Origin of the sequence: Micromonospora sp. NPDC048898 (assembly GCF_043198035.1) — a bacterium.
GTDB lineage: Bacteria > Actinomycetota > Actinomycetes > Mycobacteriales > Micromonosporaceae > Micromonospora.
The window spans coordinates 150,797-265,463 of sequence record NZ_JBICUF010000009.1; the positions used below are offsets into that span (position 1 = coordinate 150,797).

Annotated in this window: 100 protein-coding genes and 3 pseudogenes (2 of these 103 cut by a window edge); 72 read left to right on the top strand and 31 right to left on the bottom strand. The window is 73.3% G+C overall.

From position 1 onward, the window contains the following. Positions 1 to 939, bottom strand: partial view of a polyprenyl synthetase family protein gene (locus ACGFIQ_RS23060; protein ID WP_393246722.1) — the 5' portion only. 144 nt of this gene lie to the left of the window's left edge; the window shows 939 of its 1,083 coding nt (coding positions 1-939); it begins with the start codon at positions 937 to 939; its stop codon lies beyond the left edge, outside the window. A 9-nt stretch (positions 940 to 948) separates the two neighbouring features. Next, on the bottom strand, positions 949 to 1,338 hold the full coding sequence (locus ACGFIQ_RS23065; RefSeq protein WP_393246724.1) for a helix-turn-helix domain-containing protein: 390 nt from the start codon (positions 1,336 to 1,338) through the stop codon (positions 949 to 951). Positions 1,339 to 1,585: 247 nt separating this feature from the next. On the opposite strand from ACGFIQ_RS23065, the gene metF reads away from it, so the two are divergent. Together metF and ACGFIQ_RS23075 are read left to right on the top strand one after the other, a co-directional pair. After that, a complete protein-coding gene (gene metF / locus ACGFIQ_RS23070; RefSeq protein WP_357069478.1) occupies positions 1,586 to 2,503 on the top strand; it encodes a methylenetetrahydrofolate reductase [NAD(P)H] in 918 nt (305 codons plus the stop codon). Positions 2,504 to 2,547: 44 nt separating this feature from the next. Then, complete coding sequence (locus tag ACGFIQ_RS23075; protein ID WP_357553639.1) at positions 2,548 to 3,237, top strand: CDP-alcohol phosphatidyltransferase family protein; 690 nt, start codon at positions 2,548 to 2,550, stop codon at positions 3,235 to 3,237. 41 nt (positions 3,238 to 3,278) lie between these two features. On the opposite strand, the gene ACGFIQ_RS23080 is transcribed toward ACGFIQ_RS23075, so the two are convergent. From ACGFIQ_RS23080 to ACGFIQ_RS23105, 6 genes are read right to left on the bottom strand one after another with little or no spacing between them, the layout of a single operon-like run. After that, positions 3,279 to 4,766: a phytoene desaturase family protein gene (locus ACGFIQ_RS23080; RefSeq protein WP_393246727.1), complete on the bottom strand. Its 1,488-nt coding sequence runs from the start codon at positions 4,764 to 4,766 to the stop codon at positions 3,279 to 3,281. Between the two features lie 11 nt (positions 4,767 to 4,777). Further along, positions 4,778 to 5,905: a glycosyltransferase gene (locus ACGFIQ_RS23085; protein WP_393246729.1), complete on the bottom strand. Its 1,128-nt coding sequence runs from the start codon at positions 5,903 to 5,905 to the stop codon at positions 4,778 to 4,780. Further along, positions 5,902 to 6,735 carry a carotenoid biosynthesis protein gene (locus ACGFIQ_RS23090; RefSeq protein WP_393246731.1) on the bottom strand — a complete coding sequence of 278 codons (834 nt, stop codon included), beginning with the start codon at positions 6,733 to 6,735 and terminating at the stop codon, positions 5,902 to 5,904. The genes ACGFIQ_RS23085 and ACGFIQ_RS23090 overlap by 4 nt, the downstream gene beginning before the upstream one ends. Continuing rightward, the gene (locus tag ACGFIQ_RS23095; RefSeq protein ID WP_393246733.1) at positions 6,732 to 7,283 is read right to left on the bottom strand and encodes a GNAT family N-acetyltransferase; all 552 of its coding nucleotides are present in this window, start codon (positions 7,281 to 7,283) and stop codon (positions 6,732 to 6,734) included. Before ACGFIQ_RS23095 ends, ACGFIQ_RS23090 begins: the two co-directional genes overlap by 4 nt. After that, positions 7,280 to 8,032 (bottom strand): monooxygenase, encoded by a 753-nt coding sequence (locus ACGFIQ_RS23100; protein ID WP_393246735.1) that lies wholly within the window; start codon positions 8,030 to 8,032, stop codon positions 7,280 to 7,282. Before ACGFIQ_RS23100 ends, ACGFIQ_RS23095 begins: the two co-directional genes overlap by 4 nt. After that, on the bottom strand, positions 8,029 to 8,517 hold the full coding sequence (locus ACGFIQ_RS23105) for a YbaK/EbsC family protein (RefSeq protein WP_393246737.1): 489 nt from the start codon (positions 8,515 to 8,517) through the stop codon (positions 8,029 to 8,031). Before ACGFIQ_RS23105 ends, ACGFIQ_RS23100 begins: the two co-directional genes overlap by 4 nt. A gap of 442 nt (positions 8,518 to 8,959) precedes the next feature. Between ACGFIQ_RS23105 and ACGFIQ_RS23110 the strand changes: the two genes are divergently transcribed. The 10 genes from ACGFIQ_RS23110 to ACGFIQ_RS23155 all read left to right on the top strand — a co-directional run bounded on the left by ACGFIQ_RS23110 (position 8,960) and on the right by ACGFIQ_RS23155 (position 19,840). Beyond that, complete coding sequence (locus ACGFIQ_RS23110; protein ID WP_357069494.1) at positions 8,960 to 9,409, top strand: SAV_6107 family HEPN domain-containing protein; 450 nt, start codon at positions 8,960 to 8,962, stop codon at positions 9,407 to 9,409. Positions 9,410 to 9,517: 108 nt separating this feature from the next. Continuing rightward, on the top strand, positions 9,518 to 10,243 hold the full coding sequence (locus ACGFIQ_RS23115) for a hypothetical protein (protein WP_393246740.1): 726 nt from the start codon (positions 9,518 to 9,520) through the stop codon (positions 10,241 to 10,243). Then, on the top strand, positions 10,240 to 12,192 hold the full coding sequence (locus ACGFIQ_RS23120; protein WP_393246742.1) for a DNA polymerase Y family protein: 1,953 nt from the start codon (positions 10,240 to 10,242) through the stop codon (positions 12,190 to 12,192). Before ACGFIQ_RS23115 ends, ACGFIQ_RS23120 begins: the two co-directional genes overlap by 4 nt. After that, positions 12,185 to 12,319, top strand: coding sequence for a hypothetical protein (locus ACGFIQ_RS23125; protein ID WP_393246744.1), 135 nt, complete (start codon positions 12,185 to 12,187; stop codon positions 12,317 to 12,319). Before ACGFIQ_RS23120 ends, ACGFIQ_RS23125 begins: the two co-directional genes overlap by 8 nt. Further along, entirely contained in the window at positions 12,316 to 15,690 is a 3,375-nt protein-coding gene (locus ACGFIQ_RS23130) for an error-prone DNA polymerase (protein ID WP_393246746.1), read from the top strand. Before ACGFIQ_RS23125 ends, ACGFIQ_RS23130 begins: the two co-directional genes overlap by 4 nt. 87 nt (positions 15,691 to 15,777) lie before the next feature. Continuing rightward, positions 15,778 to 15,960 (top strand): hypothetical protein, encoded by a 183-nt coding sequence (locus ACGFIQ_RS23135; RefSeq protein ID WP_393246748.1) that lies wholly within the window; start codon positions 15,778 to 15,780, stop codon positions 15,958 to 15,960. Between the two features lie 18 nt (positions 15,961 to 15,978). Continuing rightward, the gene (locus ACGFIQ_RS23140; RefSeq protein ID WP_393246750.1) at positions 15,979 to 16,728 is read left to right on the top strand and encodes a methyltransferase domain-containing protein; all 750 of its coding nucleotides are present in this window, start codon (positions 15,979 to 15,981) and stop codon (positions 16,726 to 16,728) included. Then, complete coding sequence (locus ACGFIQ_RS23145) at positions 16,725 to 17,891, top strand: alkaline phosphatase family protein (protein WP_393246752.1); 1,167 nt, start codon at positions 16,725 to 16,727, stop codon at positions 17,889 to 17,891. Before ACGFIQ_RS23140 ends, ACGFIQ_RS23145 begins: the two co-directional genes overlap by 4 nt. 174 nt (positions 17,892 to 18,065) lie before the next feature. After that, positions 18,066 to 19,325 (top strand): DNA polymerase IV, encoded by a 1,260-nt coding sequence (locus ACGFIQ_RS23150; protein WP_393246754.1) that lies wholly within the window; start codon positions 18,066 to 18,068, stop codon positions 19,323 to 19,325. A gap of 116 nt (positions 19,326 to 19,441) precedes the next feature. Continuing rightward, complete coding sequence (locus ACGFIQ_RS23155) at positions 19,442 to 19,840, top strand: DUF3040 domain-containing protein (protein WP_357069513.1); 399 nt, start codon at positions 19,442 to 19,444, stop codon at positions 19,838 to 19,840. A 427-nt stretch (positions 19,841 to 20,267) separates the two neighbouring features. On the opposite strand, the gene ACGFIQ_RS23160 is transcribed toward ACGFIQ_RS23155, so the two are convergent. The 3 genes from ACGFIQ_RS23160 to ACGFIQ_RS23170 are packed head-to-tail and all read right to left on the bottom strand — an operon-like array spanning position 20,268 to position 25,114. Next, positions 20,268 to 22,745 (bottom strand): transglutaminaseTgpA domain-containing protein, encoded by a 2,478-nt coding sequence (locus ACGFIQ_RS23160; RefSeq protein WP_393246756.1) that lies wholly within the window; start codon positions 22,743 to 22,745, stop codon positions 20,268 to 20,270. Positions 22,746 to 22,761: 16 nt separating this feature from the next. Further along, positions 22,762 to 24,060 (bottom strand): DUF58 domain-containing protein, encoded by a 1,299-nt coding sequence (locus tag ACGFIQ_RS23165; protein ID WP_393246758.1) that lies wholly within the window; start codon positions 24,058 to 24,060, stop codon positions 22,762 to 22,764. Position 24,061: 1 nt separating this feature from the next. Further along, positions 24,062 to 25,114, bottom strand: coding sequence for a MoxR family ATPase (locus ACGFIQ_RS23170; RefSeq protein ID WP_357251025.1), 1,053 nt, complete (start codon positions 25,112 to 25,114; stop codon positions 24,062 to 24,064). Between the two features lie 403 nt (positions 25,115 to 25,517). Here ACGFIQ_RS23170 and leuS point away from each other — a divergent pair, with 403 nt between their 5' ends. Next, positions 25,518 to 28,358, top strand: a complete 2,841-nt coding sequence (gene leuS, locus ACGFIQ_RS23175) for a leucine--tRNA ligase (RefSeq protein WP_393246760.1) — start codon at positions 25,518 to 25,520, stop codon at positions 28,356 to 28,358. A gap of 71 nt (positions 28,359 to 28,429) precedes the next feature. On the opposite strand, the gene ACGFIQ_RS23180 is transcribed toward leuS, so the two are convergent. From ACGFIQ_RS23180 to ACGFIQ_RS23195, 4 genes are read right to left on the bottom strand one after another with little or no spacing between them, the layout of a single operon-like run. Next, positions 28,430 to 29,200: a phosphotransferase gene (locus ACGFIQ_RS23180; protein ID WP_393246761.1), complete on the bottom strand. Its 771-nt coding sequence runs from the start codon at positions 29,198 to 29,200 to the stop codon at positions 28,430 to 28,432. Between the two features lie 2 nt (positions 29,201 to 29,202). Continuing rightward, positions 29,203 to 29,886: a TVP38/TMEM64 family protein gene (locus ACGFIQ_RS23185; protein ID WP_393246764.1), complete on the bottom strand. Its 684-nt coding sequence runs from the start codon at positions 29,884 to 29,886 to the stop codon at positions 29,203 to 29,205. Beyond that, positions 29,883 to 30,602: a type 1 glutamine amidotransferase gene (locus ACGFIQ_RS23190; protein ID WP_393246766.1), complete on the bottom strand. Its 720-nt coding sequence runs from the start codon at positions 30,600 to 30,602 to the stop codon at positions 29,883 to 29,885. The genes ACGFIQ_RS23185 and ACGFIQ_RS23190 overlap by 4 nt, the downstream gene beginning before the upstream one ends. After that, a complete protein-coding gene (locus ACGFIQ_RS23195; protein ID WP_355007801.1) occupies positions 30,592 to 31,839 on the bottom strand; it encodes a MurT ligase domain-containing protein in 1,248 nt (415 codons plus the stop codon). The genes ACGFIQ_RS23190 and ACGFIQ_RS23195 overlap by 11 nt, the downstream gene beginning before the upstream one ends. A gap of 355 nt (positions 31,840 to 32,194) precedes the next feature. Between ACGFIQ_RS23195 and mraZ the strand changes: the two genes are divergently transcribed. The 25 genes and pseudogenes from mraZ to ACGFIQ_RS23320 all read left to right on the top strand — a co-directional run bounded on the left by mraZ (position 32,195) and on the right by ACGFIQ_RS23320 (position 59,420). Continuing rightward, positions 32,195 to 32,626 carry a division/cell wall cluster transcriptional repressor MraZ gene (gene mraZ, locus ACGFIQ_RS23200; protein WP_357069529.1) on the top strand — a complete coding sequence of 144 codons (432 nt, stop codon included), beginning with the start codon at positions 32,195 to 32,197 and terminating at the stop codon, positions 32,624 to 32,626. A 206-nt stretch (positions 32,627 to 32,832) separates the two neighbouring features. Further along, positions 32,833 to 33,942: pseudogene (gene rsmH, locus ACGFIQ_RS23205) on the top strand (16S rRNA (cytosine(1402)-N(4))-methyltransferase RsmH). Continuing rightward, a complete protein-coding gene (locus ACGFIQ_RS23210; protein ID WP_393246768.1) occupies positions 33,932 to 34,537 on the top strand; it encodes a hypothetical protein in 606 nt (201 codons plus the stop codon). The pseudogene rsmH and the gene ACGFIQ_RS23210 overlap by 11 nt, the downstream one beginning before the upstream one ends. A gap of 3 nt (positions 34,538 to 34,540) precedes the next feature. After that, complete coding sequence (locus ACGFIQ_RS23215; RefSeq protein ID WP_393246770.1) at positions 34,541 to 36,748, top strand: peptidoglycan D,D-transpeptidase FtsI family protein; 2,208 nt, start codon at positions 34,541 to 34,543, stop codon at positions 36,746 to 36,748. 91 nt (positions 36,749 to 36,839) lie between these two features. Continuing rightward, on the top strand, positions 36,840 to 38,363 hold the full coding sequence (locus ACGFIQ_RS23220; RefSeq protein WP_393246772.1) for a UDP-N-acetylmuramoyl-L-alanyl-D-glutamate--2,6-diaminopimelate ligase: 1,524 nt from the start codon (positions 36,840 to 36,842) through the stop codon (positions 38,361 to 38,363). Then, positions 38,360 to 39,757 (top strand): UDP-N-acetylmuramoyl-tripeptide--D-alanyl-D-alanine ligase, encoded by a 1,398-nt coding sequence (gene murF / locus ACGFIQ_RS23225; protein ID WP_393246774.1) that lies wholly within the window; start codon positions 38,360 to 38,362, stop codon positions 39,755 to 39,757. Before ACGFIQ_RS23220 ends, murF begins: the two co-directional genes overlap by 4 nt. Beyond that, positions 39,754 to 40,878, top strand: coding sequence for a phospho-N-acetylmuramoyl-pentapeptide-transferase (gene mraY, locus ACGFIQ_RS23230; protein ID WP_357069539.1), 1,125 nt, complete (start codon positions 39,754 to 39,756; stop codon positions 40,876 to 40,878). Before murF ends, mraY begins: the two co-directional genes overlap by 4 nt. 325 nt (positions 40,879 to 41,203) lie before the next feature. Further along, on the top strand, positions 41,204 to 42,631 hold the full coding sequence (locus ACGFIQ_RS23235) for an FtsW/RodA/SpoVE family cell cycle protein (RefSeq protein WP_393246986.1): 1,428 nt from the start codon (positions 41,204 to 41,206) through the stop codon (positions 42,629 to 42,631). Beyond that, positions 42,631 to 43,737: an undecaprenyldiphospho-muramoylpentapeptide beta-N-acetylglucosaminyltransferase gene (gene murG / locus ACGFIQ_RS23240; RefSeq protein WP_357556319.1), complete on the top strand. Its 1,107-nt coding sequence runs from the start codon at positions 42,631 to 42,633 to the stop codon at positions 43,735 to 43,737. Before ACGFIQ_RS23235 ends, murG begins: the two co-directional genes overlap by 1 nt. Further along, positions 43,734 to 45,299, top strand: a complete 1,566-nt coding sequence (murC, locus tag ACGFIQ_RS23245; protein WP_393246777.1) for a UDP-N-acetylmuramate--L-alanine ligase — start codon at positions 43,734 to 43,736, stop codon at positions 45,297 to 45,299. Before murG ends, murC begins: the two co-directional genes overlap by 4 nt. Beyond that, entirely contained in the window at positions 45,296 to 46,114 is an 819-nt protein-coding gene (locus ACGFIQ_RS23250; RefSeq protein WP_393246779.1) for a cell division protein FtsQ/DivIB, read from the top strand. Before murC ends, ACGFIQ_RS23250 begins: the two co-directional genes overlap by 4 nt. A 244-nt stretch (positions 46,115 to 46,358) precedes the next feature. Then, positions 46,359 to 47,474, top strand: coding sequence for a cell division protein FtsZ (ftsZ, locus tag ACGFIQ_RS23255; RefSeq protein WP_357251061.1), 1,116 nt, complete (start codon positions 46,359 to 46,361; stop codon positions 47,472 to 47,474). A gap of 9 nt (positions 47,475 to 47,483) precedes the next feature. Then, on the top strand, positions 47,484 to 48,227 hold the full coding sequence (locus ACGFIQ_RS23260; protein ID WP_393246781.1) for a YggS family pyridoxal phosphate-dependent enzyme: 744 nt from the start codon (positions 47,484 to 47,486) through the stop codon (positions 48,225 to 48,227). 190 nt (positions 48,228 to 48,417) lie between these two features. Continuing rightward, on the top strand, positions 48,418 to 49,110 hold the full coding sequence (locus ACGFIQ_RS23265) for a cell division protein SepF (RefSeq protein ID WP_393246783.1): 693 nt from the start codon (positions 48,418 to 48,420) through the stop codon (positions 49,108 to 49,110). 30 nt (positions 49,111 to 49,140) lie between these two features. Continuing rightward, a complete protein-coding gene (locus tag ACGFIQ_RS23270) occupies positions 49,141 to 49,446 on the top strand; it encodes a YggT family protein (RefSeq protein ID WP_030334503.1) in 306 nt (101 codons plus the stop codon). A 44-nt stretch (positions 49,447 to 49,490) separates the two neighbouring features. Beyond that, positions 49,491 to 50,300 carry a DivIVA domain-containing protein gene (locus ACGFIQ_RS23275; protein ID WP_124820047.1) on the top strand — a complete coding sequence of 270 codons (810 nt, stop codon included), beginning with the start codon at positions 49,491 to 49,493 and terminating at the stop codon, positions 50,298 to 50,300. A gap of 755 nt (positions 50,301 to 51,055) precedes the next feature. Continuing rightward, positions 51,056 to 51,295 (top strand): annotated as a pseudogene (locus ACGFIQ_RS23280) (hypothetical protein); the annotation flags it as partial. Between the two features lie 10 nt (positions 51,296 to 51,305). After that, positions 51,306 to 51,611 (top strand): DUF167 domain-containing protein, encoded by a 306-nt coding sequence (locus ACGFIQ_RS23285; RefSeq protein ID WP_393246786.1) that lies wholly within the window; start codon positions 51,306 to 51,308, stop codon positions 51,609 to 51,611. Between the two features lie 22 nt (positions 51,612 to 51,633). Then, the gene (locus ACGFIQ_RS23290) at positions 51,634 to 53,133 is read left to right on the top strand and encodes a potassium/proton antiporter (protein WP_393246788.1); all 1,500 of its coding nucleotides are present in this window, start codon (positions 51,634 to 51,636) and stop codon (positions 53,131 to 53,133) included. A gap of 228 nt (positions 53,134 to 53,361) precedes the next feature. Then, complete coding sequence (locus tag ACGFIQ_RS23295) at positions 53,362 to 53,781, top strand: TraR/DksA C4-type zinc finger protein (RefSeq protein WP_357069561.1); 420 nt, start codon at positions 53,362 to 53,364, stop codon at positions 53,779 to 53,781. Positions 53,782 to 53,846: 65 nt separating this feature from the next. Beyond that, entirely contained in the window at positions 53,847 to 54,461 is a 615-nt protein-coding gene (gene lspA / locus ACGFIQ_RS23300) for a signal peptidase II (RefSeq protein WP_393246791.1), read from the top strand. Continuing rightward, the gene (locus ACGFIQ_RS23305) at positions 54,458 to 55,402 is read left to right on the top strand and encodes an RluA family pseudouridine synthase (protein WP_357810184.1); all 945 of its coding nucleotides are present in this window, start codon (positions 54,458 to 54,460) and stop codon (positions 55,400 to 55,402) included. Before lspA ends, ACGFIQ_RS23305 begins: the two co-directional genes overlap by 4 nt. A 42-nt stretch (positions 55,403 to 55,444) precedes the next feature. After that, the gene (locus tag ACGFIQ_RS23310) at positions 55,445 to 56,473 is read left to right on the top strand and encodes a hypothetical protein (protein ID WP_393246794.1); all 1,029 of its coding nucleotides are present in this window, start codon (positions 55,445 to 55,447) and stop codon (positions 56,471 to 56,473) included. A gap of 74 nt (positions 56,474 to 56,547) precedes the next feature. Continuing rightward, positions 56,548 to 58,335, top strand: a complete 1,788-nt coding sequence (locus ACGFIQ_RS23315; RefSeq protein WP_393246796.1) for an ATPase — start codon at positions 56,548 to 56,550, stop codon at positions 58,333 to 58,335. A gap of 230 nt (positions 58,336 to 58,565) precedes the next feature. Next, positions 58,566 to 59,420 (top strand): DUF2567 domain-containing protein, encoded by an 855-nt coding sequence (locus ACGFIQ_RS23320; protein WP_393246988.1) that lies wholly within the window; start codon positions 58,566 to 58,568, stop codon positions 59,418 to 59,420. On the opposite strand, the gene ACGFIQ_RS23325 is transcribed toward ACGFIQ_RS23320, so the two are convergent. Beyond that, positions 59,335 to 60,039, bottom strand: a complete 705-nt coding sequence (locus ACGFIQ_RS23325; RefSeq protein ID WP_393246797.1) for an LON peptidase substrate-binding domain-containing protein — start codon at positions 60,037 to 60,039, stop codon at positions 59,335 to 59,337. The two genes, ACGFIQ_RS23320 and ACGFIQ_RS23325, sit on opposite strands and share 86 nt — an antisense overlap. A gap of 106 nt (positions 60,040 to 60,145) precedes the next feature. Here ACGFIQ_RS23325 and hisD point away from each other — a divergent pair, with 106 nt between their 5' ends. From hisD to hisF, 12 genes are all read left to right on the top strand, one after another. Next, on the top strand, positions 60,146 to 61,468 hold the full coding sequence (gene hisD, locus ACGFIQ_RS23330) for a histidinol dehydrogenase (RefSeq protein WP_393246799.1): 1,323 nt from the start codon (positions 60,146 to 60,148) through the stop codon (positions 61,466 to 61,468). A gap of 35 nt (positions 61,469 to 61,503) precedes the next feature. Next, on the top strand, positions 61,504 to 62,577 hold the full coding sequence (locus ACGFIQ_RS23335; RefSeq protein WP_393246801.1) for a histidinol-phosphate transaminase: 1,074 nt from the start codon (positions 61,504 to 61,506) through the stop codon (positions 62,575 to 62,577). Further along, positions 62,574 to 63,185, top strand: a complete 612-nt coding sequence (hisB, locus tag ACGFIQ_RS23340) for an imidazoleglycerol-phosphate dehydratase HisB (protein WP_357069579.1) — start codon at positions 62,574 to 62,576, stop codon at positions 63,183 to 63,185. Before ACGFIQ_RS23335 ends, hisB begins: the two co-directional genes overlap by 4 nt. Positions 63,186 to 63,243: 58 nt before the next feature. Then, entirely contained in the window at positions 63,244 to 63,417 is a 174-nt protein-coding gene (locus ACGFIQ_RS23345; RefSeq protein ID WP_393246804.1) for a hypothetical protein, read from the top strand. Next, positions 63,414 to 64,046, top strand: coding sequence for an imidazole glycerol phosphate synthase subunit HisH (gene hisH / locus ACGFIQ_RS23350; protein WP_393246806.1), 633 nt, complete (start codon positions 63,414 to 63,416; stop codon positions 64,044 to 64,046). Before ACGFIQ_RS23345 ends, hisH begins: the two co-directional genes overlap by 4 nt. A 36-nt stretch (positions 64,047 to 64,082) precedes the next feature. Continuing rightward, on the top strand, positions 64,083 to 64,406 hold the full coding sequence (locus ACGFIQ_RS23355; protein WP_393246807.1) for a hypothetical protein: 324 nt from the start codon (positions 64,083 to 64,085) through the stop codon (positions 64,404 to 64,406). Between the two features lie 14 nt (positions 64,407 to 64,420). Then, positions 64,421 to 65,146, top strand: coding sequence for a bifunctional 1-(5-phosphoribosyl)-5-((5-phosphoribosylamino)methylideneamino)imidazole-4-carboxamide isomerase/phosphoribosylanthranilate isomerase PriA (gene priA / locus ACGFIQ_RS23360; RefSeq protein WP_393246809.1), 726 nt, complete (start codon positions 64,421 to 64,423; stop codon positions 65,144 to 65,146). Then, the gene (locus ACGFIQ_RS23365) at positions 65,143 to 65,532 is read left to right on the top strand and encodes a Rid family hydrolase (RefSeq protein WP_393246812.1); all 390 of its coding nucleotides are present in this window, start codon (positions 65,143 to 65,145) and stop codon (positions 65,530 to 65,532) included. The genes priA and ACGFIQ_RS23365 overlap by 4 nt, the downstream gene beginning before the upstream one ends. A 73-nt stretch (positions 65,533 to 65,605) precedes the next feature. Beyond that, a complete protein-coding gene (locus ACGFIQ_RS23370) occupies positions 65,606 to 66,052 on the top strand; it encodes a MarR family winged helix-turn-helix transcriptional regulator (RefSeq protein WP_393246814.1) in 447 nt (148 codons plus the stop codon). 5 nt (positions 66,053 to 66,057) lie between these two features. Further along, positions 66,058 to 66,489, top strand: a complete 432-nt coding sequence (locus tag ACGFIQ_RS23375; protein ID WP_393246816.1) for an organic hydroperoxide resistance protein — start codon at positions 66,058 to 66,060, stop codon at positions 66,487 to 66,489. Between the two features lie 46 nt (positions 66,490 to 66,535). Further along, the gene (locus ACGFIQ_RS23380; protein ID WP_393246818.1) at positions 66,536 to 67,531 is read left to right on the top strand and encodes an NADP-dependent oxidoreductase; all 996 of its coding nucleotides are present in this window, start codon (positions 66,536 to 66,538) and stop codon (positions 67,529 to 67,531) included. A 73-nt stretch (positions 67,532 to 67,604) separates the two neighbouring features. Then, positions 67,605 to 68,372, top strand: a complete 768-nt coding sequence (gene hisF, locus ACGFIQ_RS23385; protein WP_393246820.1) for an imidazole glycerol phosphate synthase subunit HisF — start codon at positions 67,605 to 67,607, stop codon at positions 68,370 to 68,372. A gap of 5 nt (positions 68,373 to 68,377) precedes the next feature. Here hisF and ACGFIQ_RS23390 read toward each other — a convergent pair whose 3' ends face one another. Beyond that, entirely contained in the window at positions 68,378 to 68,839 is a 462-nt protein-coding gene (locus ACGFIQ_RS23390; protein ID WP_393246822.1) for a hypothetical protein, read from the bottom strand. 101 nt (positions 68,840 to 68,940) lie between these two features. Further along, positions 68,941 to 69,606, bottom strand: a complete 666-nt coding sequence (locus ACGFIQ_RS23395; RefSeq protein WP_393246824.1) for a YitT family protein — start codon at positions 69,604 to 69,606, stop codon at positions 68,941 to 68,943. Positions 69,607 to 69,665: 59 nt separating this feature from the next. Between ACGFIQ_RS23395 and ACGFIQ_RS23400 the strand changes: the two genes are divergently transcribed. Then, positions 69,666 to 71,123, top strand: a complete 1,458-nt coding sequence (locus ACGFIQ_RS23400) for a PLP-dependent aminotransferase family protein (RefSeq protein WP_393246826.1) — start codon at positions 69,666 to 69,668, stop codon at positions 71,121 to 71,123. Positions 71,124 to 71,184: 61 nt separating this feature from the next. Here ACGFIQ_RS23400 and ACGFIQ_RS23405 read toward each other — a convergent pair whose 3' ends face one another. From ACGFIQ_RS23405 to ACGFIQ_RS23415, 3 genes are all read right to left on the bottom strand, one after another. Continuing rightward, positions 71,185 to 73,011: an AMP-dependent synthetase/ligase gene (locus ACGFIQ_RS23405; protein ID WP_393246990.1), complete on the bottom strand. Its 1,827-nt coding sequence runs from the start codon at positions 73,009 to 73,011 to the stop codon at positions 71,185 to 71,187. A gap of 138 nt (positions 73,012 to 73,149) precedes the next feature. Then, on the bottom strand, positions 73,150 to 74,097 hold the full coding sequence (locus ACGFIQ_RS23410; protein WP_393246828.1) for a terpene synthase: 948 nt from the start codon (positions 74,095 to 74,097) through the stop codon (positions 73,150 to 73,152). Positions 74,098 to 74,225: 128 nt separating this feature from the next. Beyond that, positions 74,226 to 74,855, bottom strand: a complete 630-nt coding sequence (locus ACGFIQ_RS23415) for a TIGR03085 family metal-binding protein (RefSeq protein WP_393246830.1) — start codon at positions 74,853 to 74,855, stop codon at positions 74,226 to 74,228. 172 nt (positions 74,856 to 75,027) lie between these two features. Between ACGFIQ_RS23415 and ACGFIQ_RS23420 the strand changes: the two genes are divergently transcribed. The 3 genes from ACGFIQ_RS23420 (at position 75,028) to ACGFIQ_RS23430 (ending at position 79,701) form a co-directional block, all read left to right on the top strand. Further along, positions 75,028 to 76,911, top strand: a complete 1,884-nt coding sequence (locus ACGFIQ_RS23420; RefSeq protein ID WP_393246832.1) for an ABC transporter ATP-binding protein — start codon at positions 75,028 to 75,030, stop codon at positions 76,909 to 76,911. A gap of 174 nt (positions 76,912 to 77,085) precedes the next feature. Further along, a complete protein-coding gene (locus ACGFIQ_RS23425; protein ID WP_393246834.1) occupies positions 77,086 to 78,864 on the top strand; it encodes an ABC transporter ATP-binding protein in 1,779 nt (592 codons plus the stop codon). Between the two features lie 87 nt (positions 78,865 to 78,951). Next, positions 78,952 to 79,701: a DUF2470 domain-containing protein gene (locus ACGFIQ_RS23430; RefSeq protein WP_393246836.1), complete on the top strand. Its 750-nt coding sequence runs from the start codon at positions 78,952 to 78,954 to the stop codon at positions 79,699 to 79,701. 114 nt (positions 79,702 to 79,815) lie between these two features. On the opposite strand, the gene ACGFIQ_RS23435 is transcribed toward ACGFIQ_RS23430, so the two are convergent. The 3 genes from ACGFIQ_RS23435 to ACGFIQ_RS23445 all read right to left on the bottom strand — a co-directional run bounded on the left by ACGFIQ_RS23435 (position 79,816) and on the right by ACGFIQ_RS23445 (position 82,134). Beyond that, entirely contained in the window at positions 79,816 to 80,412 is a 597-nt protein-coding gene (locus ACGFIQ_RS23435) for a TetR family transcriptional regulator (RefSeq protein ID WP_393246838.1), read from the bottom strand. Positions 80,413 to 80,626: 214 nt separating this feature from the next. Further along, on the bottom strand, positions 80,627 to 81,382 hold the full coding sequence (locus ACGFIQ_RS23440) for an ABC transporter permease (RefSeq protein WP_393246840.1): 756 nt from the start codon (positions 81,380 to 81,382) through the stop codon (positions 80,627 to 80,629). Further along, positions 81,379 to 82,134, bottom strand: coding sequence for an ABC transporter ATP-binding protein (locus ACGFIQ_RS23445; RefSeq protein ID WP_393246842.1), 756 nt, complete (start codon positions 82,132 to 82,134; stop codon positions 81,379 to 81,381). Before ACGFIQ_RS23445 ends, ACGFIQ_RS23440 begins: the two co-directional genes overlap by 4 nt. A 556-nt stretch (positions 82,135 to 82,690) precedes the next feature. Between ACGFIQ_RS23445 and ACGFIQ_RS23450 the strand changes: the two are divergent. The 4 genes and pseudogenes from ACGFIQ_RS23450 to ACGFIQ_RS23465 form a co-directional block, all read left to right on the top strand. Beyond that, positions 82,691 to 83,014 (top strand): annotated as a pseudogene (locus ACGFIQ_RS23450) (phosphoribosyl-AMP cyclohydrolase); the annotation flags it as partial. A gap of 180 nt (positions 83,015 to 83,194) precedes the next feature. Beyond that, entirely contained in the window at positions 83,195 to 83,626 is a 432-nt protein-coding gene (hisI, locus tag ACGFIQ_RS23455) for a phosphoribosyl-AMP cyclohydrolase (RefSeq protein ID WP_393246992.1), read from the top strand. A 58-nt stretch (positions 83,627 to 83,684) separates the two neighbouring features. Next, positions 83,685 to 85,238, top strand: a complete 1,554-nt coding sequence (locus ACGFIQ_RS23460) for an anthranilate synthase component I (protein ID WP_393246844.1) — start codon at positions 83,685 to 83,687, stop codon at positions 85,236 to 85,238. Positions 85,239 to 85,473: 235 nt separating this feature from the next. Next, a complete protein-coding gene (locus tag ACGFIQ_RS23465) occupies positions 85,474 to 86,064 on the top strand; it encodes a Trp biosynthesis-associated membrane protein (protein ID WP_393246846.1) in 591 nt (196 codons plus the stop codon). Between the two features lie 29 nt (positions 86,065 to 86,093). Here the strand turns inward: ACGFIQ_RS23465 and ACGFIQ_RS23470 are convergent, their stop codons facing one another. Beyond that, entirely contained in the window at positions 86,094 to 86,363 is a 270-nt protein-coding gene (locus ACGFIQ_RS23470) for a hypothetical protein (protein ID WP_393246847.1), read from the bottom strand. 487 nt (positions 86,364 to 86,850) lie between these two features. On the opposite strand from ACGFIQ_RS23470, the gene trpC reads away from it, so the two are divergent. From trpC to trpA, 3 genes are read left to right on the top strand one after another with little or no spacing between them, the layout of a single operon-like run. Next, positions 86,851 to 87,654: an indole-3-glycerol phosphate synthase TrpC gene (gene trpC / locus ACGFIQ_RS23475; RefSeq protein ID WP_355032734.1), complete on the top strand. Its 804-nt coding sequence runs from the start codon at positions 86,851 to 86,853 to the stop codon at positions 87,652 to 87,654. A gap of 38 nt (positions 87,655 to 87,692) precedes the next feature. Continuing rightward, positions 87,693 to 88,931 (top strand): tryptophan synthase subunit beta, encoded by a 1,239-nt coding sequence (gene trpB / locus ACGFIQ_RS23480; protein WP_393246849.1) that lies wholly within the window; start codon positions 87,693 to 87,695, stop codon positions 88,929 to 88,931. Position 88,932: 1 nt separating this feature from the next. Next, positions 88,933 to 89,736 (top strand): tryptophan synthase subunit alpha, encoded by an 804-nt coding sequence (trpA, locus tag ACGFIQ_RS23485; RefSeq protein WP_393246851.1) that lies wholly within the window; start codon positions 88,933 to 88,935, stop codon positions 89,734 to 89,736. Positions 89,737 to 89,809: 73 nt separating this feature from the next. Here trpA and ACGFIQ_RS23490 read toward each other — a convergent pair whose 3' ends face one another. Continuing rightward, positions 89,810 to 90,478 carry an NUDIX hydrolase gene (locus ACGFIQ_RS23490; RefSeq protein WP_393246853.1) on the bottom strand — a complete coding sequence of 223 codons (669 nt, stop codon included), beginning with the start codon at positions 90,476 to 90,478 and terminating at the stop codon, positions 89,810 to 89,812. A 102-nt stretch (positions 90,479 to 90,580) separates the two neighbouring features. Between ACGFIQ_RS23490 and lgt the strand changes: the two genes are divergently transcribed. Continuing rightward, on the top strand, positions 90,581 to 91,762 hold the full coding sequence (gene lgt / locus ACGFIQ_RS23495; protein WP_393246855.1) for a prolipoprotein diacylglyceryl transferase: 1,182 nt from the start codon (positions 90,581 to 90,583) through the stop codon (positions 91,760 to 91,762). Positions 91,763 to 91,777: 15 nt separating this feature from the next. Beyond that, the gene (locus ACGFIQ_RS23500; protein WP_393246857.1) at positions 91,778 to 92,965 is read left to right on the top strand and encodes an FAD-dependent oxidoreductase; all 1,188 of its coding nucleotides are present in this window, start codon (positions 91,778 to 91,780) and stop codon (positions 92,963 to 92,965) included. Between the two features lie 155 nt (positions 92,966 to 93,120). Here ACGFIQ_RS23500 and ACGFIQ_RS23505 read toward each other — a convergent pair whose 3' ends face one another. After that, positions 93,121 to 93,966 (bottom strand): GNAT family N-acetyltransferase, encoded by an 846-nt coding sequence (locus ACGFIQ_RS23505; protein ID WP_393246859.1) that lies wholly within the window; start codon positions 93,964 to 93,966, stop codon positions 93,121 to 93,123. Between the two features lie 164 nt (positions 93,967 to 94,130). Here ACGFIQ_RS23505 and gltB point away from each other — a divergent pair, with 164 nt between their 5' ends. The 3 genes from gltB (at position 94,131) to ACGFIQ_RS23520 (ending at position 101,895) form a co-directional block, all read left to right on the top strand. Next, entirely contained in the window at positions 94,131 to 98,813 is a 4,683-nt protein-coding gene (gene gltB, locus ACGFIQ_RS23510; protein WP_393246995.1) for a glutamate synthase large subunit, read from the top strand. Next, positions 98,806 to 100,341, top strand: a complete 1,536-nt coding sequence (locus tag ACGFIQ_RS23515; protein WP_393246861.1) for a glutamate synthase subunit beta — start codon at positions 98,806 to 98,808, stop codon at positions 100,339 to 100,341. Before gltB ends, ACGFIQ_RS23515 begins: the two co-directional genes overlap by 8 nt. A gap of 168 nt (positions 100,342 to 100,509) precedes the next feature. Then, on the top strand, positions 100,510 to 101,895 hold the full coding sequence (locus tag ACGFIQ_RS23520) for an MFS transporter (protein WP_393246863.1): 1,386 nt from the start codon (positions 100,510 to 100,512) through the stop codon (positions 101,893 to 101,895). A 175-nt stretch (positions 101,896 to 102,070) separates the two neighbouring features. On the opposite strand, the gene ACGFIQ_RS23525 is transcribed toward ACGFIQ_RS23520, so the two are convergent. Then, positions 102,071 to 103,606, bottom strand: a complete 1,536-nt coding sequence (locus ACGFIQ_RS23525; protein ID WP_393246865.1) for a M1 family metallopeptidase — start codon at positions 103,604 to 103,606, stop codon at positions 102,071 to 102,073. A 145-nt stretch (positions 103,607 to 103,751) separates the two neighbouring features. On the opposite strand from ACGFIQ_RS23525, the gene ACGFIQ_RS23530 reads away from it, so the two are divergent. From ACGFIQ_RS23530 to ACGFIQ_RS23550, 5 genes are all read left to right on the top strand, one after another. Beyond that, positions 103,752 to 106,613 carry a hypothetical protein gene (locus ACGFIQ_RS23530; protein WP_393246867.1) on the top strand — a complete coding sequence of 954 codons (2,862 nt, stop codon included), beginning with the start codon at positions 103,752 to 103,754 and terminating at the stop codon, positions 106,611 to 106,613. A gap of 91 nt (positions 106,614 to 106,704) precedes the next feature. Continuing rightward, positions 106,705 to 109,260: an FtsK/SpoIIIE domain-containing protein gene (locus tag ACGFIQ_RS23535; protein WP_393246869.1), complete on the top strand. Its 2,556-nt coding sequence runs from the start codon at positions 106,705 to 106,707 to the stop codon at positions 109,258 to 109,260. Continuing rightward, positions 109,257 to 110,207, top strand: a complete 951-nt coding sequence (locus ACGFIQ_RS23540) for a hypothetical protein (protein ID WP_393246871.1) — start codon at positions 109,257 to 109,259, stop codon at positions 110,205 to 110,207. Before ACGFIQ_RS23535 ends, ACGFIQ_RS23540 begins: the two co-directional genes overlap by 4 nt. 280 nt (positions 110,208 to 110,487) lie before the next feature. Further along, positions 110,488 to 111,129 carry a hypothetical protein gene (locus ACGFIQ_RS23545; RefSeq protein ID WP_393246873.1) on the top strand — a complete coding sequence of 214 codons (642 nt, stop codon included), beginning with the start codon at positions 110,488 to 110,490 and terminating at the stop codon, positions 111,127 to 111,129. 252 nt (positions 111,130 to 111,381) lie between these two features. After that, the gene (locus ACGFIQ_RS23550; protein ID WP_393246875.1) at positions 111,382 to 111,645 is read left to right on the top strand and encodes a DUF6244 family protein; all 264 of its coding nucleotides are present in this window, start codon (positions 111,382 to 111,384) and stop codon (positions 111,643 to 111,645) included. An 88-nt stretch (positions 111,646 to 111,733) separates the two neighbouring features. Here the strand turns inward: ACGFIQ_RS23550 and map are convergent, their stop codons facing one another. Continuing rightward, on the bottom strand, positions 111,734 to 112,555 hold the full coding sequence (map, locus tag ACGFIQ_RS23555) for a type I methionyl aminopeptidase (protein ID WP_393246877.1): 822 nt from the start codon (positions 112,553 to 112,555) through the stop codon (positions 111,734 to 111,736). Positions 112,556 to 112,655: 100 nt separating this feature from the next. Here map and ACGFIQ_RS23560 point away from each other — a divergent pair, with 100 nt between their 5' ends. Then, a complete protein-coding gene (locus ACGFIQ_RS23560; RefSeq protein WP_393246879.1) occupies positions 112,656 to 112,922 on the top strand; it encodes a helix-turn-helix domain-containing protein in 267 nt (88 codons plus the stop codon). Between the two features lie 86 nt (positions 112,923 to 113,008). Here the strand turns inward: ACGFIQ_RS23560 and ACGFIQ_RS23565 are convergent, their stop codons facing one another. Together ACGFIQ_RS23565 and ACGFIQ_RS23570 are read right to left on the bottom strand one after the other, a co-directional pair. Next, positions 113,009 to 113,995 (bottom strand): SEC-C domain-containing protein, encoded by a 987-nt coding sequence (locus ACGFIQ_RS23565; RefSeq protein WP_393246881.1) that lies wholly within the window; start codon positions 113,993 to 113,995, stop codon positions 113,009 to 113,011. 96 nt (positions 113,996 to 114,091) lie between these two features. After that, positions 114,092 to 114,667, bottom strand: partial view of an MFS transporter gene (locus tag ACGFIQ_RS23570; protein WP_393246883.1) — the final stretch only. The gene runs 891 nt beyond the window's last position; only the last 576 of its 1,467 coding nucleotides appear in the window; its start codon lies beyond the right edge, outside the window — the gene reads right to left on this strand; its stop codon occupies positions 114,092 to 114,094.

Consider the following 114,667-nt stretch of genomic DNA (forward strand, 5'->3'; position numbering starts at 1 on the left):
CGCGGAGATCAGCTCACGCAGCCGAGCCACCCCCGACTCGTCCAACTCCGGGTCGCCGAGCTGGCTGAGCAGCAGCTCACGGCCCGCGTCGTCGGTGGTCTCCACGGCCGCCGCCACCAGGTAGGTGCGCTTGCCCTCGCGCAGGTCGTCCCCGGCCGGCTTGCCGGTCAGCGCCGGGTCACCGAAGACACCCAGCACGTCGTCGCGGAGTTGGAACGCCTCGCCCAGCGGCAGCCCGTACGCCGAGTAGGCCGCCCGTACGTCGGCCGTCGCGTCGGCCAGCGCGGCACCGAGCAGCAGCGGACGCTCGACAGTGTATTTCGCCGACTTGTACCGGGCGACCTTGCTGGCCCGTTCCACCGAGGTGTCGCCGGTGACCTGCGTCAGCACGTCGAGGTATTGCCCGACGGTGACCTCGGTGCGCATCTCGTCGAAGACCGGCCGGGCCCGGGCCAACGACCGCAGGTCCAGCCCCGCGGAGTGCAGCAGCTCGTCGGACCAGACCAGGCAGAGGTCACCGAGCAGGATGGCGGCGGCGTCGCCGAAGCCGTCCGGGTCGCCGCCCCAGCCGGCCTCCCGGTGCCGTGCGGCGAACCGCCGGTGCACCGCGGGCTCGCCGCGTCGGGTGTCGGAGCGGTCCATCAGGTCGTCATGGATCAGGGCGCTGGCCTGGACGAACTCCAGCGCGGCCAGGGCGGTGAGCACCTGGTCGCCGTCGACCCCGCCCGCGCCCCGAAACCCCCAGTACGCGAAGGCGGGACGTAGTCGCTTGCCGCCGCCGAGCACGAAAGCCTCGATCGCCTCGGCCACCGGGGCCAGGGCGTCATCCACTGCGGCGAGCCGCACCCGTTGGCCGGTCAGGAACTCGGTGAGGGCTTTGTCGACCCGCTGCCGTAGGCCGGCACGGTCGACGGGTGAGACGGGGGCAGCGTGGGTCACGCACCGACGCTAGCGGGTCGTCGCGCTCCGCGCCCTACCGCCACGCGTAGTCCCGTCGGTGCGGCCGGGGCCGCTGCGCCCCGCCGGTCGCACACCGGCCACCGCCGTGCGGCCCGGGCCGGGCGCCCGCGTCGAGCCGGTGCGGCGGGTGGCCGCGGCGGCCTCGGCGAGGGTCACCAGCGGCACGTCCAGGACGACGGCGAGCCAGCCGAGCCAGAACGCGCCGGGAACACGACGCTGTCGCTCCCACCGGGACACCTCGTGCCGGCTCAACGTCGGCACCCCGGCGGCGGCGCACAACTCGACGGCGGTGCGTTGTTGGCTCCAGCCACGGGCCAGCCGGCACCGGGCCAGCAGCGGGCCGAGCTGCGCCGGTCGCGGCGATCGAGGCGGGGTCATGCGTCCTCCTGGCGGGCGTCGGCGCGGTGACGGCCCACCCGCCCGACCGGACGGGACCGGCGTCACCGCGTGCTTGCTGACCCCCGCGCGGGAACCCGGGCGCCGCCCCCGTCGCCCCTCCCACGCCCCCATTCCTACCCCGGGGGTACGACGCCTTCCGCCCGCCGGGACGCGCCCGGCAGGCGGTATCGGACCCCGAGGCGGAAAGCGCCTGGGCCGTGGTGGCGTCGCCCGCTAGAGTCGGGTCGTGGCGCTCGGTCTTCCCTCGGTACTCCCCAATCCGCAGCCGGCGATCGGGGAGCTCATTCGTGAGCGCCAGCCGACCTTCTCGTTCGAGTTCTTCCCGCCGAAGACGGAGGCGGGGGAGCGGCTGCTCTGGCAGGCCATCCGCGAGTTGGAGTCGCTGCGCCCGTCGTTCGTGTCGATCACCTACGGCGCGGGCGGCTCGACCCGGGACACCACCGTGGCGGTGACCGAGCGCATCGCCACCGAGACCACCCTGCTGCCGATGGCCCACCTGACCGCGGTCAACCACTCCGTCGCCGAGCTGCGGCACGTGGTCGGCCGGCTCGCCGGTGTGGGGGTGCGCAACGTGCTGGCGGTGCGCGGTGACCCGCCCGGCAACCCGGGCGGCGAGTGGGTCCCGCATCCCGAGGGCGTCGACTACGCCGAGGACCTGGTCCGGCTGGTGCGTGACGCCGGTGACTTCAGCGTCGGCGTGGCCGCCTTCCCGTACAAGCACCCCCGCTCGCCCGACGTGGCCAGCGACACCGCGCAGTTCGTCCGTAAGTGTCGGGCCGGCGCCGAGTTCGCGATCACGCAGATGTTCTTCGAGGCCGACGACTACCTGCGGTTGCGCGACCGGGTGGCCGCCGCCGGGTGCGACACCCCGATCCTGGCCGGGGTGATGCCGGTGACCCAGATCGGCACCATCGAGCGGTCCGTGCAGCTGTCCGGTGCGCCGTTCCCGCCGGCGCTGGCGGCCCGCTTCGAACGCGTCGCCGACGACCCGGAGGCCGTCCGCCGGCTCGGCGTCGAGCAGGCCAGCGAGATGTGCCGCCGACTGCTGGACGAGGGTGTGCCGGGAATCCACTTCATCACCCTCAACCGGTCCACCGCGACCCGCGAGGTCTGGCAGAACCTGAAGGCCGGCGCGCGGGTGTGAATGCGGAGCCCGCGCTACCTGATGCCCGGCACGACGGTTGATCAGTGGTGGGCACACAGCTGAACTGGGACCAGTACGCCACGGCCTGGGCGCGGTTGCACGGTGGGTTCGACCCCCGGGTCGCGGCCCCGGTGGTACGCGCCTGGCTGCGGTTCGCGTACCACGTCGGGTACGTGCTGGGGCGGCTGCGGGTCAGCCCCACCGCGGTCACCGTGGCCGGGGTGCTGCTCTGTTTCTGCGTACCGTTGCTGGTGACCCGGCCGGGCGACGGGCCCTTCCTGGGCGCGTTGTTCGTGCTGCTCGCCGCCGTGGCCGACAGCGTGGACGGTGCGGTGGCGGTCGCCACCGGCCGCACCACCCGGCTCGGCTACGTCTACGACTCGGTCGCCGACCGGCTCGGTGAGGTGGCCTGGCTGCTGGCGTTCTGGCTGGTCGGCGCGCCGGGCGCGTTGATCGTCGCGGGCGGCGCGTTGTCCTGGCTGCACGAGTACGTGCGGGCTCGGGCGGTCGCCGCCGGCATGCGCGACATCGGTGCGGTCACCGTGGGGGAACGCCCCACCCGGGTCTCGGTCGCGCTGGCGGGCCTGGTGGTCGCCGGGCTGGCCGGGCTGATCGAGCCGGACCTGGCCGCCGGCACCATCACCATGGCGACCGCGGTGTGGGTGCTGCTTGCCGGGTTCGGCCTCGGGCAACTGCTCTCCACCATCCGCCGCGCCCTGCTCGACGCCGGCTGAGACACCCCGGGCCTGCTCGACGCCGGCTGAGACACCCCGGCCTACCAGGCGGGGCCGATCTCGTCGGCGACGATCTGCGCGGAGAGGGTGACCATCGGCAGCCCGCCGCCCGGGTGGGTGGAGCCGCCGACCAGCCACAACCCGTTCGCCGGGCCCCGGTTGGCGGGGCGCAGCAGCCCACCGGTGGTGCCGTAGATCGAGCCACCCGGCGCGCCGGTCGCCGCACCCAGGTCGGCCGGGGTGCGGATCTCGCGGAACAGCAACCGGTCGCGCACGTCCACACCGCGTGCCGCCAGCACCTCCAGGATCCGATCGGCGTACGCGTCGGCCAGCCCCGGCCGTCGCCAGTCGACAGCACCCGCCGCGGTGCCGTGGCGCGGTGCGTTGACAAGCACGAACCACGCCTCGTGCCCGGCCGGGCGGACCATCGGGTCGTCGGCCACGGTGACGAACACCGTCGGGTCGACCGCCGGCCGGGCCCGTACGCCGCGCCCGGGGTCTCCGAAGACCGCGTCGAACTCCGCGTCGTAGTCGCCGGGGAAGAAGACGGTGTGGTGGGCCAGCCCGGTGCTGCCGGAGACACCGAGCAGCAGCACGAAACCGGCGAGGCTGCGGTCGGTCAGCCCGGCCAGCCGACGCGGGTGCGGCAGCAGGTCACGGTAGACGGTGAGCGCGTCGATGTTGGCCACCACGACGTCGGCGGGCACCGGGGCGGTGACACCGGCGAGGCGTACCCCGTGCACCCGGCCGCCGGTGGCGTCGATTCGGGTGACGGTGGTGTCCGTCTGCACGACCACGCCGAGGTCCAGGCAACGTGTCAGCAGCGCGTCGGCGAGCGTGCCCAGCCCACCGCGCAGGTACCAGCCGCCGAAGGCCAACTCGGCGTAGGGGACCGCGACCAACGCCGCCGGTGCCCGGCGCGGGTCGGCGCCGGTGTAGGTGGCGTACCGGTCCAGCAGCATCCGCAGCCGCGGGTCGGACAGGTGCCCCCGGCCCAGCCCGCGCAGGGTGCGGCCCGGGGCGATGGCGGCCAGGTCGCCGAGCCGCCAGGCCAGCGACGCGAGATCGCGGGGGGAGTCGACGGTACGGCGCAGGATGTCCCGCTCGGAGGCCCGCCACACCCGTTCGGCGCGGCGCCACAGCCGCTGCCAGTCGGTCGCCGCCCGGTCACCGAGGGCGGCCCCGATCCGGGCGGTGAACTCCACCGGGTCGGCGCACGAGTCCAGGGTCGGGCCGCCGTCGGGAAAGACGTGCCGGACGATCGGGTCCAGTGCGACCAGGTCCAGGTATTCGTCGAGCTTCGCCCCGGTCGCCTCGAACAGGTCGTGGAAGACCTGGGGCAGGGTGAGCAGGCTCGGCCCGGTGTCGAAGTGGAACGACCCGGCCGGGGTGTCGTGCGCGTACCGGCCGAGCTTGCCACCGACCGCGTCGGCGGCCTCGAAGACGGTCACCTGGTGCCCGGTGGCGGCCAGCCGGGCGGCGGTGGCGAGGCCACCCACCCCGGCGCCGACGACCACGATCCGCGCCATGCCGCGCCCTCCTAGCTGACCGGGCGGCCCCGCCAGGTCAGGCGGCGTCGCTTTCGCAGATGGTACGACCGTAGGGTCAACCAACCGAGGACCACGACCGACACGGGGTGTGCGAGCGCGTCGGGCCACCACCGGCCTCCGGTCGCCCGCGCGGTGAGCACCCGTCCGGCCACCCCCAGCAGGTAGCCGGCCAGGGCCACGGCGGCCACCCCCGGCGCGCCGGCGAGCAGCGCGCTGACCGCGACCAGTGGCGGGGCCGTGTAGAGCAGGAGCAGCAGCGCCACCACGACCGCCGCCGCGCCCGGGTGCCCGAACGACGCCCAGAGCGACTTCGAGTACCCGTCGCGCAGTTGCGGCCAGTCGTCGTACATCCGACAGGTGGCCAGCCGGGAACCGTCGGCCAGGGCGATCCGCCCACCGGCCCGCTTGACCGCCCGGGCCAGCTCGACGTCCTCCAGGATCTTGTCGGCGACCGCGGCGTGCCCGCCGGCGGCGGTGTAGCCGGCCCGGTCCACCACCAGGAACTGCCCACCCGCCGCGGCCAGCGACGGCCGTGGCGAGCGTTCCATCGCGCGCAGCGGCAGGAACGTCAACCAGAGCCACTGCAACAGCGGCTGCACCAGCCGGTCGGCCGCCGTCGCCACCACGATCCGGGGGTACGGCGACAGCAGCGTCACGCGGGCGGCGCGCAACTCGGTGACGGCCGCCGCGACCGCGTGCGGGGCGAGCACCACGTCGGCGTCGACGAAGACCAGCGCGGTGGCGTCCGGGTCGGCCCGGGTGGCCAACTGCCAGCAGGCGTGCGGTTTGCCCAGCCAGCCCGGCGGCGGGGCGACCCCGGTGTGCAGCGTGACCCGGTGGTCGTCGCCGGCCACCGCGCGGACCACCCCGGCGGTGCCGTCGGTGGAGCCGTCGTCGAGGACCACGACGCGCAGCCCGGGCACGCCGCGCTGGGCGAGCAGGGCGCGCAGGCAGGGCGTGACCCGGTTGGCCTCGTCGCGCAGCGGCAGCAGCACGGTGACCCGCTCGTCGACCTCGTCGGGCCGGTCGGTGGGCCGGCGCAGCCACCCGGCGGCGTTGAGCCAGGTGTGCCCGGTCAACGCGGCGACGGCGACCAGCAGGGCGAGCAGGACGATCATCGGGTCGCGTCGACGCCGGAGCGGTGCGGCTGGTGGGCCTCCCCGCGGGTGTCGCGGCCCCTGCGGGCACGCAGCAGGGTCACCGCCAGCGGGACGGCGGTCACCGACATGCCGGCCGCTCCCCAGAGCGCCGACGCGGACAGGTCGAGGAAGACCGCGTGGGCCAGGATGCTGGAGAAGTACGTCCACAGGTAGAGCGTGACCATCGGGTCGTCGCGCCGGTCGGTGTGCTCGGCGGCCGACCCGGCCAGCGGGCGCAACGCGCCCATCAGCAGCACCGCGAAGAGCAGCCAGCCCAGGTAGTTGCTGACCGGGATGCCGGGCAGGCCGGGCAACGCGGGGGTGGCGTCCCGCCAGACCCAGTAGCCCTCGGCCACCATCTGCGGGTCGAGGAAGAGGTCCCAGGCGGCCAACCCCACGGTGGCCAGCGCGATCCGTCGTACCCACAGCCCGGCCGACCCACCGCGGCCGGTCAGCCGGACCGCCGCCAGCCAGGCCGGCCAGGCCATCCAGGTCCAGGCCAGTGGAATGATCAACGGCACTCCGGCCAGCTTGGGGCCCAGCTCGCCGGAGTAGTCGTAGCTGCCGAACGGCACACCGGTGGCCACCCCGATCGCCTCGATCGCGAACCCGCCGCCGGTGGCCACCGCGACCAGCGCCGCCGCGACCCGCGGGCCCCGGCTGAGCAGCGCGTGGCCCACCGAGAGCAGCCACCCGAGCACGACGGTGGCCACGGTGAGCCCGGCCCGGGTGGCGCCGGTGGTGAGCGGGTAGCAGATCTGGGCGAGCACCAGGACGGCGAGCAACGTCCAGGAGAACCGCCGGGTCATGACGTCGGTGGCTCGAGCGGCAGATCCCGACCGAGGACGCCGAACGGCCGCTCGTCACCGGGGAAGTGGAAGTTACGCAGCACGTCGACGAAGCCGAACCGCCGGTACAACCGCCAGGCCCGCGAGGTCTGCTCGTCGGCTTCCGGGGTGGACAGCAGCGTGGTGTCGCCCTCGGCCATGCCGAGCAGCGCGCGCAGTTGGCCGGTGCCCAGGCCGTGCCCCTGCGCCGGGGGCCGGACATGCAGCTCGACCACCTCGAAGCAGTGGGTGAGCCAGCGCGCCCGGGTCGGGGCGTCCAGCGCTCGGTGCACCTGGTCGTGCCACCACTGGCCGGAGGCGCCCAGGTAGCCGTAGCCGAAGCCGGCGAGGTGACCTTCGCTGGTCAGACTGGCGACCGCCCGGAAACCCGGCCGCCGGACGTGGGTGGCGATGTAGCCGCGCCGGGCCTCCAACAGGTCGGTGCGGTATCCCATCGCCTCGCCGTAGACGGCCACCACGTCGTCCAGCCGCCGGACCAGATCGTCCGGCGTCCAGCGCACCAACCTCATGCCCGTCCACCCTTCACCGTTTCGGGGCCGCCGTCGGTGACCCACCCGAGCACCGTCCGGTCGCCGACCACGTCGCGCACCTCGAACCGGGCGAACAGCTCCTCGGCGTACCAGCCCGCGGTGGGGGTTCGCATGATCGCCGCCCGGTGCTCCGGGTGACGGTACGCGAACGCCACCAGGTCTGTCGGGTCGCGCCACACGCTCACCGTGCCCTGCCAACCCAGCGGTGCCTCCCCGACCCCGAACCGGGCCAGCAACCCGGGCGCGTCCCGCAGGGCGGCGACCACCGGCGGGATCGCCCGCCAGAAGGTGGCCGCCCGGCGGACCCGCAACCGGGCCCGGGTCAGCGCCAGCACCGGGCCGGTCACCCGACCGCCCGCGGGCTCGCCGAACGGTCGTTGGCCGGACCACTCGCCCCGACTGGTCAGCGGACGCAGGTCGACCCGGGCCTGGGCGCGGGCGATGCGGGCCCAGGCACGCCCGACCGGCGAGTCGTCGAAGCCGGCCGCCGCGGCGGGGGAGTCCCAGACGGTCAGCGCCGCCCACCGGGTCAGGTCGGCGTCACCCGGCCCGAAGCCGGTGCCGGTCCCGGTGCCCAGCAGCTTGCCGAACCGGACGCCGGGCAGGGCCCGCAGCCGGCGCGGGTCCACGGCCATCCGGGTCAGCGCCCGGGGCAACGCGCCGCGGGAGATCCGCCAGACGTGCAGGGTGACCAGCTCCGGGGCGTCGCTGCCGGTTCGCTCGCTCACGCCACCTCGGCCGGAGTGCCGGCGGTGACCCGCAGCAGCTCGGCGTAGGTGGTCGGGAAGACCGCCTGCGGTACGCCACCCGCGGCCCAGATCTCCGGGTACGTCGCCAGCGCCGTGTCCACCAGGGTGCGCAGCGGGTGCGGGTGCCCGAGCGGGGCGACGCCGCCGATCGGCTGCCCGGTGTGCGCCCGGACGAACTCCGGGGTGGCCCGGCGCAGCCGGGTGACACCGATCGACGCGGCCAGGCCGGCGGTGTCCACCCGGTGCGCGCCGGAGGTGAGCACGAGCAGCGGCGCGTCGTCCGCGTCGAAGATCAACGAGTTGGCGATCTGGCCGACTTCGACGCCGAGCGCCGCGGCGGCTGCGGCGGCGGTGTGCACCGCGTCGGGCAGCAGGCGGATCGTGCTGGGCTCACCGGCGCCGTCGAGCGTGCCGGCGGCGGTGAGCGCGTCCTGCACCGCTCGTACGTTCGGGTGTGGCTGCATGTCGCCATTCTTCCCGGTTCGTCGATGACGGGTTCAGTCCGGTTCGCTCGGCCGGCGCGTCACACGTTGCATTTTCGTCGGTGGGGAGGTGTACTGTCAGCAGCAGTTAGAACGAGTGTTCGATTGCCTCGAACGCCCGTTCCAACCAGCCGGAGCGCGGCGTTTCGCGGCGCCAGCTCCGGGCGGTGTGGCTCCGCGGGCCGCACCTGGGTTTCCGGGCAGTCGCGAGCCTGGTCCCGACAGGCAGGAGCGTCGCCGCTGCCCACGACCCCCGGGCAGCGGCGACGCACCCGCCGGTACGCCGGCCGGGTGTGGTGTGGGGAAGCGTCCACACCCGGCCGGCCACACCCGGTGCGTCTTCCTCCGCACCACCCGACCTCGGCGTCCTCGTCGGCGGCACCAACGCGCCGAGGCGACGCCCGGCCACGTGGAGGAGACACCCATGCCGACCAACCCGGCCCAGGCACCGACGGTGCCGGCGCACGTGCTGCCGCACCGCACCCCCGCCCAACTCCTCACGTTGGCCCGGCGCGGGCTGGTCGAGGCCGGCCAGACCCGACCCGACGGCCTGCGCTACGCGGCTGCCCACCTGGCGGCGCTGCGTGCGGCGGCTGCCCTGCTCGCCGCCCGGGCCCGGCCCGCGCCGAGTCGGCGTAACCGGATCACCAGCGTCTGGGTCCTCCTCTGCGCCGTCGCTCCGGAGCTCGACGAGTGGTCCCGGTTCTTCGCCGCCGGGGCCAGCAAACGCGCCGCCGCCGAGGCCGGCATCCCCCGGGTGGTCAGTGCCCGGGAGGCCGACGACCTGCTCCGCGCCGCCGAACAGTTCGTCACGGTGGTGGAGACCGCGCTCGGCGTGTCCCACCAACCGGCCCTGGACGGCCTCGCCGCATGATCCCGCCGTGCCACCGACCGCCCCGCGGGGGGAGCCGGGCGGCCGGTGGCACGGCGTGTCGGTCCGGAATGTGATCCACAGCAGCAGCAATGACGGGGGGTTGGTCCAATGGCGGGCCGCATGGTGGTCGGTTCCGCCGCACTTGCCGATCTGGTGCGCCCGGCGAGCGCACCCGACCAGGTCGGTGGCCACCGGGTGCTGCCGGTGGCACCCGAGCTGACCGGTCTGCTGCCCAACCGGGGCCTGCGCCGGGGGAGCACCATCGCGGTCGCCGCCGGCCAGCCCCAGCGCAGCGGTGGCACCTCGCTGATGCTGGCCCTGCTCGCCGAGGCGTCCCGGGCCGGCTCGTGGTGCGCCGTGGTCGGCGTGCCGACGTTCGGTGCGGGGGCGGCCGCCGAGTTGGGCATCGCCCTGGACCGGTTGGCCCTGATTCCGAACCCCGGCCCCGAGTGGGCCACCGTGGTCGCCGCGCTGATCGACGGAGTGGACGTCGTGGTCACCACCGTGCCGGCCACGGTCTCCGCCTCGGTCGCCACCCGGTTGGCCGCCCGGGCCCGGCAGCGCGGCAGCGTGCTCGTCCCGTACGGCCGGTGGGACGGCGCGGACGTGACACTGCAGGTGGTCCGTGGAGTGTGGGAAGGGCTCGGCCAGGGCCGGGGGCGGCTGCGCCGCCGGGAGGTCACCGTCTCGGCGCGCGGGCGCGGGGCGGCCGCCCGACCCAAGGAGATCAAGGTCTGGCTCCCGGGAGACGAGCTGACCCGGGTCATTCCCCGCACGGTGCCGTCGACCGTGGGTCGACCGGCCGCGCCGCTTGCCCTGGTCGGTCGGGGGTGACCGGCTCTCCGCCGCGCACCCTGCTGCTGTGGTGCCCGGACTGGCCGGTGCTCGCCGCCGAGATCGTCGACGGGGTGCCGGCGACCGGCCCGGTCGCCGTGCTGCACGCCAACCGGGTGGTCGCCTGCTCCGAGCGGGCCCGCGCCGAGGGGGTGCGCCGAGGTCTGCGCAAGCGGGAGGCGCAGGGTCGCTGCCCGCAGCTCACCGTCGTGGAGTACGACCCGGGCCGCGACGCCCGGGCGTTCGAGCCGGTGGTCGCCGCGGTGGAGGAGTTGGTCGCCGGTGTGGAGGTGGTCCGTCCAGGCGCCTGCGCGGTGGCCGCCCGGGGGCCGGGCCGCTACCTCGGCGGCGAGGAAGCGGCCGCCGAGCGGATCATCGAGCACGTCGCCCAGTCGTGCCTGGTGGAGAGCCAGGTCGGCATCGCCGACGGGGTGTTCGCAGCCGGGTTGGCCGCCCGCGCCGGTCGGGTGGTGGCACCGGGCGGGACACCTGAGTTCCTGGCCGGGTTGCCGGTCGAGGCGCTCGGCCGGTCGGCGTTGGCCGACCTGCTGCGTCGCCTGGGGGTGCGTAGTCTCGGCGACTTCGCCGCGTTGCCGGCCGGTGACGTGTTGGCCCGGTTCGGGTTCGACGGTGCGCTGGCCCACCGGCTCGCGGCCGGGCGCGACCACCGCCCGCTCGCCGTCCGCCAGCCACCGGCCGACCTGACGGTGACCGCCGACTACGACGAACCGATCGACCGGGTCGACGCGGCGGCGTTCGCAGGCCGCGCGCTGGCCGAGCAGTTGCACGAAGGGCTGGCCGGGCACGGGCTGGCCTGCACCCGGCTCGGCATCGAGGCGGTCACCGAGCACGGTCAGGAGCTGCACCGGGTGTGGCGCCACGATGGCCTGCTCACCGCCGCGGCCATCGCCGACCGGGTGCGCTGGCAGCTCGACGGTTGGCTCTCCGGCAGCAGCGGGCGTACCGGCGCCCGACCGGCCCGGCCGACGGCCGGCATCATCCGGTTGCGGCTGGTCCCGGACGGGGTGATCGCCCAGGCCGGTCTGCAGGCCGGCCTGTGGGGGGAGACCGGCGAGGAGCGGGAACGGGCACACCGGGCGTTGAGCCGCGTGCAGGGCATCCTCGGCCCGGAGGCGGTGGTCACCGCGGTGCTCGGCGGTGGGCGCTCCCCGGCCGACCAGGTGCGACTGGTGCCGTGGGGCGACGAACGTCTGCCCGCCCGTCCCGGCCCGGCACCACTGCCCGGCGAGGCGGTCGCGCGTTCCGGCCCGGCACCGTCGTCGGGTGAGGCGGTCGCGCGTTCTGGCCCGGCGTCGTTGTCGGGTGAGGCGGTCGGGCGTTCTGGCCCGGCGTCGTTGTCGGGTGAGGCGGTCGGGCGTTCTGGCCCGGCGTCGTTGTCGGGTGAGGCGGTCGGGCGTTCTGGCCCGGCGTCGTTGTCGGGTGAGGCGGTCGCCGGCCCCGGCTCGGCGTCGTTGTCGGGCGAGGCGGTCGCCCGGCCCGGTTCGGTGCCGTTGTCGGATGAGGCGGTCGCGCCGGTGGCGCTGGCCGGTGAGTCGAGCACCAGTGGCGGTGCCAGGGCCGTCGGTGCCGGTCGGCCTGCTGCCCGCGGCATGGGCGGGGTGCCGCCGTGGCCCGGACGACTCCCGGCGCCGGCGCCGGCGGTGGTGCTGCCCAGCCCACTCGCCGCGACCGTGCACGACGCCGCCGGCGAGCCGGTGGTGATCAGCGCGCGGCTGGCGGTGAGCGCTCCGCCGGCCCGGCTGGTGGTCGGCACCGGCCGGCCAGCGGAGATCGTCGGCTGGGTCGGCCCGTGGCCGGTGGACGAGCGGTGGTGGGCCCCGGCCGAGGCCCGCCGTCGGGCCCGGTTCCAGGTCGGCCTCGCCGATGGCACCGCTCTGCTGCTCGCCGTCGAGGCCGGGCAGTGGCTGGTGGAGGCGATCTATGACTGAGCACACGTCCCCTGGCCGTGATCGACTCGACATCCTGAAAACCGCGGTGTTCCGCCTGTGCGGACCGCCCGATTTTCAGGAGGTCGAGTCGATCAAGCTCTGGCCGGGCGAGGTGGCGGCCAGGTGAGCTTCCACAACCCCAAGATGCCCTGGTCGGAGCTGGAGCGGGTGCTCTCCGGGCGGGCCGACGGTGGCTCCGGCGGGCGGTCGCGCGAGGAGCGGCACCTGCACGTGGTGGACCCGCTCGCCGTGGACGCCGACGGGGGAGACTCCCCGGCCTGGAGCCGCCACCGCGAGCGGTACCAGCCGCCGGAGCTGATCCGTCCCGACGGTGTGGTGCCCTACGCGGAGCTGCACGCGCACACCAACTTCAGCTTCCTCGACGGCGCCAGCCACCCGGAGGAGTTGGCCGAGGAGGCGGCCCGGCTGGGGCTCACCGCGCTCGCCGTCACCGACCATGACGGCTTCTACGGGGTGGTCCGCTTCGCCGAGGCGGCCCGCACGCTGGGCCTGCCGACCATCTTCGGCGCGGAGCTGTCCCTCGGGCTGCCCGGCCCGCAGAACGGCGAACCCGACCCGCACGGCGCGCACCTGCTGGTGCTCGCGCACGGCCACGAGGGGTACGCCCGGCTGGCCACCACCATCGCCCGCGCCCAGCTCCGCGGCGGGGAGAAGGGCCGCCCGGTCTACGGGGACCTGGAGGAGGTCGCCGCCGAACTGCGTGACCACGTGCTGGTGCTGACCGGCTGCCGCAAGGGGCACGTGCCGGGGGCGCTGCTCACCGAGGGGGTGGACGCGGCGGCCCGCGAGTTGGACCGACTGACCGCGCTCTTCGGTGCGGAGACTGTCGCCGTGGAGCTGACCGACCACGGCCATCCGATCGACGCCGACCGCAACGACGCGCTCGCCGAGTTGGCCGCCGCGGCCGGGCTGCCGACGGTGGCCAGCAACAACGTGCACTACGCCAGCCCCGGCCGGCGTCGGCTGGCCACCACTGTCGCCGCCGTGCGGGCTCGCCGCAGCCTGGACGAGATCGACGGTTGGCTGCCCGCGGCGGCCACCGCCCACCTGCGCAGCGGCGCGGAGATGGCCGCTCGGTTCGCCGCGTATCCGGGTGCGGTGGCGCGGGCCGCCGAGTTCGGCGCCGAGTTGGCCTTCGACCTGCAACTGGTCGCGCCGCAGCTGCCGGCGTACCCGGTGCCGCCGGGGCACACCGAGATGAGCTGGCTGCGCAAGCTGACCGCCGACGGGGCACACGAGCGCTACGGGCCGCCGCAGGCGCACCCGACGGCGTACGCGCAGCTCGACCACGAGCTCAACATGATCGAGGAGCTGGGGTTCCCCGGCTACTTCCTGGTGGTCTACGACATCGTCGCGTTCTGCCGCGAGCAGGACATCTACTGCCAGGGCCGGGGTTCGGCGGCCAACTCGGCGGTCTGCTACGCGTTGCGGATCACCAATGTGGACGCGGTTCGGCACCGGCTGCTCTTCGAGCGGTTCCTCGCCCCGGAACGGGACGGTCCACCCGACATCGACGTGGACATCGAGTCCGACCGTCGGGAGGAGGTGATCCAGCACGTCTACACCCGCTACGGCCGGGAACACGCCGCCCAGGTCGCCAACGTCATCTCCTACCGGCCCCGGTCGGCCGTGCGGGACGTGGCCAAGGCGTTCGGCTTCTCACCCGGGCAGCAGGACGCCTGGAGCAAGCAGATCGACAGGTGGGGCTCGGTCGCCACGGTCGACGTCGAGAACATCCCCGAGCAGGTGGTGGAGTACGCCAACGAGTTGCAGACGTTCCCCCGGCACCTGGGCATCCACTCCGGCGGCATGGTGATCTGCGACCGGCCGGTGATCGAGGTCTGCCCGGTGGAGTGGGGGCGGATGCCCGGGCGCAGCGTGCTCCAGTGGGACAAGGACGACTGCGCCGCGGTCGGCCTGGTCAAGTTCGACCTGCTCGGGCTGGGCATGCTCTCCGCCCTGCACTACGGCTACGACATGATCGGCGAGAGCCTCGACCTGGGTGACATGACGCTGGACGACCCGGAGGTCTACGACATGCTCTGCCGGGCCGACTCGGTGGGGGTGTTCCAGGTGGAGAGCCGCGCCCAGATGGCCACCCTGCCCCGGCTCAAGCCCCGCGAGTTCTACGACCTGGTGGTGGAGGTGGCGCTGATCCGGCCCGGCCCGATCCAGGGCGGTTCGGTGCACCCGTTCATCCGGCGCAAGAACGGCCAGGAGCCGGTGACGTTCGCGCACCCGCTGATGCGCAACGCCCTGGAGAAGACCCTGGGTGTGCCGCTGTTCCAGGAGCAGTTGATGCAGCTCGCCATCGACCTGGCCGGCTTCGACGCGGCCGAGGCCGACCAACTGCGCCGGGCGATGGGCGCCAAACGGTCGGTCGAGCGGATGACCCGCATCGCCGACCGGCTCTACGCCGGGATGGCCGAGCGGGGCATCACCGGCGAGCTGGCCGACGACGTCTACCGCAAGCTCACCGCGTTCGCCAGCTACGGCTTCCCGGAGAGTCACGCGATGAGTTTCGCCTACCTGGTGTACGCCAGTTCCTGGCTCAAGCGCTACCACCCGGCGCCGTTCCTGGCCGCGTTGCTCAACGCCCAGCCGATGGGTTTCTACTCCCCCCAGACCCTTGTCGACGACGCCCGCCGGCACGGCGTGGAGGTCCGTCGTCCGGACATCAACGCCAGCGGGGCTCTGGCGGTGCTGGAGTCGACCCCGGAAACCCGGTGGGGCAGCGGGCCGGGGGAGCCGCCGCACGCCTGGGGGCTGGGCGGCCCGGCCGTCCGGTTGGGGCTGTCCGGTGTGCGTACCCTCGGCGCCGACGTGGCCGAGCGGATCGCGGCCGAGCGGGCGGCCGGCGGGGCGTACCGCGACATGTCTGATCTGGCCCGGCGGGTCGGTCTCACCGCGGCGCAGCTGGAGGCGTTGGCCACCGCGGACGCCTTCGCCTGTTTCGGGCTGACCCGGCGGGAGGCGCTCTGGGCCGCCGGCGCGGCGGCCCAGGACCGGCCGGGCCGGCTGCCCGGCACGGTGACCGGCGCGGCGGCGCCCACGTTGCCCGGGATGGAGGCGGTGGACCGGCTGGTCGCCGACGTGTGGGCCACCGGGCTGTCCCCGGAGAGCCATCCGGCCCGGTTCATCCGGGGGCAGCTCGACGTGCTCGGCGCGGTGCCGATCGCCCGGCTGGGCCGGGTGGAGCCCGGCCAACGGATCCGGGTCGGTGGCATCGTCACCCACCGGCAACGCCCGGCGACGGCGGGTGGGGTCACCTTCCTCAACCTGGAGGACGAGACGGGGATGCTCAACGTCACCTGCTCGCCGGGGCTGTGGCAGCGCTACCGGCGGGTGGCCCGCACCAGCGCCGCGCTTGTGGTCCGGGGCCGGTTGCAGCGGCACGAGGGGGTGACCAACCTGGTCGCCGACCGGCTGGACGCCATCGAACCGCCGGTCAGCCCCGCCTCCCGCGACTTCCGTTAGGAGAGTGATCCACATTACGGTTTCTCGCGCCGTCGAGCGGGAGACTCGTCCTGAGCGGGCAGAGCGGCCCGTGATCCGTGAGGGGGAATGACAGTGAAGGGCAATCACGCGTACACCGGTGGAATCGCCAACGCCCGGCGGACCCGGCTGGGCACCGGCTGGGTGCCGGCGCACCTCGCCGACCCTCGCGAGTACGAGGTGACGAACGGGCCGGTGGCCAACGAACGCCGGTCCCGGGCCGAGGACGAGGCCGAGGGCACCGACTCCTGACCCACTAGGCTCGACCGGGTGGAGCAGACCCGAGGCCGGTTCGCCGAGCCGCCGCTGACACCCCGTACCGCCGTGATCTGGTCGGTGCTCCGCGCCGAGTTGGACCGGCGCGGCGACGCCGAGCTGACCGTGCTGGACGTGGGCGGCGGCACAGGCGGTTTCGCCGTCCCGCTGGCCCGCGCCGGGCACCGCGTCACAGTGGTCGACGCCAGCCCCGACGCCCTCGCGGCGCTCACCCGCCGGGCCACCGAGGCCGGGGTGGCCGACCGGATCGCCGCCGTGCAGGGTGACGGCGACGCCCTCGCCGGGCTGGTCGAGCCGGCCGGCGTCGACCTGGTGCTCTGCCACGCCGTGCTGGAGGTGGTCGACGACCCCACGCCGGTGGTGGCCGCGCTGGCCACCGCGCTGCGTCCCGGCGGAGCCGCCAGCGTCCTGGTTGCCGGCCGGGCCGCCGCCGTGCTCGGCCGGGCCATGAACGGGCACCTGGACGTCGCGACCGCCCTGGCCGCCGACCCGGCCGGCACCGCCGGGCCGCGCGACACACTGCGCCGGCGCTACGACGCCCCGGGCGCCGCCGCGCTGCTCGGCGCCGCCGGGCTGGTGGTCGAGGAGATCCACGGGGTACGCGTGCTGGCCGACCTGCTGCCGGCCGCGGTCGCCGACGGGCAGCAGGCCGCGGTGGTCGAGTTGGAACGCGTACTGGCCGCCCAACCGCCGTACCGGGACCTGGCCGCCCAGCTGCACCTGTTCGCCCGCCGGCCGGCATGAGCGACTCGCCGACCCCGGCGCCACTGGCGATCCTCGGGCCGGAGCACGGCGGCGGCCGTCTCGCCGAGGTGCTGCCCAGCGCGCTCGCCGTGCTGGGCGTGCCCGGCTCCGCCGACCCGCTCGGGCTGGCGCCCGCGCTGGCCGGGGTGCGCCGGATCGCCGTGCTGCTCGTCGACGGGCTCGGCTGGTACCAGTTGCCCACCGCCGCCCCGTACGCGCCGATGCTCGCCGGGCTCGCCGCGACGGTGGGCCGTCCGCTCATCGCCGGTTTCCCGTCCACCACCCCGACCAGCCTGGTGTCGCTGGGCACCGGCGTAGCGCCCGGCGCGCACGGGGTGCTCGGCTTCACCGTGCGGGTGCCCGGCACGGACCGCGTGCTCACCCACACCGACTGGTCCGGGGACCCGTCGCCGCTGAGCTGGCAGCCGGTGACCACCCAACTGGAGCGCGCCCGCGCCGCCGGGGTGACGACGACAGTGGTGAGTCGCCCGGAGTTCGGCGGCAGCGGGTTGACCCTGGCCGCCAACCGGGGCGGCGACTTCCGGGGCGCCGCCGGTGGGGACGCGGTGGCCGCCACCATGCTGGCCGCGTTGGCCGCCGGCTCCGGCCCGACCCTGGTCTCCGGCTACCACCCCGACCTGGACCGGCACGGCCACGTCAGCGGCGTCGACTCGGTGCCCTGGCGGGACGCCGCCACCGAGGTGGACGCGCTTGTCGCCCGACTGGTCGACGGTCTGCCGCCGGACGCGGCCCTGCTGGTGACCGCCGACCACGGCCAGCTCGACATTCCCGCCACGCACCGCTTCGACCTGGACACCGACCCCCGACTGCGCGACGGGATCCGGGTGGTCGCCGGCGAGGCCCGGGTGCGCTACCTGCACGTCGCGCCGGGCGCGCTCGACGACGTGGTGGCCGCCTGGTCGACGGTGCTCGGCGACGCCGCACGGGTACGCACCCGCGACGAGGTGGTGGCCACCGGCTGGTTCGGGCCGGTGCCCGAGGAACACCTCGCCCGGATCGGCGACGTGGTGGTGACCTGCAACGACACCTACGCGGTCCTGGCCAGCCGCACCGAGCGGCCGATGGCGTCGAAGCTGGTGGCCTACCACGGCTCGGACACCGCGGCCGAGCTGACCGTGCCACTGCTGGTCGTACGCGGCTGACCGCTGGGTAGCGGTTCTGTCCTGCGGTCCGGTGGCGGTTCTGTCCTGTGGCCCTGGTTGCCGGTTCTGCCCGCGGCCACTGGCTGTCGCGGTCCGCTGGCTCGCCGGCCGCTGAGGATGTCCTCCGGTTCGCCGGCCGCTGGGGATGTCGTACCTCCGGGTTAACCTGCCGGGATGGGCCGCAGTCAGTCGTTGCCCCGGGGCGGCGATCCGCGCTTCGGGCCGGATGCCGACGACACCGGCAGCCCGATCCTGCACGTCGACATGGACGCCTTCTTCGCCGCCGTCGAGGTGCGCCGCCGGCCCGAGTTACGCGGCCGGCCGGTCATCGTCGGCGGTGTGGGGCCGCGCGGGGTGGTCAGCTCGGCCAGCTACGAGGCCCGCCGTTACGGCGTACGCAGCGCGATGCCGACCAGCCAGGCCCGGGCGCGCTGCCCCCACGCGGTCTACCTGCCACCGGAGTTCAGCGCCTACACGGCCGCCTCCCGGGCGGTGATGCAGATCTTCCGGGACGTCACCCCGCTGGTCGAGCCGCTCTCCCTCGACGAGGCGTTCCTCGACGTGAGCGGCGCCCGCCGACTCTTCGGTTCCCCGGCCGCCATCGCCCGGCTGATCCGCCGACGGGTCGCCGACGAGCAGGCGCTGACCTGCTCGGTCGGGGTGGCGCCGAGCAAGTTCGTGGCCAAGCTCGGCTCCACCCGGGCCAAGCCCGACGGTCTGCTGGTGGTGCCGTCGGGGCAGGTGCTCGACTTCCTGCACCCGCTGCCGGTGGACGCGCTCTGGGGGGTGGGGGAGCGCGCCGCCGAGGCGCTGCGCAGGCTCGGCCTGGCCACCGTGGGCGACCTCGCCGAAGCCCCGCTGGGCATGCTCCGCAAGGCGGTCGGCGCGGCGTCGGCGGCCCACCTGCACGAGCTGGCCTGGGGTCGGGACCCGCGCCGGGTCAGCCCCGAGCACGTCGACAAGTCGATCGGCGCCGAGGTGACGTTCGACGTCGACGTGGCCGATCCGTTGGAGGTCCGCCGCGCGTTGCTCGCGCTCAGCGCGAAGGTCGGCGTCCGGCTGCGAGGCTCCGGGCAGGTCGGGCGCACCGTCGCACTCAAGGTGCGGCTGGCGGACTTCCGGACCGTCAGCCGCTCCCGCACCCTCGACGTGCCCACTGACACCGCCCGCGAGATGTTCGACACGGTCTGGGCGCTCTACACCGCACTGGACCCGGGCGAGCGGATTCGGCTCGTCGGCGTCCGGGTGGAGGGGCTCAGCGCGGCGCAGGGCGCTCCCCGGCAGCTCACCCTCGGCGCGCCCGAGCGTGGTTGGCGGGAGGCGGAAGCTGCCGCCGACGCCGCCGCTGCCCGATTCGGGCGGTCCGTCATAGGTCCGGCCAGTCTGATGGGCGACCGTGACGCCCAACGAAAGGAAAATCCACCCCACCCGTAGGTCGTCCCGCTTTCCGACGCGCGACCCCCCTCGTAGACTTGCGGGTAAGCAGTCGGATGGCTGCCACGGTCTGTCGGCCCGCCCGGGCCCGACCAACGTGACCGGGGAGGAGTGCCGTGCCGCTCTCGGAGCACGAGCAGCGGCTGTTCGAGCAGATCGAGCGGTCGCTTGCCGAGGACCCCAAATTCGCCTCGGCCGTGCGCGCCAGCGATCCGCGCTTTCACGCGCGGCGTCGCCTGCTCGTCGCCGCCGGCGTCGTCATCGCTGGCTTGGCTCTACTGGTCTATGGCGCGGTGATCAAGACTCCACCGCTGGCGGTGGCGGGCTTTGTCGTCATGCTGGCGTCGGCCGCGTACGCGGTGCAGTCGCACCGGCGGGCGCAGTCACCCGACCTGCACGTGGTGGGCGGGACGACGAGTCGTCGCCGTCCGCGTGGTGGCCGATCCGGTCGCCGGTCGTCGATCCTGGACCGCATGGAGGACAGGTGGCGGCAGCGCCCGGAGGGGCACCGCTGAGCCAGTCCCGCCGCTGAGGCGGGCCGTACGCCGCGACGAGCGGGTCGCTGGGCACAGCCCCGGCGACCTCCGTGGTATCCGCGCGCCCTTCTCCACGGAGCAACCCCCACCGCTGCCCGCAGCGCCTTGCTCGTGCGTCGAGCCCTGCGTGGCTTGGTCGTGCGTCGAATCCGCATGTCCTTGATCAGGTGATGAAAAGTAGGTCTGGGAAGCTCGTCAGACCTACTTTTCATCACCTGATCAAGGAGTCGGCGGGGGACCCGGAGGCGGCGGGCCGGGCTGTCGGGCGGGGCAGGGCGGGCTGCCGGGCGCAGCGGGTGCCGGGCGGGACGCCAGGTGGGGCGGGGTGCGGTGGGGTGCCAGGGCGGGGGTGGCGGTCGGTGGACCGCCATCCCCGCCCTGGACGGGCGTTGGTCAGCTGGACAGGTCAGCGGGCCGCTCGGTCGGCCAACAGCCGTCGAGGGTTCCAGCGCAGCAACCGGTACCGGGCTCGCCCGGTCAAGGCCGCCAAGCGGCCGGACGTGTCCGCCAGGGTGGTGCGCCAGCGCAGCAGCACCGACGGTGGCAGTACGGCGGCGACCAGGCGGGTGCGTCGGTCAGCCTGTGCGGCGAGCGCCCCACGGACCGCGCGGAGCGCCGGCAACAGCCGCTCACCGGTCAGCGGGTCCCGTGCGTAGCGGGCCCGCTCCTCCGCCTGGCCGAGCAGCCGCGCCGACCCGGTCGCGGCGCTGTCGTCGCCGAGGGTGTCTCGGACCAGCCGGTCCGCGGTCGCCCTGGGCGTCTCGGTCAGGTCGACCGGAACCCGGAAGTCCACCATCGTGTCGAGCAGCTCGGCCCAGGCGGCGTGTGCGTCCGCGCGGGCCCGGTCGGCGTCCACGCCGACCACCACCACACGCGTCCCCGGTTCGACGCCGTCGTCGACGGCCGCTGTGGAGGCCACGGCGGCGCTCGCCGGCTGGCCACCCCGTCTGCGGCGCAGCGCCAGCCGGCGCAGCGCGGGGATGGCGAGCAGTGCCAGCAGGGCCAGCAGGCCGGCCGCCCACCAGGGCCAGACCGGCGGCTGCTCGGCCGGCGTGGTACCGCCCAGGGCCAGCCCGTCGTCGACGTCCCGGTCGGCGTTGTCGGGCCCGGCCGGACCGGCCGACGCCTCGGGGCCCGTCGGGGTGTCCGTGACGCCGGTGCCCGGTGTGGCTGGTTCCGGCGCGTCGGTGTCCGGTGCCCAGGCCGAGCGGGTGGACCCCGGCACCCCGTACGTCGGGGTGGCGTCGAACGGCACCCAGCCGACCCCGTCGAAGAAGACCTCGGTCCAGGCGTGCAGGTTGAGGTTGGTCAACGTGTAGGTTCCACCGTCGCGCTTGCTGCCGTTGGTGAACCCGAACGCCACCCGGGCCGGGATGCCCGCCGAGCGGACCAGCCACGCCATCGCGGCCGCGTACTGCTGGCAGTAGCCGACCTTGTTGGTCAGGAAGTTGACGATGTCCTGCCCGCTGCTGCCGCTCTCGGTGCTGAGCCGGTAACTGAACCCGTTGTCGGCCGAGAAGTGCTGGTAGATCGCCAACACCCGGTCGTAGTCGGTGCGCTTGCCCTGGGTCAGGCCCTTGACCAGCTCCTCCACCTCGGGCACCGGCCCGGGGGTGGCGGTCATCTGCCGGTTCAGGGGGTGGTCGGCCGGCAGCGGTGCGGTGGCCCGCAGCGTCGCCGGCGTGTACGTCGAGCGGACGTAGTCGAAGGAGTACTTCCGGCCCCGGGAGTTTTCCCGGTTGGAGAAGACGACCTGCTGGTTGGGGTCGTAGAGCCAGTTGCCGCTGAGGTCGTCGGTGCGGACCGGCTCCGCGTACACCGGCATCAGCGACATGCTCAGGCTCTTGGTGACCTCGACGGTCGCCCGGTAGGTGGTCTGCTGCACGCCGGGGCGAGCCCGCTCGGTCGGGTCGGGCAGGTCCCGGTTGACGGCTCGGCCGGTCGGGTTGCGCGCCTGGAAACCAGTCTGGCGCAGCTCGTCGGCGACCGCGTAGCGCAGGTAGAACGGGTTGGGCTCGGAGGTGGTGACCTTGACCAGCTCGGCCACCTGGGACTGGTTGAGCTGACCGGCGAGCGAGGCGAACAGGTCGATCCGACCCGACGTGCCGCCCGAGCCGTTGCCGTTGCCGGTGCCGTTGCCCGGCCCCCGGCTGAGGGAGTCGAGGAGCCCGCCGCTCATGCCGGGCACCGCCAACGGCAGGGCCACCGCCACCGCCACCCCGAGCACCGCGAGCCGACGGCCGGCCGACGCCAACGGTGAGGCCTCCCACACGTCGACGTCGCGGCCGTCGCCGGTGAACCGGCGCCCGAACCTGCGGACCCGGTCGACGTTGTCGGTGACCAGCAGCCAGAGGTAACCGGCGGCGCCCACCACGAACGGCGTCGCGGGGACGCTGTTCACGTAGACGGCGACCGGCACCGAGTAGATGGCGAGCATCGGCAACCCCGCCAGCGCGGGCCGGCGCAGCCCCACCGCCAGGACATCCACGAGTACGGCGACCGCGCCCACACCGAGCACGGCGATGAACAGCAGCGGGTCGGTGTCCGGGACCTCGACCCCGTACGAGCGCATGTCCTGCATGGAGCCGGTGAGCAGGTCGGCGAAGTGCGCGAACGTGCTCGGCGTGGGCAGGATGGCGAGCAGTTCCTGGTTGCTGGGGAACAACCAGGTCAGGGCGAGGAGCAAGCCGGCCAGCATGCCCAGCACCTGACCCCACAGTGGTGCCCGGACGAGCCTGGTCAGCGCGGCCGCCCCGGCCACCACGGCGACCGCGATGACGGACTGGACGAGCCATGTCCAGCTCTGGAAGATGGCCGACAGCGGCGCGGCGGCCAGCAGTGTGGCCGTGGCCGCCACCAGGCCGATGTTCCGACTGGCGATCATGAGGGGACCCTTCCGTTCATCGCACGCCGCCGGCGACCGTCTCGGCCAGCGCGGCGCGCAGGGCGAAGCCCTGGGAGCCCCGGCCAGCCTGCGGCCACAGCGCCGGCAGCCGGGCACCGTGGTCGACACCGACGACGCGCCAGCCACTCTGCACCATGGCGAGGACGGCGGCGCCGTGCGCGTGCTCCGCCTCGGCCCGAGCCTTTTCCGGCAGGCTGAGCCAGGTGGAGCTGTTGAGCAGGAACCCGATGCAGGTGGCGCCGTTGCCGCGCAGCCCGGCCAGCAGCTCGGCCTCGGCCGTGCCCACCGTGCCGAACAGCCCGATGATCAACCCGCCGTCGGCGCGCTGGCGGACCCGCTGCACGAGACCTGTCACCTCGGCGCGCTGATCCAGGCGCACCTCCGCGAGGTGGTCGAGCAGCGCCCCGTCGCCGCCGGCCTCCGATGCGTCCACATCGACGCCCGAGCCGGTGACCAGGCGCAACTTGTAGCCGGCCTGCCGGAGGTGGACGGCGATGCTCGCGGCGGCGGAGACGGCCCACTCGAAACTGGCCGTCGGCCCCTCGCCGCGGTGGCCGTACGCCCGGGTGTCCAGAACGACGGTGGCCCGGCTCTCCCACGGCTGCTCCTCGCGGCGCACCATCAGCTCGCCGGTGCGGGCGGTGGACTTCCAGTGCACCCGGCGCAGGTCGTCGCCGCGCCGGTACTCCCGGGTCGCCGCGTCGTCCTCGCCGTGCACCGCCACCGACCGGGCCCGGCTGTCGCCGCTGCCCGCGTACTCCCCGGGGAGCCGGACCGACGGCAGCGGGGTGACCTGCGGGATGACCGTCAGGTGGTCGGTGCTGGGGAAGGAGCGGGTGAGCTCGCAGAGGCCGAACGGGTCGGTGATCCGGACCACCAGCGGGCCCACGTCGTAACGACCCCGCACGTCGGCCCGCACGGTGTACGCCACGGAACTGGCCTGGTGCGCGCCGAGCCGCTCCAACACCACCCGGGGCCGGCTGCCCAGCGCGTAGGGCAGCCGGTCCTCCAACAGCAGGGTGCCGGTCGGCAGCCGGGAGAGGTTCTGTAGGCGCAGCACCACGCGGGAGTTGGCGCCGACCGGAACCCGGTGCGGGTCCAGTGACCGGTTGCAGGCCAGCTTGTAGCGGCTGCGCCCGACGTAGGCGGCGGCCAGCAACGGCAGGATGGCCAGCAGCACAGCCACCCGGAGCAGGTCCTTCTCGCCGAGGATGCCGGCCGAGATCGCCGCGGCGACCGCGGCGGCGAGGAAGGATCGCCCGCGGGTGGTCAGCCCGCGCAGCCCGGCACGCACGTCATGGCCTCCGCGGCTCGTAGGGCGCGCGGCCGTTGCCGGAAGCGGGCCGGGTGTCGTACGGGTTGCGCTGCCGGTCGTGCGGCAGCGGCAGGCGGTGCACCAGCTCGGAGACGATCGCGTCGGTGGTGCGCCGGGCCAGCTGCGCGTCGGCGGTGGGGATGATCCGGTGTGCGAGCACCGGCACCGCCAGGGCCTGCAGGTCGTCGGGGAGCACGTAGTCGCGACCCTCCAGGGCGGCGACCGCCCGGGCGGTGCGCAGCAACTGCAGGGTGGCTCGGGGGGACGCGCCGAGCCGCAGGTCGGGAGCCTCGCGGGTGGCGGTGACCAGGTCGATCGCGTACTGCTTGACCGCGTCCGCGACGTGCACCTGCCGGACGGTGGCGATGAGCTGCCGGACGATGGCCGCGTCGGAGACCGCGCGCAGCTCGTTCAGCGGGTCGGTGGCGCCGTGCCCGTCGAGCATGGCCAGCTCGGCGTTGGAGTCCGGGTAACCCATCGCGATGCGGGCGGTGAACCTGTCGCGCTGCGCCTCGGGCAGCGGGTAGGTCCCCTCCATCTCGATCGGGTTCTGGGTGGCGATCACCATGAACGGGGTCTGCAACTGGTAGGTCACGCCGTCGACGGTGACCTGCCGCTCCTCCATGCACTCCAGCAGCGCCGACTGGGTTTTCGGAGAAGCCCGGTTGATCTCGTCGCCGACCACCAGGTTGGCGAAGACGGCACCCGGACGGAACTCGAAGTCGTGCGTCTCCTGGTTGTAGACGCTGACACCGGTGACGTCGCTGGGCAGCAGGTCGGGGGTGAACTGGATCCGTCGTACCGTGCAGTCGATGGACCGCGCGAGGGCCTTGGCAAGCTTGGTCTTGCCGACACCCGGGACGTCTTCGATCAGGAGGTGGCCCTCGGCGAGCAAGACGGCCAGGGCGAGCCGCACGGTGGCGGTCTTACCCTCGATGACCTGCTCGATGTTGGCCACGATGGCCTCGCTGGCGGCGCGGAACTCGTCGTGCGGCAGTAGGCCGCCCACCTCGTCCCAGGTCTGTTGTGTCACGGGCCTCCTCCTCGTCGCCGTCACGGCAGCTCTGTAGAGAGCACCTGGACCCGCCGTTGGGTTCGCGACGTCGAGCCTCGTTTGCCGCAGGATTCTCACTAGCCTCTCAGGCTAACCATGTTTGTCGTTATCGCCGACCCCCGCAGGCGGTCCGTCGGTTACGCCCCGATATTCGCCACGTCGGGGGACGCGGCCCGGCCCACCCCGGGGGCCGGCAGGCCGGACCGTCGGCGGGGTACACTGCCGAACATGGCCGGAGTCTTCCTGCTTCTTACCGGGCCGTGCTGATGCGCTGATCCCAGCGACAGCACGGCGGCCCCTCCTGCGCGAGGGGCATTTTTGTGCCCGCCGCCGGCCCGGCCCGGCGTCGCCGAGACGAAGCGAAGCGAAGCGAGGAGAGACGATGAGTGAGGCAGCCGCACCGGCGGGCGACATTCCCCCGTTCCGGTACACCGCGGCCCTGGCCGACGAGATCGAGAACCGTTGGCAGGACACCTGGGCGCGCGAGGGCACCTTCCACGCACCGAACCCGACCGGCCCGCTGGCCGACCCGACCCACCCCCGCGCCGGCGCGGACAAGCTGTACGTGCTGGACATGTTCCCCTACCCGTCCGGGGCCGGCCTGCACGTCGGCCACCCGCTGGGCTACATCGGCACCGACTGCTACGCGCGCTACCAGCGGATGGCCGGTCGCAACGTGCTGCACGCGATGGGCTTCGACGCGTTCGGCCTGCCCGCCGAGCAGTACGCGGTGCAGACCGGCACCCACCCCCGCACCACCACCGTGGCCAACATCGAGCGGTACAAGGCGCAGCTGCGCCGGCTGGGGCTGGCGCACGACGAGCGCCGGTCGGTGGCCACCATCGACACCGACTTCTACCGCTGGACCCAGTGGATCTTCCTGCAGATCTTCAACTCCTGGTACGACCGCGACGCCGGCCGGGCCCGCCCGATCGCCGAGCTGATCGCCGAGTTCGAGGGTGGTAACCGGCAGACCCCGGACGGCCGCGCGTGGGCCGAGCTGAGCGTCGCCGAGCGCCGCCAGGTCGTCGACGACCACCGCCTGGCGTACGTCTCCGAGGCACCGGTCAACTGGTGCCCGGGGCTGGGCACCGTGCTGGCCAACGAGGAGGTCACCGCCGACGGCCGCTCCGACCGGGGCAACTTCCCGGTCTTCAAGCGCAACCTGAAGCAGTGGATGATGCGGATCACCGCGTACGGTGACCGGCTGCTGGACGACCTGGACAGCCTGGACTGGCCCGAGCCGATCAAGCTGATGCAGCGCAACTGGATCGGCCGTTCGACCGGTGCGCACATCGACTTCCCCACCGGGCAGGCGCCGGTGCGCGTGTTCACCACCCGACCGGACACCGTCTTCGGTGCCACCTACATGGTGCTGGCACCCGAGCACGAGCTGGTCGACGCGCTGGTGCCGACCGCCTGGCCGGACGGGACGAGGGACGCCTGGACCGGCGGGCACGCCAACCCCCCGGCGGCCGTCGAGGCGTACCGCAAGGCGGCAGCCGCCAAGACCGACGTCGAGCGGCAGTCCGACACCAAGGAGAAGACCGGCGTCTTCATCGGCGCGTACGCCACCAACCCGGTCACCGGGGGGCAGATCCCGATCTTCATCGCCGACTACGTGCTGGCCGGCTACGGCACCGGCGCGATCATGGCGGTGCCGGCGCAGGACGAACGGGACTGGGCGTTCGCCGAGGTCTTCGAGCTGCCCATCGTGCGCACCGTGCAGCCGGCGGAGGGCTTCGACGGCAAGGCGTACACCGGGGACGGCCCGGCCATCAACAGCGCCGCGCCCGAGCGCGGCCTGGACCTGAACGGTCTGGGGGTCGCCGACGCCAAGGCGGCGACCATCGCCTGGCTGGAGGCGAACGGGCACGGCAGCGGCGCGGTGACCTACCGGCTGCGCGACTGGCTGTTCTCCCGGCAGCGGTACTGGGGTGAGCCGTTCCCGATCGTCTACGACGAGACCGGCGCGGCCATCGCCCTGCCGGAGGAGATGCTGCCGGTCGAGCTGCCGGAGGTGGACGACTTCTCCCCGAAGACGTTCGACGCCGACGACGCCGACAGCAACCCGGAGACCCCGCTGTCGCGGCGGCGCGACTGGGTCGAGGTCGAGCTGGACCTGGGTGACGGGCCGAAGCGCTACACCCGGGAAACCAACGTGATGCCGCAGTGGGCCGGCTCCTGCTGGTACGAGCTGCGCTACCTGGACCCGACCAACAGCGAGCGGTTCGTCGACGCGGAGAACGAGCGGTACTGGATGGGCCCGCGCGCCGACGGTGACTGCGGGGGCACCGACCTGTACGTCGGTGGCGCCGAGCACGCCGTGCTGCACCTGCTGTACGCGCGGTTCTGGCACAAGGTGCTGTTCGACCTGGGGCACGTGTCGTCGTTCGAGCCGTTCCGCAAGCTGTTCAACCAGGGCATGATCCAGGCGTACGCGTACACCGACTCGCGCGGCAGCTACGTGCAGGCCGAGGACGTCATGGAGCGCGACGGCGCCTACTACCTGGGCGACCTGGTGGTCAACCGCGAGTACGGCAAGATGGGCAAGTCGCTGAAGAACGTGGTGACCCCCGACGACATGTGCGCCGCCTACGGTGCGGACACCTTCCGGGTGTACGAGATGTCGATGGGCCCGCTGGAGGTGTCCCGCCCCTGGGAGACCCGGGCGGTGGTCGGCTCGTACCGGTTCCTGCAGCGGGTCTGGCGGGCCGTCGTCGACGAGCAGACCGGCGCGCTGCGGATCACCGAGGACCCGGCCGACGAGACGACCCGCCGGCTGCTGCACACGGTCATCGACGGGGTCCGTGGCGACATGGACGGCATCCGGTTCAACACGGCGATCGCCAAGCTGATCCAGCTGACCAACGGGCTGACCGCGCTGTCGGCGACGCCGCGTGAGGTGGCCGAGCCGCTGGTGCTGATGGTGGCACCGTTCGCCCCGCACCTGGCCGAGGAGCTGTGGCGCAAGCTGGGCCACGACACCTCGCTGACGTACGCGGACTTCCCGACCGCCGACCCGGCGCTGCTGGTGGCCGACACGGTGACCTATCCGGTGCAGGTCAACGGCAAGGTCCGTGGCCGCGTCGAGGTCCCTGCCGACGCCACCGAGGAGACCGTCCGCGCGGCGGCCCTGGAGGCGGTGGCCGCCACCCTGGCCGGCAAGGAGCCCCGCAAGGTCATCGTGGTCAAGGGTCGAATGGTCTCGGTGGTGGCGTAACTCCGCGCCCGGTCCCGCTCGCGTCGATCATGGAGTTGTGGTGGTCGGTTCATCCCCTGCCCGGGGGTTGTTCACCGCCACGACTCCATGATCGACCTATTGACGACGGCGCGGTGCGCACATACCCAGTCGTGCCAGTGCGCTATCAGCGCGCCTACTCCTGCCTCGCGGAGGCGGCGCATGGCTGGGTGGGGGCTGGTGTCGATGGTCCGCCAGGTGCCCTCGATCTGGTGGAGCATCAGGTCTGTCAGCTCACCTCGGGGCAGCGGCCCGGGGCCGGCCGCGTCGTAGGCGTCACAGAGGACGCGACAACGCCGACCCAACTCGGCGGGATCGGCGCCGTCACCCAGTGTGGCCCAGTGCCAGCCGGCGAACGCGACGTCCTCGATCCGCCGGCCCGGGGCGGCCAGGTCCCAGTCGATGAAGACCACCGGGAGCGGCCCGGCCGGGAAGTCCCGGTACACCGTGTTCTTCGGCGACAGATCGCGGTGACACACGGTCTCGGCGTCGCCGGCCAGCTCGGTGCCCGCGCACGCGTCGTGCAGACGCCGGATCAGCTTGGCCAGCCGCACCAGCGCCGGATCGGCGAAGAACGCGGGATCCTCGGAGTCCCGCCACGGCACCCGCCCCGGAACGTAGCTGAGCACCTGCCGGCCGCGGTCGTCGACGCCCAGGTGATGGGGCGCGAGGTCCGCGCCCACCCGGGCCAGGTGACGCAGCAGCGCGCCGATGAAGTCCGGGTTGGCCGGCGGGGTACGTCGTACCGTGTCGCCGACCCGGACCACCTCGGCGACGAAGCCGCCGGTGAGCGGCTCCTCGACGCCATGGGTCGGCTCGGGCACGGTCAAACCGGCATCCGGCGGCGTTGTCGTTCGGCGCGCCACCACGTGTGGACCAGGACCACGCTGGCGATCAGGCCGAGGCTGGCTGGTGCCGCGGCGTACCAGTTGATGTGGCCGGGCGAGCTGACCGCGGCGCCGATCGCCGCGTAGCCGAAGGCGGTCGGCGCGGAGGCGATCACGCTGCCGGCCAGGAACGGCAGCACCCGGGCGCCGGTCGTGCCGTAGCCGTAGCTGACCAGCCCGAAGCCGGCGATCGGCAGCAGCCGGACGGTGACCACACCTACCACGCTCTGCCGGGCGAACCAGCCGTCGAGGCGGGCCAGGCGGCCACGGACCCGTTCGGCCACGAACTCCCGGCCCAGTAACCGGCCGACCGTGAACCCGATCGCCGCGGCCACCAGTGCGGCACCCAGGGCGTACGCGGCGCCCTCCAGGGGGCCGAAGATCGCGCCCGCGGCGAGCGTGACGAAGGTCCGGGGGACCAGGGCGACAAGCAGCAGCGCGCCGCCGAGGATCGCCGCCACCGGGGCGAGGTCGCCCAGCCGGTCGGCCAGCAGTGGCAGTTGCTTCGGATCCGGTCGGGGTGCCAGGAGCAGCAGTAGCCCGCAGCCGCCGATCAGCAGCACGAGCAGGGCGAACCGGGCGGCCGACGGCTGCCGCAGCAGCCGACGGACGGCACGGATCATGCCCGGGCGGCGGCCACCGCAGAGCGGCGCTCGTTGCGCAGCCGGTCGGGCCAGGTGTCGTCCAGCGGCGGAAGCTGGTGTGCCCCGGTGGCCCAGCGCAGCAGCAGGTCGGCCAGGGCCGGGTTGCGGGCCAGCGCCGGACCGTGCGAGTAGGTGCCGAGCAGCTTGCCGCGCCACGCGCCCTCGGTGGCGCCGTCGTTGCCCACCCCGGCGGTGACCCGGGCCAGCGGGGAGACCTCGGGGCCCAGATGGGTGCGACCGCCGTGGTTCTCGAAACCGGTGAGCGGGGGCAGGCCCAGCCGCGGGTCGATCTCACCGGACAGCTCGCCCACGGCCCGGCTCGCGCCCCGGTCGGACTGCAGGTCGAGCAGCTCCAGGCCACGGCACTGCACGCCCTTGGCGAAGAACGAGGTGCCGAGCAGTTGGTAGCCGGCGCAGACGCCGAACACCACCGAACCCTGGGCGACCGCCCGGTGCAGACCGCCGTCGGCGATCAGGCGCTGCGCGCCCAGCGCCTGTGGGCCGTCCTCACCGCCGCCGACCAGGTAGATGTCGGCGGTCGCGGGCAGTCGCTGGTCGGAGCGGACCTCCAGCACCTCGACGGGCATCCCGCGTTGGCGGGCCCGGCGGGCGAGGATCAGGGCGTTGCCCCGGTCGCCGTAGGTGGACAGCAGGTCGGGGTAGATCCAGACGATGCGCAGGCTCTCAGATGACACGGTCCAACTCCGCTCGGATGTCCTGGAACGCGGTGTAGTTCGCGATGACCTCCAGCCGACCGGGCGGGACCGAACGGAGTGCGTCGTCGAACGTGCGGACGTGCTGGAACGGCACGTCGTTGACGTCCAGGCGGACCGCCAGGTCGTACGCCCGGTCACCGGTGATCAACACCTGCCGGCCGCGCAGCGGGGCGAAGTCGACGTCGTAGAGCCAGGAGGTGTCGAGGCCGTCGGGGTCGCGCGCGTTGATGGAGAGCAGGGTCGGGGCGTTGTCGGCCATGTCGAACGCCTCCAGCCAGCTGGCCGGGTTCTTCGCCAGCAGCAGCCGGATGTTGCGCCCGTCCTTGTCGACCTGCGCGTAGCGGCCGGCCACCGAGGTGACGATGCCGAGGCGGGACACCGCGTCGACCGGGCGGACGCCGAACTCGGCGGCCACCGCCAGCGCGGTCGCCGCGTTGCCGAGGTTGACCTTGCCGGGCAGTTGCAGGGAGACCTTGTGCCAGGCGCCGGTGGGGTCGAGCACCCCCTCGTCCTCGACGACCCAGTGCGGCTCCGGTCGGCGCAGCGGGCAGCCCGTGCACCACCACTGCTCGCCGGAGCGCTGGATGGTGGAGCCGCACTCCGGGCAGACCCAGGAGTCGTCGTGCCAGCGCTGGCCGGCACTGAACCAGGTCACGTGCGGCGGGTTGATGCCGCGGGCGGGGTCACCCGGCGGGGTGGCCGCCCAGACCACCAGCGGGTCGTCGGCGTTGGCCACCACCCGGACGTTGGTGTGCCGGACCAGCGCCGCGCGCCAGAGCTGCGCCATCATGGCGACCTCCTTGGCGCGGTCGAGTTGGTCGCGGGAGAGGTTGAGCAGCGCGACCACGTGCGGCTCGGTCGCCTCCAGCACCTGGGCGAGGTAGTGCTCGTCCACCTCGAGCACCGCGTACGGGGTGCTGCCGGCCTTGGCCAGCGCCGAGGTGTGCCCACTGGGCATGTTGGCGCCGAACGAGTTGGTGGCGACCCGGCCGAGCACGCCGACCGCGGCGGAGGTCAACCGGGTGGTGGTGGTCTTGCCGTTGGTGCCGGAGACGAGCGCGATCGCACGCCCGGCCGACAGGTGGGCCAGCAGGTCCGGGTCGATCTTCAGGCCGATCCACCCGCCGATCACCGAACCGTCGCCACGGCCGGCCGCCCGGGAGAGCGCCGCGGCGGTCCGTGACACGGAGCTGGCCACCTTGGCCCGTAGGGGCATTTTCGCGTCCGTCACGCGAGCGAGGTTACCGGACCGCCCGCCCCACCAGATCGCCGCCGACGGTGAACCGTTCGGCCGTGGTGGCTGCGCGGGCGGCCGGGAGGGAGTCCACCGGACGGAGTCGATCTATGTCGGAAAGCGGACCACGCCGGTGGGTCGCCGAGGCCCTCCACTCCGCTCCACCCCTCTTGACGTGCTGTTTTGCCCTCGGGTTGGAGACGCCACGCGGGCGAATCTGGTTGCAGGTGGAGGGAAGTGGAGTAGAGTGGGGACCAATGGTGAGGCCGGGAGGGCTCACCGGCCCGGGGGGTCAGCGGCGCCGCGAACGCCGCTCAGGGGCGAGGGGGTAGGGCCGGTGTTTCTCGGCACCCACACTCCACGCCTGGACGAAAAGGGCCGGTTGATCCTTCCGGCCAAGTTTCGGGATGAGCTGGCGGGGGGTGTCGTGGTCACCAAAGGGCAGGAGCGCTGCCTCTACGTCTTCCCGACCCCTGAGTTCCAGCGGATCGCCGACCAGTTGCGCGCGCAGCCGATGACGCACAAGGCGGCCCGGGCCTACAGCCGGGTCTTCTTCGCCAGCGCGCACGACGAGGTTCCGGACAAGCAGGGGCGGGTGACCATTCCGGCCCACCTGCGGGCGTACGCCGCGCTGGAACGCGAGTTGGTGGTGATCGGGGCGAGCACCCGGGTGGAGATCTGGGACAGGGCCGCCTGGGAGACCTACCTCGCCGAGAGCGAAGACGACTTCGCCGACATCTCGGAGGGGGTGCTGCCCGGCGGTCTGTAGGGCGGAACGGCGCCCCGACGTACTGCGAGATCTCCAGCCGCTTTCGAGTTCCTGGCACCCCTTCCCCGGTGCCAGGCGCACGATCCAGTCATCGGGCGACGGTCCGGTGTCCGGCGGGAGCGGATGGGGATCTGGCGGTACGACGGCAGCGCCGTCCGACGACAGGCGCACGAGAAGAACGGACGTTTCAACCAGTGGGGGTCATCATGGGGGAGTTGCGCGGCACACACGTGCCGGTGCTGCTCGAGCGGTGTCTCGAGCTGCTGGCCCCCGCGCTGGGTCGAGGCGGCCGGACGGTTCATGTCGACGCGACGCTCGGCCTGGCCGGGCACGCCGAGGCGGTGCTGGAGGCGCACCCGGAAACGGTCCTGATCGGGCTCGACCGGGACACCGAGGCCCTCGCCCACGCGCGGGTCCGGTTGGCCCGGTTCGCCGATCGGGTGCACCTGGAGCACGCCGTCTACGACGAGCTGCCCGACGTGTTGGACCGGCTGGGCTATCCGGGCATCGACGGCATCCTGTTCGACCTGGGTGTCTCGTCGCTGCAGTTGGACGCGCCCGACCGCGGGTTCGCGTACGCCCAGGACGCGCCACTGGACATGCGCATGGACCAGACCCGGGGGGTGACCGCCGAAGAGGTGGTCAACACCTACGCGCATCCGGACCTGGCCCGGGTGCTGCGGGTCTACGGCGAGGAGAAGTTCGCCGGCCGGATCGCCTCGGCGATCCTGCGGGAGCGGGAACGCGGCCGGATCACCTCGTCCGCGCGGTTGGCGGAGCTGGTCCGGGAGTCCATTCCGGCACCAGCCCGACGAACGGGTGGGCACCCGGCAAAGAGAACGTTTCAGGCTTTACGGATCGAGGTAAACAGAGAGCTGGCGGCGCTGGAGTCAGCGCTGCCATCCGCACTCGACGCACTGACCGTGGGCGGTCGCATGGTGGTCCTGTCCTACCACTCGTTGGAGGACCGGCTCACCAAGGTGGCGCTCGCGGACCGGGTCCGCAGCAAGGGCCCGGTCGACCTCCCGGTCGAGCTTCCCGGGTCCGGTCCGACGTTCCGGCTGCTCAGCCGGGGCGCCGAACTGCCCACGGAGGCGGAGGTCGCCGCGAACCCGCGGGCCGCCTCGGTGCGGCTGCGGGCCGCGGAAAGGCTCGACCCGAACGCGACAGAGCAGGGGCGGACCGACCGCGAACGGTCTCGCCGACGGGTGAAGGGAATGCACCAACCGGGCACGGGGTCCGCCTGATCCGTGGGGGGTCAGGGGCACCGGGACGGCAGAGGGACGGACGTTGAGGGGGAGGGACATGAGCATTGACAAGCGCGACCGCCGGGACGTCACCGGCGGCGGGCAGCGCGCACCGCGGTCGGGGGGCCGGACCGCGGCGGAGCGGGCTCCGCGCCTCGGAAACGGTACGCCACGCATCGATCGAGTGAACCAGCAGGGGGAGACTCGCGCCCGGGGGGCGCGCGAGTTCCCCACCCAGGGCACCGCCGCGCTGCGGCCGGTCGAGAAGGCCGCCAAGGCCAGCAGCACCCGGCCGCCTCGGCTGCGGGTGGCGCCGCCACCGCCGATCTCGGTGCCGCGTGCGCCGTTCGCGGCGCTGATCGTGGTGCTGGTGGTCGGTGGGGTGCTGGGCATCCTGGCGGTCAACACCAAGATCAATGAGAACGCGTTCCGGTTGGAGCGGCTGCAGCAGCAGCAGGCTCGACTGGACCTGGAGAAGCAGCAGCTGGACAAGCAGATCGCCGAGTCCGAGGCGCCGGGCAACCTGATCGCCGAGGCCCGGCGGCTGGGCCTGGTGGACGCCGGCGAGCCGGGCTACATCCGGCTGCCGGACGGCAAGACCATCGGCGTGCCGCAGCCGGCGAGCGGCAAGCCCTCGGTGACCAGCCAGGGTGCGGGAGGCTGACCCGTGCCACGACGGTCGGACGAGCCGCGCCGGGACCCCACGGGGACCCGGCGCGGTTCTTCGCGTGACGCCAACCCCACCGACGCCGAGCCGCGCACCGGTGAGCCGGGCATCGGGGGCATCGCCGGGGCCCGCGCGTACACGCCACGGGGTCGCACCGTCCGCGACGAGCGCGGCACGCCGCCGCGCGGTGTGGGCGCCGAGCAACGGCGTACCCCGCGCAGCACCCGTTCCGGCGACCCGTTCCGGCCGGCGTTGCAGGTGCTCGACGGCGGCCGGGCCGCCGCCCGGGCCGGCCGGCGCGACGCCCCCGCCGCCGGACGTGGCGGGGTGGTGCGCACCGTCGCGCCGCGTACCCCGCGTGGTCCGGGTGTCGACGAGCCGCCGCCGCGTCGACGGACCACGCCGCGCGCGCCACGCCGCGCCGACCGCCCGGCGGCCCGGCGGCCGTCGCGCAAGCCACCGCGCCCGCCGAAGCTGGCCGACTCGCGGCTGCGGCTGCGGCTGGGCACCGCGCTGGCCCTGACGTTGTTCGTGACCATCGGAATCCGGCTGATCTTCCTCCAGGCGGTCGACGCCCCGGCATACGCCGGTGGCGGCGTCGCCGACCGCACCATCAAGGTCGAACTGCCGGCGCCGCGGGGCGCGATCTACGACAGCACCGGCGCCCCGCTGGCCCGCAGCGTCGAGGCACGGTACGTGTTCGCCGACCCGACCGAGGTGCAGGACCCGGCCGCCGTCGCCAAGGCGCTCTCCCCGCTGCTCAGCATCCCGGCGTCGAAGCTCGTCGAGCTGATGAAGCCGCGCAAGCTGGAGAACGGCAACCTCTCCAAATTCACCTACCTGGCCCGGGGGGTGGAGATCCCGACCGCCAAGCGGGTACAGGCTCTGGGGCTGCCCGGCATCGGGGTGCACCGCGACGAGCGCCGCGAGGTGCCCGGTGGTGACCTGGCGGCCAACCTGATCGGCTTCACCAGTCAGGACATGGTCGGGTTGGAAGGGCTGGAGGCCCGCTACGACGACGTGCTCGCCGGGCAGGACGGCCAGCGGCGGTACGAGGCCGGCCTCGGTGACCTCGGCGCGCCGATCCCGGGTGGCTTCAGCCAGACCACTCCCGCCAAGCCGGGCAGCTCACTGGGCCTCACCATCGACGGCGACCTGCAGTTCCGGACGCAGCAGATCCTCAGCGAGGGCATGGCCAAGCAGCGCGGTGGCACCGGCGCGGCCGTGATCATGGAAATCCCCTCCGGCGCGGTGCTGGCCCAGGCCAGCGACCCCACCTACAGCGCGGCGAAGCCGGCGGACAGCGACCCGGTCGAGCGGGAGGACGCGGCGACCAGCTTCATCGTCGATCCCGGCTCGATCCACAAGGCGATCACCTACGGCGCGGCCCTCCAGGAGGGGGTGATCACGCCGGACACCACGCTGCCCATCGCCAACAGCATCAAGATGGGCGACACCTGGTTCTCCGACACGCACCCGGCCAACGGCAAGCGGATGAGCATCCCCGGGATGCTCGCCTACTCGTCGAACGTCGGCGCCATCACGGTCGCCGACAAACTCGGCCGGGACCGTCTGATCGACTACCAGAAGCGGTTCGGGCTGGGCCGGCCCACCGGCGAGGGAATGCCGGGGGAGGCCACCGGGCGACTGCTGCCGGCCGAGGAGTGGAGCGGGTCGTCGTACGGGTCGGTGCCGATCGGGCACAGCGTCGACGCCACCCCGCTCCAGATGACCGCCGCGTACGCCGCCATCGCCAACAACGGCACCTACGTGCAGCCGCACCTGGTCAAGGAGGTGATCGGCCCGGACGGCAAGCGCACCCCCGCCCCGGCGCCGGTGACCCGGTCGGTGCTCAGCCCGCAGAACGCGGCAGCCCTGCGCACCATGCTGGAGGCGGTCACCACTGTCGACCAGGCCACCGGAACCACCGCCGCGGTCCCCGGCTACCGGGTCGCCGGCAAGACCGGCACCGGCTGGCGGCTGGTGGACGGCAAGAAGCAGCGCGGCGAGGTGTCCTCCTTCATCGGCATGGCTCCCGCCGAGAACCCCCGGTACGTGATCGCGGTCTTCGTGTACGCGCCCGACGGTGGGGGCGCGGCGATCGCCAATCCGGCGTTCCGCGACATGATGCAGTTCACCCTGCGTCACTATCGCGTGCCGCCGTCCACCGGTGGTTCGGCACCCAAGTTCGTGGTCTATCCGCGCTGAGCAGCGGCGGCGGGACATCATCGGTGGGTGCCGACGAACCACCGGGGCGGCTGTACGGCCGGAACCGGACGACCGGGTAGGGTCTGACGCCGTGCCTGGCAATCCACGTCCACGTACCGTGACCGGAGTCCGGCTCGGTGATCTCGCCGTCCGGCTCGCCGTCGACCTCCCGGCGGACGCCGCCGCGGTGACCGTCACCGGGGCCACCCACGCCAGCCAGGAGGTCCGCCCCGGCGACCTGTACGCGGCGCTGCCCGGTGCGCGCCGGCACGGCGCGGAGTTCGCCGCCGGCGCCGCCGAGGCCGGCGCGGTGGCCCTGTTGACCGATCCGGCCGGCGCCGAGCTGGCGGCGGCGAGCGGTCTGCCCGCCCTGGTGGTGCCCGACCCCCGCGCGGTGCTCGGCGAGCTGGCCTCGGCGGTCTACGGCGACCCGACCGCCGCGCTCACCGTGATCGGCGTGACCGGCACCGCCGGAAAGACCTCCACCGCGTACCTGGTCGAGTCGGGGCTGCGGGCCGCCGGGCACACCACCGGGCTGATCGGCACCGTGGAGACCCGGCTCGGTGACCTGGTGATCGACAGCGTGCGCACCACCCCCGAGGCGACCGACCTGCACGCCATGCTGGCCACCGCCCGCGAACGGGGGGTCACCGCCGTGGTCATGGAGGTCTCCAGCCACGCGCTGGCCATGGGTCGGGTGGGCGGGGTCCGGTTCGCCGTCGGGGGCTACACCAACTTCGGCTCCGACCACCTGGACTTCCACGCCGACCGTGACGACTACTTCGCCGCGAAGGCCCAGCTCTTCGACGGGCGCTGTGCGGTCGAGGTGCTCAACCACGACGACCCGGCGTTGCTGCCGCTGCGCAAGCCGGCCACTGTCACCTACTCGGCGGCCGGCGACCAGGGCGCGACCTGGTGGGCCGACGGCGTGGGCGGCGAGGGGTACGCCCAGCGGTTCACCGCGCACGGCCCGGACGGCGTGGTCCTGTCCGCCGGGGTGGCGCTGCCCGGCCGGCACAACGTGGCCAACGCGCTGTTGGCCATCGCCGCCCTGGTGGGCGCCGGGGTGGACCCGGCGACCGCGGCGACCGGCGTGGCCGCCTGCGGTGGCGTGCCCGGCCGGTTGGAGCTGGTCGACAGTGTCGGGCCGGTGCGTGGGGTGGTCGACTACGCGCACAAGTCGGACGCGATCGTGGCCGCGCTGGCCGCGCTGCGTGAGCTGAGCGTCGGCCGGTTGATCTGTGTGATCGGCGCCGGCGGCGACCGGGACCGGGGCAAACGGCCGGTGATGGGTGCCGCCGCCGCGCAGGGAGCCGACGTGGTGCTGGTGACCGACGACAACCCCCGTACCGAGGACCCGGCGGAGATCCGCGCCGAGGTGCTCGCCGGGGCGTACCGGGCCGGCACGGCCGCCCGGATCATCGAGGTGTCCGGCCGGCGCGCCGCGATCGACGAGGCGGTTCGGTTGGCCGAGCCGGGCGACGTGATCGCGCTGCTCGGCAAGGGGCACGAACGAGGCCAAGAGGTGGCGGGCGAGGTGCTTGCGTTCGACGACAACACGGAGCTGGCCGACGCGCTGCGGGCCCGCTTCGGGGACCTGGCGGGTCAGCGGTGATCGCGCTGAGCCTGGCCGAGGTGGCCGCGGCCGTCGACGGCCGGCTGGTGGGCGCCGAGCCGACCGCCACCGTCACCGGTTCGGTGGAGTTCGACTCGCGCAAGGTGGGGCCCGGTTCGCTCTTCGTGGCCTTCCCCGGGGAGAAGGTCGACGGGCACGACTACGCGGCCACGGCGGTCCAGGCCGGGGCGGTGGCGGTGCTCGGCAGCCGCGAGGTGCCCGGGGTGCCGATGGTGCTCGTCGACGACGCCCTGACCGCGATGGGCCGGCTGGCTCGCGCCGCGGTGGACCGGCTGCCCGGGTTGACAGTGGTCGGCGTGACCGGCTCGTCGGGCAAGACCACCACGAAGGACCTGATCGGCCAGCTCACCGCCCGCCTCGGGGCCACGGTGGCGCCACCCGGGTCGTTCAACAACGAGCTGGGTCACCCGTACACCGCGTTGCGGGCCGGGCCGGACACCCGCTACCTGGTGATGGAGAAGGGCGCGCGCGGGATCGGGCACGTCCGTTACCTGTGTGAGCTGGTGCCGCCCCGGATCTCCGTGGTGCTCAACGTCGGCACGTCGCACATCGGCGAGTTCGGCTCGCAGGAGGCCATCGCGCAGGCCAAGGGCGAGCTGGTCGAGGCGCTGCCACCGGACGGGCTGGCCGTGCTGAACGCCGACGACCCGCGGGTGGACGCGATGGCGAGCCGGACGCGGGCCCGCGTGGTCCGCTACGGCGAGGCGCCGGACGCCGACGTGCGCGCCGAGGACGTCACGCTCGACGAGCGGGGGCGTGCGTCGTACACCCTGGTCACGCCGGAGGGGCGCGCGCCGGTGCGGCTCGGGGTGACCGGGCGGCACCAGGTCGGCAACACCCTCGCCGCGGCGGCGGTGGCCCGGGAGTTGGGCCTGCCGCTGGCCGAGCTGGCGCCGGCCCTCGGCGAGTTGACGTTGGTCTCGACCCGCCGGATGGACGTCTTCGACCGCGCCGACGGGGTGACAGTCATCGACGACTCGTACAACGCCAACCCGGCCTCGATGGCGGTGGCGGTGCGGGCGCTGGCCAGCATCGGCCAGGGACGGCGTACCGTCGCGGTGCTTGGTTACATGGCCGAGCTGGGTCCGTTCGAGTACGACGGCCACGCCGAGGTCGGCCGACTCGCGGCCGAACTGGGTGTCGACCGGCTGCTCGTGGTGGGCGAGCCGGCCGCGCCGATCCACGAAGGCGCGACAGCGGTAGCGAACTGGGGAGGAGAGTCGGTGCTGCTCACCGATCAGGCGGCGGCCGTCGAGGTGCTGCGGGGCGAGCTACGACCGGGTGACGTCGTCCTGGTCAAGGGCTCCCGGTACCGGACCTGGGAGGTGGCCGACGCCCTGCGCGCCGACACCGGCGGGGAGCCGACCCGATGAGGGCTGTCATCGTCGCCATCGGGGTGGCCTTCATCGTCTCGCTGTTCTGCACCCCGATCGCGATCAAGGTGTTCACCCGGCTCAAGGCCGGTCAGCCGATCCGGTCCGACGGCCCGGCCATGCACCAGGGCAAGAAGGGCACGCCCACGATGGGTGGCGTGGTCTTCATCCTGGCCACGGTGATCGCGTACGTGGCCGGGCACCTCGCCCTGACCACCCTGCCGGACCAGCAGATCGCCCAGGTGGAGCCGACCATCACCGCGCTGGTGCTGCTGGGGCTGATGGTCTTCTCCGGCGCGGTGGGTTTCCTGGACGACTTCCTCAAGGTGCGCAAGCGCAACAGCGCCGGTCTGAACAAGCGCGGCAAGCTGCTCGGCCAGATCCTGGTCGGTGCGGTCTTCGGCGTGATCGCGCTGTGGTTCCCGAGCACGATGACCAACGGGTCGGGCGTGGCGACGAACACCGAGACGGTGGGCAGCACGACGCTGAGCTTCATCCGGGACATCGACGCCCTGGAGGTCAGCAAGGTCGGCGCGGTGATCATCTTCATCTTCGTGGTGATGGCCGCGACGAACGGCGTGAACCTCACCGACGGTCTGGACGGTCTGGCCACCGGCGCGTCGGTGATGGTGCTCGCCTCGTACGCGCTGATCGCGTTCTGGCAGTACCGGCACTGGTGCGCCGACCCGAACTACACCCAGCCGTACTGCTACGAGGTCCGCGACCCGTTGGAGATCGCGCTGATCGCCGGGGCCGCCGCCGGGGCCTGTGTGGGCTTCCTCTGGTGGAACACGTCCCCGGCGCGGATCTTCATGGGCGACACCGGGGCGTTGGGGCTGGGCGGCCTGATCGCCGGCATGGCGATGTCGACCCGCACCATCCTGCTGCTGCCGATCATCGGTGGGCTCTTCGTGATCATCACGATGTCCGTGGTGATCCAGATCATCTCCTTCAAGACCACGGGTAAACGGGTGTTCCGGATGTCGCCCCTCCAGCACCACTTCGAGCTGGCCGGCTGGAGCGAGGTCAACATCGTGGTGCGCTTCTGGATCATCGCCGGCATCGGGGTGGCCATCGCCCTGGGCCTGTTCTACAGCGAGTTCCTGGCGAACATGACCTGATCCGCTGCCCCCATCCGCGCCGATCTTGCACTTTCGCACCCCGGAATGTCCCGCTCTGCGGCCTTCGTCGGGACAGAAAGTGCAAGATCGACGGGGGAGGGGGGCGACACGCCCGAGAGGAGTTCTGGGGGTGTCGGGCGTGTTCAGCGGTGATGATGTCCCGGTGGGGGACGAACTCGGCACCGACGACAGGACAGCGGGTCGACCGCGACGGTCACCGGGCGCGGCGCGTACCGCGGAGGTGGGCGCGCCCGTGGACGACGCTCGGGGGCCGGAACCGGGTGCGGCGCGTACCGCGGAGGCGGTCGCGCCGGCGCTGCGCGGGCTGGACGCGGCCGGCGGGCTCGCCGCGCTGCGCGGCCTGCTGGACCGGCCGCTGGCCTCCTACTACCTGCTGTTGTCCAGCGCCGGCCTGCTGCTGTTGATCGGGCTGACCATGGTCTTCTCGGCCACCAGCGTGAAGGACTTCGCCGAGGACGGCAACGCCTCGGCGTCGGTGACCAAGCAGGCCATCTTCGCGGTGCTGGGCATCGGGGCGTTCTGGGCCTGCCAGCGCCTGCCCGCCAGCACCTACCGGTCGCTGGGCCGGCCGCTGCTGTTCACCTCCATCGCGCTGCTGCTGGTGCTCAACCTGCTGCTCGCGTACGCCCGCCTGACCGACCAGGATTCCGCGCGGATCGGCCCGATCGAGGCGCGGCTGCTCTGGCTGTTCGTCGGCGGGATCCAGGTGCAGCCCTCCGAACTGGCCAAGTTCGCGCTCGTGCTCTGGGGCGCGCACGTGATCGCCCGCAAGGGCGCCGCGCTGGGCTGGTGGCGGGAGCTGGCCACCCCGCTCTTCCCGGTGCTGGGCCTGCTCTTCGTCCTGGTCGGCTACAACGACGTGGGCACCATGCTCTGCCTACTGGCCCTGGTGGTCGGTCTGCTCTGGGCCGCCGGGGTGCGGATGCGGGTCTTCGGCGCCCTGACGGTGGTCGGTCTGCTCGGCGTCGGGCTGCTCATCGCGGTGGCCTCGCTGGGTGCCGGCTCCGGCGAGCGCGGCGCGGACAACTACCGCCTGGCGCGGCTGACGCTCTTTCTCAACCCGCCGCCGCCGGACAAGTGCGGAGACCCGTGTTACCAGGTCTACCAGGGGCGGCTGGCCATCGAGCACGGTGGCTGGTTCGGTGTCGGGCTGGGCAAGGGCAGCCTGAAGTGGGACTGGCTGCCCGAGGCGCACAACGACTTCATCTTCGCGATCATCGCCGAGGAACTGGGCGTGATCGGGTGTGTCGTCATCCTCAGTCTGTTCGCGGTCCTCGCGTACACCGGGTTGCGGATCGCCCGACGGGTCGACGATCCGTTCCGCCGGCTCGCCGCCGCCGCCGTGACCACCTGGCTGGTCAGCCAGGCCGCGATCAACATCGGTGGGGTGGTCGGGCTGCTGCCGATCACCGGCCTGCCGTTGCCGTTCATCTCCGACGGCGGAAGTGCCCTGGTCGTGACGTTGGCCGCGATCGGCATGCTGGCATCCTTCGCCCGTGCCGAACCCGATGCGGCCAGAGCACTGCATGCCCGTCCGCCGGCCCGGTGGGTCCGACTACTCTGGGCCCCGTTGCCGCCGCTTCCCGGCCGGCGCCGCCGACCGGCGACGCCGCCGGCTGGCCGAGGGTCCGTGCCCCGGTCCCGCGAGCGGCGCCACGACGACCAGGCCGCGCCGCGCGGGGTCCGCCAGGACCGCAGCCGCGGGGGTACGGCGAGCGAGAGGAGACGCTGATGGGTCCGCTGCGTTCGGTGGTGCTCGCGGGAGGTGGCACCGGGGGGCACATCTACCCGTTGCTCGCCTTCGCCGACTGCCTGCGCCGACACGACCCGGGCGTCCGGATCACCTGCCTCGGCACACCCAAGGGCATGGAGAACGACCTGATTCCGCCGCAGGGCTACGACCTGCGGCAGATCCCCGCGTACCAGCTGCCCCGGTCGGTCAACATGAACCTGGTCCGTACCCCGGGGCGGATGTGGACCGCGGCGCGCGCCGCGGGCAAGGTGATCGACGAGGTGAAGGCCGACGTGGTCGTCGGCTTCGGTGGGTACGTCTCGGTGCCGGCCTACCTCGCCGCCTGGCGCCGGGAGCTGCCCATGGTGATCCACGAGGTGAACGTGCCGCCGGGTGTGGCCAACCGGCTGGGCATGAAGTTCACCAAGAACATCGCCGTCGGTTTCCCGCACCAGCCGAGCCAGGCCGAGTCGCTGCGCGACGCCACGATCGTCGGGGTGCCGCTGCGTCGCAGCATCGCGGGGCTGGACCGGTACGCGCTGCGTAACGCCGCCCGCGCCCACTTCGGGCTCCGCCCGGACCTGCCGGTGCTCTTCGTCTCCGGCGGCTCGTCGGGTGCCCGCTCGATCAACCTGGCCGTCTCCGGGGCGGCCAAGGAGTTGGCCCGCAACGGCGTGCAGGTGCTGCACGTGATGGGCGCCCGCAACGAGCCGGTGCCGATCCCCACCGACCTGCCGGTGCCGTACGTGACGTTGCCCTACCTGTCCGAGATGGAGCTGGGCTACGCCGCCGCCGACCTGATGCTGGCCCGGGGTGGGGCGATGACCGTCGCCGAGGTGGCCGCGATCGGGCAGCCCACGATCTATGTGCCGTACCCGCACAGCAACCAGGAGCAGCGGCGCAACGCGCTGCCCGTGGTGGAGGCCGGCGGCGGGCTGCTCGTCGACGACGCGGAGCTCACACCGGACTGGTTGGAGCGCACCGTCATCCCCCTCATCCGCGACCCACAGCGGTTGTACGCGATGGGCGCCGCGGCGGCGGCGTACGGGCGGCGCGACGGTGACGAGGCCCTGCGCTCCTTCGTCATTGCGGCGGTGGCCCGGTGACCGCCCAGTTCACCCCGGCCGGCACGCTCACCGCCGAGGACCTGGGCGCCGTCCACCTGATCGGCGTGGGTGGGGTGGGCATGCTCGGCGTGGCCCGGCTGCTGCTCACCCGCGGCATCCGGGTTTCCGGCAGCGACCTGCGGGAGTGGCCCTCGCTGGCGGGCCTGCGGGCGCTCGGCGGCACCATCCACCTCAGCCACGAGACGACGAACCTCGACGGCGTGGACACCGTCGTCTACTCGTCGGCCATTCCACCGGACCACCTGGAGCTGGTCGAGGCACGTCGGCGCGGCCTGCGGGTGCTGCACCGCTCGGAGGCCCTGGCCGCGGCGATGACCGGCCGCCGGGCGGTGGCGGTCGCCGGCACGCACGGCAAGACCACCACCACCTCGATGGTGACGATGGTGCTCCAGCAGGCCGGTGTGGACCCGTCCTTCGTGATCGGCGGGGAGATCTCCGAGGTCGGCTCGGGCGCCCACCACGGCACCGGCGAACACTTCGTGGTCGAGGCGGACGAGAGCGACCGCTCGTTCCTCATCTACCGCCCGTACGTCTCGATCATCACCAACGTCGAGGCCGACCACCTGAACACCTACGGCGACTACGCGACGCTGGAGGCGGCGTTCGTGGAGTTCGCCCGCCTCACCGACCCCGACGGGTTCATCATCACCTGCGCCGACGACCCGGGCGGTCGACGGCTGGCCGAGAGCCTGCGCGCCGAGGGGCGGCGGGTGTTCACCTACGGCGAGGCCGCCGACGCCGACCTGCGGTTGACCGACGTCGTCTCCTCCGCACGTGGGGTGCGCTACCTGGCCGCGATCGACGGCCGGTCGCTTGGCGAGTTCCGGCTGCCGGTGCCGGGGCGGCACATGGGGCTGAACAGCGCCGCCGCGGTGCTGACCGCGTACCTGCTGAAACTGCCCCTGGAGGCGGCGGAGGCCGCGCTGGCGGTCTTTCCCGGCGTGCGACGGCGCTTCGAGCGCAAGGGGCTCGCGGACGGCGTGCTGGTCTACGACGAGTACGCCTACCACCCGACCTCGATGACCCTCGCGATGCAGACGCTGCGCGAGGTCGCCGGGGACGGCCGGCTGATCGTCGTCTTCCAGCCGTACCGGCTGTACCGCACCCGCGACAACCAGGCGGAGATCGCCGATGCGCTGGCCCTCGCCGACGAGGTGGTGCTGCTGGAGGTCTTCGGGCCGGGCGAGTTGCGCCAGCCCGGCGAGGGCTCGGCGGCGCTGATCGCGGCGGTGGCGTTGCCCGCCGACCGCAAGGTCTTCGTCGAGTCGTGGGAGCAGGCACCGGTCGAGGTGGCCCGCCGGGCCCGCTCGGGGGACGTGGTGGTCACCATGGGCGCCCCGCCGATCTCGCTGATGGGCGACGAGTTGCTGGCCGCCCTGGGTGACCGTGCGGCCGGTCCCGCACCGACCGCGACCGTCGATGAGGTGGCCACGTCCCCGGCGATCGGCGATCCGGTGCCCGGAGGGGCCACGGCCGGCGGCGACGGAGCGGCTCTCGGTGGCACCGCCGCACCCGGCGGCGCGGCGCCCCTGGCCGGATGAGTCCCGGCCCGGCCCGAGGGCGGACCCGCGCCGCAGACGGTGGCGCCCCGCGCCGTGGCCCGGCGCGGCGGTGGCAGCTGGTGCGGGCGGGCCGCGACGCGGTGCCGCCCTCGACCCGTCGGTTCATGGCTCGTGCGCGGCAGCGTCGCATGCGTGCGGCACTGCCGTGGGCGGTGGGCGCCGGCGTGCTCGCGCTGGCCGGGCTCGTCGCCTGGACGGTGCTCGGCACCGGGCTGTTCGGCGTCCGGGAGGTGCGTGTGGAGGGTGCCGACCTGGTCACCCCGGTGCAGGTGCACGACGCGGTCGCGGTGCCGGACGGCGTGCCGCTGGCCCGGGTGGATCTGGCTGCCGCCGCCCGCCGGGTCGGCGCGCTGCCGGCGGTGGAGCGGGCCACGGTCTCCCGGGACTGGCCCGGCGCGCTGGTGGTGCGGGTGACCGAGCGGACCCCGGTGGCGGCGGTGCCGCAGGGGGAGTCGTTCGCCCTGATCGACCGCAGCGGGGTGGCGTTCCGGACGGTGGACCGGCGCCCCGCCGAGCTGCCGCAGGTGACGGTGACCCGCCCGGCCGCCGACGACCCGGGCACCCGGGCCGCCCTGGAGGTCCTCACCGCGCTGACTCCGCAGCTGCGCGCCGAGTTGGTGGACGTCCGGGTGGAGGGGTTGGCCCGGATCAGCCTGCGGTTGAAGGGGGACCGGACGGTTGTCTGGGGGGACGCGACGCGGGGCACGGACAAGGCCCGGGTGGCCACCGCCCTGTTGGACGAGGACGCCGCACGGATCGACGTGAGCGCTCCCGACGTGGTGACCTTTCGCTGACCGGCCAGCGCCGTCAAGGGTGAGCCGTCGCGCTCGGGCCGGCGACACGCCGGGCGGGTCCTTGGCTCATCGCGCGGTGGCGCTTACGTTGCCCCGAAGAGGTTCAGTGGTTGACATAACTGTAAGCCTCTAGTAGAGGGTGAGGGTTCGCCTCTGACTCTCGCTGGTGACAGCTGTCGTCGGCCGCTGGTCTGGCCACGCCGTACCCGGTCGGCCGAAGCCAATCTCGAAGAAAGGACCGGAGATGACACCTCCGCACAACTACCTGGCGGTCATCAAGGTCGTCGGCATCGGCGGAGGCGGCGTCAACGCCGTCAACCGGATGATCGAGGTTGGGCTCAAGGGCGTCGAGTTCATCGCGATCAACACCGATGCCCAGGCGCTGCTGATGAGTGACGCCGACGTCAAGCTCGACGTCGGCCGGGAGTTGACCCGTGGCCTGGGGGCCGGGGCCAACCCCGACGTCGGCAAGAACGCCGCCGAGGACCACCGCGACGAGATCGAAGAGGTGCTCAAGGGTGCCGACATGGTCTTCGTGACCTGTGGTGAGGGCGGCGGCACCGGCACCGGTGGCGCGCCCGTGGTCGCCAACATCGCCCGCAAGCTCGGTGCGCTGACCATCGGCGTGGTGACCCGGCCGTTCTCCTTCGAGGGCAAGCGCCGCCAGGTGCAGGCCGAGACGGGAATAGACGAGCTGCGCAACCAGTGCGACACGCTCATCGTGATCCCGAACGACCGGCTGTTGGCCCTGGGTGACCGCAACATCAGCATGATGGACGCGTTCCGCACGGCGGACCAGGTGCTGCTCTCCGGTGTGCAGGGCATCACCGACCTGATCACCACCCCGGGTCTGATCAACCTGGACTTCGCCGACGTCAAGAGCGTGATGAGCGGCGCCGGCAGCGCGTTGATGGGCATCGGCAGCGCCCGCGGGGAAAACCGCGCGGTCGAGGCGGCCGAGGCGGCCATCTCCAGCCCGCTGCTGGAGCAGAGCATGGACGGCGCGCGGGGCGTGCTGCTCTCCATCGCCGGCGGCTCCGACCTGGGCCTGTTCGAGATCAACGACGCCGCCCAACTGGTCACCGACGCGGCCCACCCGGACGCCAACATCATCTTCGGCGCGGTCATCGACGACGCGCTCGGCGACGAGGTGCGGGTGACGGTCATCGCGGCGGGCTTCGACGGCGGCACTCCGGCGTACAAGGCGGCCGAGCCGACCCGCAAGACCAACACCAACCAGCCGGCGCCGCAGAGCACCCCGGTGCCGGCACCGGTCAGCAACCCGACACCGGCCCAGTCGCCGCGCCGCGTGCTCTTCGACGACGTGGACGTCCCCGATTTCCTCAAGAACGGGTCCTGAGCACCGCCGATGACCGACAGCTCAGCCACGGTACGACCGGACCGCCACGCCGAACTGGCGGCCGGCCTGGCCCAGATCCGGTCCCGTATCGCCCACGCCTGCGCGCAGGCCGGTCGGGACCGCGCCGAGGTCACGATGATCGCCGTGACGAAGACCTACCCGGCCAGCGACGTGGTGGCGCTGGCCGGGCTCGGGGTGACCGACGTGGGGGAGAACCGCGACCAGGAGGCGGCCGGTAAGGCCGCCGAGGTGGCCGCCGCCGGGGTACGTCCCCGCTGGCACTTCATCGGCCAGTTGCAGCGCAACAAGGCCCGCTCGGTGGTCCGTTACGCCGACGCGGTGCACTCGGTGGACAGCGTCCGGCTGGCCCGGGCGCTGGCGGCCGCGACAGTCGACCGGGAGGTGCCGCTGGACGCCATGGTCCAGGTGAGCATCGACGGCGACGCGGCCCGGGGCGGTGCGTTGCCCGGCTCGGCCGATCCGGGCGCCGGGCTGGAGCCGGTGGCCGAGGCGGTCGCCGACGCGCCGGGTCTGCGTCTGGTCGGTCTGATGGCGGTGGCTCCGCTGGGGTGGGAGCCGGAACGGGCCTTCGCCCGACTCGCCGAGGTGGCCGCCGCCTTTCGGACGGTCCATCCGGGAGCCACCGGGCTGTCCGCGGGGATGAGCGGGGATTTCGACATCGCGATCCGATACGGCGCGACACATGTCCGCGTCGGTAGCGCGTTGCTCGGAATGCGTCCCACGCTGCGGTAGCCTGACCGCGAGACAAGCAAATTACATCAGTGTTGTTTCAGGGGAGCGGCGCTCCTGGTCGGGGTCGGGCGCGCGACGCGAATCGCGTGCTGGGGGGATTGCGGTTCCGGTCCGATGGGCATGGTTGTCCACTCGCGACGGGCGACATGGCACGGGGGCGCGTGCCGCACGGCGGACGGAAGGGCGCGGGATGGGTGCACTGCGCAAGGCGGGGGTCTGGCTCGGTCTGGTCGAAGAAGACGACGAGCGAGCCTACGACGACGGTGGTTACGACAAGGGTGGCTACCGCGACTCGCGGTACCGGCAGAGCCGGTACGCCGAGGAGTTCGCCGACGAGGACGAGGACGACACCGAGGAGCCGCCGGCTCCCCGGCCGCGCGCCACTGAGCGGGGTCGACTCTCCGAGCGGACGAGCGGGCGGTTGAGCGAGTCCGAGCGTGGTGACGGCGAGCGCGCGGAGCGGGCCGAGCGGTCCAGCGTGCGGTCGATCACCCGGTCGTCGGCCGGCGAGACCTCCGGCGCGCTGTCGTACCACACCCGCGACAACCTGGCCCTCGCGCCGCAGGTCACGTCGCGGGAGCGGGCTCTTCCCGAGGAGGAGCAGCGCTACCAGATCACCACGCTGCACCCGACCACCTACCGGGAGGCGCGCACCATCGGTGAGCACTTTCGCGACGGCGTCCCGGTGATCATCAATCTCACCGAAATGGATGAGGCCGACGCCCGCCGTCTGGTTGACTTCGCGGCCGGTCTGGCGTTCGGCCTGCGCGGTACGATCGAGCGCGTGACCAATCGGGTGTTCCTGCTCTCACCGGCTAACGTCCAGGTCACCGCTGAGGACAAGGCCAAGATCGCTGAGGGCGGCTTTTTCAGTCTGAGTTGACCCCGCCCGACCCGAGGGACGTCGCTGACCGTGTTGTCGATCTTACTGCAAGTGCTGTACCTGATCCTTTATGTCTTCCTGCTTCTTCTTCTGTCCCGGTTCGTGTTGAGCGCCGTCCTGCAGTACGGCCGTCGCTGGCAACCGGGGCGTGGCGCATCGGCAGGATTGGAATCCGTGTGGAGCGTCACTGATCCCCCTCTCAACGCGTTGAGGCGTGTGATCCCTCCGCTGCGAATTGGTACCGTGAGCATCGACCTGGCCTCCCTTGTGCTCCTGGTTATCCTGTTCGTGCTGATGGAGTTCGTGTTAGGGCCGTCGATCAGGGCATCTGCCTGATGACCGACGCGCTTTCGCGGCCGCAACTGACCCGAGGAGTTTCGATGCCGCTGACCCCGGCCGACGTCCACAACGTCGCCTTCAAAAAGCCGCCGATCGGCAAGCGGGGGTATGACGAGGAGGAGGTCGACGCCTTCCTGGACGAGGTCGAGCGCGAGCTCGCCCGTCTCATCGAGGAAAACAACGAGCTGCGCGCCCAGGTGGAGCGCGGCGGCCGTGGCGGCGCCCCCGCCGGCCCCGGCGGCGACGCCCGACTGGCGGCGGAGCTCAACGACGTCAAGGCCCAACTGGACCGGGTGCAGCGCGACAAGTCGGCGGCCGAGCAGGCCGCCCGCGCGATGCAGGCCGAGCTGGAGCAGGTCCGCGCGACCGGCGGTCCGGCCGGCGGCGTCACCGGTGACGGTGAGCAGCAGGCCCTGCGCGTGCTGATGATGGCCCAGCGCACCGCCGACGACCACGTGTCCGACGCGCGCCGCGAGGCCGACCAGCTGCTGTCCGAGGCCCGTGGCAAGGCCGAGGAGGTGACCCGCGAGGCTCGCGCCAAGGCCGATGCCCTGGAGCGGGACGCCCGCCAGCGGCACCAGGAGGCCATGGGCGGCCTGGACGCCAAGCGCACGGCCCTGCAGAAGCACATCGAGGAGCTCAAGCAGTTCGAGCGCGAGTACCGCACGCGGCTCAAGGCGTACCTGGAGAGCCAGCTGCGCGACCTCGACGGTCGTGGCCAGGGCCTGGAGGCCGAGATGACCCGCTCCGAGGCAGGCCGGGTCGCCGGCGGCAACGGGCTGGCCGCTGCGGGTCTCGCCGGTTCGTACGGCGGCGGCGGGCGTTCCGGCGCCCTCGAAGCCGGACGCTGAGCGCCGGCCGGCGATCGCTTACCGCACATGGTGACGGTCGCCGGCCCTGTCTGGACGGCACGACGCGGCGGGGGTGACCCGTGATAGTCGCAAGTCTCCTGCTCATCCTCGTCGCGGTGGTGCTCCTGGTGCTCGGCCTGGCCGGTGGCTCCAGTTTCCTGTTGATCATCTCTATCGCGGCCAGTCTGCTGGCCGCCGTGGCATTGGTGGTGGGCGCCCGCCAGGCAGCCGCCAACCGCGCCACGGCGGATCCCGACCGGCCCGACCGGCGGCACCCCGACGCACCCCGCACGGCCAGCCAGGCCACCCCGGGTGTCGCGTACGGGCCGCCGTTGGTCGAGCCGGAGGTGCCGGTCCAGCACGTGCCCACGACGGTGGGGACCGGCGGCACCGGGTGGCGGCAACCACCCGCGCCGCCGGTCGACCACGCCGCACGCGCCGACGACGCACCGAGGTTCGACCCGGGCGGCGACGATGCGCCCCCGTTCGACCCGCGGGTCGACGATGCGCCCCCGTTCGACCCGCGGGTCGACGATGCGTCCCCGTTCGGCCCGCGCGCCCACGATGCGCCGAGATTCGACGCGCACGGCGACGATGCGCCCCCGTTCGACCCACGGGTCGACGATGCGTCCCCGTTCGACGCGGGGACGCCGTTCGTGACGTCGGCCGACGACGTGCCCCCCGCGGCCAGGCCGATCAGCCCGGCATCGTCGGTGGCGACGTCGACCGACGACGAGCTGAGCCACGGCGCCCCGGCCGCCGACGAGCCGGCCGAGCAGTTGGTCACCCCCGCCGAGGCGGCCCGGGTGGCGCGACTGTCCGACGCCGTCCAGGTGGTGGACGGCCACCCCCGCTACCACCTCGACAGCTGCCCGCACCTGGTGGGCTGGGTGCCCGAGACGCTGCCGGTCGCCGAGGCCGCCGAGCTCGGCTTCACCCCGTGCGCCTCCTGCGCGCCGGCCACCGCCCTGCTCGCCGACGTCCGGCCGATCTGAAGCGGCGCCGGTGCCCCCACAGGACACGCTCACCGTGGCGGTACGGGTGAAGCCCGCCGCCTCCGCCGACCGGGTGGGCGGCCGCTTCGATGGCCCGCACGGTCCCGCCCTCGTGATCGCGGTGCACGATCCGGCCGTCGACGGTCGGGCGACCGAGGCGGCCCGGCGGGCCCTGGCGGCTGCCCTGGGCGTCCGGCGGGCCGCGGTCACCCTGCGCGCCGGCGCGGCCAGTCGGGACAAGCTCTTCCTCGTCGATCGGCCCAGCCCCGAGCTTCCCGAGGTGCTGCGCCGACTGCGCGACGGATCCGGCGAGTGAGGAACGTCCAGGCCGGGCAGCCGTGACGCCCGGGTTTGATGTCGCGCTGCTGCTGGGTGCGGCCGTGCTGCTGGTGGCCGTCGGCGCGGTGCGCCTCTCCACCCGGCTGGGTGTGCCCAGCCTGCTGGTCTACCTGGCGCTCGGCGTGGCGATCGGCGAGAGCGGGCTGGGCATCCGCTTCGACGATGTCGAGTTGACCCGCACCCTCGGCTTCTGCGCACTGATCGTGATCATCGCGGAGGGTGGCCTGACCGCCCGGTGGACCACGCTGCGCCCGGTGCTCGGGCTGGCGTCCGCCCTCTCCACACTCGGCGTGGTCGTGAGCATCGTGGTGGTCGGCATCGCCGTACACCTGTTGCTGGGGCTGGACTGGCGGTTGGCGTTGCTCTACGGCGCGGTGCTCTCGTCCACCGACGCGGCGGCCGTCTTCGCCACCCTGCGCCGGCTGCGGCTGCCACCCCGGCTGGTGGCGACCCTGGAGGCCGAGTCGGGCATGAACGACGCCCCGGTGGTGCTGCTGGTGGTGCTGCTGTCGCACCAGGGCTGGTCGCACCCGTGGTGGTACGAGGCCGGGCTGGTCTGTTACGAGTTGGGCGTCGGCGTGGCGGTGGGTGTGGGTGCGGGCGTCGCCGGCACCTGGGCGCTGCGCCGGGCCGCGCTGCCCTCGGCCGGGCTCTATCCGATCGCCGCGGTGGGCATCACCGTGCTGGCGTACGCCGCGGGGGCGGTGTTGCACGCCTCCGGGTTCCTCGCCGTCTACGTGGCCGGGGTGCTGCTGGGCAACGCCCGGTTGTCCCACCGGCAGGCGATCCTCGGCTTCGCCGACGGGCTGGCGTGGCTCGCCCAGATCGGGTTGTTCGTGCTGCTCGGGCTGCTGGCCTCGCCGGGCCGGCTGGACGCGGCGGTGTTGCCCGCGGTGGTCGCGGGGCTGGCCCTGGTGCTGTTGGCCCGCCCGCTGTCGGTGGCCGTCTCGGCGCTGCCGTTCCGGGTCGACCTCCGCGAACAGGCGTTCCTGTCCTGGGCGGGGCTGCGCGGGGCGGTGCCGATCGTGCTGGCCACCATTCCGCTCTCCGAGCGGGTGCCCGGGGCGGAACGCCTCTTCGACGTGGTCTTCGTGCTGGTGGTGATCTTCACGCTGGTGCAGACCGGGACACTCGGGCCGTTCGCCCGCCGGTTGCGGGTGACCGCGCCGGCCGAGGCCACCGAGATCCACCTGGAGACCGCGCCACTGGAGCGGATGCGGGCGGACCTGCTGCAGTTGGAGGTGCCGCCGGGTTCGCGGTTGGCGGGTGTGCACGTCGACGAGTTGCGGCTTCCGCTGGGCGCGTCGGTCACCCTGGTGCTGCGCGACGGGGTGGGTTTCGTGCCCACGCCGGGCACCCGGCTGAAGACCGGCGACAGTCTGCTGATCGTGGCGACCGCGGGGGTGCGCGACGCCGCCGAACGGCGGCTGCGGGCGGTCAGCCGGCGGGGTCGCCTGGCCCGATGGTTTGGCGAGTACGGGGATGAGGCGGCAGGTTGACCTGCTAGCGTTCCCTTTGCCCTAGTTAGGCAGGGCTAGGGGTAGTTGAGCGGTGCGACGGTGCGGCACGTTGTCGGACGCCTGTACGTTCCGTATTCTTGCCAACCTCCGGAGTACGCGGCCATCGTTGCCGTGTGCCCCTTTTCGTCCAATTTTAGGGGACGCCGTGGTCGGCGCCCCCTGACCAGGCGCCGCGGACACGCGGCTCCCCGGCCGAGGGAGCGACCCATGGCGAAGCCAGCCGACACCAGGACCGCCGGGCGCAAGCCGGTGGCGAAGGCCACCCGCAGCACGGCGGAGACCGAGAAGATCCGGGCGGCGCTGGCGGCGCGGCGGGACGAGCTTCGCGCCGAGTACGATCAGACGCTGAGTGAGATCACCGAGCTGCAGCGCGATCGGCTGACCGACTCGGCCGGGGACGACCAGGCCGACACGGGCACCAAGACGCTCGAGCGGGAGCAGGAGATCTCTCTCGCCAACAGCATCCTGGAACGAACCACACAGGTCGAGCGCGCTCTGGAGCGTCTCGACGAGGGTGGTTACGGCTGGTGCGAGCGGTGCGGCAACCCGATCCCGGTCGAGCGCCTCGCCGCCTTCCCGTCGGCCACCCAGTGTGTGACGTGCAAGCAGCTGGAGGAGCGGCGCTGAGGTCCGTTCCCCGGCGGCGATGAGACGGTGAGCGATCACCGCCGAGACACCTCGATGGGGAGCGCATGACCGCAGCACCGTCCGCCGAACCCGGCCGCACCGACCCGGGCGGCGGCACACGCCGCTCCCGGGCCGTCGCGATCCTCGCCGGAGTCGCCCTGGTGGCCCTGCTGGCCGACCTGGTCACCAAGCACCTCGCGCTGGCCGCGTTGACCGACCGGGAACCGGTCCGGTTGCTCGGCGGGGCCGTCTACCTGAGTCTGACCCGCAACAGCGGTGCCGCCTGGAGCATCGGCGCGGACCACACCTGGATCTTCCCGCTGATCACCATCGGTGTGGTCGGCTGGATCGTCTGGATGGCCCTGCGGCTGCGCTCACTGCCCTGGGCGGTCTGCCTCGGCCTGGTGCTGGGCGGCGCGCTGGGCAACCTCGTCGACCGGATCTTCCGGGCCCCCGCGCCCTTCCACGGCCACGTGGTCGACATGATCAGCCTGTTCGACCCGTACGGCCAGGTCTGGCCGGTGTTCAACCTGGCCGACAGCTCGCTGGTCTGCGGTGTGCTGCTGGCCGTGCTGCTGGAACTGACCGGCCGCCAGCGTGACGGCGGGCGGGCCGGCCGCGACGGCGACCCGGCCGCGACGGACGCCGTGCGGGGCACCGACCAGCGGGAGCGGGCATGACCTCCGCGTTCGCCGCTGGCGGCGACCACCGTTCCCTCCCCGTCCCGGACGGCCTCGACGGCATGCGACTGGACCAGGCGGTGTCCCGTCTGTTCGGGCTCTCCCGCACCGCCGCCGCGGCCCTGGTCGACGCCGGGGACGCGCTTGTCGACGGCGCTTCCCGGGCCAACTCGCACAAGGTCAAGGCCGGCTCCTGGCTGGAGGTCACGCTGCCCGCCCCGGTCGCACCGCCGACCGTGGTGCCGCAGGCGGTGCCCGGCCTGCGGGTGGTCTACGCCGACGACGACATCGTGGTGGTGGACAAGCCGGTGGGGGTCGCCGCACATCCCAGCCCCGGATGGACCGGCCCGACGGTGATCGGTGCGCTCGCCGCGATCGGGCACCGCATCTCCACAAGTGGCGCCGCCGAGCGGCAGGGCGTGGTGCACCGGCTCGACGTGGGCACCACCGGGATCATGGTGGTGGCCAAGAGCGAGCAGGCGTACACGGCGTTGAAGCGGGCCTTCAAGTACCGCGAGGTGGACAAGGGCTACCACGCGGTGGTGCAGGGCCACCTGGACCCGCTGCGCGGCACCGTCGACGCGCCGATCGACAGGCACCCCACCCACGACTACCGCTGGGCGGTGGTCTCCGGCGGTAAACCGAGCATCACCCACTACGACACCCTGGAGGCGTTCCCGGCGGCCAGCCTGGTCGACGTCCGCCTGGAGACCGGGCGGACCCACCAGATCCGGGTGCACTTCTCCACCATGCGGCATCCGTGCGTGGGTGACCTCACCTACGGTGCCGACCCCACCCTCTCGGCCCGTCTCGGCCTGGCCCGACAGTGGCTGCACGCCCGCGAACTGAGCTTCCTGCACCCCCGAACGGGGGACGAGGTCCGGTTCGTCAGCGACTACCCTGACGACCTGGACCGCGCGCTGCAGATCCTGCGTGACTGAGCGGCGACCGCCCGACACCGATCCGACGAGGGGATCCCGCCCGTGCGCGCCGGCAACCTGCTGCGGCAGTTGGACCAACGGTTGCTGCCGCCGCTGACCCGGGTCGTGGCCCGGCTGGGCGACCGGTCGGCGCGGTCCGGGGTGCTCACCTGGGCGGCGGCGTTGTCCGCGGCGGCGGTGCTGGGGACCGCGCTCTGGGCCGCCGACGAGACTCCGGTCGGCGACCGGACGGTGGGCGAGGTGACCCGGGTCGGCGTCTCCGACGGTGACTCCGTGCCCGGCTACCTGCGGTCCGCCGCCGCCGACCTGGCCGCGCTGCCCGAGTCGACCCCGACCGCCGGGGACGGGACCTACGCGCTTGTCACGCTCGTCGCGTACCTGCCGCCGCAGCGCCTGGCGACGGTGCTCGGCGACGTGCCGGTCTCGGCGGTCTTCGGGCGGGTTCCGCTGCCCGGGCGACAGACCGAGATCGTCAAGATTCCCGCGCTGCGGGTGCCGGACGACGTGGTCGCCGGGATGGACCAGGTGGCGGCCCGCAAGGACACCGAAGCCGCCGACTACCGGGCCCGGGCCGCCGCGGTCGACGGCGAGGGCGTGGACGAGCGGGAGTTGCGTGCCCGTTACGCCAGCGGCGCCGAGGTGGCGACCGCCGAGGCGGCCGCGTACCGCACCGGCTGTGCCTGCGTCTACGCGGCGGTGGTCCGCGCGACGCCTGTGGTGTTGCGGGGCATGGCGGCCCGCCCGGACGTGCGGGCGGTCGACCCCGCCCCCGAGGTGTACCGGTTGGACCGCACGGTCTTCCTACCGCCCCTGCCCGAGCAGCGTGACGTGGTACGCCCGCCGGCCGACACCGGCCCGAGCGCCGAGCCGACTCCGACGCGGCGGACCGAGCCGGCGCCGAACCCAGCGGTGCCCTCGGCGTCGATGGGCGAATCGTCGGAACCCGCACCGGTCGTGACGATTCCGTTACCCGCGCCGTCGTCGGCGGAACCCACCGAAACCGCGCCGCCGAGCGCCACCACCTCGCCGGACACCACAGTCGTCGAGCCGCCGACGCCGACGTCGTCGTGATGTGCGCCGGCTGGTGTGCGTTCTGAGGTGTGGTCCGAATAGGGTTTGCTTCGTAGCCTGTCAGACGGAGATCGATGGCGCTGGGAGGGCGGGCCGTGGAGGGCAGTGAGACCGGCTGGGGCCGGCCGGCCGAACCAGCGCCGCGGTGGCGCGCGTTGTTGGACCGCGCCCGGCTGGGCGGTCGCGGCGCGGAGCAGACCGAGCCGGAGCGGCGGACCGACGAGGCGCCGCCGGATCCACTGCCCCGGCGTGCGGCCCCGAACGGGTACGCCGGGCGGGCACCCGCCGTCGGGCATCCGGCCGAGTTGTCGTACGGCGCGGACCCCGCCTACCGGGCTGAGGCGACCTACCGCGTCGACCCCGCCTACCGGGCCGAGCCGGCGTACCGGGCGGATCCCGGCTACGGGGTCGAGCCGGACTACCGGGCCGAGCCGGCGTACCGGTCGGAACCGGCGTACCGGGCCGAGCCGGCCTATCGCGTCGAGCCGGACTACCGGGCCGAGCCGGGCTACCGGGCCGAGCCGGGCTACCAAACTGAGCCGGGCTATCGGGCGGAGCCGGATTACCGGGCCGAGCCGGGCTATCAGGTCGAGCCGGACTACCGGGCTGACCCGGGCTATCGGGGCGACCCGGGCCACCGGGCTGACCCGGGCTATCGGGCCGAGCCGGGCTACCAAACTGAGCCGGGCTATCGGGCCGAGCCGGGTTACCGGGCCGAGCCGGGCTACCGGGCCGAGCCGGGCTACCCGGCGGAACCGACGTACCGGGCCGAACCCGAGACGCCGCCCGGCGCCGCCGACCCGGCCCAGTCCCGCTACGCGCTGCTGGACAACGGCTACCGGCAGGGCGACCCACCGTCCGCGTCGCGGTACGCGCTGCTGGAGACCGGCTACCAGCCGGAGACCGGTTACCCGGTGACCGCGCCACCACCCCCACCGGTCGCGCCCGCACCCCCCGCGCCGGTCGTGTCGCCACCCACCGCGTCGGCCGGCTCGGCGATCGCCGAACGCGCCTATCCGGCCCGGGTCGAGTGGCGCCCGCAGGGCGTCGACCCGGAGCAGGAGCGGGCCAACGGGGTGCTCCGCCGAGACCTGGGCACGCCCCGGGTTTTCGCCTTCGCCAACCCCAAGGGCGGGGTGCACAAGACCACCGCCACCGTGCTCGCCGCGGCCACCGTCGGCAGCGTGCGGGGGCAGGGCGTACTGGCCTGGGACGACAACGAACTGCGCGGCACCCTCGGGCTGCGCGCCGGCAGCGCCCGGCACGCCCGGACGATCCGGCACCTGATCAGCGACCTGGCCCAGATCGAGATCCTTGAGGGCTCGACCCTGCTGGGTCGGCTGGACGACTACCTGCGGCACGCCTCCGACGGCTCGTACGACGTGCTGGCCGGCGAGGAGAGCCCGCGCTTCGCCCAACGGCTGGACCAGTTCACCGTCCGACGGGTGCTGGAGCTGCTGCGGCGTACCCACGACGTGGTCTGCGTGGACACCGGCAACAACGTGGAGAGCCCCAACTGGCGCACGGTGATGCAGGCCGCGGACCAGCTGGTGGTGACCACCGTGCCGCGGGAGGACGCCGCGTTCAGCGCGGACTGGATGCTCGACCTGCTGCACGAGGAGGGCATGGGCGAGTTGGCGGACAACGCGATCACCCTCATCTCCTGCCCGACGCCGGGCCGCTCGCCCCTGCAGGACGACCTGGAGCGGCACTTCGCCACCCGTACCCGTGGCGTGGCCGTGGTGCCGTACGACGCGGCGCTGGAGACTGGTTCGTCGATCGAGTACCACCAACTCCAGCCGGAGACCCGGCAGGCGTGGCTGCGCGCGGCGGCGATGATGGTGGAGCCGTTCGCCCGGTGAGCTGGTCTGCCGCCACCGGCGCCCCGGCCCCGCACCGGGCCTGAGAGGATCATCGGGTGAGCCCGGACAACCCCGACCGCGAGCGGCCCGTCGACGAGCCCGACCAATCCACGCCGCCCCGAGCGTCGGGCGCCACACCGTCATCCGGCGAGCAGCCGCCCGTCGCCGAGCAGCCGCCGGCCGAGGGGCAGCCGCCGGTCGCCGACCAGGCTTCGGTTGGCGACCAGGCTTTGGTTGGCGACCAGCCGCCGGTTGGCGACCAGCCGCCGGTTGGCGACCAGCCGCCGGTTGGCGACCAGCCGCCGGTTGGCGACCAGCCGCCGGTTGGCGAGCAGCCGCCGGTTGGCGAGCAGCGGCCGGTTGGCGAGCAGGCCGGGCTCGGTGTGGGTGACGCTGCTCCTTCGGCGGCGTACCAGAGCTCTCTGGAGCTGAGCTTCGACGAGCCGCGCCGCCCGCTGCGCACCGCGGCGACGGTGCTGGGTGCCGTGCTCGCGCTGGCTGTGCTGGGTGTGCCGTTCGGGCTGCTCTGGGCCGTGCTCGCGCCGGACACCCCGGTGCTCAAGACCGCCGAGGGGGCGATCTACGCCGACCCGCAACCGGAGCAGCCGATCGCCGCGGACGGGTGGTTCAGCCTGCTCGGGCTCGGCTTCGGGCTGCTGGTGGCGGTTGCCCTGTGGTTCGTGCTGCGGCGGCGGCGCGGCCCGGTCGGGCTGCTCGCCGCGGTGCTCGGCGCGTTGGTCGCCGCACCGGTGGCCTGGCAGGTGGGCCGGCGGGTCGGCCTGGCGACCTTCGACCGGCTGCTGGCCACCGCCCCGGCCGGGCAGGCCTTCACCAAACCCGCCGACCTGCGGGCCGGTGGGGTCGACTGGCTGCTCGACGTGCTGCCGGTGCCGCACGGCAACCTGCTGCTGCCGGCGTTCGGTGCCGCGGTCATGTACACCCTGCTGGCCGGCTGGTCGCGGTGGCCGGGGCTGCGCCCGGAGCCCGACCCGGCGGGGCTCAGTTGGGTGTCGGCGGGGACGCCAACTCCGCAAGCGGCACCGGCACCGCCCGCACCTGACGAAGCAGAGCCGCCTCGCGGTTGAGCAGCCGCAGCTCGGCGCGGAGCCGGGCGGCGGTGTCGTCGATCGCCAGCAGGCGCTGCCGGTCGTCGACGGTGAGCGCCGCGGTCGCCGCCACCAGGTGGGACAGCACCGTCGGGTCCTCCGGCAGTTGCTCGGAGATCTCCTCCGGGTCGGAGCGGATCAGGCCGAGGTATTGCCGGAAGACCGCGATCACCCGGGCGGCCAGCAGCTCGGCCACCTCGTCCGGCCCGGCCGGTTCGGGCAGCCACTCCACGTCGGCGGTCAGGTAGGGCGCGGCACTGTCGTCGACCTCGGCGATCCGGAAGCGACGCCGGCCGACCGTGACGATGTCGAAGCCCCCGTCGGCCAACTCGGTCACCTGGCGCAGCTCGGCGGTGCAGCCCACCTCGTGCAGGGTGACCTCGCCGCCGCTCGGCGTCGCGCGGGCGCCGGGACCGGCGGGCGCGACCTCCCACCCGGCCTGGATGGCCACCACACCGAACTCACGCGGAGCACCCTCGGGCAGGTCGACCAGGTGGCGGACCAGCGCCCGGTAGCGCTCCTCGAAGATGTGCAGCGGCAGCACCAACCCGGGAAAGAGCACTGTTGCGAGCGGGAACACCGGCAGCCGTGCGGTCACATCGTCGAGCCTAACCAATCTCGCCTCCGCAGGCGTGGCCCGGCTCACCGTCCCGGCGGACGGGCGGCTCGGGTGCGCACCGGGCCGGCCGCCTAGACTCGCAAGGGTGCTGAATCGGATCGACCTGCGCGACGGTCTCGGTGACCCGCGCCGCCTGCTGCCCCGTGCCCAGCTCGACGTGTCGGTTGCCGTCGAGCGGATCCGCCCCCTGGTGGAGGCGGTCCGCGAGCATGGATACCCGGCGATCCGGGAGGCCAGCGAGCGGTTCGACGCCATCTCCCCGGAGGTGCTGCGGGTGCCGGTCGAGGCGATCACCGAGGCCGAGGGCGTGCTCGACCCGGCCGTCCGCGCCGCCTTGCTGGAGTCGATCACCCGAGCCCGCAAGGTGCACGACGACCAGCGCCGCCCCGACCACACCACCCAGGTGGTGCCCGGTGGCACGGTCACCGAGCGGTGGGTGCCGGTCGACCGGGTCGGCCTCTACGTGCCGGGTGGCCTGGCGATGTACCCGTCGACAGTGGTGATGAACGTCGTGCCCGCCCAGGCGGCCGGAGTGCGGTCGCTGGTGGTGGCCAGCCCGCCGCAGAAGGACAACGGCGGCCTGCCCGACCCCCGGGTGCTCGCCGCGTGCGCGCTGCTCGGCGTCGACGAGGTGTACGCCGTGGGCGGGGCCCAGGCGGTGGCGATGCTGGCGTACGGCGCGGCGGTCGACCCGACGGGTGCACAGCGGTGCGACCCGGTCGACCTGATCACCGGCCCCGGCAACATCTGGGTGACCGCCGCCAAGCGGCTGCTGCGCGGGGTGGTGGGCATCGACGCCGAGGCCGGGCCGACCGAGATCGCCATCCTGGCCGACGACACGGCCGATCCGGCGCACGTCGCCGCCGACCTGATCAGTCAGGCCGAGCACGACCCGCTCGCCGCGAGCGTGCTGGTCACCCCGTCGCTGACGCTTGTCGAGGCGGTCGAGCGGGAGTTGGCCCGGCAGGTGCCGGCGACCAAACACACCGAGCGGGTCACCACGGCGCTGACCGGCGAGCAGAGCGGCGTGGTCCTCGTCGACGACCTGGAGGCGGGGCTGCGGGTGGTCGACGCGTACGCGGCCGAGCACCTGGAGATCCAGACGGTGGACGCCCGCGAGTGGGCAATGCGGGTCCGTAACGCGGGGGCGATCTTCGTGGGCGCCTGGTCGCCGGTGTCGCTCGGCGACTACTGCGCCGGGTCCAACCACGTGCTGCCCACCGGTGGCTGCGCGCGGCACTCCTCCGGGTTGTCGGTGCAGTCCTTCCTGCGCGGCGTGCACCTCATCGAATACACCGAGGACGCGTTGCGCGACGTCGCCCCACACGTGGTCACCCTCGCCGGGGTGGAGGATCTGCCCGCGCACGGTCAGGCGGTCCAGGCCCGCTTCCCGGGGGTTCCGGCGTGAGCGAGCGCAGCGAGCGAACCAGCAGGCTCAGTCGCGTGACCAGCCTCGACGATCTGCCGATCCGCGACGACCTGCGGGGGCTGTCGCCGTACGGGGCGCCGCAGCTGGACGTGCCGGTGCGGCTCAACACCAACGAGAACTCCCACCCGGTGCCGGAGCCGGTGGTGGAGGCGATCGGCAAGGCGCTCGCGGCCGAGCTGCGTGAGCTCAACCGCTACCCGGACCGGGACGCGGTGGCGCTCCGCGCCGACCTGGCCGCATATCTCGGGCACGGGCTCACCGTCGAGCAGGTGTGGGCGGCCAACGGCTCCAACGAGATCCAGCAGCAGCTGCTCCAGGCGTTCGGTGGGCCGGGGCGCAGTGCGCTCGGCTTCGTTCCGGCGTACTCGATGCACCCACTGCTGGCCCTCGGCACCGGCACCCGCTGGGTGCCCGCGCGGCGCGGCGTCGACTTCGGTCTGACCGTCGAGGAGGCGGTCGCCCAGGTCCGTGAGCACCGACCCGACGTGGTCTTCCTCTGCTCTCCGAACAACCCCACCGGCACGGCACTGGACCCGGCGGTGATCGCCGCGGTGCTCGACGTCGCGCCCGGGATGGTGGTGGTGGACGAGGCGTACGCCGAGTTCGCCCGCCCCGGGACGGTCAGCGCCCTCGCGGTGCTGCCGGGCCACCCGCGGTTGGTGGTCACGCGGACGATGAGCAAGGCGTTCGGTTTCGCCGGCGGGCGGCTGGGCTACCTGGCCGCCGACCCGGCGGTGGTGCAGGCGGTGCAACTCGTCCGACTGCCGTATCATCTGTCCGCGCTGACCCAGGCCGCCGCCCGCGCGGCGGTGACCCACCGCGACGCCCTCCTCGGTACGGTGAGCGCGATCATGGTGCAGCGGGACCGGATCGTGGCGACGCTGCGCGAGCGCGGGTTGCGGGTCGCCGACAGCGACGCCAATTTCGTGCTCTTCGAGGTGGGCGGCGACCAGACCACCGTCTGGCGCGCCCTGCTGGCGCAGGGGGTGCTGGTCCGCGACGTCGGCCTGCCCGGCTGGCTGCGGGTGACCGCCGGCACCGCCGCCGAGACCGACGCCTTCCTTTCTGCAATGGAGATTTCGCGATGAGTCGGACCGCCCGGGTGGAGCGGATCACCAAGGAGACCAAGGTTCTCGTCGAGATCGACCTCGACGGCAACGGCACCGCCGAGATCAGCACCGGCGTCGGCTTCTACGACCACATGCTGCACCAGATCGCCCGGCACGGTGGCTTCGACCTGACCGTACGCACCGTGGGTGACCTGGAGATCGACGCGCACCACACGATCGAGGACACCGCCCTCGCCCTGGGTGCCGCGTTCGACCAGGCGCTGGGTGACAAGGCCGGCATCCGGCGGTACGGTTCGGCGACCGTGCCGATGGACGAGGTGCTGGTCCGGGCCGCGGTGGACCTGTCCGGTCGGCCGTACGTGGTGCACGACGAGCCGGCGCTGGCCCCGTACATCGGTCCGGTGTACGCGACCAGCATGACCCGGCACATCTGGGAGTCCTTCGGTCAGGCGGCCCGGGTCACGTTGCACGTCGACGTGCTGCGGGCGGCCCGGCCGGGTGGCCACCCGGACGCGCACCACGTGGTGGAGGCCCAGTTCAAGGCCGTTTCCCGGGCGTTGCGCGAGGCCACCGCGATCGATCCCCGTGCGGCGGGCGCGATCCCGAGCACGAAGGGCGCGCTCTGATGAGCGCGAGGAGTGCAGCGCAGCGGAGCCCCGCAGTCGCGAATGGAAGGTGGCTCTGATGGGCGGCGTGTTGCCGACGTTGCTGTTGATCCTGGCCGGGGTGCTGGTCGGTGGCGCGTGGTCGCTGCACCGGCAGGGCGCGGCGAGGGGCGCGGTTTTCGTCACCGCGTTGCTCGCGGTGCTCGCCACTGTCGGCGGGGTGCTGTGGCTGTTGCCGGGCGGTGACGCGTGAGCGGCGTGGTGGTGCTCGACTACGGCTCGGGCAACCTGCGCTCGGCGGAGCGGGCGTTGGTCGCCGCCGGTGCCGATGTGCGGGTGACCGACGACCTGGCCGCCGCGGCGGACGCCGATGGTCTGGTGGTGCCGGGGGTGGGCGCGTACGCCGCGTGCATGGCCGGGATCGAGGCGCTCGGTGCCGGCCCGGTGATCGCCGAGCGGGTGGCCGCCGGTCGGCCGGTGCTCGGCATCTGCGTGGGCATGCAGGTGCTCTTCGAGCATGGTGACGAGCACGGTGTGGTGACCAAGGGGCTCGGTCTGTTGCCCGGCGGGGTGACCCGGCTGGCCGCCACCCGGTTGCCGCACATGGGCTGGAACACGGTCCGGGCGCCAGCGGAGTCGGTGCTCTTCGCGGGGCTGTCGGAGCAGAGCCGGTTCTACTTCGTGCACTCGTACGCGATGGGCGACCCGGCGGCGCTTGCCGCTGCCGGTGCCGTGGTGACCACCGCCCGGCACGACACGGATTTCGTGGCAGCGGTGGAGCGGGGTCCGCTGTCGGCGGCGCAGTTCCATCCGGAGAAGTCCGCCGACACCGGTGCCGCGCTGTTGCGCAACTGGCTCGCCACGCTGCCCAGCGGTGGCTGAGCGTCGTCGCCCGGCGCCCGGTCCGAGGGTGTCGCGGTGAGCCGGGAGCGGGCCCGCCGGCGGGCGGAGCGGGAGGCGGAGCAGGCTCGGGAGCGGGCGGTGCGGCAGCGTCAGGTGGCGCGCCGGCAGCGCCGTCGCACGGTGGTCCGCCGGTTGACGCCGCGGTTGCGGCGGGGCCGTTCCGGGCGGCTGGCCCGGCACACCAGGGGTGAACGGGCCGCTATCGTGCTGCTCACCGGTGCGGCGCTGATTCTGATCTGGACGTTCGTCGACGATCTGGCGTTGCGTATCGCGCTGATCGTGCTGTTGCTGCTCGTACTTCCGGCGATCGTCGTGATCGCCCTGGACCGCCGTACCTGATCGAGGAGAAGACGTTGAGCCTCACCCTGTTACCCGCCGTGGATGTCGCCGACGGCCGGGCCGTCCGGCTCGTGCAGGGCGCCGTCGGAAGCGAGAGCAACTACGGCGAGCCGCTGGACGCCGCCCTGGCCTGGCAGCGTGACGGCGCCGAGTGGATCCACCTGGTCGACCTGGACGCGGCGTTCGGCCGGGGCACCAACGCGCACCTGCTCGCCGAGGTGGTGCGCCAGTTGGACGTGAAGGTGGAGTTGTCCGGTGGCATCCGGGACGACGAGTCCCTGCGGGCGGCGTTGGGCACCGGGGCGGCCCGGGTGAACATCGGCACCGCGGCCCTGGAGGATCCGGTCTGGTGTGACCGGGTGGTCGCGGAGTACGGCGACCGAGTGGCCATCGGGCTGGACGTGCGGGGCCACACCCTGTCGGCGCGGGGTTGGACCCGGGACGGCGGTGACCTGTACGAGGTGCTGGAGCGGTTGGACAAGGCGGGCGCGAGCCGGTACGTGGTCACCGACATCACCAAGGACGGCACGATGCGTGGTCCGAACCTGGACCTGCTGCGCGAGGTGTGCGCCCGCACCGATCGGCCGGTGATCGCCTCCGGCGGCGTGTCCACGCTTGACGACCTGCGGGCGTTGGCGACCCTGGAGTCGGTCGGGGTGGAGGGCGTGATCGCCGGCAAGGCGCTCTACGCGGGGGCCTTCACGGTGGCTGAGGCGCTGCGGACCCTGGCCGAGGTGTGACTGTCACCCGGCTCTCCTCGGGTGGCCCGTGGGAGCAGCACTACGGCTACTCGCGGGTGGTCCGGGCCGGCGATCGGGCCTTCACGGCCGGCTGTACGGCGACTGTGGACGGCCGGGTGGTGCACGTCGGTGACGCCGCCGCGCAGACCGCGCAGGCGTTGCGGATCGCGTTGGCGGCGCTCGCCGAGGTGGGTGCCGAGCCGGGTGACGTCGTCCGGACCAGGATGTACGTGACCGACCGGCTGCACGCCGACGAGGTGGGTCGGGCGCACAACGTGGTCTTCGGTGCGGTCCGGCCGGCGGCGACGCTCGTGGTGGTGGCCGGCCTGCTGGACCCGGAGCATCTGGTCGAGGTGGAGGTGGAGGCGTACCTCGGCGATCGCTGAGGTACGGCACCCGAGCGGTCGTACCGCAGCCCATTAGGTTGTGCACAACTTAATTGTGGGCTATGGTTCACCGGTGACCGATGACCTGGTGCTGCGCCGGCAGATGTGCTTCGCGCTGTATGCCGCGTCGCGCGCCCTGACCGACGTCTACCGGCCAATCCTCGACGAGGTCGGGATCACCTACCCGCAGTACCTGGTGCTGCTGGTGCTCTGGGAGCGTCCCGACGACGCCCTCACCGTGTCCGAGCTGGGCGCCGAGCTGCGACTGGACTCCGGCACGCTCTCCCCGCTGCTCAAGCGGCTGGAGGGAGCGGGTCTGGTGGTGCGGCGCCGGTCGGCCAGCGACGAGCGGCGGGTCGAGGTGGGCCTCACCGAGCAGGGTGCGGCGCTGCGGGAGCAGCTCTGCGACGTTCCGCTGCGGATCGCCCAGGCCACCGGACTCGGCATCGCCGAGCTGGTCGCGCTGCGCGACACCCTCAACCGGGTCACGGACACCATCCACCGACAGAAGGAGCAGTGACTCTCATGCAGGTTCTCTACACCGCGTCCGCGACCGCCAGCGGCGACGGCCGTGACGGCCACGTCGAGACCTCCGACGGCACCTTCGCGCTCGACCTGGCGGTGCCGAAGGAGATGGGCGGCGCCGGCGGTGCCGCCAACCCCGAGCAGCTCTTCGCCGCCGGCTACGCGGCCTGCTTCCACGGCGCCCTGCGACTGGTGGCCCGCCGGGCCAAGGCCGACGTGAGCGGCTCCGTCGTCGCCGCCGAGGTGGGCATCGGCCCGAACGGCAGCGGCGGTTTCGGGCTCACCGTGCGGCTCGTCGTCGACCTGCCCGCCGTCTCCCGGGAGACCGCCGAGCAACTCGTCGAGCAGGCCCACCAGGTCTGCCCGTACTCGAACGCCACCCGCGGCAACATCGACGTCGCGCTGACCGTGCGGGAGACCTCGGCCGCGTGACGTCGCGGACCCAGGCCCCCACCGCGGACGAGAGGACAACCACCCGATGACCGGCAATCGCGAGATCCACCTGGCCAGCCGCCCGCAGGGTTGGCCCACCGAGGACACCTTCCGGCTCGTCGAGACCGACGTCCCGACACCCGGACCGGGCCAGCTCGTGGTCCGCAACCAGTACCTGTCCGTCGACCCGTACATGCGCGGGCGGATGGACGACGTCAAGTCGTACGTCGCGCCGTTCGCCCTCGACGCCCCGCTGGACGGTGCGGCGGTCGGCGAGGTGGTGGCCAGCGAGTCGCCGGACATCGCGGTCGGCGACACCGTGCTGCACGGCCTGGGCTGGCGGGAGTACGCGCTGCTCGACGCCACCTCCGCCCGGCCGGTCGACCCGAGCCTGGCGCCGGTCAGCGCGTACCTCGGCGTGCTCGGCATGCCCGGGCTGACCGCGTACGCCGGGTTGCTGGAGGTGGCCGCGATGAAGCCCGGCGAGACGGTCTTCGTCTCCGCCGCGGCCGGCGCGGTCGGCAGCCTGGTCGGCCAGATCGCCAAGCTCAAGGGCGCCGCCCGGGTGGTCGGCAGCGCCGGCTCGCCGGCCAAGGTCGAGCGGCTGCGGGCGTTGGGCTTCGACGCCGCCTTCGACTACCACGACGGGGTCCACGAGTCGCTGCGGGCCGCCGCTCCGGACGGCATCGACGTCTACTTCGACAACGTCGGCGGCGACCACCTGGAAGCGGCGATCTCGGCGTTGAACCTGCACGGCCGAGTCGCCGTCAGCGGCATGATCGCGCAGTACAACGACACCGAGCCGCCGGCCGCGCCGCGCAACCTGGCACTGGTCATCGGCAAGCGGCTCACCCTGCGCGGCTTCCTGGTCAACGACCACAACGACGTGCGGTCGGCGTTCGTCAGCGACGTCGCCGGCTGGCTGCGCGAGGGCACGCTGTCCTACGACGAGACGATCGTGGACGGCATCGAGAACGCCCCGGACGCGTTCCTCGGTCTGCTGCGCGGCGACAACGTCGGCAAGATGCTCGTCAAGGTGTGACACAGGCCTCGTCCACGGCGGTCGACCCGATCGGGTCGACCGCCGTGCCGCGTGCGGAGGATAGGCTCGCGGCATGACGGTGGCGGTACGGGTGATCCCCTGTCTCGACGTGGACGCCGGGCGGGTGGTCAAGGGGGTCAACTTCCTCGACCTGCGCGACGCCGGTGACCCGGTGGAGTTGGCCGCCGCGTACGACCGGGCCGGGGCGGACGAGCTGACCTTCCTCGACGTGACCGCGTCCTCGAGTGACCGGGGCACCATGCTCGACGTGGTGCGCCGCACCGCCGAGTCGGTGTTCATCCCGCTGACCGTCGGTGGCGGGGTCCGACAGGTCGCCGACGTGGACACGCTGCTGCGCGCCGGGGCGGACAAGGTCGGCGTGAACACCGCCGCCATCGCCCGGCCGGAGTTGATCGCCGAGATCGCCGACCGGTTCGGCCGGCAGGTGCTGGTGCTCTCCCTCGACGTGCGCCGGGCCCCGACCGACATCACCCACAGCGGGTTCGAGGTCACCACCCACGGCGGCCGGCGCGGCACGGGCATCGACGCGGTGTGGTGGGCGCAGCGGGGGGCCGAGCTGGGCGCGGGCGAGATCCTGCTCAACTCGATGGACGCCGACGGCACCAAGGCCGGCTTCGACCTGGAGCTGATCGCCGCGGTGCGGGCGGTGGTGGACGTGCCGGTGGTGGCCAGCGGGGGCGCGGGCGAGGTGGCCCACTTTCCGCCCGCGATCGGCGCTGGTGCGGACGCGGTGCTCGCCGCCAGTGTCTTCCACTTCGGTGAGCTGACCGTGGCCGAGGTCAAGGACGCGCTGCGGCACAGCGGCCACCCGGTGCGCTGACCCGGTCAGTGCCCGCCGGAGTGCCCCTCCGGTGACCGGCGGGGCGTGGGGATCGAGCGGACCGCGTATTCCTGGACGGCCGCCGCGTGGTCGGCCTCGTCCAGGCGCCAGTCGGCGCTGCCGGGCGCGTGCCGGCGGGTCAGCACGCCCTGCACGGTGTCCACCATGGTCGCCACCCCCGCGCGTGGGCGGGTGCGCCAGAGCTGTTCACCCTCGGTGGTGATCCGGAACCAGCCGTCGCTGACACTGACCAGCCCGGCCCCGACCAGCCGCTGGACCGCGGCCTCCACCTCGTGCCGCTGCGGAATCGCGTGGTTGAGGTGGTCGGCGGTGGAGAGCACGTCGGTCAGACGCACGCCCTCCGGCCGTCGACTTGTCGCCGACCGACGGTGCCGCCCGGCACCGCTGGCGATGACCAGCGACACGAAGATCCAGGCGTCCGTCCATCGCCAACCGTTCTCCCCCATGCAGAGATGATGACGGCGCGCGTCGCGGAAGGGAACACCCACCCTCCCAACTGGTATGTCGGAGCACCACGACGTACCGGTTCGCGGACGGTGGGTGAGGTTCAGCCGGTGGGGGTGACCGGCGCGGCCCTGCCCGGCGTGGGCGTGGCGTCGTCCGCACCGTCGGGCACCGCGAACATCGGGATGAAGAGTTGGGCCAACGGGCCGATGGCCAGCGCGTACGCGACGGTGCCCACACCGACCGTGCCGTCGAGCAGCCAGCCGAGCGCCAGCACGGTGACCTCGATGACGGTGCGCACCAGCCGGACCGACAGGCCCGGTCGGCGGGCCACGAAGCCGGTCATCAGCCCGTCTCGGGGGCCCGGCCCCAGTCGCGCGCCGAGATAGAGGCCGGTGGCGGCGCCGTTGGCGACGATCCCGGTGACCAGCAGCGCGATCCGGGCGCCGAGCGGGCCACCGGTGGGCAGGAGGGCCAGTGTGGCGTCCACGACCAGGCCGACCACCACGACGTTGCTGACCGTGCCGAGGCCCGGCCGCTGTCGTAACGGGATCCAGAGCAGCAGCACCAGCGCGCCGACGGCGATGGTGACGGTGCCGAAGGAGAGCCCGGTCAGCTTGGACAGCCCCTGGTGGAACACGTCCCAGGGGTCGAGGCCCAGGCCGGAGCGGATCATCAGGGCCATGCTGACGCCGTAGAGGGTGAGCCCCAGGTAGAGCTGCGTCAGTCGCCGAACCGGCCGGTGCCGCAGATTGCCAAGCAGTGCCATGCATGCCACTCTAGGTGCCAATCCTCGCCGACGAAGAAGCCAATATTCCAGGAGTGGTTATGACCGGGCAGGTGCGCGGCGTCCAATTGGCCCGTCTGCTCGGGCAGTGGCACGCCCTGCCGGGTCGTCGCCGCAGCCCCGACTACGCCGCGCTGGCCGGGTCGGTGCGCGGGCTGCTCGCCGACGGCCGGTTGCCGCTGGGCGTCCGCCTCCCGGCCGAACGGGAGCTGGCCGAGGCACTGCGGATCAGCCGGACCACCGTCACCGCCGCGTACCGGCAGTTGCGGGAGACCGGGCACCTGGCCAGCCGTCGGGGTGCCGGCAGTTGGACGATGCTGCCCGGCAACCACCGGGTGGCCAGCACCGGCCTGTGGACCCCGCTCGACGACCGGGACATGCTCGACCTCGGCGTCGCCGCGCTGGCCGCCCCGCCGCAACTGCTGACGGCCGCCCGCGCGGCCACCGAGGACCTGCCCCGATACCTGGGCGGGGCCGGTTACCACCCGACCGGCATCATCGAGCTGCGCGAGGCGGTGGCCGCCGCGTACACCGCTCGGGGTCTGCCCACCTCGCCCGACCAGATCATGGTCACCAGCGGCACCCAGCACGCACTGGACCTGGTGTTGCGACTCGCTCTCGCCCCGGGCGGCAGCGTCCTGGTCGAGTCACCGACCTATCCCAACGCGCTCGCCGCGCTGGCCAGCCGCCGCGCCCGGATCACCACCCACGGCCTGGCCGCCGACGGCGGGGGGTGGGAGCCCGACCTGCTGCTGGGCAGCCTCCGGCAGACCCGGCCCAAGCTGGCCTACCTGATCCCGGAGTTCCAGAACCCGACCGGGCACCTGATGCCCGCCGTGCTTCGGGAGCGTGTGGTGGCCGCCGCCCACGCGGTCGGCACCGACCTGGTCATCGACGAGTCCTTCGTGGACCTCGCGCTGGACGGCGGCGAGCCGCCACCCCCGGTCGCCGTCTACGACCGGCACAGTCGGGTGATCAGCATCGGCGGGATGAGCAAGACCTACTGGGGCGGCCTGCGGATCGGCTGGGTGCGCGCCTCCGCGCCGCAGGTGCAGCGGCTGGCCGCCGTCCGGGTCGGGGTGGACATGGCCAGCCCGGTGCTGGACCAACTGCTGGCGGTGCACCTGCTCGCCGACGCCGAGGCCATCGTCGCCGACCGCCGCGTCCAGTTGACCGGCCAGCGCGACGCCCTGCTCGGCGCGCTGGCGCACCGACTGCCGGACTGGCGGGTCACCGTGCCAGCCGGTGGCGTGACGCTCTGGGCCGAGTTGGACGGCCCGGTCTCCAGCGCGCTGGCCCGGGCCGCCGAGGAGGTCGGCGTACGGCTGGCGCCCGGCCCCCGGTTCGGCCTGGACGGCACCCTGGAACGTTTCCTGCGGCTGCCGTTCACCCTGCCCGCCGCGGACCTGGTGGAGGCCGTCGGGCGGATCGCGGCGGTCCGCTACGACCTGGACCGGACCGGCGGGCAGCGGTGGCGGGAGCCGGCCGTCATCGCCTGAGCCCGACCGACGGAGAAGCCGGTGGTCCCGCACCGGCGGGTGCGGGACCACCGGCGACGCGTCACAGTTCGACGAGGCTTCCGGCGTACATCTTGTCGATCTCGGCCGCGAAGTTGCTCTCCACGCCCCGCCGCTTGATCTTCAACGACGGGGTGATCTCGCCGTCCTCGATCGTCAGGTCGCGGGGCAGGATGGCCACCTTCTTGATCGTCTCCCAGCGGTTGAGTTTGGCGTTGAGCTGGGCGACGTACTCCTCGACCATCGTCTGGGCCTCCGGCGAGGCGACGATCTCGGTGTAGTCGCGGCCCTCCAGCGGGCCGCCGGCCACCCAGCCCCGGATGGCGTCCGGGTCCAACGTGACGAGCATCGTGCAGAAGTTGCGGGCCTGTCCGACGACGACCGCCTGCGAGGTGTACGGGCAGATCGCCTTGAACATCCCCTCGATGTGCGACGGCGCGACGTACTTGCCGCCCGAGGTCTTGACCAGGTCCTTCTTGCGGTCGGTGATCCGTAGGTAGCCCTGCTCGTCCAGAGTGCCGATGTCACCGGTACGGAAGAAGCCGTCCTCGGTGAACGCGGCGGCGGTCTCCTCCGGCAGGTTGTGGTAGCCACGCATCACCGGCCGACCGCGCAGCAGGACCTCCCCGTCGGTGTCGATCCGGCACTCCAGATCGCCCATCGCCCGGCCCACCGTGCCGATCCGCAATCCCGACGGCGTGTTGACGAAGCTGCCGGCGCTGGTCTCGGTCAGCCCGTAGCCCTCGAAGATCGGCAGGTTGGCCGCGGCGAAGAAGGTCGCGATCTCCGGGCTGAGCGGAGCGGCGCCGGACACCATCACCCGCATCCGGCCGCCGAGGCGGGCCTGCAGTTTGCTGAAGACCAGCTTCTCGGCCAGGCTGTAGCGCAGCTTCAGCCCACCCGGCACCGGCTTGCCGGCCTGCTCCAGGGCCACCTTCTCCTTGCCGACCCGGACGCCCCAGGCGAAGATCTTCGCCTTCGCGCCGCCGGCGCCCTGTGCGGTGGTCACCGCCCGGTTGTAGACCTTCTCGAACACCCGGGGGGCGCCGCACATCAGCGTCGGGCGGATCACCGGCAGCAGGTCGACCAACTTTTCCACCCGCCCGTCGACGTAGGTGGGCAGGCCGACGTGGATGGCGCCGCAGAGCAGGGTCTTGCCGAACGAGTGGGCCAGCGGCAGCCACAGGTACTGCAGGTCGCCGTCGCGTAGCAGCCCGCCCTCGGTCTGCGCCACGCCCTCCCAGCACCAGCCGCCGTGCAGCAGCTCGACGCCCTTGGGGCGACCGGTGGTGCCGGAGGTGTAGATCAGGGTGGCCAGGTGGTCGGGGCCGATGCCGGCCACCAGCATGTCGATCAGCTCCGGCTCGGCGGCCAGCGCGCGGGTGCCCCGCTCCTCCAGCTCGGCGAGCGTCAGTTGCGGGATCGCGGCGGCGGGGTCGACGGCGCCGTCGAGGAGCACCACGTGGGTCAGCGCGGGCAGGTCGGCGCCGGCGATCTTCCCCGCCTGGGCCGGGTTCTCCGCGAAGAGCACCTTCGAGCCGGAGTCGGCGATGATGTACGTCGCGTCCGCCGGCTCGGTGGTCGGGTAGACGGTGGTGGTCGCCCCGCCGGCGCACATGATGCCGAGATCGGCGACCACCCAGTCCAGCCGGGTGTTGGCGAGGATCGCGACCGGGTCCTCCTGGCCGACGCCCAGGCTGTGCAGGCCGGCGGCGACCGCCTTGGCGCGCTGACCGACCTGCTCCCAGGTCAGCCAGACCGGCCCCGAGTCGTCGGGGGCCGGGGACGCGAACGCGTGCTGGTCGGGGGTGGCCGCCACGCGCTTGAGAAACATGTCCGGGATGGAGCGGTACGGGACATTGAGAGCCATCGCTGTAGCCGCCTTCGGGGGTGGTGGCGTGACGGTCGTCACGTCATGATGGTTACCGAAGAGTATTGCCTGGCGCGGTGCGTCGGCTAGCCCCGGTGATCGTCCGGCCGACCCGCCCCGCCGATCGGTGCTGTCGAATCAGGCGTACCGGGCGGCCACGACCGACCAGTCGTAGGTGGCGCGTACCCAGTTCCGCCGTGCGGCCAGCGCGTGGCGCACGCCCTCGTCCCCGGTGGCCAGCAGTGCCCCCTCGGCATCGACGAACGCGGCCAGCCCCTCGTTGAACTGGTTCGCCGCGGCCCGCAGCGCGGTCGCCTCGTCCGCGCCGCTGTCTCGGGCGAGCACCGTCACGAGGTTGTGCGCGTCCGGGTCCGCCTGGCTCTCCTTGCCGTAGGAGAAGAGGTCGTTGCACCAGCAGACCAGGTCCACCGTCAGCAGGTCCAGGGCGACAAGTGCCGGATCGGCGCGCTGCGTCGACCCGAGTGGCTGCGCCGCCGCCAGGTCGGTCAGCGTGAGGCAGGGGCGTACGCCGCCGATGTGTCGCCGCAGTTGGACGTACTCCGCCACCTCGGGCATCCGCCGCCGCTCCCGGTTGGCCGCCTCCCAGAGCAGCGCCAGCAGGTACTCCCGCATCTGGCTGACGAACCGCAGCAGCAGTGCCGGGCGGTCGTGCAGCCGGGTCCGGCGGCACAGGTCGTGCAGCGCGTCACCGAGCGGCCCGACGGCGGGCGGTACGACGTCCGGGTCCCCGCAGCGGTCCAGCACGTCGATCAGGGTGCTGATCGCGGGCCCCAGCCGGGCCGGGTCGGCGCCGAGGCCGTCCTCGTCGCAGGCGTCGTCCATGACGAAGAGCCAGCTGATCAGGTCGGTGAGCAGTCGCAGCCCGTCCACCGATCCGTACGGGCAGGCGCGACCGGCCAGGCCGGCGGCGTCGGCCCGTTGCAGCCGGTGGACGCGATGGCTGGAATCGACCAGCCCGAACGCACGCGCCCACTCGACGCTCTCGCTCGCCACCTGCTCCGTGGCCCCGTGGTGGTCGGCGCGAAACGGGGGCTCCCGCAGCGCCGAAATCGCAAAATTCCGCACAGTGCGCCCCCCACTTCGTGCCGCTCGGCGCGGAGCAGCGCGGTGAAGCGTACGGCAGGAAAAATCAGCGTCTTTCGCTGGGTGTGGGGAACACCACACCCCTGCTGTGACCGAATAAGTTCAGGGAGTCACATGCCCAGCTTGGCGGCACGCAGTCGACGCGCGGCCTCCGTCGTCCCGTCCAGTTGGACCTTCGCGACCCGCTGCCGGCCGGAGAGGAACAGGACCAGCTCGGCGGGGGCGCCGACCAGCCGCAGCGGTTCGCCGCCACGACCCACGGAGATCTCGCCGTGACCGGGTGCCTGCACGTAGAGGTCCGCCGGGAAGCGCCGCAGGGCCAGTCGGGCCAGCGGGGCGGCCCGCTTCCACAGGGCGCTCTGCAGGCCGGCGGGCAGGTCGCGTCGCTGCCACCCGGCAGCGGCCCGCCGTACGTCCTCGTGGTGGATGAAGAACTCCATCGTGTTGGCCAGCTCGTCGGTCAGGGGATTGCTGACCGGGCTCCACACCGGCGGCCGTCGCACCTGCGCCACCAGCTCCGGGTAGGGCCGCTCGGCGAGTCGACGACGGACCCGTTCGGCGTGGCCGCGCAGCGGCGGCAGCACGATTCCACCGGCCGCGTCCGGGCGGCGTTCCCGCAGCACCAGGTGGGCGGCGAGGTCACGGGTCACCCACCCCTCGTTGATCGTCGGGGCGTCCGGCCCGAGGGCCAGCAGGAGATCGGCCAGCGCCTCGCGCTCGGCTCGGGCGTACCGCGGCATGGCCCGATCGTAGGCCCGGTGGCCCGCCGCCGCGCGCGACGGATGCCGGCCCGGCGCCCCCCGCTCGTCGCCGTCCGATACGTGATGGTCGACATATCCCGACCGGGTCGGCGCTGCAGGCCCGAACCGGTAAGGATGAGGGAGATAATTGCGGCTTACGGCGGGGGAGAGCGTGGCGAGCAAGACAAGTCGGGACGTGCTCAGCCGAGGGCTGGGAGTCCTTCGGCAGGCGATCCGCGAGCAGCCCCGGATCTTCACGGTCGCGGTCGTCGGCAGCGTGCTGTTCGGCGGGATGATCATCGTCAGCGCCCGGGTGGTCGGGACGGTCATCGGCGAGGTGGCGCTGCCGGCCATCGAGCGCGGCGAGGTGGGCGCCGGCACCCTGGCCCTGGCGGCGGCCGCGTTGTTCGGGATCAGCGTGCTGCGGGTGGCGGGCATCTTCGGGCGTCGGCTCGGCGCCGGCTACATGCAGTACCGCCTCCAGGCCTCCTACCGTCGCCGGGTCACCCGCCGCTACCTGGAGCTGCCGCTGTCCTGGCACCACCGCAACTCGACCGGCACCCTGCTGTCCAACGCCAACTCCGACGTGGAGGCAGCCTGGTACCCGATCGCGCCGCTGCCCTTCGCCGTTGGCACGTTGGTGATGCTGGTCGGCGCGATCGTGTCGCTCTTCGCCACCGACTGGGCGCTCGCTCTCGTCGGCCTCGCGGTCTTCCCCGCGCTGTTCGCGCTCAACGTCGTCTACTCCCGCCGGATGGCACCCCGGCAGGCCCGGGCGCAGCGGCTGCGCGCCGAGGTCAGCGGCATCGCCCACGAGAGCTTCGACGGTGCCCTGGTGGTCAAGACGATGGGTCGCGAGGCCCAGGAGACCGCCCGGTTCGCGGGCCGCGCCGGTGAGCTGCGCGACTCGCTGATCGCCGTCGGTCGGCTGCGCGGCGTCTTCGACCCGCTGCTGGAGACGCTGCCCAGCCTCGGCACCCTCGCCGTGCTGGTGGTCGGGGCGTTCCGGCTGCGCCAGGGTGCCATCAGCGTGACCGAGCTGGTGAGCGTGGCGTTCCTCTTCACCGTGCTGGCCTTTCCGGTCCGGGCCATCGGGTGGGTCCTGGCGGAGTTGCCGCGCAGCGTCGCCGGCTGGGACCGGGTCCGCCGGGTGCTCGACGCCACCGGCGAGATGCCGTACGGGCAGCGCGTGCTCGACCCGGCCAGCTCCGGCCCGGCCACCCTCACCTTCAGCGACGTGCACTTCTCCTACCCGCCGGCCGAGGCGCACCAGACCGGCGCGCAGGTCCTCGGCGAGGTCGGTTTCACCGTGCCGGCGGGCCGCACGGTGGCCCTGGTCGGGCCGACCGGCGCCGGCAAGTCGACAATCGCCTCGCTGGCGGTGCGCCTGGTCGACCCGGACTCCGGCACCGTCGCCCTGGACGGGGTGGACGTGCGTGAGCTGACCGCCGCCTCGCTGGCCGGCACGGTGGCGCTCGTCGCCCAGGTGCCGTTCGTCTTCGACGACACGGTCCGCGCGAACATCGCCCTGGACCGGTCGGGCATCGACGACGAGGCGGTGTGGGCGGCGCTGCGGCTGGCCGAGGCGGACGGGTTCGTCGCCGCGCTGCCCGACGGTCTGGACACCATGGTCGGCGAGCGCGGCACCTCGCTCTCCGGTGGGCAGCGCCAGCGGCTCACCCTGGCCCGCGCACTGGCCGGCCGGCCGCGCCTGCTGGTGCTCGACGACGCGACGAGCGCTGTCGACCCCCGGGTCGAGGCGGCCATCCTGGCCGGGCTGCGCTCGTCGACGGCCCAGCCGGGCGCGCCGGCCGCGTCGATCCTGGTGGTGGCGTACCGCCGGGCCACCATCGCGCTCGCCGACGAGGTCATCTACGTGGAACAGGGTCGGGTGATCGCCCGGGGCACGCACAGCGAGTTGTTGGCCACCGTGCCCGGCTACGTCGACCTGGTCACCGCCTACGAGCAGGCGGAGGCCGAACGGGCGCAGGAGAGCGTGTACGGCGACGAGGTCGCGCCGCTGCCCTCGGGCCTGGAAATCGAGGTGGACCGGTGAGCGCGAGGAGTGCAGCGAAGCGGAGCCCCGCAGTCGTGAACGGAAGGCGTGGCCGGTGAGCGCGAGGAGTGCGGCGAAGCGGAGCCCCGCAGTCGTGAACGGAAGGCGTGGCCGGTGAGCGCGAGGAGTGCGGCGAAGCGGAGCCCCGCGGTCGCGGGTGAGAGGCGGGATCCGGTGACGACGACGGCGGACGGGGACAATCGGGAGGAGACGACCTGGCAGACCCTGCGCCGGGGTCTGGCGCTGTCGCCGGAGCTGCGGACCGGCCTGGCCGGCACCCTGGCCCTGGCGTTGGTCTACATGGTCGGTCGGGTGGCCGTGCCGGTGGCCGTGCAGCAGGGCATCGACCGCGGCCTCGTCGGTGGTCTCAACCTGGACGTGGTCTGGACGGTGGTGGCGGTCACCGCCGCGATCCTGGCGATCACGACGGTCTGCGGTTACCTGATGATGCGCCGGCTCTTCACGGTCAGCGAGACGGCACTGGCCAACGTACGGACCCGGGCGTTCCGGCACGTGCACGACCTGTCGATGCTGCACCAGCAGTCCGAGCGGCGGGGCTCGCTGGTCTCGCGGGTCACCAGCGACGTCGACCAGATCACCCAGTTCCTCCAGTGGGGCGGGGTGATCCTGCTGGTCAATCTCGGTCAGCTGGTGGTCACCACCGCCGTCATGCTCGCGTACTCCTGGCAGTTGACCCTCGTGGTGTTGGCCGCGTTCCTGCCGGCGGTGTTCGTCATCCGGCAGTTGCAACGCCGGCTGGGCTCGGCGTACGCGACGGTGCGCCAGCGCACCGGCACGCTGCTCGGCACGATCGGCGAGAGCGTGGTGGGCGCGCCGGTGATCCGGGCGTACGGGATCGCGGGGCGCACCGAGCGGCGGTTGGACGAGGCGATCGACGCGCAGCGTCTGGCGCAGCAGCGGGCGATCCGGATCAGCATCGTGGGCAGCTCGGTCGGCGAGTTGGCCGCCGGGCTGGCACTGGCCGGTGTGGTGGTGCTCGGCGTGACGCTGGGTGTGGACGGCACGTTGTCGATCGGCCAGTTGACCGCGTTCCTCTTCCTGGTGACGCTCTTCATCCAGCCGGTGCAGATCGCCACCGAGGTGCTCAACGAGGCGCAGAACGCGATCGCCGGCTGGCGTCGGGTGCTGGATGTGCTGGACGTCGCCCCGGACGTGGCCGACCCGGGGGAGCAGGGGCGGAAGCTGCCGGCCGGGCCGCTGGACATCCGGTTCGCCGGTGTGCGGTTCGCCTATCCGGGTGGCCCGCCGGTGTTGCACGACATCGACCTGGAGATCGCGGCGAAGAGCCGGGTGGCGGTGGTCGGTGAGACCGGCAGCGGCAAGACCACCTTCGCCAAGTTGCTGACCCGTCTGATGGACCCGTCGGCCGGGGCGGTGCTGCTGTCCGGGGTGCCGCTGTCCGAGGTGCGGTTCGACTCGCTGCGGTCCCGGGTGGTGATGGTGCCGCAGGACGGCTTCCTCTTCGACGCGACGGTGGGGGACAACGTCCGGTTCGCCCGGCCGGAGCTGACCGACGAGGAGCTGACCGTGGCCTTCACCGAGTTGGGCCTGTCGGACTGGCTGGAGGGTCTGCCGGCGGGTCTGGACACGCCGGTCGGGGAGCGTGGCGAGGCGCTCAGCGTCGGTGAGCGGCAGCTGGTCGCCCTGGCCCGCGCGTACGTGGCCGATCCCGATCTGCTGGTGCTGGACGAGGCGACAAGCGCGGTGGACCCGGCGACCGAGGTGCGCCTGCAACGCACCCTGGACGCGGTCACCAGGGGGCGGACCACCCTCGCGATCGCGCACCGGCTCTCCACGGCGCAGGCCGCCGACGAGGTGATCGTGGTGGACCGGGGCCGGGTGGTGCAGCGCGGCCCGCACGACGAGCTGGTCCGTGACGCCGACTCGGTCTACGGCCTGCTCTACGCCTCCTGGCTGGAACAGACCCGGTAACGATGTGTGCGGGGGCGGTGGACGCCGACGGTCGAGTGCTCTAGGCTCCGGCTTAGGTAAGGCTAACCTTCGAAGGAGGTCGCGCCCATGCGGCCCAACCCCGCCGAGATCGTCCGTACCCTCGTCGCCGGTCGGCTGCCCGGCCTCGTCCATCTCGCCCATCGGCCGAGCCCGCACCACGCCCGGCACGTGACCGACCCGGACGGCCGGGTGCTGCTGCTGGTGCCGGTGGCCAGCCACCTGGCCGCCGCACTACAGCCGGTCCCCGGGACCAGCGACATCGCGGTGGTGCTCGACGTGCTCGACCTGCCACCCGCGGCCGGCGCGCCCGGCCTGGGTCGGGCCTGGGTCTCCGGCTGGGCGGGCGAGCTGCACGGCGACGAGGCCCGCCAGGCGGCGCTCGACTTCGCGGCGGTGGAGCCGACCGGGGACCTGCTCGACCTGGGCACCCGGTTCCGGCTGTTCCGCTTCGAGGTGATCGAGGTCCGCTGGGAGCGGGCCGGCGTCGTGCACCGGGTCGACCCGGGGGAGTACGCGGAAGCAGAGCCGGACCCGGTGCACCCGGTCGAGGCGCGCCTGCTCGCCGACCTCGCCGAGCGCGGCGGTGCCCAGGTGACCGAGTACCTGCGCCGGCAGCTCGGCCTGACCGACCAGAGCACCGACGGGCCACCCCGGGTGGTACGCATCGACCGCTACGGCCTGGTGGTCGCCCTCGGCCGCCCCGGCGCCCGCCGCCGGATCCGGTTGGCGTTCCCCGACCCGGTGGCCGACCCGGCCGACCTGTCACGCCTGCTGCCCCCGCTGCGCCTCCCGGCCAACACCCAGCCCCCGCGCTGACAGCCCTCTCGCGCCCGACCCGCCCCGATCTTGCGCCTTCGGTCGCTGGTGCGTCCCGTTTCGCGTCTTTCGTGGGGGCGGAAAGTGCTCGATCGGCGCGGGCGCGGGGTTGGGTTAGCTTGGCAGGGGGCCGGTGAGGTAACGCTGGATCGTGGGTCCGATCGCGGCCACCAGGGTTTCCGGGTCTGCCGAGGCGACCGGCTCAAGGCGCACCACGTGCCGCATCATGGCCAGGCCGATCATCTGGGTGGCCACCAGGGAGCCGCGCAGCGGTAGCTCGGCCGGATCGACGTCGAAGTTCTCCAACACCCGGCGTAGCACCTGGGTGGTGACGAACTCGCGCAGCAGCCGGGCGGTCCACTCGTTGCTCACCGCGGAGCGCAGCAGCGCCTGCGCGGCGCTGCCGGTCGGGGAATCCCAGACGCCGAGGAAGACGCGCACCATCCGCTCGCCGGCGCCGTCCCGGTCGCCGGTGAGCACCTTCGGCACCAGCTGACCGGGGTCGAACGGAAAGTCCATCGCGGCCCGGAAGAGTTGGTCCTTGCTGCCGAAGTAATGGTGCACCAGCGCCGGATCGACCTCCGCCGCGCCGGCGATGGCGCGGATCGAGGCGGCGTCGAAGCCGCGGTCGGCGAACGCCGTCCGCGCCGCGTCGAGAATCGCCTCCCGGGTGCCCGGGTTGCCGGGCCGCCGGCCGGTTCGCCGCGTCATCGCCGCCCCTCGTTCGTCCACCTGGGCCCGCCGTGGGCCCGGTCGTCCCGTGCAGCCCCGCCGCTGCGCCCCGCGTGCGCCAACCGCTGCGCCGCACGTGCGGGCGCAGTCGCCCGCCGGTGCCAATCGCGGCGCGTCACCCGCCACGCCGGTGCGGGGCTGCCAACCGCCACGCCGGTGCGGGGCTGCCAACCGCCACGCCGGTGCGGGGCTGTCAGCCGCTGCGCCGGCGCAGGGTTGCGGCCGCGAGCACCAGCGCCAGCACCACCGCGCCGAGCACCACCGCCGCGTCCCGCCACATTGTGCCGGTCGGCTCGGCGTGGGCGCCGACCTCCTGCAACGCCTCGATGGCGTACGACAGGGGGAAGGCGTCACTGAGCGCCTGGAGCCAACCGGCCATCTCGTCGCGGGCCACGAACAGCCCGCAGAGCAGCAGTTGGGGGATCACCACGACTGGCAGGAACTGTACTGCCTGGAACTCGGTGCGGGCGAAGGCGCTGCACAGCAGCCCGAGGGCGACGCCGAGCACGGCGTCGACGACCGCGATCCCGATCACCAGCCCGATGCTGCCGGCGGTGTCCAGATCGAAGATCCAGTACGCCACACCGGCGGCGACCGTGGCCTGCACGGCGGCGGCCAGGCCGAACGCGATGCCGTACCCGAAGAGCAGGTCGAGCTTGCCCAGCGGCGTGGTGAGCAGGCGCTCCAGGGTGCCGGAGGTGCGCTCGCGGAGCATCGCGATGCTGGTCACCAGGAACATGATCACGAAGGGGAAGATGCCCAGCAGCACCAGCGCGACCCGGTCGAACGTCCTGGGTTGCCCGGGTGGGGTCGGCTGGTCGGCGTACATGAAGTGGATGAGGGTGAGCAGGGCGGCCGGCACCACCACGAGCAGCGCGATGGTGCGCCGGTCGTGCCGGAGTTGGCGCAGGATGCGGCCGGTGGTGGCCGCCAGGATCCGGGCGTTCATGACTGCTCCTGTCCGGCCGTCGTGGCGGTGGTGGTCGGGCCCGACTCGGCGGCCCGGATGAGGCGCAGGAACGCCTCGTCGAGGTCGTCCACACCGGCGGTGGCGCGGACGGCGGCCGGGCTGTCGTCGGCGATCAGCCGCCCCTGGCGGATCAGCAGCAACCGGTCGCAGCGGGCCGCCTCGTCCATCACGTGGCTGGACACCAGCAGGGTGGTGCCCGCGGCGGCCATCGCGTGGAACCGGGCCCACAGGTCGGCCCGCAGCACCGGATCCTGACCGACGGTCGGCTCGTCGAGGATGACCAGCTCCGGCTCCCCGACCAGGGCGCAGGCCAGCGAGGCCCGGCTGCGTTGACCGCCGGAGAGGGTGGCGACCAGTTGGCCGGCCGCCTCGGTCAGCCCGACATCGCCGATCGCCCGGTCGGCCTCGGCCCGCCCTCGCCCGTAGAGGGCCGCGAAGTAGCGGGCGTTCTCCCGGACGGTCAGGTCGGCGTAGACGCTCGGCGCCTGGGTCAGGTAGCCCACCTGGTGCCGCAGCGCCGGGGTGCCCGCCGGATGACCGAGCACGGTGACCGTCCCGCCGCTGACCACCTGCACCCCGACCACGGCACGCATGAACGTGGTCTTGCCGCTGCCGCTGGGGCCGAGCAGCCCCGTCACGGCACCGCGCGGGATGCGGCAGCTGATGCGGTCCAGCACCCGCCGTCCGCCTCGGTCCACGACCAGGTCGCGGACGGCTATCGCGTCGTCCATCACACACCTCCGAAGAAACTCATCACCTGTTGAACTCAACGCTAGATGAAATACAGCTCCCGGTGCAACGCCCGAATCGGTGAACGGTTGCCGGCTCTGCGCCGAGCGCGAGAACGGGCAGTAGGCTTCGGACCGGACACGGAGTCCGCCAACGGGCATTGCGCACCGATGGGGCGTACGGCACGATGGCGCCGTGGGTCACGCTCCGTTACCGGATAGCGGTTTTCTTGAGGACTGGGCCGCACGGTTGCGGCAGACCGTCGAGCGGCCGGTCGTCGGCATCCTGCTGCGCGGCAGCCACGCCCGCCGCGCCGCCACCGCGCACAGTGACGTCGACCTCGACGTGTTGGTCGGCGGCGCGCCGTATGCCGAGCGACGGGCGTACCTGGCCGAAACCGCAGGCCGGGTCACCCACGTCTCGGTGGCCGCCCGCGACGTCCGCTCCTGGGTGCACCGGCTCGGCGAACCGGCCGACTGGGCGTTCGGGCTGCCGGTCACCGCGCCGGCGCGGCTGCTCTGGGCCGACCCGCACTGGCGGCCCCGGATCGACCTGCCGGTGCTCTGCCAACCCGCCGAGCCACCCCGACTCGAAGAGCTGATCGCCACGCTGGGTAAGGCGGCAGCCGCCCGGTCGGCCCACGACCGCCTCGGGGTCCGGCTCGCCGTCGCCGACCTGGCCCGCCTCTGCCCATCGGTGCTGCGCCCGGCCAATCCGTCGGTGCGGGTCCACTCCCGACGGGCGGCCTTCGCGGCGGCCCTGGACCTGCCGGTGGCCCCACCCGGTTACCGGGCGGACATGCTGCTCTGCCTCGGGCTGCGCCCGGGCACGACCGGCCAGCTCTGGGCCGCCGCCGCACGGCTGGTCGCCGGCACGCTGCCGTTGATCCGGCCGTACGCCGAGGAGATCGCCGAGGTGGCCGGCGCGGACCTGGCCGCCGCCCTGGTCGACGGGCGGCTGGAGCGGTACGTGGCCCAGCTGGCCCGGCCCGACGGGCCCGCGCCGCAGCACCGCCGGGAGCGGGCGCCGGTACCCGCACCCCGTGCGGGACACTTGGTCACTGTGTCCGTACCTGATGCGCCGGCGACCGGCGTCCCCAGCGATCCGAGCGACCCGGTGACAGCCGCACCGGCTCGCCCGTCCCGACTCGACGCGGCCATCGCGGCCCGGCTGCGTCGCACCGCCGACGGTCTGGTCGCCGCGGTGGTCCGCGCGCACGACTCCGGCGAGGTGCTGATGGTCGCCTGGATGGACGACGAGGCGCTGCACCGCACCCTCACCACCGGCCGGGCCACCTACTGGTCGCGCAGTCGACGAGAATACTGGGTCAAGGGGGCCACCTCCGGGCACCACCAGTACGTCCGCTCGGTCGCACTGGACTGCGACGGGGATGCCCTGCTGGTCAGCGTGGACCAGGTCGGTGCCGCCTGCCACACCGGGCACCGGACCTGCTTCTTCACCGAGTTGCCCGTCACCGCCCCGGAGGCACGGTGAGCGCTCGCAGCACGGTGCGGCGGAGCCCCGTAGTCGCGAACGAAAGGCAGACCCAGCCATGACCGACGGCACCGTCAGCCCCGACCTGTCCACCTTCGGCGACCTGGCCGCCGACTGGCGGGTGGTGCCGGTCACCCGACGGCTCCTGGCCGACGCGGAGACCCCGGTCGGGGTCTACCGGAAGCTGGCCGGTGGGCCGGGCACCTTCCTGCTCGAATCGGCCGAGCAGGGCGTCGGCTCGGCCGGCCTGGCCTGGTCGCGATACTCGTTCATCGGCGTACGCAGCAGCGCGACCCTTGTCGAACGCGACGGCGTGGCGACCTGGCTCGGCCAGCCGCCGGCCGGGTTGCCCACCGGGGGTGACCCGGTGCGGGTGCTGCGGGAGACGGTGGCGGCGCTCGCCGGCCCGGTGGGTGATCCCTCCGACGACCTGCCGCCGTTGACCGGGGGCATGGTCGGCTACCTCGGCTACGACCTGGTCCGCCGCTTCGAGCGGCTGCCCGACCTGACCGAGGACGATCTCGGCGTGCCGGAGCTGGGCATGATGCTCGCCACCGACCTGGTGGTGCTCGACCACTACGAGGGCTCGGCGATCCTGGTCGCCAACGCGGTGCTGCCGCCGCTGGACGCCCCGGACCGCGCCCCGCAGGTCGCCGCCGCGTACCACCACGCGGTGGGCCGACTGGACGCGATGACCACGGCACTGTCCCGGCCCATCCCGCCGATGATCTCCACCGTCGAGCGTCCGCCGGCCGGGGAGGTGCTCTGCCGTACGCCCGACGGCGGCTACCCGAAGGCGGTGGAGGCCGCCAAGGAGGCGATCCGGGCCGGGGAGTGCTTCCAGATCGTGCTCTCCCAGCGCTTCGAACGGTCGACGCACGCCGACCCACTGGACGTCTACCGGGTGCTGCGCACCAGCAACCCCAGCCCGTACATGTACCTGCTGCGCTTCGACGGGTTCGACATCGTCGGCTCGTCCCCGGAGGCACACCTGAAGGTGACCGGCGGCGCGGACGGGCGGCGTCGGGCGTTGCTGCACCCGATCGCCGGCACCCGGCCGCGCGGCGGCACCCCCGCCGCCGACGCCGTGCTCGCCGCGGAGCTGCTCGCCGACCCGAAGGAACGCGCCGAGCACGTGATGCTTGTCGACCTCGGCCGTAACGACCTGGGCCGGGTGTGTCAGCCCGGCAGCGTGGAGGTGCCCGAGTTCGCCACCATCGAGCGGTACAGCCACGTCATGCACATCGTCTCCACCGTCACCGGCACGCTGCGTGACGACCAGAGCGCGTTCGACGCGCTCGCCGCGACCTTCCCGGCCGGGACCCTCTCCGGTGCGCCGAAGGTGCGCGCCATGGAGATCATCGAGGAGTTGGAGCCGGTGCGCCGCGGCCTCTACGGCGGCACGGTGGGCTACTTCGGCTTCGGCGGCGACCTGGACATGGCGATCGCCATCCGGACCGCGCTCATCCGCGACGGCCGCGCCTACGTGCAGGCCGGGGCCGGGGTGGTGGCCGACTCGGACCCGGCCGCCGAGGACCAGGAGACGCGGAACAAGGCCGCCGCCGTGCTGGCGGCGATCGCGGCCGCCGAGACATTACGGCCCGCCCGGTGAGCGCGAGGAGTGCGGCGCAGCGGAGCCCCGCGGTCGCGAGCGGAAGGCTGGCGCGGGTGAGCGCGAGGGGTGCGGCGCAGCGGAGCCCCGCGGTCGCGAGCGGAAGGCTGGCGCGGGTGAGCGCGAGGGGTGCGGCGCGGCGGAGCCCCGCGGTCGCGAGCGGAAGGCTGGCGCGGGTGAGCGCGAGGGGTGCGGCGCGGCGGGGCCCCGGGGGCGCGAGCGAGAGGCTGGTCCGGTGAGTGCCGGCGAGCGGTCCGCCGGGGGCCGGCGCGAGTTGACGTACGCCGTGGTGCTCTGTCTGGTCGGCGCGGGCCTGGCGCTGTGGGCCGCGACGCGGATCTGGTCGGTGGAGCTGACCGCGCGTCCGGCGCCGCTGCCGCCGGTACGGGACACCCACAGCGGTGCCGGGCTGCTGCCCTGGCTGCCGGCGTTGGCCCTGGTGACGGTGGCCGGCGGTGGCGCGGTGCTGGCTACCCGGGGCCGGCTGCGGCGGGTGCTCGGCGCGCTGCTCGGCGTGCTCGCCCTGGCCGTGGCGGCCGGCGGGGGGTACGGGCTGGTTGTCGACGTCGAGGGCTCGGTGAGCCGGCAGTGGCCGGCGCTCTGCCTGCTCGGTGGTCTGTTGGCCGCCGTGGGCGGTTTCTGGACGGCGTCGCGCGGTGGCGGTTGGCCGGCGATGGGCGCCCGGTACGAGCGGCCGGCACGGACCGCTCGGGAGGCCGCATCCGCCCCGGCGGGCGCACCGGAGTCGTCCACCCCGATGGCCGGGCGGCGGACCACCGAGGCGTGGGATGCGCTGGACCGGGGTGAGGACCCGACGGCCGACTGACGCGACGGCTCGTACCTTCGGTGGGGCTGTCAGCCGACCGGCTGACGGTCCCGCTGCGGGCGGTGACTGGCGGCGCGGGCGGCGGTCAGCTCGGCCACCATGCGGTTCAGTTCGGCGCGCTGGTCGGCGCGGGCCCGGTCGGCGCAGACCGCCTCCCAGGCGTTGCCCCGCGCGGTGCGCATCCGTCCCTCGCCCACCACGGCCCGCTCCAGGGTGTGCACCACCCCGACGGCGAGCGACGCCACAGTCCGCGAGATGGTCGTCAGGCCGATGGTCGCTTGCGGCTCGGACATGCTCATGGTCACCTCGCACGAGGGGTTGCGACGGTCGGGGCAGGCGCGCCATCGAGTCTGCCCGAGGACGATGCTGGCCGGCTGACGTTTCGCCGTCGTGACCGCCCGGTCAACTGTCCCGCCCCGGTCGTGACCAGGGCCCGTCCATTCGGCCTTGACCTTGCTCACAACATCGATCAACGCCGTTGTCGTCGGGCGCCGGTCGGCAACTGGTGGCATGATCGATGCGACGGCACGGTCTGACCGCGGCCGCCAGGCTCCATACCGCGTGGCGATTGTCGATACGGGAGGTGGCGCTGAGTGACACACCCTTCACGGCAAGTCGGCCATTATGCCGCAGCCCTTTTCGTGAGCAGCGCCATACCCCCGGCATTCGGCGTCGGTCGGCTGCCCCTAGCATCGGCCCATGACGCCCGGAGAGGGGAGTCCGTTGGTGACTGCTGAGCATGCGCACGCGGAGGGGGACGAGGCCGGTCAGGCAGCGTCCGTAAGCGTGCTCGACGAGATTCTGGCCGGCGTGCGTGAGGACGTCGCCCGACGCCAGGAGCAGGTTCCGCTGGAGCGGATCCGTGAACTGGCCGCGGCGGCACCGCCGCCACTGGACGCGTACGCGGCGCTGCGTAAGCCCGGCGTGGCCGTGATCGCCGAGGTGAAGCGCTCGTCGCCGTCCAAGGGGCGGCTGGCCGAGATCGCCGATCCGGCCGACCTGGCGGTCGACTACGCCGCCGGTGGGGCGCGGGCGATCAGCGTGCTGACCGAGGGGCGTTGGTTCGGCGGTTCACTTGACGACCTGGCGGCCGTCCGCGCCGCGGTGAGCGTGCCGGTGTTGCGCAAGGACTTCGTGGTCTCCAGCTACCAGGTGCACGAGGCACGCGCGCACGGCGCCGACCTGGTCCTGCTGATCGTCGCCGCGCTGGAGCAGAACGTGCTGATGGGCCTGCTGGAGCGGATCGAGTCGCTGGGCATGACCGCGCTGGTCGAGGTGCACGACGAGGAAGAGGCCGACCGTGCTCTGGAGGCGGGCGCGCAGGTGATCGGGGTCAACGCCCGTGACCTTCGTACCCTGGAGGTCGACAGGTCCGTTTTCGAGCGGATCGCGCCCGGCCTGCCCAGCAGTGTTGTCAAGATCGCCGAATCCGGCGTTCGTGGCCCGCACGACCTGATCCGGTACGCCTCCGCGGGCGCCGACGCGGTCCTCGTGGGCGAGGGCCTGGTCACGCAGAAGAGCCCCCGCGAGGCGGTCGCCGAGCTCGTCAACGCGGGCAACCATCCGGCAACGCCCCGGCCGGTGCGCTGACCCCGCACCGGAGTGCCGCCCCACCGAGAGGATTTCCGATGAGCGCCGACGCGCTGGCCCCGCAGGCCGGCCCGCAGCCCGACTCCGCCGGCCACTTCGGCCGCTTCGGCGGTCGGTTCGTTCCCGAGGCCCTGGTGGCCGCGCTGGACGAGCTCGACGGGGCGTGGCGTACGGCGATGACCGACGAGTCCTTCCGGGCCGAGTTCGACGCGCTGCTGCGTGACTACGCGGGCACGCCGTCGCTGCTCTACGAAGCCCGGCGGTTCTCCGCGAAGATCGGTGCGCGGGTGCTGCTCAAGCGCGAGGACCTCAACCACACCGGCGCGCACAAGGTGCGCAACGTGCTCGGTCAGGCGCTGCTCACCAAGCGGATGGGCAAGACCCGGGTGATCGCCGAGACCGGTGCCGGCCAGCACGGGGTGGCCACCGCGACCGCCGCCGCCCTGTTCGACCTGGAGTGCGTGGTCTACATGGGCCAGGTCGACACCGAGCGGCAGGCTCTCAACGTGGCCCGGATGCGGATGCTCGGTGCCACGGTCGTTCCGGTCACCAACGGCTCGCGCACCCTCAAGGACGCGATGAACGAGGCGATGCGCGACTGGGTGGCCAACGTCGACGAGACGCACTACCTGATCGGCACCGCCGCCGGTCCGCACCCGTTCCCGGCGATGGTCCGCGATTTCGTCCGGGGCATCGGTGACGAGGCCCGCCAGCAGTGCCTCGACCTCACCGGCGCGTTGCCGGACGCGGTCACCGCCTGCGTGGGCGGCGGCTCCAACGCGTTGGGCGTCTTCCACGCGTTCGTCGGTGACGAGGCCGTGCGGTTGTACGGCTTCGAGGCCGGCGGCGACGGGGTGGCCACCGGTCGGCACGCGGCGAGCATCACCGGCGGGTCCGCGGGCGTACTGCACGGCACACGTACCTACGTGCTGCAGGACGCCGACGGGCAGACGCTGGAGTCGCACTCGATCTCCGCCGGCCTGGACTACCCGGGCGTCGGGCCCGAGCACGCCTGGCTGCACGACACCGGCCGGGCGAGCTACCTGCCGGTCACCGACGACGAGGCGATGGCCGCGTTCGAGCTGCTCTGCCGTACCGAGGGGATCATCCCGGCGATCGAGAGCGCCCACGCGCTGGCCGGCACCGTCGCGCTGGCCCCGAAGCTCGCCGCCGAGCTGGGCCGGGAGCCGACCATCGTGGTCAACCTGTCCGGGCGGGGCGACAAGGACGTGCACACCGCCGGCGACTACTTCGGCATCCTCGACAAGGAGCGGTGAGATGAGCCGGATCGGGGTGGCCTTCGACAAGGCCCGCGCCGACGGGCGGGCACTGCTGGTCGGCTGCATGCCGGCCGGGTTCCCGACCGTCGAGGGCAGCATCGCCGCGATGACCGCCATGGTCGAGGCCGGCGTCGACGTCATCGAGGTGGAGATCCCCTACTCCGACCCGGTGATGGACGGCCCGGTGATCCAGAAGGCCAGTGACATCGCGCTGGCCGGCGGCGTCCGCACCGCGGACACTCTGCGCATCGTCGAGGCCGTGGCGGCCACCGGCGCTCCGGTGGTCACCATGACCTACTGGAACCCGGTCGAGCGGTACGGCGTGGACGTGTTCGCCCGTGACCTCGCCGCCGCCGGTGGCACCGGTCTGATCACCCCCGACCTCATTCCCGACGAGGCGGCCGAGTGGTTGGCCGCCTCGGACGCACACGGGCTGGACCGCACGTTCCTGGTGTCACCGTCGTCCACCGACGCGCGGCTGGCGATGACCGTGCAGCACTGCCGTGGCTTCGTCTACGCGACAGCGGTCATGGGTGTGACGGGCGCCCGGACGCGTACCTCCGATGCCGCCCCGACGCTTGTCTCCCGCGTCCGGGAGGTCACCGACCTGCCCGTGGGTGTCGGCCTGGGCGTGGGCACCGGTGCGCAGGCCGCCACCGTCGCCGGGTACGCCGACGGGGTGATCGTCGGCAGCGCGCTGATCCGCTGTCTGCTCGACGCGCCCACCGAGGCCGACGGGCTGGCCGCCCTGCGCACCCTCAGCGCCGAGCTGGCCGAGGGCGTCCACAACCCCACCCGCTGAGCTGCCGCTCCGCTGTTCGCGCGGCGCTCGCCGGGCGCGTCCAGCACAGGTTCGGTCTCGGGCCGGTGCTCCGTCAGGGCAGGAGGGACGGGTCCGTGGACGCCTCGCCACGCTGCTCCGGCGGCTGGCCAGCGCCCGGCCGCCCGTCCTGGTCAGCGGTCTGCTGGCCTGCCCCGGTCGGCTGGTTCGTTCCCGCCGGCTGGCCTGCCCCGGTGGGCTGGTTCGTTGCCGCCGGCTGGCCTTGCCCGGCGGGATGGGGCGCGACCGGCGGCGCGGGGTCGAAGGTGTCGGGCGTCCGGAGGACGCGCCGGAGGGTGCCGGAGCGGCCGGCGGTCGCGTCGCCGACCGCGGCCCGGGTGAGTGGGGTGGCCGCCTCGGGCAGCGCGGCGGGTGTGTGCCAGGACAGGCGGCAACCCGGCAGTGGGTCGGCGGTCGGTCGAACGTCGACCGCGCGGGCTCGAAACACGTGTACGAGGACGTCCGGCAGCGGTCCGGCGCGTCCGGCCGGGGTTTGCCTCGGCGGACCGGTCAGGTGGTAGAGGCCCACCAGGTCGACAAGCTCGATCTCCCAGCCGGTCTCGGCGCGGATGTCGCGCAGGGCCGCCTGCGTCGGGCTCTCGGCCGGGCGCAGCCGTCCACCGGGTAGCGCGTGGCGGCGCTCACCCCGGCCCTGCCGGCAGAGCAGCACCCGGCCGGTGTCGTCGGTGACGACCGCGGCGACCGCCCAGGTGAGCGCGCTCATGGACAAAGAGCGTACGGCGGTGCAAACCAGAAGTCACCGAAATGCGCGCCCCAGCGGCCCGGGGTGCCGCTACGGGGGTGTGCAGCGGTAGCGTGTGCACCCGTGACCCTCGCCTCGCTGTCCCCCCAGGCGGCCCTGCCCAGTCCCAGCACCGCGGTCTGGCAACTCGGGCCGGTGCCGATCCGGGCGTACGCGCTCTGCATCATCGCCGGCATCGTGCTGGCCTGCTGGGTGACGGAGCGCCGGCTGCGGCAGCGCGGCGTCGCGCCCGGCGCGGTGCTCGACATCGCCGTCTGGGCGGTGCCGGCGGGCATCATCGGTGCCCGGATCTACCACGTCGTCACCTCACCGGAGAAATACTTCGGCACCGGTGGTGATCCGATGAAGGCGTTCGCCATCTGGGAGGGCGGTCTCGGCATCTGGGGCGCCGTCGCCGGTGGCGCGGTCGGTGCGTACATCGCCGCCCGCCAGCTCGGCATCCCGTTCGGGGTGGTGGCCGACGCGGTGGCACCCGGCCTGGCGCTGGCCCAGGCGGTCGGCCGGGTCGGCAACTGGTTCAACAACGAGCTGTTCGGTGGCCGCACCACCCTCCCGTGGGGCCTCGAGATCCACCGGATGGATCCGGATAACCCGGGGCACGCGCTGCGTGACGACGCCGGGCAGCCGATCCTCGAACCGGGCCTCTACCAGCCGACGTTCCTCTACGAGGCGCTGTGGAACCTCGGCGTCGTCGCCCTGGTCCTCGTCCTCGACCGCCGGCTGAAGCTGGGCCGCGGCCGGGCGTTCGCGCTCTACGTGATGGGCTACACCGCCGGCCGGTTCTGGATCGAGCTGATGCGCACCGACGAGGCCAACCAGATTCTCGGGGTCCGACTCAACGTCTGGACCGCCGCCCTGGTCTTCCTCGGCGCGTTGATCTACTTCGTCCGGGTGCGCGGCCCTCGCGACTACCTGATCCCGCTCGGCGCGGCGGCGACGCCGACCCCGCCCACCTCCGACCTGTCCCAGGTCGACCTCTCCGAGCGGGAGACCCCCGCGCGGGCCACCGCGCCGGAGGGCTACCGGGTGGTCAGCGAGGAGCAGTACGCCGCCTGGCAGGACACCGGCGTCATACCGCCGGAGCCGGCCACCGATCAGGACTCCCGCCCGGGCGGCGAGCCGCTCGGTGCCGCGGCACCCGTCGCCGGCTCGTCGACCGACGACGAGTCGCCGGACGATGCGACGGCATCGAGTGCCGAGCGGGCCGACGCCGCAGGCGTGCGGCCCGCCGACCGGGACAGCTGAGCGGGGGCGGCACCAATGCGAAGCGCGGTGGTGGTCGGCGCAGGGGTCGGTGGCCTCGCGGTGGCCGGCGCGCTGGCCCGCTCCGGCTGGCAGGTCACTGTGTTGGAGCGTGCCGAACGGATCCGCCCCGAACCGACAGCCGTGGTGCTCTGGCCCAACGGAGTCCGCGCGCTGCAGGCCCTCGGCCTCGGCGCGGGCCTGGCCGCCATCGCCACCCCGCTGCCCGACGGTGGGGTCCGTCGCCCCGACGGGCACTGGCTCGTGCAGCCTCGGCCCATCCCGGCCGACCGGATGCCGGTCGTGGTGCACCGCGAGGACCTGCACGACGCGCTGATCGCCGGCCTCGGCGAGCGGGTCGAGTTGCGTACCGGAGTGACAGTGCGCCACGTCCGGGTCGAGCCGGGGGAACGGCCGGCGGTCAGCGACGGACGGCACCTCATCGAGGCCGACCTGGTGGTCGCCGCCGACGGCACGGACAGCGGCATCCGCCGCCAGCTCGCCCCCGAGTCGCGGGTGATCAGCTCCGGATGCGCGGCGTGGCGGGCCGTCATTCCGTGGTACCAGGCACCTCGGCTGCCCCACGACCAACCGCTGGCCGGTGAGATCCTCGGTGCCGGTTACCGGTTCGTGGCCGCGTCGCTCGGCGATCGCGGTTCCTCGGGTGGGTCCACCCGGGGTGGCATCTACTGGGTGGCCACCGCCGCCGGCGCGCCACGCCCGGAGCCGCCGGAGACCCAGCTCGCCCTCCTGCGCCGCTGGTACGCGGGCTGGCCCGCCCCGATCGGCGCGCTGCTCGACGCCACCGACCCGGCCGACCTGGTCCAGCAGGAGGTCCGCGAGTTACGTCCGCTGCCCCGTGCGTACGGGTTCCCGGTCGGGCCGGGCGGAGTGGTGCTGCTCGGTGACGCGGCGCACGCCATGCCGCCGCACCTGGGGCAGGGCGCCTGCCTGGCGTTCGAGGACGCCGCCACACTCGCCTCCCTGCTGCGCGAGGCTCGGCTGCCCGACGCGGTCCAGGCGTACGACCGGGTGCGCCGCCCCCGGGCCGCGACGGTGGTTCGGCAGACCCGGCGGATGTCGGCGGTGCTCCAGACCCGCGGCCGGCTGGCGTTGCGCGCCCGGGACGCCGCACTAGGCACGATCAACACGCGCCTGCTCTCCAGCGCCGCCGCCTCCGCCGCCCAGTGGCGCCCCCCAACCTGACCACCCACCCCCACCCCCAACGCGCCGAGACCCCATCCCACCCTCCCGTCGATCATGGAGTTGTGGTGGTGGACGAAAATGGTAAACCCGTCCCAATCCGGCACCACAAGTCCTTGATCGACCAAGGAAGTGGGTGGGGCGCGCGGGGATCTTGGTTACGGGATCAGGGGTGTGGGTTCGGCTATGCAGGCGGTGCCGATGCGGCGGAAGCCGACCCGCAGGTAGACCCGGGCGATGTCGTCGCTGCCCGCGGACAGGAAGATCAGGTCGGTGCCGGCAGTGTGCAGCTCGCGGGCGAGGGTGGCGGTGAGTGCGGCGCCCAGCCCGCGTCGGCGGGCGGCCGGCAGGGTGGCCACGCCGGCGATCTCCGCGACGTCGCCCACGCGCATGGCCATGCCACTGGCCAGCGCGCCGTCGGCCGGGGTGCCGGCGAGTGCGGAGATCCGTCGGCCGTCGGCGATCCGGGCCCGCTCCTCGTCGAGCGCGGCCAACTCGAGTTCGGTGACGGCGGCGTCCCGCTCGGCCGGGCCGGCCGCACCGGGTGCGGTGCCGGCGGCGGCGAAGGACACCGCTGCCACCGCGCGCCGGGCGGCGACGTCGGCGGCGAAGCCGGGGGAGTCCGCGGCCAGCACCCGCACCGGGACGTCGGACAGCGTCGCCGGGTCGGGCAGCGCGGTCGGATCCAGCACCATCAGCGGTGCCTCCAGCACGCTCAGCCCCGCCGAGCGGGCCACCGCCAGCAGCTCGGGAGTCGTCTCGTGCACCCACTCGAAGGCTTCCGGCAGGCCCAGCTCGCGCTGCCGCTCGCGTACCGAGGTCACGTCGGCCAGGGACGGCGGCTGGCCGGCGCCGATCCGGGGACGGGCGTAGAACGGCCAGCCGGCACCCTCGCGGACGAACAGCACCAGACCGCCATGCTCCTGCGCGGCGGCGTCGTCGCGGGGCACCGCGTCGTAGAAGCGTTCCAACCGGTCGAAGATGTCCTTGTGTAGCGGATCCACCGCGCGAGACTACACGTCCCAGACTATGGACGGTGTGATCAATCTCGGGTGGCAGTGCGTGCCTGGCCCTAACGTAGACTCAATAGACCCACGGGCCGACGTCGTCCCCTGCATGATCAACCTGAGTGACGACAGGAGGCCCGGTGGCTCAGCCGTACGCGGAAATGACACGGCCGCATCCGCACAGCCCGCAGGCGTCCCCGATGCCCGGCACCCGCCCGTCCGCCCAGGGCCTCTACGACCCCGGGCAGGAGCACGACGCCTGCGGGGTGGCCTTCGTGGCGGACCTGCACGGTCGCCGTTCACACGCGGTCGTCGCCAACGGGCTCGGCGCGCTCTGCCGCCTGGACCACCGAGGTGCCCGGGGCGCGGAGCCGAACACCGGCGACGGCGCCGGCATCATGATCCAGGTGCCCGACGCGTTCCTGCGCGCGGCGGCTGGCGTCGCGTTACCCCCGGCGGGCGAGTACGCCACCGGGCTGGTCTTCCTGCCCGACGACGACGCCGCCGAGGCGCGTGCCCGGCAGGTGGTCGAGAAGTACGCCCTGGTCGAGGGCGCCGACGTGCTCGGCTGGCGGGATGTGCCGATCGCCCCGGAGGGGCTCGGTGAGACCGCCCTGGCGGCGATGCCCCGGGTCCGGCAGATCTTCGTGGCCGCGCGCCGGCTCACCGACTCACCCGCCGGCCCGGCCGGCTCCGCGCTGAGCGGCATCGAGCTGGACCGGGTGGCGTTCTGCCTGCGCAAGCAGGCCGAACGCGAGACCGCCGAGCGGGGCGTGCCGGCCTACTTCCCGTCCCTGTCCAGCCGGACGATCGTCTACAAGGGCATGCTCACCCCCGACCAGTTGCCGGCGTTCTACCCGGATCTGCGCGACGAGCGGGTGGACAGCGCGATCGCGCTCGTGCACTCCCGCTTCTCCACCAACACGTTCCCGTCCTGGCCGCTGGCGCACCCGTACCGGTTCATCGCCCACAACGGCGAGATCAACACGATCCGCGGCAACCGCAACTGGATGCAGGCCCGCGAGGCGCTGCTGCGTTCGCCGAACGTGCCGGGCAACATCCGGCGGGTCTTCCCGGTCTGCACCCCCGCCGCCTCCGACTCGGCGAACTTCGACGAGGTCCTGGAGCTGCTGCACCTGGCCGGGCGGAGCCTGCCGCACGCGGTGCTCATGATGATCCCCGAGGCCTGGGAGAACGACCCGGGCATGGAGCCGGCCAAGCGGGCCTTCTACCGCTTCCACGCCAGCCTCATGGAGCCGTGGGACGGGCCGGCGTCGGTGGCCTTCACCGACGGCGACATCGTCGGCGCGGTGCTGGACCGCAACGGGCTGCGCCCGGGTCGCTGGTGGCAGACCGACGACGGCCTCGTGGTGCTCGGTTCCGAGGCGGGCGTGCTCGACCTCGACCCGGCGCACGTGGTGGCGAAGGGGCGGCTCCAGCCGGGCAAGATGTTCCTGGTCGACACCGTGGCCGGCCGCATCGTGCACGACGAGGAGATCAAGTCCGAGTTGGCCGCCGCGCAGCCGTACGGCGAGTGGCTGCACGCCGGGCTGATCGAGCTGGACGACCTGCCGGCTCGCGAGCACACCGTCTACACCCACGACTCGGTGCGCCGCCGGCAGCAGACCTTCGGGTACACCCAGGAGGAGCTCAAGATCCTGCTCGCGCCGATGGCCCGTACCGGCGCCGAGCCGCTCGGCTCGATGGGCACGGACACTCCGATCTCGCCGTTGTCCACCCGGCCGCGGCTGCTCTACGACTACTTCCACCAGCTCTTCGCCCAGGTCACCAACCCGCCGCTGGACGCCATCCGCGAGGAGTTGGTGACCAGCCTGGCGTCCACGATCGGGCCGGAGGGCAACCTGCTCGACCCGAGCGCGGCGAGCTGTCGGCAGATCGTGCTGCCGCACCCGATCGTCGACAACGACGAGCTGGCGAAGATCCTCTTCATCGACGAGGACGGCGACCTGCCCGGCTTCAAGGCGGTCCGGGTGTCCGGCCTGTACCGCATCCGGGAGGGCGCCGCCGGGATCAAGGCGCGGCTGACCGAGATCTGCCGGCACGTCTCCGAGGCGATCGAGGACGGCGTCCGCATCCTGGTGCTCTCCGACCGGGACTCCAACGCCGACCTGGCGCCGATTCCGTCGCTGCTGCTCACCGCCGCCGTGCACCAGCACCTGGTGCGCGAGCAGACCCGCACCCAGGCGGCGCTGATCGTCGAGTCCGGCGACTGCCGGGAGGTGCACCACGCGGCGGTGCTGATCGGCTACGGCGCGGCGGCGGTCAACCCGTACCTGGCGTTCGAGTCGGTGGAGGACATGATCGCCACGGGGGCCCTGCCCGGCGTCGAACCGGCAGCCGCGGTGCGCAACTACGCGAAGGCGCTCGGCAAGGGCGTCCTGAAGATCATGTCGAAGATGGGCATCTCGACGGTCTCCTCGTACTGCGGGGCCCAGGTCTTCGAGGCGGTCGGCCTGGACAGCCGGCTGATCGACCGCTACTTCCGGGGTACGCCCAGCCGCATCGGCGGTGTGGGTCTCGCGGGCGTGCACACCGAGGTGGCGGCACGGCACGCGCTGGCCTGGCCGCCGGCGGGCACCGCCGACTCCGACCGCCTTGAGGTCGGCGGCGAGTACCAGTGGCGCCGCGAGGGTGAGCTGCACCTGTTCAACCCGGAGACGGTCTTCCTGCTCCAGCACGCCACCCGCAGCCGGCAGTACGACGTGTTCCGGCAGTACACCGCCAAGGTCGACGCGCTCGCCGCGCAGGCCGGCTCGCTGCGGGGGCTGTTCACGCTGCGCACCGGGGTCCGTCCGGCGGTTCCTCTCGACGAGGTCGAGCCGGCCTCCGAGATCGTGAAGCGGTTCGCCACGGGCGCCATGTCGTACGGGTCGATCTCCGCCGAGGCGCACGAGACCCTCGCCATCGCGATGAACCGGCTCGGCGGCAAGTCCAACACCGGTGAGGGTGGCGAGGACGTCGAGCGGCTGCACGACCCGACCCGCCGTTCGGCGGTCAAGCAGATCGCCAGCGGCCGGTTCGGCGTGACAAGCGAATACCTGGTCAACGCCGACGACCTCCAGATCAAGATGGCGCAGGGCGCCAAGCCCGGCGAGGGTGGCCAACTGCCCGGCAACAAGGTCTGGCCGTGGATCGCCCGTACCCGGCACGCCACGCCCGGCGTCGGCCTGATCTCCCCGCCGCCGCACCACGACATCTACTCCATCGAGGACCTGGCCCAGCTCGTCCACGACCTGAAGTGCGTCAACCCGGCCGCCCGGGTGCACGTCAAGCTGGTCAGTGAGGTCGGCGTCGGCACCGTCGCGGCCGGTGTCGCGAAGCTGAAGGCCGACGTCATCCTCATCTCCGGCCACGACGGCGGCACCGGCGCGTCTCCGATGAACTCGCTCAAGCACGCCGGCACCCCGTGGGAGCTGGGGCTGGCCGAGGCCCAGCAGACGTTGCTGCTCAACAAGCTGCGCGACCGGGTCACCGTGCAGGTCGACGGTCAGCTCAAGACCGGCCGCGACGTGCTGGTCGCGGCGCTGCTCGGTGCGGAGGAGTTCGGCTTCGCGACCGCGCCGCTGATCGTCGAGGGCTGCGTGATGATGCGGGTGTGCCACCTGGACACCTGCCCGGTCGGCATCGCCACCCAGAACCCGGTGCTGCGGGAGCGCTTCACCGGCAAGCCGGAGTTCGTGGAGAACTTCTTCCTGTTCCTCGCCGAGGAGGTCCGGGGTTACCTGGCCGAGTTGGGCTTCCGGTCCATCGAGGAGGCGATCGGGCAGTCCGAGCTGCTCGACGTGGCCCCGGCGCTGACGCACTGGAAGGCGCACGGCCTGGACCTGGCACCCGTGCTGCACCTGCCGGAGCTGCCCGCCGGTGCGGCCCGGCGCGGCGTCCGCGCGCAGGACCACGGCCTGGACCAGGCACTGGACAACGAGCTGATCGCGCTGGCCCGTCCCGCGCTCTCCGAGGGTGCGCCGGTGCGGGTGGAGGTGGCGGTGCGCAACGAGCACCGCAGCGTCGGCGCGATGCTCGGCGGCGAGGTGACCCGTCGTTTCGGCGGTGCCGGCCTTCCGGACGACACCATCGAGTTCGTGCTGCACGGCACGGCGGGGCAGTCGTTCGGCGCGTTCCTGCCGCGCGGGGTGACCCTGCGGCTGCACGGCGACGCCAACGACTACGTGGGCAAGGGCCTCTCCGGGGGGCGGCTCGTCGTCCGTCCGGACGCCGCTGCGCCGTTCCTCGAACCGGACGCCGAGCCCGGCAGGCGCGCGGAGGACCAGATCATCGCCGGCAACACCATCCTGTACGGGGCCACCTCCGGCGAGGTCTTCCTGCGCGGGCGGGTGGGGGAGCGGTTCGCGGTGCGCAACTCCGGCGCGGTCGCGGTGGTCGAGGGCGTCGGCGACCACGGCTGCGAGTACATGACCGGTGGCACGGTGGTGGTGCTCGGCGCGACCGGCCGTAACTTCGCCGCCGGCATGTCCGGCGGTACGGCGTTCGTGCACCACCTGGACCACTCCCGCGTCAACGCGGAGCTGGTCGACCTGGCGCCGCTGAGCGAGCAGGAGCAGACGCTGCTGCACGAACTGGTCCAGCGGCACGTGGCCGAGACCGGGTCGGCGGTCGCCGAGGAGCTGCTCAAGCGGTGGCCGGAGGCGGTCACCGAGTTCACCGCAGTGGTCCCCCGCGACTACCGCCGGGTTATGGAGATCATGAGGGCCGCCGAAGCCGCCGGCCGCGACGTCGACGACGCGGTGATGAGCGCGCTCAGCGCACCCGTCGCGCCGGTGCCGCCCGCCCCGCGGGTGGCGGCCCAGGAGGTGGCACGTGCCTGACCCGAACGGTTTTCTGCGCTACGACCGGCGGCTGCCGGCCCGCCGCCCGGTGCCGGTGCGGATCAGCGACTGGCGGGAGGTGTACCCACCGGCCGGCGAGGAACTGGTCCGTGAGCAGGCCACCCGCTGCATGGACTGCGGCATCCCGTTCTGCCACGACGGTTGTCCGCTGGGCAACCGCATCCCGGACTGGAACGACCTGGTCCGCACCGGCAACTGGGACGCGGCGGTGGAGTCGCTGCACGCCACCAACAACTTCCCGGAGTTCACCGGCCGGCTCTGCCCGGCGCCCTGCGAGGCGGCCTGTGTGCTGGGCATCTCCGGTGGCCAGCCGGTCACCATCAAGCAGGTCGAGGTGGAGATCGCCGACGCCGCCGCGGCGCGCGGGTTCACCCCTGCGCCGGTGCCGGCACCGTCCGGCCGGTCGGTCGCCGTCGTCGGCTCCGGGCCCGCCGGCCTGGCCGCCGCCCAGCAACTGGCCCGCGCCGGTCACGCGGTGACGGTGTACGAGCGCGACGACGCGATCGGTGGTCTGCTCCGGTACGGCATCCCCGACTTCAAGTTGGAGAAGCGGCACATCGACGCCCGGTTGGCGCAGCTCACCGCCGAGGGGGTGCGCTTCCGCACCGGTGTGAACGTCGGCGTGGACGTCACCGCCGAGCAGTTGCGTGCCGAGCACGACGCGGTGCTGCTGGCCTGCGGCGCGTTGCAGGGCCGGGACACTCCGGAGACTCCGGGGCGGGCGCTTCGGGGCGTACACCAGGCAATGGCGCACCTGGTCGCGGCCAACCGCGCGGTCGCCGCCGGTGCCACCGGCGAGCCCGGCGTCGCGGTGACCGGCGAGGGCCGGGCGGGGCGCGCGGTGTTGCCGGACGGCACGCCGATCGACGCGGCCGGCAAGCACGTGGTGATCATCGGTGGCGGTGACACGGCGGCCGACTGCCTCGGCGTGGCGCACCGGCAGGGCGCGGCCGGCGTGCACCAACTCGACCTGTACCCGCAGCCGCCGCGGGAGCGCGACGAGGCACGGGACCCGTGGCCGACCTGGCCGTGGATCCTGCGCAGCTACCCGGCGCACGAGGAGGGCGGCGAGCGGGTGTTCGCCGTCGCGGTGCAGGAGTTCGTGGACGACGGCACCGGCCAGGTGCGGGCGGTGCGGATCGCCGAGGTGACTGTGGAGAAGCGCGACGGCCGGCGGGTCGTCACCGTCGTGCCGGGCTCCGAGCGGGAGCTGCCGGCCGATCTGGTGCTGTTGGCGATCGGCTTCGAGGGCACCGAGCAGCAGCCGCTGCTGGCCCAGTTCGGCGTGACCCGCAACCCGCGGGGTGCCATCGACGCCCGCGACGACTGGCAGACCGACGCCGACGGGGTGTTCGTGGCCGGTGACATGCACCGGGGTGCCTCGCTGATCGTCTGGGCCATCGCCGAGGGTCGTGCGGTGGCCGCCGCCATCCACGGTTACCTGGGTGGTGTCGGTGCGTTGCCGGCCCCGGTCGGCTCGGCCGCGCAGGCCCTCGCCGTTCGCTGACGTCGGGGCGTCCGGCCGGTACGGCAGTTCGCTGTCGCGCCGGCCGGACACTCCGGCCGGTGAGTCCACTCACAAATATGGGCAAAAAGGTTTAGGCCGGCAAGACTTGTCGGCTGCCGAACCGCGCCGCGATCGGCCTGATCATCTGCCGATCGCTGGAGGTTCGTCGTGGCCACGGGTGCCACCTTCGCCGCGCTGCGCCACCGTAACTACCGGATCTGGGCGCTCGCCGGCTTCGTCTCCGTCATCGGCACCTGGATGCAGGTCCTCGGGGTCAACTGGTACGTCCTGCGGGAGACCGGCTCCGCGACGTCCATGGGCTTCGCGGTCCTGCTCCAGGCGGCGCCCACGCTGCTGCTCAGCGTCTGGGGCGGTGTGCTGGCGGACCGCCTGCCCGCCCGCCCGCTGTTGATCGCCGCCCAGGTGGCCCACGCGACGCTCGCCGCCGCACTGGCGGCGGTCGCCCTGACCGGGGTCGGCGGTCTGCCGTTGATCTTCGCGATCTCCCTGGCCACCGGTGCCGTCTCGGCGATCGAGGGCCCGGTGATGGGGCGCTGGGCCGCCACCCTCGTCGACCGGGAGACGCTGGGCAACGCCCTGGCGCTCGGGTCGCTCAGCAACTCCGCCGGGCGCATCCTCGGCATGAGCCTCGGTGCCGTCGCGGTGGCCGCCGTCGGACCCGCCCTGCTGTTCGGGATCAACGCGGCCAGCTTCGCCGCCGTCGTGCTGGCGCTGTTCGCCGTACGCCCGGGAGCCGTGCCCGGCCTCGCGGTCCCGGACGGCGGCCGGACCCACGACGGCGTCCGGGCCGGCTTCGCCTACCTGCGGGGACAACCGGTGCTGCTGCTCGCGCTCGCCCTGTCGTTCGTGCTCGGCAGCCTGGGCCGCAACTACCAGGTGACGATGGCCGCCATGAGCGACGGGCCGTTGCACGCCGGCGCGTCCGGCTACGGAGTCCTGTCGACCGTGTTCGCGGTCGGAACCGTCGTGGGCGCGCTCGTCGCGGCCCGCCGGCGTTCCCTGGACTACCGGACCCTGGTCACCGCCGGTCTGCTCGCCAGCGGGCTGCAGATCGTCGCCGGCCTCGCACCGGGCACCTGGAGCTTCGCCGCGATGATCCTGCCGATCGCCGCCGCCGCGGTGGTCATCGACACCACCGTCGGCACCCGCGCCCAACTCGACACCGACGGCGCGATGCGGGGCCGGGTGCTCGCCGCCCTGGCGGTCACCGGCTCGGTCTCGGCCGCGGTCGGTGCGCCGCTGCTCGGCTGGCTCGCCGAGCACGCCGGGCCGCGCCAGACGCTCGTGCTCGCCGGATCCACCGCCGCGATCGCCACGGTGGCGGCGGCCGTCGCCCTGGACCGGCAGCGCGCCCGCGCGGCCCTCGCGCTCGTCACGCCACGGCCACGTCATCCGGTACGACGAGTGGCGTGGAGGGCGGCCCGGCTCGTCCGGCCCGCCGGGGCGGTCTGCGTCATCGCACCCGCCGGGGTGGGGGTGGGCCCGTCCCGGCTCGGGGAGTTGGCCGCGGTCGGGCCGGCGGCAGGCCGCTGAGACAGCTGTCACCCCGGCCAGCCGGCCTGCGGGACCGACCGCCACGAAGATCACACCCCCTGAGCGCTACCCGTCCCGCCGCGTCGATCATGGAGTTGTGGTGGGCAGAAGGTCCACCAGTGCCCGATATGCGAGGCACCGCAACTCCATGATCGACGGTGGGGCGGGTGGGGTCCTAGTGCGACAGCAACTCGTGGGACTCGCGGATCTTGGCCCAGGACTTCGGCTCGGTCGGCGCGGCGGTGGCCTTGCGTGCGGTGCTGGCCACGTCGGGGCGACCGGCGGTGAACAGCCAGGTGGTGAACAGGTCGTCCAGGTCCAGCCCGGAGATCCGTTCGGCCAGGGCCTGGAACTGCTCGATGGTGCCGTTGCCGTGCCGGTGCTCGGCCGTCCAGGCCGGCAGGATCTCGAAGAACGCGTCGTCGCCGACGGCCAGCCGCAGCTGGTGCAGGGTCATCGCGCCCCGGTCGTAGACGGCATCGTCGAAGATCCGGGCCGCGCCCGGGTCACCGGGCAACACCTGCCAGAACTCGCTGTCGGCCGGGTAGCTGGCGTAGGCGAAGTCGAACACCTCCTGCGCGGTGCCCTCGCCCTGCTCCTCCGACCAGAGCCACTCGGCGTACGACGCGAAACCCTCGTTGAGCCAGATGTTGCGCCACTCGGCCACCGAGACCGAGTCGCCGAACCACTGGTGGGCGTTCTCGTGTGCCACCACGTAGGTGTTGGCGCCGCGCCGCCAGAAGCCCGGCCCGTACACCGGTCGGGTCTGCGTCTCCAGCGCGAAGCCGATGCCGTCGAGCGGGCCGGCCACGCCGCCCTGTGCCTCGAACGGGTACGGGCCGAAGATCCCGCTCTGCCAGTCGACGATCTCGGCGGTCCGCTCGATGCTGGCCCGCGCGGCCGGCCCGAGCGCGCCCAGCGAGGTGCTGTACGCGTTGACCACCGGCTGGCCGCTCGGCGTGGTGTCGGTGACGATGTCGTACTGGCCGATGGCCATGAAGGCCAGATAGGGGGCGGTGGGGGAGGTGGTCCGCCAGATCCACCGGGTGCGGTTGCCGGCCTCGGCCGCCGGTGGCCTCGGCTGCACGCCGTTGCTGATCACCTCGACGCCGGTGGGCACCGACACCGAGATGTCGAAGGTGGCCTTGTCCAGTGGGTGGTCGTTGCTCGGGAACCACCACCACGCCGCCTCGGGTTCGTTGACCGCGAGCGCCCCGTCATCGGTACGGGTCCAGCCGGTGTAGCCGCCGACCAGGGTCTCCGACGGGATGCCGGCGTAGCGCACCACGATGGTGAGCTGCTGGCCCCGGGTGATCGTGCGGGCCGGGGTGACCACCAGCTCGTGCACACCCGTGGTGCTGGTGTTCGCCGCCCACCCGTTGACCCGCACCGACTCGACGTCGAGCAGGAAGTCCAGGTTGAACGCCGAGAGGTCCTGTGTGGCGGTGGCGAGAATGGTGGCGGTGCCGCTGAGCTGGTCGGTCGCCGGGTCGTAGCGCAGCCGGACGTCGTAGTGCCCGACGTCGTAGCCACCGTTGCCGTAGTCCGGGAAGTAGGTGTCGCCCAGGCCGGCCGCGCCGGGTTGCGGCGCGGCGGTGACGACGGGCCGGCCCCAGCCGGTCGGGGCGGCCTGGCCGGGGGCGCCGGCGAGCAGGGTGCCGGCGGTGGTGAGGGTCAGGGCGGCGGTGGCCGCCGTGAACATTCGTCGCACGGGGTGGACTCCCTCCATCGGGTGTTCGCCACGTCAACCTAATCGACAACTGTGAGCGTCGCCGGCCCGCCGCACCCATGGTCGGTCGTCGCCCTCTGGTGTGCCTTGCGCCGCAAGGTCACACTGTGTGGATCGGAGGTGACGCGTGTCGCGATCCGAGGTGCCCAAACGGGAGTTGATCGGCCAGCGACAGTCGCCCGGAGGTCGGGACCGGCTGCCGCCCGGCGGGCTGGAGTTCTTCGCGCTGCTCGCCCGGCTGCTGCGGCGACCCCGCCGCGGCGACCGGCGACTGCCGCTGCTCTGGCTGGTCCGCACCGACACCCAGGTCCGCTCCGACACCAAGGTCGGCTCGGACACCCTGGGCCGCTCCGACACCCTGGTCGGCTCGGACACCAAGGTCGGCTCGGACACCCTGGGCCGCTCCGACACCCTGGTCGGCTCGGACACCAAGGTCGGCTCGGACACCCTGGGCCGCTCCGACGCCTCGGATCTGATGGTGCCGCTGCGCCGGTTCCTCGGCCAGGGGCCCCGGCGGCGGGTGCCGCACGCCGTGCTGGACGCCGACGTGCCGCCGGGTGCCGGAGACGTGCCGGCGCTGCTACGCGAGCTGCACCGGCAGCTCTCCCTGGAGGCGTTCGGTGCCGCGCGGCTGCGCTTCCGGCACTACCCGCTCGCCGACTGGCTGATGCACCAGAGCCTCACCTTCGGCGTCGACGCCGACGACAGCCGGGCGGCCCTGGTACGCCGGCTACGCGACCGTCGCGGCCCGCGTACCCCGGAGGCGATGCCCTCCGGTGGTGACGCGGTCAGCATCGTCTCGCAGGTGCTGCTCTGGCTGGTCCGCCGTGCCGTGCCGAGCGTGGTCTTCCGGGCCGCCGTCTCCGGCCGGGTGCCGGTGCTCGGGCGGCACTACACCTGGTTCATGCGCCAGCAGTACCTCGCACCCCGGCAGTCGGTCACGTTCCTCGGTTTCGCCGAGCGACTCACCGCCGGGTGGCGCGACGGCGAGCAACCCGACCAGGTCAACAAGCTGCTGCTGCACGCGTTCCTGGAGGACCTGCGGCAGGCGTACCGGCGTCGGCCGTGGCGACCCTCGGACTGGCGGCGCACCGCGTACCCGGCGCTGCTGCTCGATCACGTCGCCCCCGGCAACGTCGGCGGGGAACTGGTCCGCCTGATCGGCGACGTCCGTACCGAGACCGGCCGCAACGACCCGCTGCTCATCGTCGTGTCCGGCGGGCAACCCCCACCGGAGCTGCCCGAACCGCACCCGCTGACCGAGGCCGACGAGGCGTACGACGAGTGGGCCGAGGCGCTGCCGGAGATGCGGCGGCTGCGCCGCCCGGCCGCCTGGCTGGTGGCGCTGCGGCCCGACGACACCGACACCGGCCCGCCGTCGCGCGGTGGGATGCGACCGTTCTCCGCACCCGACCCGCCCTGGTGGTCGCGGCGCTTCCTGCCGGCCGCGCTCAGCCTGGTGCTGCTGGCCGCGGGTGGCGTGTGGGTGGGCAGCCGGTGGGGCCCGGGCTGCCACCCGTCGCTCACCGGTGGTCGGATCACGGTCGAGGTGACCGGCAGCGGCGAGTGCGTCGGCTACAGCGACAGTGCGGCGCAGGTGTTCAACAACGACCCCGGCCAGGACGGGCTACGGAAGATCCAGCGGCGGATCTTCGCGCAGAACCGGGCCGCCGAGGAGGTCTGGCAGCGCAGCGACCGACGCCGGCCCTTCCTCACCCTGGTCTACCTGGGCACCCTGACCGGCAACCGGACCCGCGCCGACGAGGAGTCGTACGTCTCCGAGCGGGAGGAACTGGAGGGGATGGCCACCGCCCAGTACGCGTTGCTGAAGGAGTCGGCCGGTGCCGACGGCGCCGCGCTACTGCGGATCGTGGTGGCCAACGGTGGCCGGCAGATGAGCTACGCCGACCGGGCCGTGGAGATGCTGGCCGAGCTGGCCCGGGACGACCCCACGGTGCTCGGGGTGGTCGGGCTGGTGGAGAGCCGGACCAGCACCGCCCGCGCGTTGCGCGAGCTGAACCGGGTCGGCCTGCCGGTGCTGGCGCCCACCCTCTCCGCCGACAAGATGGACGCCAACTCCCGCCTCTACCTGCAGATCTCCGCGCCCAACGCCGACCAGGTGAAGCTCGTCGACACGTACGCCCAGCAGGTGCTGAAGGTCGACCAGGCGCACGTCTACTACACGACGCTGGAGGGCAGCTCGCTCAGCGAGGACCTGTACGTGAACACACTCGTCGACGGGCTGCGGCAACGGTTCGGCACACGGATCACCCACCTGGACAAGTGGAGCACCGGTCAACGGTTGACCGACGAGTGCGGCTACCCGGGTCTGCTCTTCTACGCGGGTCGCTGGTCCGAGTTCGACGGTTTCCTGCGGGCGCTGCGCGAGTGCGGCGCCAACCCGCCCCGACACCTGGTCGCCGACGATTCGGCGAACCGCTACATGGCCAACCCCGGGCTGCGCGCCGCCGCGCCCGGCAACCTGCCGGTCACGTACGTCTCCAAGGCCGCGCTTGCCACCTGCGCCGCGTTGCGGGCGGCTGCCCAGGACCGGCGCGACGACGCCCGGGCCAGCTTCCTGTCCTGGATCCAGGCCGACGACCTGCTCGACCAACCGCGCTGCCGACCGGGCTCCGAGCGGCAGGTCGGCGAGCGGGTCAGCCTCTCCTACGACGCGTCGATGATGCTCATCCGCGCGGTGGAGAGCCTCGCCGCCCGGCTGCACCACGCCGACCCCCGGCAACGCTGGGAGCCGACCTCGGTCAACCCGGTCGGTGTGCACGCGGAGGTGCTCCGGCAGAACGCCGGCCAGGGCTACCCGGGGGTCGCCGGGCTGATCCGGTTCACCCCCGAGTCGGGTGAGCCGGTCGACAAACGGCTGGCCCTGATGCGGGTGGAGCAGGTGCCCGACGTGGCGACGGCGCCGGTGGAGGTGTTCCACTGTGGGGTGGCCGACGCGTCCACCCCGGCGGCCTGCGGTCCGGCGTGACACGTCCGCACAGGCCCTGGGAGTGTTCGGTTGTCCCAGCCGTCCGTTAGGGTTCCTGGGACCAGACGGCCGTCGGCGTTGGGGGCAGAGGTTGGGCAGGCTCGCGTCGGCGTACGAGCAGGCGGTCCGCTCCCACCGGGCGGCCCGGTCGCACCTGGACACCGCCCGCGGCGCGCTCGGCGCGGCACCGAGCGCCGCCGCGCCGGCCGGCACCGCCGAACTGGTGGCCCGCCTCGCCCACCTCGGCGGCACCCTGGCCACTCCCGCGCCGGGCGTCACGCCGCTGACCGACGAGCCGACCGCGGTCCGGATCGGCGCGGCGTCCACCCCGGACGGCGGCTTCCCGGTGCTCGTCCCGCTCGGCGGCGGCCACCACCTGGCGTTGGACGCCGATGTCCGGGACCCGCAGGTCGCCGGGTTGTTGCGGGCGCTGGTGCTGCGGCTGGTCGCCACCGCGCCGCCCGGTCAGGTCCGGGTCGCCGGCATCGACACCGCCGCGGTGGGCGCCACCTTCGGTCCGCTGCGCCCGTTGCTCGACGCCGGGGTGCTGCACCCACCGGCGACCGGCGAGGCCGAGGTGGCCGCTCTTCTGGACTCCGCCGAGCGGCACGCCCGCGCGGCGCAGCACGCCCAGCCCGCCGCCCGGCACCTGCTGGTGGTGGTCGCCACCGCCGCGCCGCCGCCGCGCGAGCTGGCCCGGCTCGCCGCGCTCACCCATGCCGGCCCGGCCGCCGCCGTCTGCGTGCTGCTCGCCGGCCACCCGTCGCGGCTGCCCGGCGAGACCCCGACGCCGCTGGGCGGCACCACCGCGGTTCGGCTCAACCAGGGGTACGCGCACGTCGGCGACCCGCCCGGCACCCCGTTCAGTGTGGACGGCACCGGTCTCGCCGCTCCCGTCCTGCTCGACGGTGATCCGCCGGCGGCGTCGGTACGCGCGCTCGCCGACCACCTGGCCGCCGCCGCCCGCCGTTCCGACGCGCTGCCCTTCACCGACCTGCTGCCCGAGCGGCGCTGGGTCGAGTCCGCCGCCAACGGCCTGCGGACGGTGATCGGCCGGGCCGGCGGCACCGCGCCGACCGTCGCCCTCGACACCCCGCTGACACTCGCCTTCGACGACGCCACCCCACACTGGCTGGTCGGTGGGCGCACCGGCGCCGGCAAGACCGTCTTCCTGCTCGACGTCCTCTACGGCTTGGCCGCCCGTTACTCTCCGGCCGAGTTGCAGCTCTACCTGCTCGACTTCAAGGAGGGCGTGAGCTTCACCGAGTTCGTGCCCACCAGCCGCGACCCGTCCTGGCTGCCCCACGCCCGCGCCGTCGGCATCGAGTCCGACCGCGAGTACGGTCTCGCCGTCCTGCGCGAGCTACGCCGGGAGGCGCAACGCCGGGCCACCGCGCTGAAGCGCCACGGCGTCACGAAACTCGCCGACCTGCCCCGGGACAATCCGCTGCCGCGCATCGTGGCGGTCATCGACGAGTTCCACGTGTTGCTCGCCGGCAACGACGCGCTGGCCCGCGAATCCGTCGACCTGCTGGAGGAGTTGGCCCGCAAGGGCCGCTCGTACGGCATCCACCTGGTGCTGGCCAGCCAGAGCATGACCGGCATCGAGGCCCTCTACGGGCGGGCCGAGGCGATCTTCGGCCAGTTCGCGTTGCGGGTGGCACTGCCCGGCGGTGGCGGGGTGCTCGACCAGCTCAACACCGCCGCCGCGGCCCTGCCGGTCGGCTCCGCCGTGGTCAACACCGCAGCCGGTGCGGTCGGCGCCGACACGGTGCTGCGCTTCCCCGACGCGCACGCCGCGGCGGCGGACCTCGCCGCGCTGCGCCACGAGCTGTGGCAGGCCCGCCCGCCGGGCTCGCGGGCACCAGCGGTCTTCAGGGGGTACGAAGCCGCGCGGGTCGAGGACGACCCCACCTTCGCCGGGCTGCGCCCCGGTGGCCGACGTCCGATGGCCCTGGTCGGCCGGACTGTCGACGTGCACGGCACCACCGCGCTGTTCCTGATGGACACCACCCCCGGCCGGCACCTCGCCGTGGTGGGCACCGCACCGGCCGGCGCGGACGTGCTGCGCGCCGCGACGCTCAGCCTGGCCCGCCAGCACACCCCCGGCGACGTCCGATTCCAGCTCGCCTCCCTGGTCCCCGCCGCAGCCGGGGTCGCCGACGACACCGAAACCGCCCTCCGGGCCGCCGGCCACGAGGTGTCGCGTCTCGACGCCGCCGGGCTGCGCGAGCGCATCGCCGCGCTGGCCGCCGAGCCCACCGGTCGGGAATACCTGGTGGTGTTCGGCATGGACGCCGCCGCGCCGGTCCTCGGGGCCACCGACCCGGGCACCTTCCGCTCCGGCCTGGACGACCTGCGCACCCTGCTGCGCCAGGGCCCCGGCCAGGGGGTGCACCTGCTCGGCTGGTGGCGTGGGCTGCGCCGGCTCGCCGACGACCTCGGCGGCACCCAGAACCGCGACGACGTCGCCTGCCTGGTGGCGCTCAACGTGCCCGGCAGCGAGCTGGCCCTGCACCTCGGGACACACGACCAGGCCTACACGCCCCGCGCCGACCGGGCGCTGCTGATCGACCGGCACGACCAGCGCACCCGGCTGATCGTCCCGTTCGCCGGCGAGGAGCACGAGCCGGACGGGGAGCGGTGACAGTGTCCTTCGAGGAGTACGCGGCGCTGGCCCGACAGCTCGCCGAGCAGCACCGCGCCGGTGAGCAGCACGCCGCCGCCGAGTCCGCGCGCCGCCGTGACCTGCACGCCGCCGTCGACTACCTGCACCAGCGGCTGACCGCCCAGGGGCATCGCCTCGACCAGCTCGGCCGAGCCACCGGCATCGACCAGCCGCCCGCCGGCCCCGCCCCAGGTTCGGCGAGCCCGAGCGAAACCGCAGCCTGGCCCGGCCCACCGTCCGGCTCGGCGTCGGCGTCCGGCTCCGGCTCAGGTCCGGCCTCCACTGGCGGGTCCGCCCGTTCCAGCGCGGCTGGCTCTGGCTCGGCCTCCGCTGCCGGGGCTTCGACGGCACCCGGAACCGGGGACGGGGGGCCCGACGGCGCAGCCGGCGTGTCGGGGCGGGCGGGGGTCGGGGCGTACCCCGAGGTGCCGGCGGGGGAGGCGCGGCTGGCGCTGCCGACGGCGGTGAGCCCGGCGGGCGCCGGGGTGCCGGCGCAGCGGGCGGCGGCGGTCGACCCGGTGGTGGAGCTGGAGTTGGCCCGGCGGATGGCCGACGAGGCCGACCGGCACGGGCAGCAGGCGGAGTTGCTGGCCCAGCGGCCGGCGCTGCTGCCGACGTGGTCGCCGCTGGCGCGGGCGGTCGCCGTCTACGCCGGCTGCGGGGCCGCGGCCGGGGTGATCGTGCTGGCCCTGGTGCTCGCCTCCGGCGTGGGCCTGGTGGACGGGTTCACCCTCGGCGCGTGGATCTGCGCGGGGCTGCCGGCGGTGGCGTTCTTCGGCGGGTACCTGGTACTGGGCCGGTGGGGGCGGCCGGCCATGGTCGCCGGCACCCCGCCGCGTTACCTGCCGCTCGGGTTCCTGATCTGCTTCCTGCTGGTGCCGATGGCCTACTGCGCCTACCTGCTGCTGGTCCGCGGCCTGCGCTGAGCCCAGCCCGCGCACGATCCACTCGGCTTCCTTGAAGTCGGGGTGTCCGGGCCGCCGGGGCACCCCGACTTCAAGGAAAACGTGTCGGGAGGGATGCCACACCTCCGGGCCCTCCACTGTGTTCGCCGCTGTGCCGTAGTCTCGCGCCCCGGGCGCAAACGGTGCGCTGTGCCGTTGGTGAGGCAGAGGCGCTGAACGTCACGCCTCGACGTCTCGCGAGCGGCAGGTCGAAAGGTTGGTCAGGGAATTGCAGGGACACACGTCCACCCAGGTTGAGCCGATGCCGGTAGGGGGCGGAAATGCCGTTCCACCGCCGGTCAACGCCGATGCGGCGACGCCTCGCTCCGACCAGGAGTCAGGGCTGTCGGTCGTCGGCGCGTCGCGGCAGGCCGGCCCGGGAGCGGTGGTCGCGGGGTTCGGGCTGATCGCCGTCGGCGCTGTCGCCGGCTGGATGATCTGGCACAGCGGTGCCTCCGCGGCGAAAATCCAGCCCGAGGACACCACTGGCGTCTTCCTTACCCTGCTGGTCTTCGCCGCAGCGGTCGAGCGGATCCTGGAACCGTTCTCGCGGTGGTTGCCGGGACGTGCCGCCGAGGCCGCGTTGTCCCGGACGGTGACCGACGTGAACAGCCGGGTCGACGGCCCCACCGAGGCTGACCGCGAGGCGCTCGCCGTGGCCACGGCCAAGGTCGCACGGGCGAAGGCGAACCGCGCCATCGTCGCCTGGGGTCTCGCCAGCGGAATGGCCACCGTGGCGTCCAGTGCCGGCGGTTTCTACGTCCTGCACGCGGTCGCCGGCGCCGACTGGAACGGGGTGGCGGTCTGGGTCGATGCCGTCGTCACCGGTGTGATGGTCGGCAGCGGCACCAAGCCGTTGCACGACCTGATCACCCGGGCGCAGAACGGGCCGCCGTCGCCGTAGCGCGCTGCGTGGCCGTGCGGCGGTCCGCGGCGTACACGGGCTCGGGGTGTTCGTCGCCGAACAACCCGTGGACGCCACGAGATCTTGGAAGGAAGGTGCCCCTGGAGGGGCCGAATCCTTCCAAGATCTACCGCTGTGGGATCGCCGATGCGCGACCGGGCGGTCGCGCCGGGTGCGCGGATCTCGTACGCTCCCAGGTGGTCTCCGCCGGTGCGGTGGTGGAGGCGAAGGCCGGCCACGGGGAGGGTGCGCGTGAGCGCAGCACAGATCATCGCGAGGTTGGCGCCGGCGTCGCAGAAGCTGGACGAGGCGAAGGCCAAGACCGCAGCGGCAGCCCAGGACGCGGCCGAGGCGCGGGCGCTGGTGGCCGGTGCGCTGGAAGGCGTGGCCGCCGGTCCGCTGGTCGGAATGATCGATGCGTACCGTCAGGCGCTCGCGCACGCATCCCAGGGTGGCGACCCGGCCAAGCAGCACGTGCAGGAGACGATCGCCAAGGTCCGAGCGTTGGGAAACTGACCACGGGTGGTGGCGTACGTCACCCTCCGGCCGGTCACTCACCTGCGGTCGCCATAGTCCCTCGGCACTGACGAAGATTCTCGATCAATCACGCAGATGAGGTGGGGCGACCGGTAGCGGGCTGGGCCGGCCGGGTGCCCTGCCCGGGGCGGGTGGTCAGCACCTGCGGACCGGCCTCGGTGATCGCGACGGTGTGCTCGGAGTGGGCGGTGCGTGAGCCGTCGGCGGATCGGATCGTCCACCCGTCCCTGTCGAACTTGATCTTGTCGGTGCTGCGGCAGAACCACGGCTCGATCGCGATCGTCAGGCCGGGCTTGAGCTTCATGCCTCGGCCGGACCGGCCGCTGTTGGCGACGTGCGGGGCCTCGTGCATGGTGCGGCCGATGCCGTGCCCGCCGAACTCGTTGTTGACCTGGTAGCCGTAGCGGTGGGCGACCTCACCGATGGCGGCCGAGACGTCGCCGAGTTGGTTGCCCGGCTGCGCGGCGTCGATCGCGGCGGTCAGCGCGACCTCGGTGGCCTCGATCAGCTTCAGGTCGTCCGGGGCGGGGGTGCCGACGATGACCGACAGCGCGGAGTCGGCGACCCAGCCGTCGATCCCGACAGCCATGTCGATGCTCAGCAGGTCACCGTCGCGCAGCACGTAGTCGTGCGGCAGGCCGTGCAGCACGGCGTCGTTGACCGAGAGGCACAGGACGTTGCGGAACGGGCCGCGGCCGAACGACGGCGCGTAGTCCCAGTAGCACGACTCGGCGCCACGCTCCTTGATCCGGCGGCGGGCGTGGTGCTCGATGTCCATCAGGTTGACCCCGACGGCGGCGACCTCCCGCAGCTCCGCCAGCAGCTCGCCGACGAACTGGCCGGTCACGGCCATCCGTTGGATTTCCTCGGGGGACTTAAGCTCGATCACGACCAACCCTCCCTGTCCGTAGCGGTATATTTATACCACGCCTCGGCGCGTCCGCCCGGATGGCGTTGCCGCTCCGCCGAGGCAGATCTATCCTGCTCACATGGTTCGCCCACCGCTCACGCCCGCGCAGATCGCCGCGGGTCAACGTCTCGGTGCGGCGCTTCGGGCCGCGCGAGGTGGCCGCCCCCTCGTCGAGGTGGCCCTGGCGGCCGGCATCTCGCCGGAAACCCTCCGCAAGATCGAGGTGGGTCGGCTCCCGGCACCCGCGTTCGGCACGGTGGTCTGCCTCAGTGAGGTCCTCGGCGTCGCGCTCAGCGACCTCGCCGAGGTGTGGCTGGCCGACCTGCGGGTCCGCGAAGCGTCCTGAGGACCAGCCGCGCGAGCGGGGAGCACACCGGCCAGCCGCGCGGGCGGCGAGCACGCCGGCCAGCCGCGCCAGCCGCGAGCCCAAAGTCAGCCGCGCGAGCGCGGCAGGCAGCACTTCTTGTACTTCGTACCCGATCCGCACCAGCAGGCGTCGTTGCGGCCGGGCGGCCAGGCCCGCAGGTCGGGCCCGGTGAGGGAGTCGGCGTACTCGTCCTGGGTCTCCTCGTCGGTGGGGTCGCTGCCCTCGTGTTCGGCGAAGGCCGCCAGCCCGGCGACGGAGCCGACGACCACGCCCAGGTCGGCGCCGCCCAGCCCGGACGCCTCGACGAGGGCGCGCTCGATCTGGGCGCGGTGTTCGTCCCAGGTCGCGGGGTAGCTGTCGGCCAGCGCGGGCCAGCGCAGCAGCAGCGCGGTGAACTCGGCCTGCGGCCAGAACAGCAGCGTCGCCGGGCCGTCGTCGAGGGCGTCGAGCGCGTGGTCGCTCGCGGCGCGCAGCCGGTCGGCGAGGTTGTCGTACTCGTCGTGGGGTAGGCCCATCTCCTCGCGCAGGTCGTGCCGCCGCTGGGTCAGGCCGTAGATCATGGCCGCGGCCTCGTCCTGGGCGTCCTCGGAGTCGTGCTGCTGGGTCCGGGTGCGTTCCAGGATCGCGTCCAGCGCGGTGGTCAGCCATTCCAGCGCCAGGTCGGTGTGGCCGGATTCGGCCAACTCGTCGACCAGGTACGTGGCGCTGGGGTTGGTCTCCAGCAGGGGACGCAGGGCGAACAACTCGGCCAGGCCCTCGTCGGAGCGGCCGAGGCGCAGCAGCAGACCGCCGCGCACCGCCCGGGGGTACGCGTCCTCGTCGGGTTGCTCGGCGACGGCGCGGGTGGCCAGCGCGAGCGCGTCGGCCAGGTCGCCCGCCTGCTCCAGGATGTCCGCGGCGACCAGCAGGGCGTACCCGGTGTCGTCGGGGTCGGCGACCCGGCCCTCGTCGACGGCGCCGACCAGTTCGGCGACGAGCGCGGCCGGGTCCGGGCTCTCGGGCCCCAGCGAGCCGAGCTCTTCGATGCGGTCGGCGGACAGCAGTTCAGACATGGGCACATCCATGAGACGACCAACGGGAAGCGGCCAGCGTACTCCCGGACATGGCAAAGCCCGGGCGGCGAACCGACCGGGCTTTGGCACGTTTCCTCAGCGGGTCGCCGGCATGGTGGCGAACTCGCCGGCTAGCTCCGACTCGACGATCGTCGCGGTGGACGGCCGGCGACCGGCCGTCTTCCGCCGGGCGGACGGGACGGCGAGGGCCGCGAGCGCGGCGGCCAGGGCGATCGCCGTGAGGACGAGAAACCCGGTCGTGAAGCCGGCCTCCCGGGGTAGGCCGTTGGCCTGCGGGTGGGCGGTGATCACGCCGCTGACGACGGCGGCGCCGATCGCGCCTCCGATGGTGCGGATGTTGGCGTTCATGCCGGTCGCCACGCCGGTCTGGCTGGCCGGCACGCTGGCGACGATCAGGTTGGCCATCGACGCGAAGGCCAGGCCGATGCCGAGGCCGACCAGGCCGCCGGCGATACCGACCTCCCAGCGGGTGTCGTGGGCGGCGGCGAGCATCGCGGAGGCGGCCACGTTGAACGCGGCGCCGGTGGCGAGCTGCGCCTTGGCGCTGAAGACGGCCTGGAGCCGGCCGGCGACGAGACCGGCGACGAACATCGCGACGAGCATCGGCAGCATGAGCAGACCGGCCTGGCTGATGCTCGCCCCGAAGCCGTA

Excerpts from the sequence above, each read along its gene's own strand:
- ACGFIQ_RS23195 (WP_355007801.1), bottom strand. The coding sequence starts at position 31,839 with ATGCCCCTACGGGCCAAGGTGGCCAGCTCCGTGTCACGGACCGCCGCG.
- ACGFIQ_RS23125 (WP_393246744.1), top strand. The coding sequence starts at position 12,185 with ATGACTGAGCACACGTCCCCTGGCCGTGATCGACTCGACATCCTGAAA.
- ACGFIQ_RS23185 (WP_393246764.1), bottom strand. The coding sequence starts at position 29,886 with ATGATCCGTGCCGTCCGTCGGCTGCTGCGGCAGCCGTCGGCCGCCCGG.
- ACGFIQ_RS23445 (WP_393246842.1), bottom strand. The coding sequence starts at position 82,134 with ATGGACGACGCGATAGCCGTCCGCGACCTGGTCGTGGACCGAGGCGGA.
- ACGFIQ_RS23390 (WP_393246822.1), bottom strand. The coding sequence starts at position 68,839 with ATGGGGGAGAACGGTTGGCGATGGACGGACGCCTGGATCTTCGTGTCG.
- ACGFIQ_RS23380 (WP_393246818.1), top strand. The coding sequence starts at position 66,536 with ATGACCGGCAATCGCGAGATCCACCTGGCCAGCCGCCCGCAGGGTTGG.
- ACGFIQ_RS23440 (WP_393246840.1), bottom strand. The coding sequence starts at position 81,382 with ATGAACGCCCGGATCCTGGCGGCCACCACCGGCCGCATCCTGCGCCAA.
- ACGFIQ_RS23080 (WP_393246727.1), bottom strand. The coding sequence starts at position 4,766 with ATGGCGCGGATCGTGGTCGTCGGCGCCGGGGTGGGTGGCCTCGCCACC.
- hisB (WP_357069579.1), top strand. The coding sequence starts at position 62,574 with ATGAGTCGGACCGCCCGGGTGGAGCGGATCACCAAGGAGACCAAGGTT.
- ACGFIQ_RS23210 (WP_393246768.1), top strand. The coding sequence starts at position 33,932 with ATGAGCATTGACAAGCGCGACCGCCGGGACGTCACCGGCGGCGGGCAG.
- ACGFIQ_RS23275 (WP_124820047.1), top strand. The coding sequence starts at position 49,491 with ATGCCGCTGACCCCGGCCGACGTCCACAACGTCGCCTTCAAAAAGCCG.
- ACGFIQ_RS23430 (WP_393246836.1), top strand. The coding sequence starts at position 78,952 with ATGCGGCCCAACCCCGCCGAGATCGTCCGTACCCTCGTCGCCGGTCGG.
- lspA (WP_393246791.1), top strand. The coding sequence starts at position 53,847 with ATGACCGCAGCACCGTCCGCCGAACCCGGCCGCACCGACCCGGGCGGC.
- ACGFIQ_RS23490 (WP_393246853.1), bottom strand. The coding sequence starts at position 90,478 with ATGAGCGCGCTCACCTGGGCGGTCGCCGCGGTCGTCACCGACGACACC.
- ACGFIQ_RS23105 (WP_393246737.1), bottom strand. The coding sequence starts at position 8,517 with ATGCAGCCACACCCGAACGTACGAGCGGTGCAGGACGCGCTCACCGCC.
- ACGFIQ_RS23405 (WP_393246990.1), bottom strand. The coding sequence starts at position 73,011 with ATGGCTCTCAATGTCCCGTACCGCTCCATCCCGGACATGTTTCTCAAG.
- ACGFIQ_RS23265 (WP_393246783.1), top strand. The coding sequence starts at position 48,418 with ATGGGTGCACTGCGCAAGGCGGGGGTCTGGCTCGGTCTGGTCGAAGAA.
- ACGFIQ_RS23345 (WP_393246804.1), top strand. The coding sequence starts at position 63,244 with ATGGGCGGCGTGTTGCCGACGTTGCTGTTGATCCTGGCCGGGGTGCTG.
- ACGFIQ_RS23305 (WP_357810184.1), top strand. The coding sequence starts at position 54,458 with ATGACCTCCGCGTTCGCCGCTGGCGGCGACCACCGTTCCCTCCCCGTC.
- ACGFIQ_RS23110 (WP_357069494.1), top strand. The coding sequence starts at position 8,960 with ATGCCGACCAACCCGGCCCAGGCACCGACGGTGCCGGCGCACGTGCTG.
- mraY (WP_357069539.1), top strand. The coding sequence starts at position 39,754 with ATGAGGGCTGTCATCGTCGCCATCGGGGTGGCCTTCATCGTCTCGCTG.
- ACGFIQ_RS23135 (WP_393246748.1), top strand. The coding sequence starts at position 15,778 with ATGACAGTGAAGGGCAATCACGCGTACACCGGTGGAATCGCCAACGCC.
- ACGFIQ_RS23065 (WP_393246724.1), bottom strand. The coding sequence starts at position 1,338 with ATGACCCCGCCTCGATCGCCGCGACCGGCGCAGCTCGGCCCGCTGCTG.
- leuS (WP_393246760.1), top strand. The coding sequence starts at position 25,518 with ATGAGTGAGGCAGCCGCACCGGCGGGCGACATTCCCCCGTTCCGGTAC.
- ACGFIQ_RS23315 (WP_393246796.1), top strand. The coding sequence starts at position 56,548 with ATGGCGCTGGGAGGGCGGGCCGTGGAGGGCAGTGAGACCGGCTGGGGC.
- ACGFIQ_RS23470 (WP_393246847.1), bottom strand. The coding sequence starts at position 86,363 with ATGAGCATGTCCGAGCCGCAAGCGACCATCGGCCTGACGACCATCTCG.
- ACGFIQ_RS23375 (WP_393246816.1), top strand. The coding sequence starts at position 66,058 with ATGCAGGTTCTCTACACCGCGTCCGCGACCGCCAGCGGCGACGGCCGT.
- murG (WP_357556319.1), top strand. The coding sequence starts at position 42,631 with ATGGGTCCGCTGCGTTCGGTGGTGCTCGCGGGAGGTGGCACCGGGGGG.
- ACGFIQ_RS23560 (WP_393246879.1), top strand. The coding sequence starts at position 112,656 with ATGGTTCGCCCACCGCTCACGCCCGCGCAGATCGCCGCGGGTCAACGT.
- ACGFIQ_RS23295 (WP_357069561.1), top strand. The coding sequence starts at position 53,362 with ATGGCGAAGCCAGCCGACACCAGGACCGCCGGGCGCAAGCCGGTGGCG.
- ACGFIQ_RS23500 (WP_393246857.1), top strand. The coding sequence starts at position 91,778 with ATGCGAAGCGCGGTGGTGGTCGGCGCAGGGGTCGGTGGCCTCGCGGTG.
- ACGFIQ_RS23415 (WP_393246830.1), bottom strand. The coding sequence starts at position 74,855 with ATGCCGCGGTACGCCCGAGCCGAGCGCGAGGCGCTGGCCGATCTCCTG.
- ACGFIQ_RS23260 (WP_393246781.1), top strand. The coding sequence starts at position 47,484 with ATGACCGACAGCTCAGCCACGGTACGACCGGACCGCCACGCCGAACTG.
- ACGFIQ_RS23150 (WP_393246754.1), top strand. The coding sequence starts at position 18,066 with ATGGGCCGCAGTCAGTCGTTGCCCCGGGGCGGCGATCCGCGCTTCGGG.
- ACGFIQ_RS23115 (WP_393246740.1), top strand. The coding sequence starts at position 9,518 with ATGGCGGGCCGCATGGTGGTCGGTTCCGCCGCACTTGCCGATCTGGTG.
- trpB (WP_393246849.1), top strand. The coding sequence starts at position 87,693 with ATGAGCGCCGACGCGCTGGCCCCGCAGGCCGGCCCGCAGCCCGACTCC.
- ACGFIQ_RS23565 (WP_393246881.1), bottom strand. The coding sequence starts at position 113,995 with ATGTCTGAACTGCTGTCCGCCGACCGCATCGAAGAGCTCGGCTCGCTG.
- ACGFIQ_RS23395 (WP_393246824.1), bottom strand. The coding sequence starts at position 69,606 with ATGGCACTGCTTGGCAATCTGCGGCACCGGCCGGTTCGGCGACTGACG.
- ACGFIQ_RS23435 (WP_393246838.1), bottom strand. The coding sequence starts at position 80,412 with ATGACGCGGCGAACCGGCCGGCGGCCCGGCAACCCGGGCACCCGGGAG.
- ACGFIQ_RS23400 (WP_393246826.1), top strand. The coding sequence starts at position 69,666 with ATGACCGGGCAGGTGCGCGGCGTCCAATTGGCCCGTCTGCTCGGGCAG.
- ACGFIQ_RS23085 (WP_393246729.1), bottom strand. The coding sequence starts at position 5,905 with ATGATCGTCCTGCTCGCCCTGCTGGTCGCCGTCGCCGCGTTGACCGGG.
- hisF (WP_393246820.1), top strand. The coding sequence starts at position 67,605 with ATGACGGTGGCGGTACGGGTGATCCCCTGTCTCGACGTGGACGCCGGG.
- ftsZ (WP_357251061.1), top strand. The coding sequence starts at position 46,359 with ATGACACCTCCGCACAACTACCTGGCGGTCATCAAGGTCGTCGGCATC.
- trpA (WP_393246851.1), top strand. The coding sequence starts at position 88,933 with ATGAGCCGGATCGGGGTGGCCTTCGACAAGGCCCGCGCCGACGGGCGG.
- ACGFIQ_RS23545 (WP_393246873.1), top strand. The coding sequence starts at position 110,488 with ATGCCGGTAGGGGGCGGAAATGCCGTTCCACCGCCGGTCAACGCCGAT.
- ACGFIQ_RS23095 (WP_393246733.1), bottom strand. The coding sequence starts at position 7,283 with ATGAGGTTGGTGCGCTGGACGCCGGACGATCTGGTCCGGCGGCTGGAC.
- ACGFIQ_RS23160 (WP_393246756.1), bottom strand. The coding sequence starts at position 22,745 with ATGATCGCCAGTCGGAACATCGGCCTGGTGGCGGCCACGGCCACACTG.
- ACGFIQ_RS23460 (WP_393246844.1), top strand. The coding sequence starts at position 83,685 with ATGACCGACGGCACCGTCAGCCCCGACCTGTCCACCTTCGGCGACCTG.
- gltB (WP_393246995.1), top strand. The coding sequence starts at position 94,131 with ATGACACGGCCGCATCCGCACAGCCCGCAGGCGTCCCCGATGCCCGGC.
- ACGFIQ_RS23145 (WP_393246752.1), top strand. The coding sequence starts at position 16,725 with ATGAGCGACTCGCCGACCCCGGCGCCACTGGCGATCCTCGGGCCGGAG.
- ACGFIQ_RS23250 (WP_393246779.1), top strand. The coding sequence starts at position 45,296 with ATGAGTCCCGGCCCGGCCCGAGGGCGGACCCGCGCCGCAGACGGTGGC.
- ACGFIQ_RS23090 (WP_393246731.1), bottom strand. The coding sequence starts at position 6,735 with ATGACCCGGCGGTTCTCCTGGACGTTGCTCGCCGTCCTGGTGCTCGCC.